Source organism: Alkalinema sp. FACHB-956, from assembly GCF_014697025.1.
GTDB lineage: Bacteria > Cyanobacteriota > Cyanobacteriia > Leptolyngbyales > Leptolyngbyaceae > Alkalinema.
Genome location: NZ_JACJRC010000009.1, coordinates 1 through 115,343, shown reverse-complemented (window position 1 = coordinate 115,343; position 115,343 = coordinate 1). Strand labels below are relative to the sequence as shown.

At 50.9% G+C, this 115,343-nt stretch carries 105 protein-coding genes and 2 pseudogenes (1 of these 107 running past the window's edge); 57 read left to right on the top strand and 50 right to left on the bottom strand.

Going from position 1 to position 115,343, the window contains the following annotated elements; translation table 11 throughout:
• The 3 genes from H6G21_RS12245 to H6G21_RS12235 form a co-directional block, all read right to left on the bottom strand.
• Positions 1 to 21 carry the start of a carbon dioxide-concentrating mechanism protein CcmK gene (locus tag H6G21_RS12245; protein ID WP_190573691.1) on the bottom strand. The gene continues 315 nt to the left of window position 1, outside the view, so only the first 21 of its 336 coding nucleotides appear in the window; the start codon lies at positions 19 to 21; its stop codon lies beyond the left edge, outside the window.
• A 23-nt stretch (positions 22 to 44) separates the two neighbouring features.
• Positions 45 to 401 (bottom strand): carbon dioxide-concentrating mechanism protein CcmK, encoded by a 357-nt coding sequence (locus tag H6G21_RS12240; protein ID WP_190573690.1) that lies wholly within the window; start codon positions 399 to 401, stop codon positions 45 to 47.
• A 69-nt stretch (positions 402 to 470) separates the two neighbouring features.
• A complete protein-coding gene (locus H6G21_RS12235) occupies positions 471 to 782 on the bottom strand; it encodes a carbon dioxide-concentrating mechanism protein CcmK (protein WP_190573770.1) in 312 nt (103 codons plus the stop codon).
• A 236-nt stretch (positions 783 to 1,018) separates the two neighbouring features.
• On the opposite strand from H6G21_RS12235, the gene H6G21_RS12230 reads away from it, so the two are divergent.
• A complete protein-coding gene (locus H6G21_RS12230) occupies positions 1,019 to 1,570 on the top strand; it encodes a hypothetical protein (protein WP_190573689.1) in 552 nt (183 codons plus the stop codon).
• A gap of 72 nt (positions 1,571 to 1,642) precedes the next feature.
• Here H6G21_RS12230 and H6G21_RS12225 read toward each other — a convergent pair whose 3' ends face one another.
• The 3 genes from H6G21_RS12225 to H6G21_RS12215 form a co-directional block, all read right to left on the bottom strand.
• A complete protein-coding gene (locus H6G21_RS12225; protein WP_190573688.1) occupies positions 1,643 to 1,795 on the bottom strand; it encodes a hypothetical protein in 153 nt (50 codons plus the stop codon).
• An 8-nt stretch (positions 1,796 to 1,803) separates the two neighbouring features.
• Positions 1,804 to 2,907, bottom strand: a complete 1,104-nt coding sequence (locus tag H6G21_RS12220) for a glycosyltransferase family 4 protein (RefSeq protein WP_190573687.1) — start codon at positions 2,905 to 2,907, stop codon at positions 1,804 to 1,806.
• 321 nt (positions 2,908 to 3,228) lie between these two features.
• Complete coding sequence (locus H6G21_RS12215) at positions 3,229 to 3,513, bottom strand: DUF2470 domain-containing protein (protein ID WP_190573686.1); 285 nt, start codon at positions 3,511 to 3,513, stop codon at positions 3,229 to 3,231.
• A gap of 267 nt (positions 3,514 to 3,780) precedes the next feature.
• On the opposite strand from H6G21_RS12215, the gene H6G21_RS12210 reads away from it, so the two are divergent.
• Complete coding sequence (locus tag H6G21_RS12210) at positions 3,781 to 4,896, top strand: TPM domain-containing protein (protein WP_190573685.1); 1,116 nt, start codon at positions 3,781 to 3,783, stop codon at positions 4,894 to 4,896.
• Positions 4,897 to 4,957: 61 nt separating this feature from the next.
• The gene (locus tag H6G21_RS12205; RefSeq protein WP_190573684.1) at positions 4,958 to 6,481 is read left to right on the top strand and encodes an FAD-dependent oxidoreductase; all 1,524 of its coding nucleotides are present in this window, start codon (positions 4,958 to 4,960) and stop codon (positions 6,479 to 6,481) included.
• Positions 6,482 to 6,515: 34 nt separating this feature from the next.
• Here the strand turns inward: H6G21_RS12205 and H6G21_RS12200 are convergent, their stop codons facing one another.
• The 4 genes from H6G21_RS12200 to H6G21_RS12185 all read right to left on the bottom strand — a co-directional run bounded on the left by H6G21_RS12200 (position 6,516) and on the right by H6G21_RS12185 (position 12,533).
• Positions 6,516 to 8,582 carry a response regulator gene (locus H6G21_RS12200; RefSeq protein WP_242041791.1) on the bottom strand — a complete coding sequence of 689 codons (2,067 nt, stop codon included), beginning with the start codon at positions 8,580 to 8,582 and terminating at the stop codon, positions 6,516 to 6,518.
• A complete protein-coding gene (locus tag H6G21_RS12195) occupies positions 8,528 to 8,989 on the bottom strand; it encodes a response regulator (protein WP_190573683.1) in 462 nt (153 codons plus the stop codon). Before H6G21_RS12195 ends, H6G21_RS12200 begins: the two co-directional genes overlap by 55 nt.
• Entirely contained in the window at positions 8,949 to 11,267 is a 2,319-nt protein-coding gene (locus H6G21_RS12190; RefSeq protein ID WP_190573682.1) for an ATP-binding protein, read from the bottom strand. The genes H6G21_RS12195 and H6G21_RS12190 overlap by 41 nt, the downstream gene beginning before the upstream one ends.
• Positions 11,268 to 12,092: 825 nt before the next feature.
• Positions 12,093 to 12,533, bottom strand: coding sequence for a response regulator (locus H6G21_RS12185; RefSeq protein ID WP_190573681.1), 441 nt, complete (start codon positions 12,531 to 12,533; stop codon positions 12,093 to 12,095).
• 473 nt (positions 12,534 to 13,006) lie between these two features.
• On the opposite strand from H6G21_RS12185, the gene H6G21_RS12180 reads away from it, so the two are divergent.
• Entirely contained in the window at positions 13,007 to 13,186 is a 180-nt protein-coding gene (locus H6G21_RS12180) for a hypothetical protein (protein ID WP_190573680.1), read from the top strand.
• Positions 13,187 to 13,248: 62 nt separating this feature from the next.
• Positions 13,249 to 13,938 (top strand): class I SAM-dependent methyltransferase, encoded by a 690-nt coding sequence (locus H6G21_RS12175; protein WP_190573679.1) that lies wholly within the window; start codon positions 13,249 to 13,251, stop codon positions 13,936 to 13,938.
• Between the two features lie 5 nt (positions 13,939 to 13,943).
• Here H6G21_RS12175 and H6G21_RS12170 read toward each other — a convergent pair whose 3' ends face one another.
• Positions 13,944 to 14,087, bottom strand: coding sequence for a hypothetical protein (locus H6G21_RS12170; RefSeq protein ID WP_190573774.1), 144 nt, complete (start codon positions 14,085 to 14,087; stop codon positions 13,944 to 13,946).
• A gap of 31 nt (positions 14,088 to 14,118) precedes the next feature.
• Complete coding sequence (locus H6G21_RS12165; protein WP_190573678.1) at positions 14,119 to 14,337, bottom strand: hypothetical protein; 219 nt, start codon at positions 14,335 to 14,337, stop codon at positions 14,119 to 14,121.
• A 57-nt stretch (positions 14,338 to 14,394) separates the two neighbouring features.
• On the opposite strand from H6G21_RS12165, the gene H6G21_RS12160 reads away from it, so the two are divergent.
• A complete protein-coding gene (locus tag H6G21_RS12160) occupies positions 14,395 to 16,026 on the top strand; it encodes a B12-binding domain-containing radical SAM protein (protein ID WP_190573677.1) in 1,632 nt (543 codons plus the stop codon).
• Positions 16,027 to 16,148: 122 nt separating this feature from the next.
• Here H6G21_RS12160 and H6G21_RS12155 read toward each other — a convergent pair whose 3' ends face one another.
• Positions 16,149 to 16,364, bottom strand: coding sequence for a hypothetical protein (locus H6G21_RS12155; protein WP_190573676.1), 216 nt, complete (start codon positions 16,362 to 16,364; stop codon positions 16,149 to 16,151).
• Between the two features lie 217 nt (positions 16,365 to 16,581).
• Here H6G21_RS12155 and H6G21_RS12150 point away from each other — a divergent pair, with 217 nt between their 5' ends.
• From H6G21_RS12150 to lpxB, 10 genes are all read left to right on the top strand, one after another.
• The gene (locus H6G21_RS12150) at positions 16,582 to 19,002 is read left to right on the top strand and encodes an NACHT domain-containing protein (RefSeq protein WP_190573675.1); all 2,421 of its coding nucleotides are present in this window, start codon (positions 16,582 to 16,584) and stop codon (positions 19,000 to 19,002) included.
• 62 nt (positions 19,003 to 19,064) lie between these two features.
• A complete protein-coding gene (locus H6G21_RS12145) occupies positions 19,065 to 20,075 on the top strand; it encodes a glutathione S-transferase family protein (RefSeq protein ID WP_190573674.1) in 1,011 nt (336 codons plus the stop codon).
• A gap of 42 nt (positions 20,076 to 20,117) precedes the next feature.
• Positions 20,118 to 20,603 (top strand): DUF4112 domain-containing protein, encoded by a 486-nt coding sequence (locus tag H6G21_RS12140; RefSeq protein ID WP_190573673.1) that lies wholly within the window; start codon positions 20,118 to 20,120, stop codon positions 20,601 to 20,603.
• 96 nt (positions 20,604 to 20,699) lie between these two features.
• Positions 20,700 to 21,269 carry a J domain-containing protein gene (locus tag H6G21_RS12135; RefSeq protein ID WP_190573672.1) on the top strand — a complete coding sequence of 190 codons (570 nt, stop codon included), beginning with the start codon at positions 20,700 to 20,702 and terminating at the stop codon, positions 21,267 to 21,269.
• 206 nt (positions 21,270 to 21,475) lie between these two features.
• Positions 21,476 to 22,204, top strand: a complete 729-nt coding sequence (gene purC, locus H6G21_RS12130) for a phosphoribosylaminoimidazolesuccinocarboxamide synthase (protein WP_190573768.1) — start codon at positions 21,476 to 21,478, stop codon at positions 22,202 to 22,204.
• A gap of 111 nt (positions 22,205 to 22,315) precedes the next feature.
• Positions 22,316 to 24,715 carry a BamA/TamA family outer membrane protein gene (locus tag H6G21_RS12125; RefSeq protein ID WP_190573767.1) on the top strand — a complete coding sequence of 800 codons (2,400 nt, stop codon included), beginning with the start codon at positions 22,316 to 22,318 and terminating at the stop codon, positions 24,713 to 24,715.
• Positions 24,716 to 24,769: 54 nt separating this feature from the next.
• A complete protein-coding gene (gene lpxC, locus H6G21_RS12120; protein ID WP_190573766.1) occupies positions 24,770 to 25,630 on the top strand; it encodes a UDP-3-O-acyl-N-acetylglucosamine deacetylase in 861 nt (286 codons plus the stop codon).
• Between the two features lie 43 nt (positions 25,631 to 25,673).
• Positions 25,674 to 26,165: a 3-hydroxyacyl-ACP dehydratase FabZ gene (fabZ, locus tag H6G21_RS12115; RefSeq protein WP_190573671.1), complete on the top strand. Its 492-nt coding sequence runs from the start codon at positions 25,674 to 25,676 to the stop codon at positions 26,163 to 26,165.
• Between the two features lie 589 nt (positions 26,166 to 26,754).
• Entirely contained in the window at positions 26,755 to 27,561 is an 807-nt protein-coding gene (lpxA, locus tag H6G21_RS12110; RefSeq protein WP_190573670.1) for an acyl-ACP--UDP-N-acetylglucosamine O-acyltransferase, read from the top strand.
• Positions 27,562 to 27,595: 34 nt separating this feature from the next.
• Positions 27,596 to 28,741, top strand: coding sequence for a lipid-A-disaccharide synthase (gene lpxB, locus H6G21_RS12105; protein WP_190573765.1), 1,146 nt, complete (start codon positions 27,596 to 27,598; stop codon positions 28,739 to 28,741).
• A gap of 91 nt (positions 28,742 to 28,832) precedes the next feature.
• Here lpxB and H6G21_RS12100 read toward each other — a convergent pair whose 3' ends face one another.
• Together H6G21_RS12100 and H6G21_RS12095 are read right to left on the bottom strand one after the other, a co-directional pair.
• Positions 28,833 to 29,126 carry a hypothetical protein gene (locus H6G21_RS12100; RefSeq protein ID WP_190573669.1) on the bottom strand — a complete coding sequence of 98 codons (294 nt, stop codon included), beginning with the start codon at positions 29,124 to 29,126 and terminating at the stop codon, positions 28,833 to 28,835.
• A 316-nt stretch (positions 29,127 to 29,442) separates the two neighbouring features.
• A complete protein-coding gene (locus tag H6G21_RS12095) occupies positions 29,443 to 29,781 on the bottom strand; it encodes an RNA-binding protein (RefSeq protein ID WP_190573668.1) in 339 nt (112 codons plus the stop codon).
• 454 nt (positions 29,782 to 30,235) lie between these two features.
• On the opposite strand from H6G21_RS12095, the gene H6G21_RS12090 reads away from it, so the two are divergent.
• Entirely contained in the window at positions 30,236 to 32,188 is a 1,953-nt protein-coding gene (locus H6G21_RS12090; RefSeq protein WP_190573667.1) for a S9 family peptidase, read from the top strand.
• A gap of 7 nt (positions 32,189 to 32,195) precedes the next feature.
• Here the strand turns inward: H6G21_RS12090 and H6G21_RS12085 are convergent, their stop codons facing one another.
• Positions 32,196 to 32,441 (bottom strand): hypothetical protein, encoded by a 246-nt coding sequence (locus tag H6G21_RS12085; protein WP_190573666.1) that lies wholly within the window; start codon positions 32,439 to 32,441, stop codon positions 32,196 to 32,198.
• A gap of 807 nt (positions 32,442 to 33,248) precedes the next feature.
• Positions 33,249 to 33,713, bottom strand: a complete 465-nt coding sequence (locus H6G21_RS12080; protein WP_190573665.1) for a hypothetical protein — start codon at positions 33,711 to 33,713, stop codon at positions 33,249 to 33,251.
• Between the two features lie 449 nt (positions 33,714 to 34,162).
• On the opposite strand from H6G21_RS12080, the gene H6G21_RS12075 reads away from it, so the two are divergent.
• From H6G21_RS12075 to H6G21_RS12065, 3 genes are all read left to right on the top strand, one after another.
• Positions 34,163 to 37,711, top strand: coding sequence for a PAS domain-containing protein (locus H6G21_RS12075; protein WP_190573664.1), 3,549 nt, complete (start codon positions 34,163 to 34,165; stop codon positions 37,709 to 37,711).
• Between the two features lie 273 nt (positions 37,712 to 37,984).
• Entirely contained in the window at positions 37,985 to 38,485 is a 501-nt protein-coding gene (locus H6G21_RS12070; RefSeq protein ID WP_190573663.1) for a response regulator, read from the top strand.
• A 309-nt stretch (positions 38,486 to 38,794) separates the two neighbouring features.
• Positions 38,795 to 39,367, top strand: a complete 573-nt coding sequence (locus tag H6G21_RS12065) for a retropepsin-like aspartic protease (protein WP_190573662.1) — start codon at positions 38,795 to 38,797, stop codon at positions 39,365 to 39,367.
• Positions 39,368 to 39,570: 203 nt separating this feature from the next.
• Here the strand turns inward: H6G21_RS12065 and H6G21_RS12060 are convergent, their stop codons facing one another.
• The 3 genes from H6G21_RS12060 to H6G21_RS12050 all read right to left on the bottom strand — a co-directional run bounded on the left by H6G21_RS12060 (position 39,571) and on the right by H6G21_RS12050 (position 45,306).
• On the bottom strand, positions 39,571 to 41,403 hold the full coding sequence (locus H6G21_RS12060; RefSeq protein ID WP_190573661.1) for an N-acetylmuramidase domain-containing protein: 1,833 nt from the start codon (positions 41,401 to 41,403) through the stop codon (positions 39,571 to 39,573).
• A 176-nt stretch (positions 41,404 to 41,579) separates the two neighbouring features.
• The gene (locus H6G21_RS12055; RefSeq protein ID WP_190573660.1) at positions 41,580 to 44,108 is read right to left on the bottom strand and encodes a type I secretion system permease/ATPase; all 2,529 of its coding nucleotides are present in this window, start codon (positions 44,106 to 44,108) and stop codon (positions 41,580 to 41,582) included.
• A gap of 433 nt (positions 44,109 to 44,541) precedes the next feature.
• Positions 44,542 to 45,306 (bottom strand): peptidylprolyl isomerase, encoded by a 765-nt coding sequence (locus tag H6G21_RS12050; RefSeq protein WP_190573659.1) that lies wholly within the window; start codon positions 45,304 to 45,306, stop codon positions 44,542 to 44,544.
• Between the two features lie 375 nt (positions 45,307 to 45,681).
• Here H6G21_RS12050 and H6G21_RS12045 point away from each other — a divergent pair, with 375 nt between their 5' ends.
• Positions 45,682 to 46,323: a peroxiredoxin gene (locus H6G21_RS12045; RefSeq protein WP_190573658.1), complete on the top strand. Its 642-nt coding sequence runs from the start codon at positions 45,682 to 45,684 to the stop codon at positions 46,321 to 46,323.
• Between the two features lie 187 nt (positions 46,324 to 46,510).
• The gene (gene ubiE, locus H6G21_RS12040) at positions 46,511 to 47,281 is read left to right on the top strand and encodes a bifunctional demethylmenaquinone methyltransferase/2-methoxy-6-polyprenyl-1,4-benzoquinol methylase UbiE (protein ID WP_190573657.1); all 771 of its coding nucleotides are present in this window, start codon (positions 46,511 to 46,513) and stop codon (positions 47,279 to 47,281) included.
• A 34-nt stretch (positions 47,282 to 47,315) separates the two neighbouring features.
• Here the strand turns inward: ubiE and H6G21_RS12035 are convergent, their stop codons facing one another.
• From H6G21_RS12035 to H6G21_RS12015, 6 genes are all read right to left on the bottom strand, one after another.
• Positions 47,316 to 48,392 (bottom strand): sugar transferase, encoded by a 1,077-nt coding sequence (locus tag H6G21_RS12035; protein WP_190573656.1) that lies wholly within the window; start codon positions 48,390 to 48,392, stop codon positions 47,316 to 47,318.
• 129 nt (positions 48,393 to 48,521) lie between these two features.
• Positions 48,522 to 49,322, bottom strand: coding sequence for a PIG-L family deacetylase (locus H6G21_RS12030; RefSeq protein WP_190573655.1), 801 nt, complete (start codon positions 49,320 to 49,322; stop codon positions 48,522 to 48,524).
• A 190-nt stretch (positions 49,323 to 49,512) separates the two neighbouring features.
• Positions 49,513 to 49,647: a hypothetical protein gene (locus H6G21_RS26025; RefSeq protein ID WP_277875284.1), complete on the bottom strand. Its 135-nt coding sequence runs from the start codon at positions 49,645 to 49,647 to the stop codon at positions 49,513 to 49,515.
• Between the two features lie 58 nt (positions 49,648 to 49,705).
• Positions 49,706 to 50,092 carry a XisI protein gene (locus tag H6G21_RS12025; RefSeq protein WP_190573654.1) on the bottom strand — a complete coding sequence of 129 codons (387 nt, stop codon included), beginning with the start codon at positions 50,090 to 50,092 and terminating at the stop codon, positions 49,706 to 49,708.
• Positions 50,059 to 50,493 carry a XisH family protein gene (locus H6G21_RS12020; protein ID WP_190573653.1) on the bottom strand — a complete coding sequence of 145 codons (435 nt, stop codon included), beginning with the start codon at positions 50,491 to 50,493 and terminating at the stop codon, positions 50,059 to 50,061. Before H6G21_RS12020 ends, H6G21_RS12025 begins: the two co-directional genes overlap by 34 nt.
• 25 nt (positions 50,494 to 50,518) lie before the next feature.
• The gene (locus H6G21_RS12015) at positions 50,519 to 51,388 is read right to left on the bottom strand and encodes a PHP domain-containing protein (protein WP_190573652.1); all 870 of its coding nucleotides are present in this window, start codon (positions 51,386 to 51,388) and stop codon (positions 50,519 to 50,521) included.
• Between the two features lie 108 nt (positions 51,389 to 51,496).
• Here H6G21_RS12015 and H6G21_RS12010 point away from each other — a divergent pair, with 108 nt between their 5' ends.
• Positions 51,497 to 51,745, top strand: a complete 249-nt coding sequence (locus tag H6G21_RS12010) for a hypothetical protein (RefSeq protein WP_199307177.1) — start codon at positions 51,497 to 51,499, stop codon at positions 51,743 to 51,745.
• Positions 51,746 to 52,019: 274 nt separating this feature from the next.
• Here the strand turns inward: H6G21_RS12010 and H6G21_RS12005 are convergent, their stop codons facing one another.
• Entirely contained in the window at positions 52,020 to 52,307 is a 288-nt protein-coding gene (locus H6G21_RS12005) for a DUF6464 family protein (RefSeq protein WP_190573763.1), read from the bottom strand.
• 188 nt (positions 52,308 to 52,495) lie between these two features.
• Positions 52,496 to 53,434 (bottom strand): calcium/sodium antiporter, encoded by a 939-nt coding sequence (locus H6G21_RS12000; protein ID WP_190573651.1) that lies wholly within the window; start codon positions 53,432 to 53,434, stop codon positions 52,496 to 52,498.
• Between the two features lie 29 nt (positions 53,435 to 53,463).
• On the opposite strand from H6G21_RS12000, the gene H6G21_RS11995 reads away from it, so the two are divergent.
• Positions 53,464 to 54,510: a DUF389 domain-containing protein gene (locus tag H6G21_RS11995; RefSeq protein ID WP_190573650.1), complete on the top strand. Its 1,047-nt coding sequence runs from the start codon at positions 53,464 to 53,466 to the stop codon at positions 54,508 to 54,510.
• 161 nt (positions 54,511 to 54,671) lie between these two features.
• On the opposite strand, the gene H6G21_RS11990 is transcribed toward H6G21_RS11995, so the two are convergent.
• The 3 genes from H6G21_RS11990 to H6G21_RS11980 form a co-directional block, all read right to left on the bottom strand.
• Entirely contained in the window at positions 54,672 to 54,971 is a 300-nt protein-coding gene (locus H6G21_RS11990) for a YkvA family protein (protein WP_190573649.1), read from the bottom strand.
• Positions 54,972 to 55,196: 225 nt separating this feature from the next.
• The gene (locus H6G21_RS11985; RefSeq protein WP_190573648.1) at positions 55,197 to 56,663 is read right to left on the bottom strand and encodes a cytochrome P450; all 1,467 of its coding nucleotides are present in this window, start codon (positions 56,661 to 56,663) and stop codon (positions 55,197 to 55,199) included.
• A gap of 171 nt (positions 56,664 to 56,834) precedes the next feature.
• Positions 56,835 to 58,283, bottom strand: coding sequence for a PLP-dependent aminotransferase family protein (locus H6G21_RS11980; RefSeq protein WP_190573647.1), 1,449 nt, complete (start codon positions 58,281 to 58,283; stop codon positions 56,835 to 56,837).
• Between the two features lie 276 nt (positions 58,284 to 58,559).
• On the opposite strand from H6G21_RS11980, the gene H6G21_RS11975 reads away from it, so the two are divergent.
• From H6G21_RS11975 to H6G21_RS11955, 5 genes are all read left to right on the top strand, one after another.
• On the top strand, positions 58,560 to 58,745 hold the full coding sequence (locus H6G21_RS11975; protein ID WP_190573646.1) for a hypothetical protein: 186 nt from the start codon (positions 58,560 to 58,562) through the stop codon (positions 58,743 to 58,745).
• Between the two features lie 63 nt (positions 58,746 to 58,808).
• Positions 58,809 to 59,150 (top strand): nuclear transport factor 2 family protein, encoded by a 342-nt coding sequence (locus H6G21_RS11970; protein ID WP_199307176.1) that lies wholly within the window; start codon positions 58,809 to 58,811, stop codon positions 59,148 to 59,150.
• A 42-nt stretch (positions 59,151 to 59,192) separates the two neighbouring features.
• Entirely contained in the window at positions 59,193 to 59,696 is a 504-nt protein-coding gene (locus H6G21_RS11965) for a DinB family protein (RefSeq protein ID WP_199307175.1), read from the top strand.
• 115 nt (positions 59,697 to 59,811) lie between these two features.
• Positions 59,812 to 60,525, top strand: coding sequence for an HNH endonuclease (locus tag H6G21_RS11960; protein ID WP_190573644.1), 714 nt, complete (start codon positions 59,812 to 59,814; stop codon positions 60,523 to 60,525).
• Positions 60,526 to 60,595: 70 nt separating this feature from the next.
• A complete protein-coding gene (locus H6G21_RS11955; protein WP_190573643.1) occupies positions 60,596 to 61,492 on the top strand; it encodes a 2-hydroxy-3-oxopropionate reductase in 897 nt (298 codons plus the stop codon).
• A 3-nt stretch (positions 61,493 to 61,495) separates the two neighbouring features.
• On the opposite strand, the gene H6G21_RS11950 is transcribed toward H6G21_RS11955, so the two are convergent.
• Together H6G21_RS11950 and H6G21_RS11945 are read right to left on the bottom strand one after the other, a co-directional pair.
• A complete protein-coding gene (locus H6G21_RS11950) occupies positions 61,496 to 62,287 on the bottom strand; it encodes a peroxiredoxin-like family protein (RefSeq protein ID WP_190573642.1) in 792 nt (263 codons plus the stop codon).
• Positions 62,288 to 62,397: 110 nt separating this feature from the next.
• Positions 62,398 to 62,991 (bottom strand): Uma2 family endonuclease, encoded by a 594-nt coding sequence (locus tag H6G21_RS11945; RefSeq protein WP_190573641.1) that lies wholly within the window; start codon positions 62,989 to 62,991, stop codon positions 62,398 to 62,400.
• A gap of 311 nt (positions 62,992 to 63,302) precedes the next feature.
• Between H6G21_RS11945 and H6G21_RS11940 the strand changes: the two genes are divergently transcribed.
• Positions 63,303 to 63,686, top strand: coding sequence for a hypothetical protein (locus H6G21_RS11940; RefSeq protein ID WP_190573640.1), 384 nt, complete (start codon positions 63,303 to 63,305; stop codon positions 63,684 to 63,686).
• A 239-nt stretch (positions 63,687 to 63,925) separates the two neighbouring features.
• Here the strand turns inward: H6G21_RS11940 and H6G21_RS11935 are convergent, their stop codons facing one another.
• Positions 63,926 to 64,999 (bottom strand): Ycf66 family protein, encoded by a 1,074-nt coding sequence (locus H6G21_RS11935; RefSeq protein ID WP_190573639.1) that lies wholly within the window; start codon positions 64,997 to 64,999, stop codon positions 63,926 to 63,928.
• A 215-nt stretch (positions 65,000 to 65,214) separates the two neighbouring features.
• On the opposite strand from H6G21_RS11935, the gene gndA reads away from it, so the two are divergent.
• Positions 65,215 to 66,624: an NADP-dependent phosphogluconate dehydrogenase gene (gene gndA / locus H6G21_RS11930; RefSeq protein WP_190573638.1), complete on the top strand. Its 1,410-nt coding sequence runs from the start codon at positions 65,215 to 65,217 to the stop codon at positions 66,622 to 66,624.
• A gap of 12 nt (positions 66,625 to 66,636) precedes the next feature.
• Here gndA and H6G21_RS11925 read toward each other — a convergent pair whose 3' ends face one another.
• Both H6G21_RS11925 and H6G21_RS11920 read right to left on the bottom strand, forming a co-directional pair.
• Positions 66,637 to 67,605 carry a hypothetical protein gene (locus tag H6G21_RS11925; RefSeq protein WP_190573637.1) on the bottom strand — a complete coding sequence of 323 codons (969 nt, stop codon included), beginning with the start codon at positions 67,603 to 67,605 and terminating at the stop codon, positions 66,637 to 66,639.
• 52 nt (positions 67,606 to 67,657) lie between these two features.
• Positions 67,658 to 68,161, bottom strand: coding sequence for a DUF4330 domain-containing protein (locus tag H6G21_RS11920; RefSeq protein ID WP_190573636.1), 504 nt, complete (start codon positions 68,159 to 68,161; stop codon positions 67,658 to 67,660).
• Between the two features lie 390 nt (positions 68,162 to 68,551).
• Here H6G21_RS11920 and H6G21_RS11915 point away from each other — a divergent pair, with 390 nt between their 5' ends.
• Complete coding sequence (locus H6G21_RS11915; protein ID WP_190573635.1) at positions 68,552 to 69,397, top strand: M48 family metallopeptidase; 846 nt, start codon at positions 68,552 to 68,554, stop codon at positions 69,395 to 69,397.
• A gap of 181 nt (positions 69,398 to 69,578) precedes the next feature.
• Here the strand turns inward: H6G21_RS11915 and H6G21_RS11910 are convergent, their stop codons facing one another.
• Both H6G21_RS11910 and H6G21_RS11905 read right to left on the bottom strand, forming a co-directional pair.
• A complete protein-coding gene (locus H6G21_RS11910) occupies positions 69,579 to 70,334 on the bottom strand; it encodes a metallophosphoesterase family protein (RefSeq protein WP_190573634.1) in 756 nt (251 codons plus the stop codon).
• Positions 70,335 to 70,570: 236 nt separating this feature from the next.
• Positions 70,571 to 71,296, bottom strand: coding sequence for a DUF1995 family protein (locus H6G21_RS11905; protein ID WP_190573633.1), 726 nt, complete (start codon positions 71,294 to 71,296; stop codon positions 70,571 to 70,573).
• Between the two features lie 294 nt (positions 71,297 to 71,590).
• Between H6G21_RS11905 and glyQ the strand changes: the two genes are divergently transcribed.
• From glyQ to H6G21_RS11890, 3 genes are all read left to right on the top strand, one after another.
• A complete protein-coding gene (gene glyQ / locus H6G21_RS11900) occupies positions 71,591 to 72,475 on the top strand; it encodes a glycine--tRNA ligase subunit alpha (protein WP_190573632.1) in 885 nt (294 codons plus the stop codon).
• 59 nt (positions 72,476 to 72,534) lie between these two features.
• The gene (locus tag H6G21_RS11895) at positions 72,535 to 73,476 is read left to right on the top strand and encodes an ADP-ribosylglycohydrolase family protein (protein WP_190573631.1); all 942 of its coding nucleotides are present in this window, start codon (positions 72,535 to 72,537) and stop codon (positions 73,474 to 73,476) included.
• Between the two features lie 387 nt (positions 73,477 to 73,863).
• A complete protein-coding gene (locus H6G21_RS11890; RefSeq protein ID WP_190573630.1) occupies positions 73,864 to 74,904 on the top strand; it encodes an adenosine deaminase in 1,041 nt (346 codons plus the stop codon).
• A gap of 236 nt (positions 74,905 to 75,140) precedes the next feature.
• On the opposite strand, the gene proS is transcribed toward H6G21_RS11890, so the two are convergent.
• Positions 75,141 to 76,949, bottom strand: a complete 1,809-nt coding sequence (gene proS, locus H6G21_RS11885; protein ID WP_190573629.1) for a proline--tRNA ligase — start codon at positions 76,947 to 76,949, stop codon at positions 75,141 to 75,143.
• A gap of 331 nt (positions 76,950 to 77,280) precedes the next feature.
• On the opposite strand from proS, the gene H6G21_RS11880 reads away from it, so the two are divergent.
• From H6G21_RS11880 to H6G21_RS11855, 7 genes and pseudogenes are all read left to right on the top strand, one after another.
• Positions 77,281 to 79,815 (top strand): WD40 repeat domain-containing serine/threonine protein kinase, encoded by a 2,535-nt coding sequence (locus tag H6G21_RS11880; RefSeq protein ID WP_190573628.1) that lies wholly within the window; start codon positions 77,281 to 77,283, stop codon positions 79,813 to 79,815.
• Positions 79,816 to 79,892: 77 nt separating this feature from the next.
• Positions 79,893 to 80,075 (top strand): annotated as a pseudogene (locus tag H6G21_RS26220) (DUF433 domain-containing protein).
• 75 nt (positions 80,076 to 80,150) lie between these two features.
• Positions 80,151 to 80,393: a hypothetical protein gene (locus tag H6G21_RS11870; protein ID WP_190573626.1), complete on the top strand. Its 243-nt coding sequence runs from the start codon at positions 80,151 to 80,153 to the stop codon at positions 80,391 to 80,393.
• Positions 80,394 to 80,452: 59 nt separating this feature from the next.
• On the top strand, positions 80,453 to 80,827 hold the full coding sequence (locus H6G21_RS11865) for a XisI protein (RefSeq protein ID WP_190573625.1): 375 nt from the start codon (positions 80,453 to 80,455) through the stop codon (positions 80,825 to 80,827).
• 60 nt (positions 80,828 to 80,887) lie between these two features.
• Complete coding sequence (locus tag H6G21_RS11860) at positions 80,888 to 81,283, top strand: hypothetical protein (protein ID WP_190573624.1); 396 nt, start codon at positions 80,888 to 80,890, stop codon at positions 81,281 to 81,283.
• A pseudogene (locus H6G21_RS26215) lies at positions 81,280 to 81,709 on the top strand (HNH endonuclease). Before H6G21_RS11860 ends, H6G21_RS26215 begins: the two are co-directional and overlap by 4 nt.
• 405 nt (positions 81,710 to 82,114) lie before the next feature.
• On the top strand, positions 82,115 to 82,342 hold the full coding sequence (locus tag H6G21_RS11855) for a hypothetical protein (RefSeq protein WP_190573623.1): 228 nt from the start codon (positions 82,115 to 82,117) through the stop codon (positions 82,340 to 82,342).
• Between the two features lie 62 nt (positions 82,343 to 82,404).
• On the opposite strand, the gene H6G21_RS11850 is transcribed toward H6G21_RS11855, so the two are convergent.
• A complete protein-coding gene (locus H6G21_RS11850) occupies positions 82,405 to 82,851 on the bottom strand; it encodes a ubiquinol-cytochrome c reductase iron-sulfur subunit (RefSeq protein WP_190573622.1) in 447 nt (148 codons plus the stop codon).
• 446 nt (positions 82,852 to 83,297) lie between these two features.
• Here H6G21_RS11850 and H6G21_RS11845 point away from each other — a divergent pair, with 446 nt between their 5' ends.
• Positions 83,298 to 84,119: a TlyA family RNA methyltransferase gene (locus H6G21_RS11845; protein WP_190573621.1), complete on the top strand. Its 822-nt coding sequence runs from the start codon at positions 83,298 to 83,300 to the stop codon at positions 84,117 to 84,119.
• Between the two features lie 207 nt (positions 84,120 to 84,326).
• On the opposite strand, the gene H6G21_RS11840 is transcribed toward H6G21_RS11845, so the two are convergent.
• Complete coding sequence (locus H6G21_RS11840; protein WP_190573620.1) at positions 84,327 to 86,810, bottom strand: ATP-dependent Clp protease ATP-binding subunit; 2,484 nt, start codon at positions 86,808 to 86,810, stop codon at positions 84,327 to 84,329.
• A gap of 48 nt (positions 86,811 to 86,858) precedes the next feature.
• Here H6G21_RS11840 and H6G21_RS11835 point away from each other — a divergent pair, with 48 nt between their 5' ends.
• On the top strand, positions 86,859 to 87,023 hold the full coding sequence (locus H6G21_RS11835; protein ID WP_190573619.1) for a hypothetical protein: 165 nt from the start codon (positions 86,859 to 86,861) through the stop codon (positions 87,021 to 87,023).
• Between the two features lie 8 nt (positions 87,024 to 87,031).
• Here H6G21_RS11835 and rimI read toward each other — a convergent pair whose 3' ends face one another.
• A complete protein-coding gene (gene rimI / locus H6G21_RS11830; RefSeq protein WP_190573618.1) occupies positions 87,032 to 87,673 on the bottom strand; it encodes a ribosomal protein S18-alanine N-acetyltransferase in 642 nt (213 codons plus the stop codon).
• Positions 87,674 to 87,752: 79 nt separating this feature from the next.
• On the opposite strand from rimI, the gene lysA reads away from it, so the two are divergent.
• From lysA to H6G21_RS11795, 7 genes are all read left to right on the top strand, one after another.
• A complete protein-coding gene (lysA, locus tag H6G21_RS11825; protein ID WP_190573617.1) occupies positions 87,753 to 89,126 on the top strand; it encodes a diaminopimelate decarboxylase in 1,374 nt (457 codons plus the stop codon).
• Between the two features lie 239 nt (positions 89,127 to 89,365).
• Positions 89,366 to 90,325, top strand: coding sequence for a diadenylate cyclase CdaA (gene cdaA / locus H6G21_RS11820; RefSeq protein ID WP_190573616.1), 960 nt, complete (start codon positions 89,366 to 89,368; stop codon positions 90,323 to 90,325).
• Between the two features lie 67 nt (positions 90,326 to 90,392).
• Positions 90,393 to 92,177, top strand: a complete 1,785-nt coding sequence (locus tag H6G21_RS11815; protein WP_190573615.1) for a DUF697 domain-containing protein — start codon at positions 90,393 to 90,395, stop codon at positions 92,175 to 92,177.
• Between the two features lie 56 nt (positions 92,178 to 92,233).
• On the top strand, positions 92,234 to 92,962 hold the full coding sequence (locus H6G21_RS11810) for a site-specific DNA-methyltransferase (protein ID WP_190573761.1): 729 nt from the start codon (positions 92,234 to 92,236) through the stop codon (positions 92,960 to 92,962).
• Between the two features lie 69 nt (positions 92,963 to 93,031).
• Positions 93,032 to 93,550: a PD-(D/E)XK nuclease superfamily protein gene (locus H6G21_RS11805; protein ID WP_190573614.1), complete on the top strand. Its 519-nt coding sequence runs from the start codon at positions 93,032 to 93,034 to the stop codon at positions 93,548 to 93,550.
• A 94-nt stretch (positions 93,551 to 93,644) separates the two neighbouring features.
• Complete coding sequence (locus H6G21_RS11800; protein ID WP_190573613.1) at positions 93,645 to 94,097, top strand: M67 family metallopeptidase; 453 nt, start codon at positions 93,645 to 93,647, stop codon at positions 94,095 to 94,097.
• Between the two features lie 101 nt (positions 94,098 to 94,198).
• Positions 94,199 to 94,471, top strand: coding sequence for a hypothetical protein (locus tag H6G21_RS11795; protein WP_190573612.1), 273 nt, complete (start codon positions 94,199 to 94,201; stop codon positions 94,469 to 94,471).
• Positions 94,472 to 94,565: 94 nt separating this feature from the next.
• Here the strand turns inward: H6G21_RS11795 and H6G21_RS11790 are convergent, their stop codons facing one another.
• Both H6G21_RS11790 and H6G21_RS11785 read right to left on the bottom strand, forming a co-directional pair.
• Positions 94,566 to 100,355, bottom strand: a complete 5,790-nt coding sequence (locus H6G21_RS11790) for an alpha-2-macroglobulin (RefSeq protein ID WP_190573611.1) — start codon at positions 100,353 to 100,355, stop codon at positions 94,566 to 94,568.
• Positions 100,356 to 100,665: 310 nt separating this feature from the next.
• Positions 100,666 to 101,091 (bottom strand): transposase, encoded by a 426-nt coding sequence (locus tag H6G21_RS11785; protein ID WP_347278011.1) that lies wholly within the window; start codon positions 101,089 to 101,091, stop codon positions 100,666 to 100,668.
• Between the two features lie 365 nt (positions 101,092 to 101,456).
• Between H6G21_RS11785 and H6G21_RS11780 the strand changes: the two genes are divergently transcribed.
• From H6G21_RS11780 to H6G21_RS11770, 3 genes are all read left to right on the top strand, one after another.
• Complete coding sequence (locus H6G21_RS11780; RefSeq protein ID WP_190573610.1) at positions 101,457 to 101,750, top strand: hypothetical protein; 294 nt, start codon at positions 101,457 to 101,459, stop codon at positions 101,748 to 101,750.
• Between the two features lie 244 nt (positions 101,751 to 101,994).
• Positions 101,995 to 102,276 carry a hypothetical protein gene (locus H6G21_RS11775; protein WP_190573609.1) on the top strand — a complete coding sequence of 94 codons (282 nt, stop codon included), beginning with the start codon at positions 101,995 to 101,997 and terminating at the stop codon, positions 102,274 to 102,276.
• A gap of 5 nt (positions 102,277 to 102,281) precedes the next feature.
• Positions 102,282 to 102,902 (top strand): lysozyme inhibitor LprI family protein, encoded by a 621-nt coding sequence (locus H6G21_RS11770; protein WP_190573608.1) that lies wholly within the window; start codon positions 102,282 to 102,284, stop codon positions 102,900 to 102,902.
• A gap of 22 nt (positions 102,903 to 102,924) precedes the next feature.
• On the opposite strand, the gene H6G21_RS11765 is transcribed toward H6G21_RS11770, so the two are convergent.
• From H6G21_RS11765 to H6G21_RS11750, 4 genes are all read right to left on the bottom strand, one after another.
• The gene (locus tag H6G21_RS11765; protein WP_190573607.1) at positions 102,925 to 104,670 is read right to left on the bottom strand and encodes an NAD+ synthase; all 1,746 of its coding nucleotides are present in this window, start codon (positions 104,668 to 104,670) and stop codon (positions 102,925 to 102,927) included.
• A 153-nt stretch (positions 104,671 to 104,823) separates the two neighbouring features.
• Entirely contained in the window at positions 104,824 to 105,582 is a 759-nt protein-coding gene (locus H6G21_RS11760) for an NUDIX domain-containing protein (protein ID WP_190573760.1), read from the bottom strand.
• 125 nt (positions 105,583 to 105,707) lie between these two features.
• Positions 105,708 to 106,319, bottom strand: a complete 612-nt coding sequence (locus H6G21_RS11755) for a nicotinate-nucleotide adenylyltransferase (RefSeq protein ID WP_190573606.1) — start codon at positions 106,317 to 106,319, stop codon at positions 105,708 to 105,710.
• A 245-nt stretch (positions 106,320 to 106,564) separates the two neighbouring features.
• Positions 106,565 to 107,932 carry a nicotinate phosphoribosyltransferase gene (locus H6G21_RS11750; RefSeq protein WP_190573605.1) on the bottom strand — a complete coding sequence of 456 codons (1,368 nt, stop codon included), beginning with the start codon at positions 107,930 to 107,932 and terminating at the stop codon, positions 106,565 to 106,567.
• A gap of 764 nt (positions 107,933 to 108,696) precedes the next feature.
• On the opposite strand from H6G21_RS11750, the gene H6G21_RS11745 reads away from it, so the two are divergent.
• A complete protein-coding gene (locus H6G21_RS11745) occupies positions 108,697 to 108,849 on the top strand; it encodes a hypothetical protein (RefSeq protein WP_190573604.1) in 153 nt (50 codons plus the stop codon).
• Between the two features lie 431 nt (positions 108,850 to 109,280).
• On the opposite strand, the gene H6G21_RS11740 is transcribed toward H6G21_RS11745, so the two are convergent.
• Positions 109,281 to 110,654 carry a DNA double-strand break repair nuclease NurA gene (locus H6G21_RS11740; protein WP_190573603.1) on the bottom strand — a complete coding sequence of 458 codons (1,374 nt, stop codon included), beginning with the start codon at positions 110,652 to 110,654 and terminating at the stop codon, positions 109,281 to 109,283.
• A gap of 179 nt (positions 110,655 to 110,833) precedes the next feature.
• A complete protein-coding gene (locus H6G21_RS11735) occupies positions 110,834 to 112,741 on the bottom strand; it encodes a PBP1A family penicillin-binding protein (RefSeq protein WP_190573602.1) in 1,908 nt (635 codons plus the stop codon).
• 434 nt (positions 112,742 to 113,175) lie between these two features.
• On the opposite strand from H6G21_RS11735, the gene H6G21_RS26020 reads away from it, so the two are divergent.
• Together H6G21_RS26020 and tyrS are read left to right on the top strand one after the other, a co-directional pair.
• The gene (locus H6G21_RS26020) at positions 113,176 to 113,301 is read left to right on the top strand and encodes a hypothetical protein (protein ID WP_277875283.1); all 126 of its coding nucleotides are present in this window, start codon (positions 113,176 to 113,178) and stop codon (positions 113,299 to 113,301) included.
• Complete coding sequence (gene tyrS / locus H6G21_RS11730; protein ID WP_190573601.1) at positions 113,298 to 114,500, top strand: tyrosine--tRNA ligase; 1,203 nt, start codon at positions 113,298 to 113,300, stop codon at positions 114,498 to 114,500. Before H6G21_RS26020 ends, tyrS begins: the two co-directional genes overlap by 4 nt.
• Positions 114,501 to 115,343 lie beyond the last annotated feature (843 nt).

Here is a 115,343-nt window from a genome sequence, read left to right as displayed (position 1 = left end):
CCCAACAGCTTTTTGGCTCATGATTGCTTTAACTCCAGCCCAGCTTAGGACGATTGCTGCTGACTCTGCCGAATCAGACTGTAGCCATTCACCGCCTGCCGGAACTCTTCCACCGCCTCGGTGTACTCAATATCCATCACCGCTTCTACGTTTTCGTGGGGCCGGGGAATGATTACCCAGGTTTCCAACACGCCGCCAGGGGTCGTCTCAACCGCAGCAATGCCCGCTTCCATGGCCCGCTTCACTTCCGACACATCCCCGCGAATATTCACCGCAAACCGGGCACTTCCCGCCTTGACATAGCTCACCAACGTCACCCGCCCTGCCTTAATCATCGCATCCGCAGCAGCGAGAATAGCGGGGAACCCCTTCGTCTCCAGTGATCCAACGGCCTGTGGCATAACCAACTCCTAAAAAAATCCTTCCAATTCAGCGTTCCAGTTCAACTCCCGCGTCCAAAATCCGTAGACCTAGATGCGGAAAGGTTCAGCAGCAGCCGTATAGAAAATCGGCAACACCGCTTCAATATTATCCGGGGGATTGGGGATGATTACGTGGGTTACCACTTCCGCATCACCGGGCATCTTCTCCACCGTTTCCAGCCCCGCCTCGATCGCCGATCGCACCTCAGAAATGGGGCCACGAATCGAGACCATATAGCGACCGCTGGCACAGCTTTCGTAGTTGACCAACGCCACTCGACCCGCCTTCAGCATGGCATCCGACGCTGCCAAGACAGCCGGATAGCCCACAGTTTCAATCATTCCAACGGCCATTGCCATGAGACGACGCTCCCGCGCAACGATAGATTGCAAGGTACAGCTTGACCTGCAATAGATCAATATATCGCGAATAGGAACGAATCATAGACAGTCCTTATGTTTTCGTTTCTGAACAATGGCATAAGCAAATATTAAGTCTCTGCTAGGTTCCCAGGGATTCCCCAGGCCACCGCTGTAGATCCAGAAGGGAAGCAATCCTCTGCAAGTCGCCCCTACAAATTTCTTGGAGTCATTCTATGCGTCAGGCTTTCGTGGGAACGATCGTGGGTTTATGTCTCTTACCCGTAGGAATTGCGATCGCTCAGCCCCCTAAACAGTCCCCTAAACTGACCGAAGCCTCGCAAGTGGGCACCAATGGTCTCGGCCCGGTACTGGTCGGCATGACCGTCGCCGAAGCCGAAAAAGCCGCCGGACGGAAATTCAACACCGACAAAGAAGGCCCTGCGGGTATGACCTGCCTCTACAGCCAACCCCAAGGGCTCCCTGGCATTGGGTTCATGGTGGTGGATGGCAGAATTGCCCGCATTGACGTGTGGAGCAACCGCAAAATCACAACCTTTCGCGGCGCAAAAATTGGCGACAGCGAAGCCCGGATCAAACAGCTCTACGGCAAGCAAATCCAGGTACAGCAGCACGAATATGATCCCAAAGGTCATTACCTAGTCTTCGTCCCCAAGGATAAAGCCGATCGCAACTTCCGCGTTGTCTTTGAAACCGACGGCCAAAAAGTCACCCGTTTCCGATCGGGCAAGCTCCCAGAAGTGGAATACGTCGAAGGTTGTGCCTAACCCCACGTAAATTCGATGGGAGTTCGACAACGACAGTGTCTCTCACAAATCCCCTGTACTGGGACAGAAAATTCACTTGGGTGTCGGGGGAGTAGAGTCCCCTGCCATGGCAGGGGGCAAGGTGGTTTCTCTGACGCTCTGCCAGAGTAAACTGCCTTGAGGGGAGAAGTTCCCCGATCTTCGCTGCGCAGCAGCCCCGACGATCGCGCTACACCACGCACTCACGTTAACTCCTATCCTTGCGCCAGTAATTCTGCTAATCGCGCCTGTAATGCCGATCGATCGAACAAATGCAACACCTTCTCCCGCAGCATCGCACCATTACAGCGCGGATCTTGCCCCGCTAACATCTCACAACAGGCGATCGCCACGGCCTCCGGATCGCGATAGGGGACGCGCCAGCCCAAATGCCCATCCTGTAAGGGATCCGCCGATCCGTCCCCATCCCCCGACAGCACCGGAACCCCGCAGGCCATCGCCTCCAAATAGACAATGCCAAACCCTTCCTGGGACGGCATCACGTAGATATCCGCCAAGTTGTAATGCTGGGGTAATTCTGCCGTGGGCACAAACCCCGCAAACACGACCCGATCGGCCACGCCCAATTCCGCTGCCAACTGCGCCAACCTGGGCTGGTCATCCCCCCGCCCAATCACTAAATATTTGACATCGGGATACTGCGCCAAAATCTTCGGCAAGGCTCGAATCGTCACATCGACGCCCTTGTAGGGATCCCCTGACCACAGCCGCGCCACCGTCATCATGACCCGATGGTTTGCTAAACCGTATTGCTCCAGCCACGATCGCTGCGGCTCCATCGGTCGAAATGTCTGCCCATCCACTGCACAGTAGAGAAACTCCACCCGATCGGGCTGCACACCATTGGCCGCACAGAGGCGATCGCGGGAATAGCGGCTAATCGTCCAGACCCGATCGGCGGTTTGCAAAGCCTTTTGTTTTGGGGGGGGTAACGGTTCCCAGACTTCCTTCCCGTAGGTCAAGATCGTCAACGGAATCCCCAACGCTTGGCACAACGGCGAAATTAACGGTGCAAGATGAATGTGACCACAGAACACCCGCTGCGGACGACAACGGATTAAATACGCTAAAAATTGCACCGCCAGCCGCAGCCGTCCCAAACTCGCAGGCTTTGTTTTCAGGTAATGGAAGCGCAGGCGATCGCTGGCAAAGGGATTCTCCACCTCCGGCCCATCCCGCAGCAAAAAGACATCCGCTGGCACCGCCCCAGGATAGGCCCGCAAAATATCGCGCACGTAGGACTGAATGCCGCCTTCACAGCTCAGAATTTCCAAAAAGACAAAGGCATAGCGTTGCATAGGACGACCAGCAAAAAACGTGGGGCAGGATGGAACCCTCTCAGGATACCCACTCCCACCCCAGAACTCGCGTTAATGTGGATTCAACGGCTGCTATTTGTCCCTCACAAATTCCCTGTGCTTGGACGCAGGATTCACTTTCGGGGGGTGTCGGGGGAGTAGAGTCCCCTGCCATGTCAGGGGGCAAGGTGGTTTCTCTGACGCTCTGCCAGAGTAAACTGCCTTGAGGGGAGAAGTTCCCCGATCTTCGCTGCGCAGCAGCCCCGACGATCGCGCAACTCACGAGTTCCTCCAATCGCTATCCCGTTAGACAAATATCTCCTATCCCTTCTGCCGCGCCTGCTTAATCATGGCAATCAACGTTTGGTGCGCATCTTCCGAATCCGCCAAAGTATGGTCAAAGGCCACCCGCACAGCCTGTTCCTGACCATCCACCTCCGCACTGATGTCCATGCCCTCGGGATCGATCGCTAACATTTTGGCAGCGGTGGCCTCGGACGCATTACCAAACACCTTGGCGTAGATCAGTACCGCATCGGCATGATCATCATTCATGTGGGCACAGATTCGATCGCTAATTGCAGGGGTAATCACATCTCCAGCCATCTCATTTCTCCTTATCTCGCTCTTTGTGATGATACCAGAGCCCTCTACTGACTGGCAGCCTATTGAGAAAAACTGTCAAAATTTAGGGCAAATTAGTAGGGATCCTTAATGCTGTGTTTTGCAGAGTACTTACTTTTTTCGCGGAATCTTGGGTAACCCTGCATTAGTTACTCCTAGCCTCGAATTATTTAAAAGCAGCCATATTGTTTAAAAACAACCAGCCTTCTCTGAAACCCAATCCATCTTCTTTCGTGAGCATGGGCCTTTATGCAGAAATCAATCCTTCAATCGTGTCTGGGCTTGATGGTCATCAGCGTACTCTGGCTGGGAATCCTACCGCCTAGCTTCGCTATTCCCATTCACGAAGTTCCCAATCCTCGCAAACTCCATAGCGGCTGGGTGACCGATGCCGCCGATCTGCTTACTCCTGCCACCGAAGCCCAACTCAACCAGGCTGCGACGGCCTTAGAAGCCAAAAACGGGAGCGAAATTGCGATCGTCACTGTTCCCGATACTCAACCGAGTCGATCGCCCAAAGCCTTTGCCACCGAACTGTTCAACACCTGGGGCATCGGCAAAAAACAAGCGAATAATGGAGTACTGTTTTTAATTTCCAATGCCGATCGACGGGTGGAAGTGGAAGTGGGGCGGGGTTTGCAAACGGTACTGCCCGATCGCGCGGTCACGGAGTTATTGGCGCAAACAGTGGCACCTCAGTTCCGTCAGGGGAATTTCAACCAAGGCACGATCGACGGAGTGCAGGCTATTTTGACTCGGTTGGAACAGAGCAATCCCGAATCCGGCAGGGTGATTGCTGATCGATCGGAGCCAGTTACTTCTGACCGATCGGAGATTGTTGGCGGTATGTTTGCATTTTGCATTGTCTCCGGTGGCGCATTGTTATGGGTCTCCCGCAGACGGCAACAGGCCCAGCCGCAACAGGCCGAGCCGCCCAGCATCTCCACTCCAATTGCCACGCCCACTCCAATTGCCACGCCCACTCCAATTGCCACTCCCCCCCTAGCCGTCAGTGCCCCACCCCCTCAAAAAAATAAGGCCCAGAAAACGAAAAAAAGCCGTAAAAAGAAAGCGAAAAAATATCAAGGTAAGAAATCGAATCACAAAAGTTCCCATAGCTCCAGCGATAACAGTAGTTGGGATACTAGCCAACACAATTCCTGGAATGCTAATGGGAATAATTACTCTCGTTCAAATGATTATAGTCCCAACGATTATAGTTACAGTGACTATAGCTCCAGCAGCTCCAACAGCTCCAGCGATTACAGCTCTAGCGACTATAGCTCCAGCAGTTCCAGCGATTACAGCTCCAGTGATTTCGGTGGAGGCAGTAGCGACGGTGGGGGTGGCGGCTGCGATTGGTAGAAACTCCAATCCTCTGCTAGCCTGAAGGGGTTGGCATTCACGGATGGGTTTGGGACGGGGTATGGTTGGAGCAGGGCACACTGGAACGGGCGGACAGGGCAAAGGTGGACAGGGCAAAAAGGTTGTGGTTGTCGGAGCGGGCTGGGCGGGCCTAGGAGCCACCTACCACCTGGCTAAACAGGGCTACGACGTGACCTTACTGGAAGCGGGAGCCTATCCCGGTGGCCTAGTGGCGGGTTGGAAAACGCCGGGGGGCCGATCGGTGGAAGCGGGTATCCATGGCTTTTGGTACCCCTACAACAACATCTTCGCCCTGGTGAAAGAACTGGGCCTCGATCCCTTCACCCCCTGGACCCGATCGCACCAATATTCCCCCGCTGGCTTGGAAGTGACCTCGCCCATTTTCCAGCACATGCCCCGCCTGCCCATGCCCTTGGGAACCTTTGTTTACACGCAATTTGAACGCTTGCCCCTGTGGGATCGGCTGACGGCCTTACCCCTGCTATACGCGATCGTCGATTTTGACAATTCCGACGAAGCTTGGCAACGCTACGACAAAATGACCGCGCGGGAATTGTTCCAACAATATGGCGTCTCGGAACGGCTGTATAAAGATGCCTTTGAAGCGATGCTGCTGGTGGGACTGTTTGCACCGGGGGAGCAATGTTCCGCTGCGGCCACCCTGGGAATGCTCTACTACTTCATCCTGGCCCACCAAGCGGACTTTGATGTAGTGTGGTGTCGAGGCACGGTGGGCGATCGCATCTTTCAACCCTGGGTCGATAAAATCAAAGCCCTCGGCGGCAAAGTTCTGACCCAGAAACGGGTGAGTGATTTAGAGTTAGATCCTCGAACGCAGCAAGTGAAAACCGTAATTTGCGGTGGCGAGCGGTTTGAGGCCGATGCAGTGATTTTTGCAGTTGGCATCTCGGGTATGCAAAAAATCATTGCCAATAGCAAAACCCTAGCGCAGTTTGCAGAGTTTCGCGATGTGATGAACCTAGGGTCGATCGATGTGTTGGCGACGCGCCTGTGGTTCGATCGGAAAATTCCTGTGCCGCTGCCGTCCAATGCCTGTTTCGGCTTCACCCCCACCACCGGCTGGACATTTTTTGATCTCAATGCGCTGCACGATGAATTCCGGGACGAACCCGGTACCGTGATTGAAGCGGACTTTTACCATGCCAATCAGTTTTTGCCCATGGACGATCGGGCCATTGTCGATCGGGTGCATCAGGATTTGATTACCTGTATTCCAGACTTCCAGGCCGCAAAAGTTGTGGACTACAGCGTCGTGCGCCTGCCCAAAGCCGTTACCCATTTCTCCCCCGGCAGTTACCAATACATGTTGCGCGGCACCACCAGCCTACCTAACCTATATATGAGCGGCGATTGGATTATTACTCAACACGGCTCTTGGTCCCAGGAAAAAGCCTACGTCACGGGGTTGGAAGCGGCCAATGCGGTGATTCAGCAATGGGGCGGACAAGCTGCACCGATTATTCCCGTAGAAGCCGATGAACCGCATATTCAGGTTTTACGATCGCTCAATCGCCAAGCCAGAACCTGGTTACCTCGGTTCTGATGGTTCAATCCGAGGTGTGATTCATAACTGACTTTCACACCGTAGCCTGAAGCGATCGCTGTAATGCACTCAATAGCATTTCTGTTGTGAATGGCTTCGGGATAAATTCCTGGAAGCCTGCTGCTTCTGCTTGGGATACGACCTCAGTGGAATGCAAGCCACTCATTAAAATAGCTGGAATGTGGGGGGTTAACTGTCTCAATACATCAAGGGTTGATAAACCGTCCATCCCAGGCATCATCATATCCAGAAAGACACACCGAATGTCCGTCAGATAGGTGTGGAATAACTCGATCGCGATCTTGCTAGAGGTTGCGGTTAAAACTTGGTAGTTATGCACCGTTAAAATATTGCGAATGCTTTCGCAAATCGTTGCTTCATCATCCACCACTAAAATTAATTCTTGCTGCCCCAATCCCGTAAATTCAGGATTTTTGGGCGGAATGGGTTCAGACTCACAGACTGGTAAAAAGACTTGGAACTGGCTGCCCTGACCCACCTCACTCTGCACTACAATAAATCCACCATGGCTTTTGACAATGCCCAGCACCGCTGACAGACCTAAGCCGGTTCCTTGGCCAATGTCCTTCGTGGTAAAAAACGGATCGAAAATACGATGCAAAATCTCCGGAGCCATGCCGGTGCCCGTATCCGCGATCGTCACCACCACGTAATTTCCCACCTCCGCATCCAAATGCAAGCGCGCGATCGCCTCATCGACCTGCTGATTATCCACTGAGATCCTCAACAGGCCACCCTGGGGCATGGCATCCCGCGCATTGACACAGAGATTCATAAATACCTGATGCAACTGGGTACTGTCGGCATAGACAGGCCAGAGATCCGAGTTGATCTGGGCTTGAACCTCGATCGTTTTGGGCAATGTCTGTTGAATAATTTGAATAATCTCCTTGAGCAAATAACTGACCTGGAGAATGCCCCGCTGCCCTTCCATACCACGGGTAAAGGACAGAATTTGTTTCACCAAGTCTGAACCCCGATGGGCACTGTTTTCCAGCAAGGACAGGAGTTGCAAATTCCGCGCATCGAGATTCGGTAACTTGATCGGCAACAGTTGCGCCACTGCCAACACAGGGGTCAAAATATTATTAATGTCATGGGCAATGCCACTGGCTAGCGTTCCTAAACTTTCCAACCGTTGTGCCTTGAGGAACTGGGCTTCCAGTTGCTTCTTTTCCGTAATGTCAATGTGAACGCCAATCATCCGGCAAGGATTCCCCGATCGGGCCGCAAACACCTGGCTTTTAGCGGCAATCCAGCGAATCTCCCCCTGGGGGGTCAAAATTCGAAATTCAATATCTAAGGCTTGTTCCCGTTGTACGGCTTGCCAAAATTCCTGGTGTACCTGGTCTCGATCGTCGGGGTGTAAAGTTTGTAGCCAATCTTCGTAGCAATTACGGAATTGATCCACTGGATAGCCGTACAGCATTTCCAGTTCCGGACTCCAGGTAATCTGATTTGAGGCAATTTGCCATTCAAACGTCCCAATTTTTCCCGCTTTTTGAGCCAGTTCCAAGCGTTCTTGAATATTTTGTCGTTCTGTGATTTCCTGAATTAGGGATGCATTGGCGGTGGCGAGTTCTGCGGTGCGTTCCTGGACTCGCAATTCCAAACTTTCATTGACTTCCCGCAGGGCTTCCTGGGCCTGTTTGCGTTCGATCGCGTAACACAAAGCCCGCACGAGCAAATCCTGATTGACCGTGCGTTTGACTAAGTAATCCTGCGCCCCCCGCCGGACCGCTTCTAGGGCTAACTCATCATCGTTGGTATTCGTGAGGACGACGATCGGCAACTTCGACGCCCGCTGGGTCAACGCATCCAAGGAACTTAACCCCTGACTATCCGGCAGGGTCAAGTCCAGCAAAACAATATCAAACGTGGCCGTTGCCAGTTGTTGGATGCCTTCACTTAAGCGTTGCCTATGGCAGAGGTGAAACCGTTGCACCACGCTACCCTTGAGGAATTCCTGGAGCAGACGGGCCTCCGCCAAATTATCCTCAATCAATAGCACAGTGACATCCATTTTCACGCGGGCTCGATCGCCGTTGGCCTGGATGGAAGCGTTGCCGTCTCTAACCAAAATTCCTCAATCCCCCGCACAATTTTAAAAAGTTGACTGAGGTTACGGGACTTGGAAATATAGCAATTGACGTGGAGATCATAGCTATGGGTAATGTCCTCCTCATTGCGCGAAGTGGTTAAGACCACGACGGGAATATGCATCAGATGGGGATCGGATTTGATTTCCGCCAAAACCTCTCGCCCATCCTTACGGGGCAAATTCAGATCCAACAGAATTAAATCGGGGCAGAGGGCACCCTGGAATGCCCCCGCTTGCCGCAAATAGTCCATCGCCTCCATGCCATCCCGCACTACGAAAATTTCGCAGGGCGTGGTGGTGTTTTTCAGGGCTTCCTGAATCAGACGAATATCCGCTCGATTATCCTCAACCAAAAGGATAATTTTGCTTCCGTTGGGCGTTGGCATGATGGCGATCGCGTCCTCCTACGGGAATCGTGAAATAGAAGGTGGCCCCTTGGCCCAGTTGGGAGTCTACCCAAATGCGGCCCCGGTGGCATTCCACAATCTTTTTGCAGATGGCCAATCCCATGCCCGATCCGGCGTATTCATCCCGCGTATGCAGCCGTTGGAAGATGACGAAAATGCGATCGCTAAATTGGGGATCAATGCCAATGCCATTATCTTGCACGGAGAACAGCCACTCCTCCTCCTGCCGTTCTGCGGTAATGTGAATCCGTGGCGAGACGTGGGGCTTGCGGAATTTGATCGCGTTGCCGATCAGGTTTTGGAACATCTGCATTAGCTGAGTGCCATCGGCGACGATCGTGGGCATGGCATCGTAGGTGATGACGGCATCGGTTTCACTAATGCGGCTGCGCAGGTTGCTCAGGGCTTGGTTCAGCGACGTTTCTACCTGGGTTAACTGCCATTCCACCCCCTTCAAATCCACCTTGGAATAGGCCAAGACATCATCAATCAGCGTTTGCATCAGGCTCACCCCTTCCACCGCGAAATCAATGAATTCCTTGGCATCCTGATCCAGTTGCTGGTCATAACGCATTTCCAGCAGTTGCACATAATTGGCCACCTGGTTCAGCGGTTCCTGCAAGTCATGGGAAGCCACGTAGGCAAACTTTTTCAGTTCTGCGTTCGATCGCTCCAAATCCTGGGCCAACAGCGCTAATTCTTCCGCCTGCCGCAGGACGATATTGACGATCGCCTTTTTCAATTCCAAAACCGCTTTCACTTCGATCGCTTGCCAAGGGAGCGACTTGAGATGCACCGTTTCCTTCCACAGATCAAAGGACTTGCGGGGACAGAGACGGAGATCGCTGCCCGATTGCTGCAATTCATAGGCTTGGTTAGGATTGCCGCCCCAGTTCACGGTTTGCAGCACCTCTGGCCGGAACCACAGCACGTAACTGCGTTTGGAAATCGCGATCGCCAACAGACCGCTGGCCACGTCCTTAAACCGTTCCCCATCGGTGTAGAGCAACGGCAGGGAGTCGGTGTAAAACACGTCTTCTTCAATGTTTTTACCGAGCCATTTGCCCAGGTAGCTCAGTTCTTCCTCGGCGGGAGTTTGGCCGATCGTCGTCCAGCGGCCATTGAAATAGATGGCTGCACCCGTTGCATTCACCAGATCGAGCAGATTGGGTTCCTGCTGTACCAGACCCGCAATGAAGTGCTCGGCTTCAGACATTTGTTCAATCAACGCTGACTGCACCTGTGCCAGTTGGGTGCGGTAGAGGTAGTCCGCTTCTTCTTCCCGCGTCGCAATTTCTGAGAAAATCACCCGACCTAAAAATTCGCAGGCTTTCCGTAGTTCATAGGGCACGGGTTTTGCGGTGCGGTGGTGGCAGGCAATCAGTCCCCAGAGTTTTTGATCCTTCATTAGGGAAATGGTCAAGGATGCGCCCACGCCCATGTTGTGCAGGTATTCGCGGTGGCAACTGTAGGCGCTGCGCAGGATGGATTGGGTGAGGTCGGTGGGTTGATGGGTAACGGGATTTTGGGCGGGATAGAGGTCGATCGGTGCTGCTTGGCTGTCGGGGATCACCCGAATCCAGTTGGAGACGAAGAGTTTGCGGGCGGGTTTGGGGATGTCGGATTCCGGGAAATGCAAGCCCATGTAGGATTCCATTTCAGCTAGCTTAGCTTCCGCGACGACTTCCCCATGGCCATCATCGTCAAATTTGTACAGCATGACCCGATCGAAGTCCGTGACGTTGCGAACCTCCTGGACAATGATTTGATAGAACGCTTTGAGATTCGCGGTGGTTTCCAGTTGGTTAATGGAAGCCCGCGCCAAGTGGTAAAAGCTCAAAAACGGAATGTTATTTTGGGACAGTGCTGGCTCCAGTTCCGCCACTAAAAAGCCATCGGCACTGCGATGGAACACGGCATCGAAGACACTGTACTGATCCCCAGCTAGCCGCACCCAAATTTTGGTGGGATTAATAAAGTCCAGATTTTGATAGGACAGTCCCTGCCGCAGTCGATCGATTTGGAAGGAATCCAGGAGGTCATCCAGCGGTTGACCCAACAGTTGTTCCGGGGTGATCCCCAAGAGTCGGGAGGCATTGCGACTGACTTGCAGCACCGTTAGCTCCGGCTCTTGCAGCACCAGCAGCACACCATGGGGCTGAATTTGCGTCAGGATGTGAATGGAAGGCTGTTTGAGATGGGTGAGATTAATTTCTTCTGTCGCTAAGGAATGAACGTTAAAAGGAAGACTGGTCATGGTTTACACTACCCAACGTAGAGATGTAGACAAGGGAAGGAACCGTCAAGACGGGTAAGCACTACGGTACAAATGATGCGACGATCATGACGGGATAATCACGAGGCGATATATCGGTGGTGCGAGATGCCCCCACTTCAACCCGCTCTAATCTAATCTATTGACTTACTCTAATTGTTCTCTAATCGTTTACTAACTCCAATTCTGGATGAAGTGATTGGCCTCAACGTAATTGGCCTCAACGTAATTGGCCTCAACGTAATTGGCTGAGAAGCCACTAAAAATTCAAACCACTAAAAAATAAGCAAATAAAAAACGAATTCATTCAAGTCAAAGCAACCAAAAATCTCAGCGAACTGATTTAGTTAAAACCGCCAGATTTTGAACGGATACAGTCACAAATGATCCGGAATCTGGACAGTCTCACGAGATGAAAAGTATGGTCGATCGCAGGTGCACTAAACTCCTCATCCCTCCACTGAAGCAAGGGATGGGGAAAAGACCTACATTCCAACTAGACTAATTCCAACCAGATTTATTCCAATTGCATTCATCCCAACTAAATTTTCCAGCTAATTTCAGTCAATCCAGTTAATGAAGTGATATAAAGACAAATCCTGCTTTGAGCATATCCCAGGTTAGCAAGGGCGAGTAGAGCAAAAACATTAAATAAATCAGAAGTTTGTGGTGAAAATCCGGCGACGAGTTGGATGGGGAGGGAATCAGGAGACAACCGGATCATTTTTGGCAAGCCATCTTAAAAAAAACTAAAAAATCCTAGGAAAACTAGTCATCTCTTACGAAAGTTTTTAATTGTCTGAGTTTTCACTCTACTGGTAAAGTTACAATTCCTAGCCAAAATTCATCAATCCGCCGAATCAGTTGAAATAGGCAATCCAATTCGCCAGATTTGACGACGTAACTATTGCCTTGTAGTAAATAACTTTGTAATACCTGTTGGGGCTGATCGATCGCGGTCAGAATAATCACTGGAATGCGTTTAAATTGAGAATTTTGTTTGATTTCCGACAAAATATCCATGCCATTGGACTCCGGAAACTCCAATTCCAACAAAATCAAGTCGGGGCGCGGCGCATTGCTATAGGATCCACGGCGCTCTAGAAAGTCCAATGCCTGTTCTCCCTGGTTCAACGGAACCAAGTGATGGGGAATGGTGCTGGATTGAAAAGCCTGTTCAATCACGGGCAAATGTTCAGCACAAGGTTCGACCACCAGAACCGTCTTCACGATATCCGTTGCATTCATACGCTCCAACTTCGCTGCTCCCACACCACTAAATTTGCAGAATTTGCCGATTCCTGATGCTTTCCCCGATCGCCCCCCTGATCCCGATCGTGGAGTTGTTTATATTTAAGTTTTTATACTGATAGGGTCTGCAATTTGTTCCTGGGTGAAATTTGTTGAAAATTTTGATTTCATGTAGCTTTTCGATGTATTTTGCAAAGAATAGTTATATTTGGGCTGCTCTCTTTGGGTGGTGAGCAATAGATAATCAACGGGTTCCCAAACGGGTTGCCAAATTGGGTGAGCAATGGGTGAGCAACGGGTGAGCAATGGGTGAGCAATGGGTGAGCAACGGGGTGAGCAATGGGCTACCAACCATAGGTAACGGAACCATAGGTAACGGAACCATAGGTAACGGGTCGCTTGCCCTTCCGAAATCAAGCGAGATAAGATAGAGCAAATAAACAATTCATAGAAAATGCTGGAGAAAATCCATGGGAATCTTAGAGCTACTGGTTTTGGGCGTTTATGCGGGAGGGGCTTGGAAGTTTTGGACTGGTTTTCAGCGTACTAACTTCCAGGATAATAAAGTGCCTTTAACGCTACTGTGGCCGTTGTTCTTTGCTGTCAATAAATCCTATCGTCAAAATTTCAATAAAGCGCTGAAAGGCTAGGCTCTCCAGCATTTCATCTACCGAACGGTCAAGATTTACCCATACTCGTTATCCACAACTGAATGAGCATTCCAGTCGATCAATGGCAACCCTCAATCCAAGCGATCGCGCAACGATTCGATCGGGAATTTCGTCGAGAACCCTTTAACCTGCCGCCGGAAGTGGAGTCGATGCCAATTTTCCAGGAGTGGGCTGCTGGGAAGTTGCAACCGAAGCTGACTTCGCCCTTTTGGGACTTGATGAAACCGAAGAAGAACGATCGCATTTTGGATTTGGGTTGTGGCTTGAGTTTTCTGGTCTACCCCTGCTGGCGTGACTGGGATGCTTATTTTTACGGGCAGGAAGTCAGTACCTTTGCCAAGGAATTTCTGGATTCCCGAGGTTCGCAACTCAACTCCAAGCTTTTCAAGGGAGTTGCCTATGCGCCAGCCCATGTGTGTGCTTACAATGAGGTGCAATTCGATAGCGCGATCGCGACGGGGTTCAGTTGTTATTATTCGATCGAATACTGGGAAGCGGTATTGACTGTCGTTAAGAAATCACTGAAACCTGGTGGCAGCTTTGTTTTTGATTTGCTGAATCCTGAAACGGAGTTGGCGGAAAATTGGGCAATTTTGGAAACCTATCTGGGCGCAGAAGTGTTCCTAGAACCATTGAGCAAATGGGAAGCGTTGATTAAATCGATCGGGGCTAAAATTCAAAAACAACAACCCGGCCCCCTATTTAACCTCTACAAAATCACCTTCCCCTAAGCCTCCTACCCTTCCTCCTCCTCCTCTCCCCTCCGTCCTGGCCATTTCGTTCCCATTTCCGTCATCGCTGAGAAGATCAGGTAGAGCAGCAACACCAGTACGCCAATGAGAAAAGCTTGTAAATCCTGATTCATACAATCCTGATTCATACAATTTGAATCCACCTCTTGATGTCTTTATTCAACTACTGTTACGCTGCCGTCGCAAGCGATCGAATGGCACCTGTCCTTCGATCGCACGATTCCGCCATCGGTAGGTGTTAATTTGAGCGATCGGGGGAGTGATCAGGAGCATTACGCCACTGTCCTTAGCCCAAGCGCGATCGCCGCCCTTAATATCGATCGAGCTACTAGGATCATCAGATTTTCTTAATGTTTTCCCAGAACCTCCGTAAAACACCTAAGCTGAGGGTGGTTGCTGACAGATCTTGTCTCCATTGTTTTCCGTGAGGCTCAGATGAACGTTCTCTTGCTCTATCCGCAGTTTCCCAAAAGTTTTTGGTCCTTTGAGAAAACCCTAGCCTTGGTGGGGCGCAAAGCCATGCTGCCGCCACTAGGGTTAGTCACCGTTGCTGCGATTTTGCCCCAAACCTGGGAATACAAGCTGGTCGATCGCAATATTCGCACGGTCACGGAGGCGGAATGGGACTGGGCAGACATGGTTATCTTGTCTGCGATGATTGTTCAGAAAGAAGATTTGCTCAGTCAAATCCGGGAAGCCAAGCGCCGCAATAAATCCGTTGCGGTGGGTGGGCCGTATCCCACTGCTTTGCCGGAAGATGCGGCTGAGGCTGGGGCTGACTTTTTGATCCTAGATGAGGGTGAAATTACGTTGCCGCTGTTTGTTGCAGCGATCGAGCAAGGACAACGCAGGGGAACCTTTCGCGCCAATGGGGAAAAGCCGGATGTGACTGGCACCCCCATTCCTCGGTTTGATCTGTTGGAATTTGATGCGTATGCGGAAATGTCGGTGCAATTTTCGCGCGGGTGTCCGTTTCAATGCGAATTTTGTGACATTATTGTGCTCTATGGTCGCAAACCTCGTACTAAATCCCCTGCACAACTGATTGCCGAACTCGATCGTCTCTATGAGTTAGGCTGGCGACGCAGCATTTTCATGGTGGATGATAATTTCATTGGCAATAAGCGCAATGTCAAACTGTTTCTCAAAGAGTTATTGCCTTGGATGGTGGCCCATGAATATCCGTTCTCCTTTGCCACCGAGGCATCGGTCGATCTGGCGCAAGATCAGGAATTGATGGAGCAAATGGTGGCTTGCAACTTTGGGGCGGTTTTTCTGGGCATTGAAACGCCCGATGAAGCCAGTCTGACCTTGACCCAAAAGCACCAAAATACTCGTGATTCTCTTAGCGATGCGGTGTTGGCGATTACGCGGACAGGATTGCGGGTAATGGCGGGATTTATTATTGGATTTGATGGTGAGGCGAAGGGTGCGGGCGATCGTATTGTTCAGTTTGTTGAGCAGACCTCGATTCCGACGGCATTGTTCAGTATGTTGCAAGCGTTGCCCGATACGGCGTTGTGGCATCGTTTAATTAAGGAAGATCGGTTACGCAGTCGATCGGCGAATATTAATCAAACAACGCTGATGAATTTTGTGCCGACGCGGCCTCTGGAGGATATTGCGGGGGAATATGTTGATGCTTTCTGGCGGCTGTATGAACCATCGGCGTTTCTCGATCGCACCTATCGCCACTACCGTCTGTTGGGTGAGGCGACCTATCCTAAGAAAATTCGGACTCGGGAAATTAGTGGAAATAGCAAGCGTGTGACTTGGGTGGCGATCCGGGCGTTGCTGACGATCGCTTGGCGGCAGGGGGTTGTGCGATCGACGCGGTGGAAATTCTGGTGGAACCTCAGCCAAATGCTTAAATACAATCCCGGTGGGGTGAGTAGTTACCTGTCGGTCTGTGCCCAGATTGAACATTTTCTGGAGTATCGCACGATCGTGAAGGAGCAAATTGAAGCGCAAGTAGCGGCGTTCTTGGCGGAGGAAGCGCGATTGCAGGCTGAGACTCTAGCTGGGGCAAAGATGGAAGCTACGATCGCTGCGACGGCAGAGGTTTAATTCCTGGCTTCTAATACCTTGTTGGAATTGCTTGGTTCAATCATTTAATAACTGCTATGTTTGACTTGCAAGCGATCGAAGGACAGGTGCCCTCCGATCGCTTGATTGCGTTGTGCGCAGTGTTACTTGGGGCGATCGTTTTGTAGGGCTTGTAGAATTTGGAAGCAGAACCGGAGCAGAAAGATCAGTCCGCCTGCGGTGGGATCGCACCAGGTGGCAAATCCAACGACGGCAAATTCGATCACTTTGAGCCACTTTTTCTTGTCGATCGATTTTTCGGGAACTGATTGAGTAGGGCTGGTTTTCTGAGTGCGGGTGATTGCGTTATGCAGTTTCATGATTTAGAACCTCAACTTGCTTGTCTAAATCCATTGAACACAAGCCATTCCAGACCTATTTCCTTGACTTATACTGACTTGAAAACTGACTTAGCCTGACTTAGCCTGATTTGGCTGACTTGACGTGACTTAGCCTGACTTCGTCTGCCAACTAGGGTGATTGCGTCAGAAGAAAAGTCGTTAAACTAGCATTAATGTGACCTGCTATGAACCTACGATGTCTTTCCCCGCAGACTTCCTAGATGCAATTGCCAAGGAAAAGAAGTTAACTGATAAACAAAAAGAAGTTTTCCACTTGCTGTTTGGGCAAGGGAAGACTCGCGTACAGATTGCCATGAGCTTGGGAGTGACTGAAGGTGCTGTCCGTACTCGGCTCACTGGGATTTATGGCAAGTTCAATATTCACGATGTTGGCCCCGTCAAAGAATCTCGATTAAAGGACATTCTGATTGAACGATACAAACGATGGTCACCTGTGGCTGAACCTGCAACGATCGCTCCATCCTCCCCAAAGTTATCAGAACCTATCGATCGCATCAGCCAGCGGATCCAAGAAATTCGAGCACGACAATGCCCGAAATTGATTAACCTATATGGGCAAATTCGCTTACCCCTGACACACCAACAGGTGGACGTGCAGGATCTCTACGTCGATGTCTATGTTCTGACGCGCTTAAGTGCGGATTATCAAGATAACGCCATAAATATATTGCGGACTTACGATCGCAAGAACGATCGCGTGGCTATGGGGCAACGGGAGAGCGATCGGCGGGATGGCGAGGAGACGGTAAAGGAAAATCGCTATCGTCGATCGGTGATTGTGGGTAAGCCGGGTTCCGGGAAGTCTACCTTTATGCAGCGGTTGATGGTCGGTTGCTGTTTAGGGGAGATTTTTGCCGATCGGATCCCGAGTTTGGTTTTGTTGCGGAATATTCAAACAGCGGAATTCAACCTAGAGCAACGCTTGCAACAGGAATGGTGGGTAGATCAGCAAACCTTAGGGGAGATCTTAAATTCAGGGCGAGTGTTGCTGTTGCTGGATGGACTGGATGAGGTGCCAGAGCAATTTCAGAAGTCGGTAAAGCAAGAGATCGAGCAATTTGCGCAAGATTACTACCAAGTCGGCATGATTGTCACCTGTCGAACCCAGACAGTGGAATATAACTTGGGGAATTTTGCATTTTTGGAAGTAGCGGATTTTAATCCAGATCAGGTGGAACCTTCTGCCCGTAATCAGGTGGAAGCTTTTGCCCGCAAGTGGTTTAGGGCAGATAATCCGGCCAGTGCTGAGCAGCAAACTGAGAAATTTCTAACAACGCTGGAGCAGTATCCTCCCATCCGGGAACTAGCGATTACACCGATTCTACTGGGACTAACTTGCCTGGTATTTCGCGATTCTGAAGACCTGCCCGCCCGACGGGGCCAACTCTACCAAAAAGGAATTGAACTTCTCTTGGAAAAGTGGGATCAACAGCGAGATTTGCGACCACGTACTTGGGGAAGCGACTACTATCACAACCTAACCTTAGAGGAAAAACAAGATTTACTGGGAGCTTTAGCGTTATATAAATTTCAGCAAGAAGGAAACTTTGTTCTATTTGAACAATCCGAATTACATGCTTTGATCAGTTCACATTGCGATGTCTCCCAGTTAGACAGTGAATCCATTCTTAAAACGATTGAAGAATGTAATGGACTGCTAATTCGGAGAGCGAATACAGTCTATTCCTTCTCCCACCTAACGTTCCAGGAATACTTTGTGGCTCGGGAATTAACTAAGCTGGATAAACAAGCACTTTTAGGTTCTATCACAGATAAACGTTGGCGAGAGGTGTTTCACCTAGCACTCAGCCGCATGGAACATCCGGATGAACTGCTCTTACGGATAAAACGACAAATTGATGAATTACTTGCTGGAGATCCAAAACTTCAGAAATTTCTGAAATGGGTGGATGGGAAAGCACGATCAGCAAATACTCCCTACAAACCTGCTGCTGTTCGAGCCTTCTACTTTGCCCTTACCCGTGATCTCGACTTTGCCCTCAACCTCGACTTCGACCTTGCCCGTGATTTTGCCTTTACCCTCGACTCTGCTCTTGCCTTTGACTTTAACCTCAACTTTGCCCTTGACCAAAACTTTATCCTTGCTTGCAAGCTTGACTCCGCCCTCAAATCCGACTTTGAGCATGCCCTTAAACACGACCTTGCCTTCAACCACACCCGCAACCTTGCCATTGATCTTGACGATGACTTCGACCTTAACTTTATCCAAGATTTTGCCAGTGCCCTTGATCGCGCCCTTAGCCTCGCCCACGATCGCGATTATGATTTATACATTAAATTAGTAACTCTTAAAGAAAGAATTCCGGAGTATTCTGAGAATAACCAAGAAAATTTTCGAATTTGGTGGAAGTGTTATAGTGATAATTGGGTTCGGGAATATGAAACGATCCTTAAAGAGCATCATAATATTAGTCATAATTGGCGATTTAAAAAATCACAAGAGTATGAGCTAAATCAATACTATGATACAAATAAGTTTCTAGTAGATTGTCTGAATGGTGAATGCAGTGTCAGCCCACAAGTGAGACAGGAGATTGAAGAGACATTACTATTACCATTCTCTCAGTTGGGATAGGAAAGCTATGGTTTAAACTAAGTGGATTAGATTGTATTGCTAGCCCCAACAACTCAGTCCCCATGGCGAAAAAAGCACTTCCCCCCAAACTCATCATCCAAACAGGCCGCTGGGTTTGGACAACCCTCTGGCAAACCATGATGTCCCAAATGGCACCCCGCAGCACCTCCGGAGCCTACCAACGCCCCACCAGCCAATTCCGCGATCGCATCTCCGCCCAACCCGACGCCCGCTTCCCCCCAGCCCCCGATCGCTACAGCCTCATCGTCGGCATGGGTTGCCCCTGGGCGCACCGAACCCTAATCGTGCGCGTCCTCAAAGGATTGCAAGACGCCATCTCGATCGTCATTGTCCAACCCTCCCCAGAAAACGGGGGCTGGATTTTTCTCGAACCTTTTGCTGGATGTCAGAGCTTGGCACAACTCTACCAAATCGCCCAACCCGATTACCCAGGCCGATCGACCGTCCCCGTCCTCTGGGATGGAAAAACCAACACGATCGTCAACAATGAAAGCTCAGAAATCATCGAAATCTTAAACAGTGAATTTAATTCCTTAGCAACCAATCCCGAAATCGATCTCTATCCCGAAGACCAACGATCGGCGATTGACACCTGGAACAATAAAATCTACAACACCGTCAACAACGGCGTCTATCGCTGTGGCTTCGCCCAAACCCAAACCGCCTACCAAGAAGCCGTCACCGAACTCTTCCGCACCTTAGATGAAATCGACGCCAGCCTCGCCACCCAGCCCTATCTCTGCGGCGATCGCCTCACCCTCGCCGACGTGCGCCTCTTCACCACCCTGATCCGCTTTGACATCGCCTACCATGGCCTCTTCAAATGTAGCTACCGTCGCATCCAGGACTATCCCCACCTGCGCGGCTACGTCCAAGACCTCTACCAACTTCCCGGCATCGCCGACACCTGCGACTTCGAAACCATCCGCCGCGACTACTACGGCAACCTCTTTCCCCTCAACCCCGGCGGCCTCATCCCCATCAGCCCCGATCTCCATTGGCTGCATCAACCCTCCCAGCGCAACTTCTCGCCCAATCGCCCCAACCAATAAAATCCGCTATTCTGGAGGGAAGTCATCATCCCCCCTGCCACCATGCATTCCCTCGAAAAAATGGCCTCCCGCGACCAAGCCCTGCAACGAGTCCGCGCTGTGGGACAACTGCTCGATAACGCGATCGCCATTCCCGGCACTAATTATCGAGTTGGCCTGGATCCGTTGCTCGGTCTCCTTCCCGGCGGTGGCGATATGGTTGGCATTGTGGTGTCCGCCTACATTGTTCTGGAAGCCGCCCGCTTCGGAGTGCCCAAATCCACCCTGATCCGCATGGTGCTAAACATTCTGCTCGATTCCAGCGTCGGAGCCATTCCCGTCGTGGGAGATCTGTTCGACTTCGCTTGGAAATCCAACAGCCGCAACGTCGCCCTCCTGGAATCCCACGTCACCAACGGCACCCTGCAACGCAAAGTCGATCGCCGCTTCATCTTCGTCCTTGCGATCGTTCTCCTGCTCATCGTCCTTAGCTTTGCAGCCCTAGCCACCCTTGTGGTTGGCTTAGTGTGGAAATTGATCATGGGTTAGGCGTGAAACGCTCGATCGTGCAAAGTCGCCTACACTTCTGGGAACGCTAGGAATGCGGTGCAATGGAGTTTAGGGGTGAGTGACTAGGGGATTTCTATGAACATTCGACAGTGCTACGAAGTACTAGAACTCAATCCCCCCGTCTCTCCAGACGACCTCAAACAAGCCTACAAAGACCTCGTCCAGGTCTGGCACCCCGATCGCTTCTCCCACAATCCCCGCCTCCGCCAAAAAGCCGAAGAGAAACTCAAACAAATCAACCTCGCCTACGAGTCCCTAGAGCCCCTGCTCACACAGCAAGCCCTTGCCCAACAAGCCTATTCCCAACGCCCCTCCCAACGCCCCACCCCCCCCCAAACTCGATCGACCGGTAGTCCAGGCAGCCAAGCCAACCCAGGAGCCTACTCCCCTCACGCCCACCATACTTACTCAGGGCAAACCTTCACCAACAACGGATCCCCATCCCAACCCAAAACCTTCTGGAGCCACCTCAGCCTCAAAACCCGGATGCAGATTTATGGCGTGCTTCTGACGCTGTTTATCTTTGCGTTGATCTGGGCTTCGATCGGGTTTGCATACCTATTGACCACCTATCCCCTCTTCTTTCTCATTCCGCTTGGGCTAGTCGGCATCTACTTCGGTCTACGCCACCTCTCCAAATATTAGAGCCCCCCCGAACGCTGCCCCCCGAACGACTGCCCCCATAGAATAGCGCCTCAATCTGGGGAAGAAAGGGAAACTCTCCTTGGAATCGGGACTGAGAGCGTTAAAATAATTGACGCTGTATTGACGCTCCAGTTGAAGGTGGCTTTTCTATGTCTAGCCCAGTTGATGCCCCAGTTGATGATAATCGCGACAATGCTCCAGCGGAGATTAAGTTGGGCGAAAAACTCTACGAAGGGAAGGCAAAAATTCTCTACGCAACGGATGTCCCCGATCAATTACTGACCTTCTTTAAAGATGACGCCACCGCCTTCAACGCCCAGAAAAAAGGCAGCATCCGAGGTAAAGGCGAAATCAACAACGCCATCTCTGCCCACTTATTTAAACTGATGGCCTCCAAAGGCGTTCCCACCCACTTCATCAGCCTGCCATCCCCCACCCAAATGCTGGTCAAAGCCGTGACGATTATTCCCCTGGAAGTCGTCGTGCGCAACATTGCCGCCGGTAGCCTCTGCAAGCAAACCGGCTTGGCCCTCGGCACCAACATTCAGCCCCCCCTCGTCGAGTTCTACCTTAAGGATGATGCCTTGGGTGATCCGTTGCTGACGCCCGATCGCCTGCGGCTGCTCAACCTCGCCACCCCGGAAGAAGTCGAAACCTTGACCCGTCTGGCCTTGACCATCAACGACGTGCTGCGGGATTTCTTCAATCAGTGCGAAATTACCCTCGTGGACTTCAAGCTGGAATTTGGTCGCGATCGCACGGGTCAAATCCTGCTGGCCGATGAAATTAGCCCCGATACCTGCCGGTTATGGAAGCAAGGGGAACCCGATCCACAAAAGCGCGTCCTAGACAAGGATCGCTTCCGTCAGGACTTGGGCGATGTCGAAGGCGGCTATCGTCAGGTGTTGGATCGAGTCCTCGGCCAAGCGGTTTAGGTCGGGTGAAGTGGAACAGAATAGCTTTTCTGAGCATTTCCCCTTATCCTTTCTTGGTATTGTGTTGTTTGGATTGGTGTTGGTGTAAGGAGCAACTCGATCGTGCGTTATCTGAGATTCTCTCCCGTTTGGCTAGCGGCGCTTGCAGCCACTGCAAGCTTTGGTTATTCCTCAGCGGCCCAAGCAGCCTCCGCTGAAGATACGGTGAAATTGACCGGGGTACCGACCCAGACCGATCGGGAACCGAGTCAACCGAGTTCTGAAGTGCAGGGGGCTGAATCTAAAGCGATTGCCCCCAAAGCGCTCTCACCGAAGGCAGGACAGCCTAAGACGGCGGTTCCGAAGATTGCCTCCGCCATTCCTGAAGTGATCGTTGACACTGAAGCGATCGAAGCAGCCCCGGTGGACGCTGTTGAACCCCAAGTTAAACCCAAAGTCGCTGCGCTGTTAATCGCCCAGGGGGGCATTCCCGAGCAGGAAACCCCCAATCAGATCAAAATTACACCCGAGGCTCCGGTTCCTACGACTCCCCAGGATCCCACCATTCAAGTTGCGCCTCAAACCACGCCCCAGGTCACGCCAACCCCATCCCAAGCGCCACCCTTACCCACGGGGCAACCGCCTGCGGGTCAGCCCGCTCCCAGCGCAGGCGAACAGCCGGAACCGCGAGTTTTGGTCGCAGAAGTGCAAGTGACCGGAGCCACAGGCAACCTGGAAGATGAGGTCTATCGCGTCATTCGCACCCGGCCCGGTCAGACAACGACCCGATCGCAGTTGCAAGAAGATATCAATGCCATCTTTGCGACGGGCTTTTTTGCCAACGTCCAAGCCAAGCCAGAAGATACGTCCTTGGGCGTTCGTGTGGTCTTTGACGTGCAACCGAACCCGACGTTGAAAGGGGTGCGCATTGAAGGCAGCTCGATCGTCAAACAGGCGGATGTAGACAAAGTTTTCCAAGAACAGTACGGATCCACCCTCAACTACCGCAACCTGCAACGGGGCATCCAGGATCTCACCAAACGCTACCAGGACGAAGGCTATGTCCTAGCGCAGGTGGTTGATCTGCCCAAGGTGGATCCCGATGGCACCGTCACCCTGCAAGTTGCGGAAGGGGATATTGAGTCCGTCCGCGTGCGCTTCTTAAACAAAGAAGGCGAAGAACAGCTCGACAAAAATGGCAAACCCAAGGGCCGTACCCGCGAATTTATTGTCCTGCGGGAAATGGAAACCAAACCGGGACAGGTGTTTAACCGCAAGACCGCTGAACGGGACTTGCAGCGGGTCTTTGGCGTCGGCATTTTTGAAGATGTGAAGCTGTCCCTCGACCCAGGTTCCGATCCCAAAAAAGCGATCGTCAATGTCAACGTGGTTGAGCGTAACACTGGATCGATCGCCGCAGGGGCAGGGATTAGTTCCGCCAGCGGCCTGTTCGGAACCGTCAGCTACCAGCAGCAAAACCTGGGCGGCAACAACCAAAAACTCGGGGCTGAACTGCAAGTGGGGCAACGGGAACTGCTGTTTGATGCCAGCTTCTCCGATCCTTGGATTGCGGGCGATCCCTATCGCACCTCCTACACCATCAATGGCTTCCGTCGTCGCAGCATTTCCCTGATTTTTGACGGGGGCGAAGATGAAGTGCGGATTCTCAACGGCGGCGATCGCGATCGGCCTCGGGTTGTCCGCACCGGGGGCGGCATCAGCTTCTCTCGGCCACTGTCCAAGGATGTCTTCAAGCGCTCTCCCTGGTCGGCGTCCCTGGGCTTGCAATACCAACGGGTGAAAATTCAAAATGCCGATGGTGACAAGGTTGAAGAAAATACACCGTTGGTGAACGAGGCCGGTCAAACCGTCGGCTTTGGGCGAGATCTCAGCTTTAGTGGCGCAGGCACCGATGACCTGCTCACCGTCCAGCTCGGCTTTGTCAAGGACACCCGCAACGATGCCCTGAAACCTACGCGGGGTTCCGTTCTGCGGTTTGGGACTGAACAATCCATCCCGATCGGGCAAGGCAGCATCCTGTTCAACCGCCTGCGGGGAAGCTACAGCTTCTACATCCCCACCCGGTTAACCAAATTCACCAAGGGCTGTCAAACTAAGGATCCAAAACTGGTGGATTGTCCCCAAACCTTTGCCTTTAACATCCAAGGTGGCACCGTTCTCGGCGATTTACCGCCCTACGAAGCCTTCTCCTTGGGCGGCAGTAACTCCGTCCGGGGCTTTGAGGAAGGGGATGTGGGCAGCGGCAAGAGTTTCCTACAAGCCTCTGCGGAATATCGCTTCCCCCTGTTCTCGATCATTTCCGGGGCATTGTTCGTGGATGCAGCCACGGACTTGGGAACCGGAGATAGCGTCAAAGGTAATCCTGCGGGGCTACGGGGCAAGCCAGGAAGCGGGATTGGCTACGGTTTAGGCGTTCGGGTCCAGTCTCCCCTCGGCCCAATTCGTGTAGACTATGGGTTCAATGACCAAGGAGATAGTCGTCTGCACTTTGGCATCGGGGAGCGTTTCTAAATGGAAGAGGCTGGGACCAACCCATCGGCCATGCTGGCTCAGGCTTCAGACGAGATGGGTTCCGAGGACTGCTTCCTGGGCGATCGCCAATGCACGATCGCCCGGGCGATCGCCTGCACAGGGGTGGGTCTGCATTCCGGTGTGACCACGACTGTGCGCCTCGTGCCAGCGCCAGCGGGGACGGGTCGTTGCTTTGTCCGCACCGATTTACCGAACGCACCCACCATTCCAGCCCAGGTGTCCGCTGTGCAGCAAACCGTTCTCTCCACGGAACTGGTTGCGGGAACGGCCCAAGTCCGCACAGTGGAGCATTTACTCGCTGCCCTCTTTGGGTTCGGCATTGATAACGTCCACCTGGAAATTGATGGTGGAGAAGTGCCCCTCCTGGACGGTTCTGCCCAGGATTGGGCCACGGCAATCACCCAAGCGGGTGTGGCGGTTCAATCCGCCCCTCGCCCCCAGTGGGAGCTGACAGAACCGATCTGGGTACGCCAGGGGGATGCTTTCGTCGCAGCCCTACCTGCACCAGAGTTGCGCTTTAGCTATGGCATTGATTTTGACGTTCCAGCGATCGGGAATCAGTGGCATAGTTGGGCTCCCAGTCAATGTTCCTTTCTCCAGGACATTGCCCCAGCCCGTACCTTTGGCCTTGCCCATCAAATTGAGCACCTCCAAGCGGCGGGATTAATCAAAGGGGGCAGTTTGGAAAATGCCTTGGTTTGTAGCCAAACTGGGTGGTTAAATCCGCCATTACGATTTTCAAATGAGCCAGTCCGTCATAAGCTTTTAGACTTAGTAGGGGATTTAAGCTTGGTGGGATATTTGCCCAAGGCTCACTACTTAGCCTACAAAGCGAGTCATCACCTGCATACCCAGCTGGCCCAGCAACTCGCGGCGATCGTGAATCCAGGCTAGCTCGTTAGTTTCGCTTCGTTCTGTGTATCCAAAACCGAATCCAATGACCATCCTGACTGACCTTAAACCGGCTGAGACGACCTCCGAACCTGCGCCCATGAAAACCACTTTTTCTGTGGAAGAGATTCATAAGCTCTTGCCCCATCGCTATCCCTTTGCTTTAGTCGATCGAATCATTGATTTTGTTCCCGGCAAGCTTGCAGTGGGGATTAAGAATATTTCCTTTAACGAGCCGCAGTTCCAAGGCCATTTTCCCGGTCGTCCCATCATGCCGGGCGTTTTGATCGTAGAAGCGATGGCGCAGGTTGGTGGTATTGTCTTGACCCAAATGGCGGATGTCCCCGATGGACTGTTTATGTTTGCGGGAATTGATAAAGTGCGATTCCGTCGCCCGGTTGTGCCAGGCGACCAACTGGTTATGACGGTGGAACTGTTGTCGGTGAAGGGCCGTCGATTTGGGAAGATGCAAGGTCGTGCTGAAGTGGATGGACAACTGGCCTGCGAAGGTGAATTAATGTTTGCATTAGTAGACTAACTTCCGCTAATCTCTTGCCAAACCCTCACACGAATGGTTAAGTCAAGTTCCCATTCTCACGGTTGCCTAATCGTTCCGCCCTGCCGAACGCAATGAATGCCTAACCGCTGGTTTTGCGCCCTGAGCGTGTCTATGTAACGAGTCCACTGAACGAGTTTGGGTTTCCATCCAGGCTGTACGCAGGATTTGTCAATAACCTCCTTCAGGCAGTGTAACCCGGCAGTTTAATCAGGTCGTTTGATCAAGCAGTTCAACCAAGCAGTTTAACCAAGCAGTTCAACCCGGCGTTCAATCAAGCAGTTCAATCCGAATGGGGCCGCAACAGTGGGTTGGCCGATCGCAGATCTCCTGACAGGGAGCACCGCGAATGACGGGTGGTCTTCAGGACTTATCCGTCTAGAATAGGCTCACTGGCTTACCAGTTCTCTTTGCTCCTTACACCTTCCTCCCTTCCAACTGCCGACGCTTGTTAACTTGAGGCAGCACTCCAACCGGTCATGTTTGGCAATCCTGGCTGAGTGGAAGACTGCTGAGGCCGTACCTCAAGCTAGCCTGTTCGTTCCGGCAATATTCACCACGCATAGCTGATATGGCAACCCTAATCCACCCGACTGCTGTTATCCATCCTGGTGCTGAATTACATCCAACTGTGCAAGTAGGGGCATATGCTGTTATTGGAGCCAAAGTTAAGGTCGGAGCAGGCACCGTCATTGGGCCTCATGTGGTCCTAGACGGGGATACGCGGGTGGGGGAACGCAATCAAATCTTTCCAGGGGCGGCGATCGGGCTGGAACCCCAAGACTTGAAGTATGACGGATCCTGTGGTCCTGTGCGGATTGGTGATGGCAATCAAATTCGGGAATACGTGACGATTCACCGCCCAACCCATGACGATGATGTCACCCGTCTTGGGAATAACAATCTACTAATGGCCTATACCCATGTGGGCCACAACAGTGTGATTGAAGATCATGTGATTATTGCCAATTCCGTCGCCCTAGCAGGCCATGTCTATATCGAGTCCCAGGCGCGACTGAGTGGGGTTTTGGGGGTGCACCAGTTTGTGCGGATTGGCCGGTTAGCCATGGTGGGTGGCATGGCGCGTATCGATCGGGATGTGCCGCCATACATGATGATCGAGGGTAATCCTTCCCGCGTGCGATCGCTCAATCTGATTGGACTGCAACGGGCTGGGGTTGCGGATTTGCAAGATGGAGAGGTGTTGAAGTCATTGAAACAAGCGTTTCGTCTCCTGTATCGATCGCAAACCACCTTTGCCCAAGCCGTGGAGCAGTTGGAAACGCTCCCAGATAATGACTACCTGCGGCATCTTCGCCAATTTATCTTGATGTCTCAGTTACCGGGGCGTCGTGGGTTGGTTCCTGGAAGAAGCTAAGTTGGGGCATCCATCTGTGAAACGCAGAATTTTTATGAGCACGGGCGAAGTGTCCGGCGATCTCCAAGGGGCCATGTTGGTGGAAGCACTGTACCGCCAAGCCCAGGCCCAGGGGATTGATCTTGAGATTATCGCCCTCGGCGGCGATCGTATGGCAGCGGCAGGTGCAACGCTGCTGGGTAATACCAGCGCCATCGGTTCGATCGGTGTTTTTGAAGCGCTGCCCTACATCTTGCCCACACTGTTACTACAACGCCAAGCCAAACGGTATTTGCTGGAACATCCACCGGACTTGGTAATTTTGATTGACTATATGGGCGCAAACCTGAGTGTGGGCCATTTTGTCCGTCAGTCGTTTCCCAAGTTGCCGATCGTCTACTACATTGCCCCCCAGGAATGGGTTTGGTCACTCAACGATCGCAACACCCAGCAGATCAGAGCCGTTACCGATCGCTTACTGGCCATCTTTCCAGAGGAAGCACGCTATTACGAAAAGCAGGGGGCAACGGTGGAATGGGTCGGGCATCCCTTAGTCGATCGCTTGCAAATATCCCCGAGTCGAGAAGACGCTCGGAATAAATTGGGTATTGCGGATCAAGACTGGGCCGTGGTGCTGTCCCCGGCCTCGCGCAAGCAGGAATTGAAGTACCTACTTCCCCCGATGTTTACTGCGGCCCAACGGCTACAACAGCAGTTTCCGCAGATCCATTTTTGGGTTCCCTTGGCCCTCGATCGCTATCGACCTGCTCTGGAGAAGGCTATTGCCGCCTATGGGCTACGGGCCACGATCGTCCCCAAGGAGCTCAATCAAGTGGCGATCGCCGCAGCGGATTTAGCTTTAACCAAATCGGGCACGACTAATCTAGAAATGGCATTGTTGAATGTGCCACAGGTGGTGATTTATCGCCTCAGTGCGCTCACGGCGTGGCTGGCTCGTTATGTGATTAAGCTCAAAATTTCCTTTGCATCGCCCGTTAACCTAGTCCCCATGCGAGCCGTGGTCCCGGAATTGTTGCAAGACCAAGTCACCGCCGAAGCCCTTTACCACCACGCAGTTCAGCTTCTACAGGGTGAAGCACGGCAGAAAATGCTACAGGACTACGTTGAGGTGCGTCAGAGCTTAGGGGAACCCGGTGTCTGCGATCGGGCGGCACGATCGATTTTTAGTTTGCTGAAATGAGACCTGAAATGAGACGGCTCCAGGGTCACTAAACACCAGGGTCACTAAACACCAGGGTCACTAAACACCCCCTCACCCATTACTCCACCCACTACTCCCAAGTGGCGATCGATCTCAAAACATCGGGAATGGGAGTGTCCGGAGGAAACTCCAACAGGGTTTCTCGAAAGCCTAAATAACCCGACTCAGCAAAGGAAAGCAGCATACGCGCTAAGGCAAACCAGACTTCGGGTTCAAATTCCCACTCCCGATCGCGCCTTGCCCGTCCCGCGATCGATTTCAACGCCCAGAAGTAGCTATTGCGAACCACAGACCCATCTTTTTTGTAAGTGGGGACATCTTCGTAATGCAGGTATAAAATCTCGTTGTCAATCCGCGATCGCATGCAGCCAGCCTAAGCCCTAGCCTAAAAGTCAAACCCAGTTACACAGTCAAACCCAGTTACACAGTCAAACCCAGTTGCAAGTTTAAATTTGCCTCAACCTTAAATTTGCCTCAACCTTAAATTTGCCTCAACCTTAAATTTGCCTCAACCTTAAATTTGCTTCAAATAAAGAGAGACGCTATTCAGCGCCTCATCACAAATGATCTCGTCCAGCGAGTGATCTCGTCCAGCGAGTCAACCGACTTAGGGATCCAGGTTCGGGATCTAGGTTCGGGATCCAAAATCTTAGGAACCCATGGATTCAATCACGAGGCATTTAGTAACGACGGGAGTAACCGCCACCGCCGGAACCAGCATTGGACCAGCTCCCTCGGTTTCCACCCGCTTGGGGCCGATCGCCTTGAGGACGATCTTCCTTGGGTTTTGCCTTGCTCACCCGCATATCTCGCCCCATCCACTCTGCACCGTCTAGGGCTTCGATCGCGGCAGCTTCTTCTTCCTCGCTCCCCATTTCCACAAAGCCAAACCCACGTGCTCGACCGGTCTCACGATCGATAGGAATTTGTACCCGCTTCACCGTACCGTATTCCGCAAACACCGTGGTCACTTCTTCAGAAGTCACACTATAGGCAAGATTGCCTACATAAATCGACATCGCAAATCTCCACAACTGGAAAGAAAAAAGAGATGGTTAAGCTTCGGGAGAAATGCCTGCTAGAAACTGCTGAACTGACGATCTTGTGAACTGACGATCTTGAACTGGGTGTTAAACCATGCTTGGGGCGCATCGCGACAGCCGACGAAGCACAAGCTGCACTCGATGGCGATTCAGACGATCGAGAACAGCCTTTCCTGAAACAAACGACCCAACCGAATTTAATATCTCTAGCTAATACCGTAACATATCTAATCAATAAGATCCGCAGGGATTCTGCCTTTTCGCCGGAGGAGCGCCATCCGCTGCCTTCCAAGGTAGGGGCTATTCTAACTGGGGATCAGATTGTTTTCGATGGCCTCAACCGCAGATTCAACAGATTGAACCGCCAGATTCAACCGCCAGATTCAACCGTGATCGTAGCCATTGCTCATTGTTTGGAGATGCACTGCCCATGACAGCTCAAAAAATTGTTCCCTTTGGTGAATGGAAATCGCCGATTACCTCAGATTTGATCGTGGCGGGGTCGATCGGTCTTGGCCAATTGTGTCTAGATGGAGCCAACCTGTACTGGAGCGAGTCCCGTCCGACGGAAGGTGGGCGCAATGTCGTCATGATGCAAACGGCCAGCGGAGACCTGGTAGAAATAACGCCAGCGGATTTCAATGTACGAACCCGTGTCCATGAGTACGGCGGTGGAGCCTACCGGGTTGTGGATGGCGTGATGTATTTCACAAACTATCGGGATCAGCAACTCTATTGCCAAACCTATCCAGCCTCGCCTAAGGCCGTTACCACCGAAGAAAACTTGCGCTATGCCGATATGATTGCCGATCGTCCCCGCGATCGCTGGATTGCCATTCGGGAGGATCACCGTCCAATAGGCCAGGAAGCTAGTAATACGCAAGAAGCCAGCAATACGATCGTGGCCATTCAGGCCGATGGTCGTCAAACGATCCTGGTCAGCGGCAATGACTTCTATGCATCTCCCACCCTAAGTCCCGATGGCACAACCCTGGCCTGGATTACTTGGAACCATCCCAATATGCCCTGGGATGGCACGGAACTCTGGATCGGCACCTTTCAAGCTGACGGCACCTTAGCCAATCTGGAATGTTTAGCGGGGAGTGCGGAGGAATCCATCTTTCAGCCGCAGTGGGGGCCGGATGGTCAACTGTATTTTGTCAGCGATCGCCTCGGTTGGTGGAATCTCTATCGCTGGTCGCCTACCACGTCAGAAATCACTGCTCTTTTTCCCAAAGATGCAGAATTTGGCCAGCCTCAATGGGTCTTTGGCATGTCGAACTATGGGTTTACCAGCGATCGGGATCTGATTTGTACCTATAGCGAGCAAGGCATTAGCCATCTGGCGCACCTCAATTTAGATGACCTAGTATTGACCGAAATTCCAACGCCCTACACCAGCATCACCGGAGTGCAAACCAGTCCCAATTGGGTAGCTTTCCTAGGGGGATCGGCCACGGAACCGACTTGCATTGTTCGGGTGGACTTAGTCGCCCAGACGATGCAGGTGGTGAGACGGGCAACAGAACTTAAGGTGGATCCGGGTTATTTATCCATTCCCCGTCCGATCGAATTTCCCACCAGTCACGGTTTAACCGCCCATGCCTTTTTCTACCCACCAAACAATCAAGACTACCAGGCTCCAGCGGGGGAACGTCCACCATTATTAGTCAAGAGTCACGGCGGCCCCACGGCGGCCACCAGCGCTTCCTTTGATTTACGCATTCAGTACTGGACGAGTCGAGGCTTTGCCGTTTTGGATGTGAACTACGGGGGCAGTACGGGCTATGGACGGGCCTATCGGCAACGGTTGAATGGCAACTGGGGCATTGTGGATGTGGATGACTGTGCCAATGGGGCAAAATACTTAGCCGAACAAGGGGAAGTGGATGGCGATCGCTTGGTGATTAATGGCGGTAGCGCGGGGGGCTATACCACCCTCTGTGCCCTCACCTTTCACAAGGTGTTTAAGGCAGGAGCTAGCTACTATGGCGTCAGTGATCTCAAGGTGTTGGCGGAGGACACCCATAAGTTTGAATCTCGCTATTTGGACAGTCTGATTGGCCCCTATCCCCAGGAAGCCCAGTTATATCAGGAGCGATCGCCCATTAATGCTGTCGATCGACTCGCCTGCCCTGTGATTTTCTTCCAGGGGGATGAAGACAAAATTGTTCCGCCTAACCAAGCTGAGCGCATGGTGGAAGCGCTGAAACAGAAGGGCTTACCCGTTGCCTATGTGCTGTTTGAAGGGGAGCAGCACGGATTCCGTAAAGCGGAAAATATTCGTCGGGTACTGGATGGCGAATTTTATTTCTATTCTCGGGTCTTTGGGTTCCAACCGGCGGAGGCGATTGAGCCGATCGAAATTGCGAACTTGGATTAATCGCGATTCAGGGATTGCACAACCCACCTCCAGACAATTCTCCCCCTGGAATTTTGGCAGTGTTGGCAGCGTTGGTAATTTTGGCAGTGTTGGTAACGCTGGCACTGCTGACACTGTTGGTAATTTTGGCAGTGTTGGTAATGCTGGCACTACTGTCGTGGTAATGCTGACACCGTTGAAACCAGGGGGCTGCCAAAATCTTGTCTACATCAAAATACTTTTGCCAGCGATTTTTTTGACAAGGGTAAATCAACGAATTTCTGGAAAAGGTTGATGAAAGATTTGAGCCAATGGCGACTTACTTTACGAAATTCCTACCCCAAGCCCAAAACACTCCTAGAAAATCAGGACTTTAGTCACCTGATTCTTCAAAGGATCCTCATGAATAAGTCCGTTTAACCACGGAAGACTTGTGACCTAAATCACAGGATACTAGTGATAACAAGTCCTAAAGGAAGCAAAAACTGTGATAAGCATCTTTGTTTCTGAGGAGGGTTTTGTCCTTTGATCTTTCTCCATCCTTTGATCTTTCTCCATCCTTTGATCTTTCTCTGTCTTTTTCCTTTGATTTTTCCACCACATCCTTTTTTGATTTGAGTTCTGATTCTCCGTCCAGTTCTTTCCCACGTTTTTGTCGATGGTTGACAGATCCCTTAATGAGTCACTGATCAGCCATCGCACAATCTCTTTAAAGAAAAAAAGTTTTGTATTAAGGCTAGTTCTTTGCCCTCACCGTATCTGGTGGAGGGCTTTTTTCTGGAAGATTGTTCTAAAACAATAACCTACGATCGCAGGCCGATCGTAGGTTAACAAAACATAGGCGTAGGTTAACAAAAACGTGATTGTAACTGTATTAGTTAACTACAGTTGTTAACTAATACAGTTAACCGTTTTAGCTAAAAATTTGGTCAACTAAAACGTAGCTAGGTAACACACAGTTAGCGTGATCGAACAGTTAGGGTGATCAGAACGTTAGTTGTCGAGACATAAAACTTCGATCGACTGCATTGATAAAGCAACACCTACTGTTACGCTAGCCGACCGTTACGCTAGCCGAAACTTAGTTTTTCTTCATAGAGTCCTTTGCCGCGTCCCCTGCACCTTTGGCTGCTTCGCCAGCCTGTTTAGCCGCTTCACCGGCCTTACCCGCAGCTTCGCCAGCTTTGTTCATAGCATCTTTGGCCGCTTCACCGGTCTTGCTCTTAGCGGCTTCACCAGCTTGTTTAGCGGCTTCACCAGCTTGCTTAGCGGCCTCACCAGCCTTACCTGCTGCTTCGCCAGCCTTCTTGCCCGCTTCACCCCCTACCGTTTTAGCCGCTTCACCAGCTTTACCCGCAGCTTCACCAGCCTTACCCGCAGCTTCACCCGCTTTTTTAGCCGCATCACCAGCCTTTTGTTTGATGGCTTCAACCGGCTGGGCAGAGGGCGCAGGCGAAGCTTCTGGAGTTTCGGGCTCAGAGGTGCAAGCCGTCAAAGTCGCCGCCAATGTCAAACCAACTAAGGTTCCTAGAAATGTCTTCTTCATGGTTGTGTCAACCTTTTGTATAGATAGGAAATTGGTAGTGAGGAGCCCTTAAATAAAAGCGTCTGTGTCAGGATACAAGCCAAATTGAATTTTGGGGAAGAAATGAATAAAAATTTTTATTCTTAGCAGTCGGTTCTGCTGTGGACAGGCAAGAATGCACCCTTGTTATTGTTTGCAAAGCTAATCTGAAAAGCTAGTCTGCAAAGACAGTCTGTCAAGCGACCGTATGGTAGCAATGCGATATCATGGTGCCAATACAACATGGTGTCAATAAATACGGTGCCAATACAGCATCCTGGTCATGGTGCTAATACAACATCCTGATGACGATCGCCCCGATCGATACAAGTTGTAATTGCTGGTAACCCTTGAGCCTTGTTGATACCTACAATCTTGATCTATTCCCCCTGCTTCCTGTATCCCCCCTACTTCATGCATCCTACTAATTTATGTTCTCCATCCATACTGAAGGGTTTGATATTAGCCGAGCGATTATTGACAACCCCTTAACGATCGCGCCTACGGCCTCGGTCATCGAGGCGCTTCAGTTGATGAGTGCAGAGAAATTCAGTTGTTCACTACTCTGTTCACTCACCAGCCATGAGTCCCCCTTGAATCCAGCCTCTCTCGCTGCAATGGCGGATGCTAGAGCGAGCTGTGTCCTCGTGATTGCAGAGAATCAATTAGTCGGCATCTTAACAGAACGAGATGTGGTGCGCTTGAGTGGAGAAAACCGGGATTTGGCCACGGTGACGATGGCAGAAGCGATGTCCCATCCTGTGCAAACCCTGCAACGATCGGACTTGAAAGATATTTTCGTTCCCTTAAATCTGTTTAGACAGCATCGGATTCGGCACCTCGGCATTTTGGAAGCAGACGGTTCTGTTGTGGGCATCATCACCCATGAGAGCATTCAGCAGTTATTGCAACCTGTAGATTTACTGCGAATGCGCTGTGTGTCTGAAGTTATGGTAAGCCAAGTGATTTCAGTCTCCGCTGAGGTTTCGATTTTGCAAGTGGCTCAGCTCATGACCCAGCATCGTATTAGCTGTATTGTGGTTGCTGAACCTGCGGCGGAGATTGAGCAGCCTTTTGCCACACCCAGCACAACCCCTCAAGCATCCCCTTGCCTAGAAGCGCCACCACCTGCATTGCGACCGATCGGTATCGTTACCGAAAAAGATATTGTTCACTATCAGACATTGCAACTTCCACTAGAGCGAATTGCTGTCCAAGAGGTTATGAGTCGGCCTGTATTTACGGTGTATCCCGAAGAGTCAATTCTAGTAGCCCATCAAAGACTGCAAACCTATCGCATCAGCCGGATTGTTGTCGTCAATCAGCAGGGCCATTTAACGGGTCTCATCACCCAAACCAGTTTGTTGAATCTTTTGAATCCGAGTCAGCTTTATCAAGTCCTGGAGGTGCTCCACAACAGAGTGACTTACTTAGAACAGGAAAAACAGGCCAAAGTGACCCTAGCTCTCAAAGCAGCGGATGCTGGGATGTGGGAATGGAACTTGACCGATCGCACCATGACTTGGTCGGATGAAAATTTTGCGCTGCTCGGCTATGCGGTCAATGCGTGTTCAGCCTCCTATGAAGCTTGGTTACAGGCTATCCATCCCGACGATCGCGATCGAGTCATTCAACAAGTACAATCTGACATCGCTACCCAATCAGATCTCAACTTGGAATATCGAGTCCTGTGGCCTGATGGAACCTGTCGCTGGCTGACGGATATTGGACAACTGACCTATGACTCGGCTGGCAATCCGATCAACGTATTGGGAATCCGCCTCGACATTACTGAGCGCAAACAAGCAGAATCACTCATTCAGTCCACTAACCTCACCTTAGAACAACAGATCACACAACGTACCCATGCATTGCAACAAAGTGAGGAAAAATTTCGCCAGTTAGCAGAACATATCAATGCTGTTTTTTGGTTAACAGATCTGAATCATCAACTGCTCTATATCAGTCCGGCCTATCAGCGTATCTGGCCCAAAGAGCAGCAACCGCTATTTAAATCGATCGAGCATTGTCTCCAATCGGTTCATATTGCAGATCATCCCAAGCTCCGCCAAGCCTTTGAGCATATGTTGGAAGCACCGCAAGCGTTGGAATATCGATCGTTCAAGCCTGATGGGACGCTTCGTTGGATGTATGCCCGATCGTTCCCCATTCGTGATGCCTCGGGCCAAGTCTATCGCTTGAGTGGACTGTTGGAAGATATCACCCAACGTAAATTGGTGGAGGAAGCCCTCCAAGACAGTGAACAACGCTATGCTTCCTTAGCTGCCGCTGCCCCCGTTGGCATTTTTCGCACGGATGCGGAGGGACATTGTATTTACGTCAATGAACGCTGGTGCGAAATTGCCGGTCTCTCGGCTGAAGCTGCGTTGGGTGAAGGCTGGATTGCATCCCTGTATCTGGAGGATCGAAGCCAGGTATTTGCAGCGTGGCAACAGTTTCTTGATAGTGATCATCCCTTTCAACTGGAGTATCGATTGCAACGGCCTGATCAGCAAATCACCTGGGTCTACGGCCAAGCGGTTGCAGAACGTAACTCCCATGGAGACGTGATTAGTTACGTTGGCACTATTACTGATATTAGCGATCGCAAACGAGCTGAACAAGCATTGCAAAAACAAATTGAATTCAATCGCATCATTACCAATTTTTCCAATTCATTTATCAACACCACATTCGATGAAATTCCTAGCGCCATCCAGTCAGCCTTGCAGGTAATCGGAGAATTAGGGCCGGTTGACTTGATCTATGTAATGAATTTTGCGGATTCTAGTCAACCGGTTACGCTGCTGTATCAACCGGGGCCATCTCCACGGGGGGCCACTGAATTTCCTGCGATCGTTCCAGAATTCCAAAATTTTTCACCCCTTCACCATCCTTTGCACGACTTCCCTTGGACAGAAGCACAAGTACAGGTCAGCGAGTTTGTCTATTTACCTTGTCTCGAGGCTCTGCCCCCGGAAGCAGCGATCGATCGTCACCATTGGCGTAGGCTGGACATCAAATCTTTGCTCGTGTTTCCGCTTTCCTATGCAGGAGACATTACAGGCTGGGTCTGCTTCATCGATCGCAGCCATGAACATCGGTGGTCTACCACAGAAGTAATGGCCTTAGAACAATTTAGTGTTGCAATTAGTCATGCATTGCAACGGCAGCGATCGGAACAGTTATTGCAGGACTATAACTATCGCCTCGAACAACAGGTTGCAGAACGTACCGAAGCGCTCCGTCAAAGCCAAGCGGAACTGCAAACTTTAAATCAAGAACTCTTGCGATCGAACCAGGAATTAGAAAATTTTGCCTACGTGGCATCTCACGATCTACGAGAACCCCTGAGGGCGATCGTTAGCCACACCCAAATCCTCCAAGAAATAGCCCAAGCCCAGTCCTTAGATGAGGGGATGCTGGAATGCTTGCACTACATCCAGGATGGGGGCTTACGGATGCAGCAGTTAATTCAAGATCTCTTAATCTATGCGCGTCTTAGCTATCGCGAATTAGAACGGGGTTCCTTGAATTGTCAAGAAGTCATAGAAGAGGTTTTGAGAAACCTACATGTTGCGATCGTAGATAATCAAGCCACCATCATTGTTGATCCATTGCCAACACTGCAGGCCAATCGCACCCAAATGATCCAGCTTTTACAAAATCTTGTGGATAATGCAATCAAGTTTCGCCAATCTAGCCCACAAGCCAATCCGCCTCGCATTCACATCACAGCCATTCCACTTCCCACCCAAGGCTGGCAGTTTGCCATACAAGATAATGGCATTGGGATGAAGCCACAGTACCTCGATCGTATTTTTGATATTTTTCGTCGATTACATCCCCGAACCAAATTTCCTGGAACAGGGATTGGGTTAGCAATTTGCAAAAAAATTGTTGAATTATATGGTGGTAAAATCTGGGCGGAATCTGAATTGGGTGTAGGCACCACCATTTATTTCACAATTCTGAATTAGGTACTTAGAATTAAACTAAACCTCAAGGAAAAAATAAATAAACTAATTTCTCAGAGTAAATTTTCAGGTGCATTGCTAGGAGAAAATAGGACAACAAGAATCCTATTTCATAGAACACCAATTTTTATAGAACTCACCCTGATAGACGACAATTCCCTCATTCAGGTGAACCCTAGCGCAGGTCACGTATCCAGTCGTTCTTTCTTGTAGTATTTATCTACTATGTAGTATGTGTTTCCCTAATGTGTGACGAAGGATCAAGTTGCAACCGTCATGAATGATCAGCCTGTAGGTTCGTCGATCGAAATTCTCCTTGTTGAAGACTCACCTAGCGATGCCTATCTGTTGACTCGATACTTTAGACAACGGAACAATCCAAACAGTTCAGACAGCACTAATCTTTCAGACAGCACCGATCGTTCTATTACACAGTGTCAGATTCATTGGGTGCAAGATGGAGAATCCGCACTGGATTACTTGCACCAACGGGGAGACTATGCAGCGGTGCAGCTTCCCCGGCTGATTTTGCTCGATTTAAATCTGCCGGGGTTAGATGGGTGTGAAGTGCTTGCCCATATCAAGACAGATCCCATTCTAAAGAAAATTCCAGTCATCATTCTGACCACCTCGTCCAGTGAAGTCGATATTCTACGGGCATACGATTTACACACGAATTGCTACATCACCAAGCCAACTAACTTAGCTGAATTTTCGGAAGTTTACGCTACCATTAACCATTTTTGGCTATCGATGGTTCAGTTACCCAATCTTTGATTCCTAAGATTGCATGTCCTCCCTGCCTTGACAGCCTGTCTGGGCAACGCAGATATCAGCGCTGGAAGAGAATTCGCAGCTCAACCCTTGACTGGTATCGATCACTATCAGACTTGTTAATCAGTCAAAAAAACTACGGGAAGATAATTTTCGACAATCCCCTGAACATTAGGCAAACTGGAGAGAGGCAACTTGTGAAACTCGTCCCTCTGGTCAAATCTGACTGAAGGCTATTTCCGCGATTCTGCCTCCATCTATTCCGCTTCCACCCATACTGTTCCTCGGTACTACTCTCCTGGAAACTGTGTCATGAAACGTCCGTGCTTTCAATTCTTTCCTACGGCTCTCGTCGGTCTTGGCTTAACTACAGGGATCGCAACGGTTATCGGACCCTCCTTCCCCGCGATCGCGCAAAATACTTGTTACATGGTGACATCATCGGGGCAACGGGTGAGTTTGGGCACACTCTGTGGAGAGGAACCCCCGGAAAAAGCCAGCAAAACGCCTAAGGATGGAATTTATCGCGTCAAAATCAAGCGACGGCTAGCTTCGACCCCCGTGATTGATGTGACGTTTAATGGTAAGCCCTTTGAGATGATTCTTGATACAGGGGCCAGCAGCACTTTGATTACGCGCGATATGGCCAATGCTTTGGGGCTAAAACCGATCGGAGTCCGGAAGGTCATCATTGCGGATGGTAGTGTGGTGCAGTTTCCAGTCGGTTCGATCGGCTCCGTGTCTACAGGGGGCTTAACTACCAAGAATTTGAAAGTGACGATCGCGGACAAAGCCGATGTGGGTTTACTCGGTCACGATTTCTTCGGTCGCTACGATGTCAAAATCAAACGCAATTCGATCGAATTTCATCCCCAAAGTAATTAGTAGCAGGCTAGTCATTAGCAGCATGATTCCGCCATACAGCAGCGATCGATCATACAGCGCCCGTCAAATTGCTCATCTGAAGACCACTCGCCCAGAATGTAACCCCTCCAGCCAAGCCAAGCGGCTAAAGGGGTTAGCGTTTTCCAGGCAGGGTATTCAGTTCCCAGACAGGGGATTTAGCAGGTTAACTAGGTACAGATCAACTAGGTAATGGTTGACCAGTATTCATAGGAGTCTGCTAATTTTTCATCGTAGCGGTTGGCACGGTAGCTTTCACCGTTGTACCGCAGTGCAAATCCCGCCCAATCCCGACGAATGAGAAAACGATCGAGGCCATTGGTTCTGATGAAGCTAAACATCGCCATGAGTTGCTTGCCTTCGCTCTGGTGCATGTCCCGCACAAAAGTTTCCACATCGGCATACCCTGCGGCCCGGTGGTTAAAGCCCATAACTTGCCCCAATCCCCAGGAAGCGGATTTGAGTGCCCCCGCCCGATCGAGATTGACCGCCTGATACAAACGATCCCATTCCCCTAGGCCCCCGATGTAAAGGTTCCGGTTCCACACGGGGCTAGAGATATTGGAATTGCTGAAGTCATAGCGGCTATTGGTAAAGTCAGAAAACCAATGGGCTTCAAAAAGAATTTTAGGACGACCATCTCGATGAAATCCCGATCCAGCCGCTTCCACAGAAACAACCGCTCGAACTGCGGCGACTTCACAGCCGATCGTATTGGCCACGGCACGATAGTCATTGAGCGATAAGGCGGGTGGGTTCGCCACAACAGGAATGCCTGGTACTTCCGGTTCCAAGAGTAGCTTAGCCGCACGGGGAGAAACAGTAGCAGGATCCAACCCATAGATTCCACAAAACGCAACATAAGCACGCTGAGTTCGGGGCCCCCATAGGCCATCCGCCGCACCCAGCCCATAGCCCAGTGCATTCAGAGATTCCTGTACCTGAGCCGCGATCGCGCGGTTCGGCTGAATTTCGGTCGTCGGCCAAGCATAGGTGCCCTGAGATAAAGCTCGCAATCCTGCGGGTAAGCGATCGGGCTTTGCCGTAGGAGGGGTAGGAGTGGGTGTTGGGGTAGGAGTAGGTGTCGGAGTAGGAGTGGGTGTCGGAGTAGGAGTGGGTGTTGGTGTTGGAGTGGGTGTCGGAGTAGGAGTGGGTGTTGGTGTTGGAGTGGGTGTTGGTGTTGGAGTGGGTGTTGGTGTTGGAGTGGGTGTTGGTGTTGGAGTGGGTGTCGGAGTGGGTGTTGGGGGAGGTGTCGGAGTAGGAGTGGGTGTCGGGGTAGGAGTGGGTGTCGGGGTTGGGGTCGGGGTGAGAGACGCAGGCGGAGCTTGCAGAAGAAGCTTGGCAGTTTGAGGCGTTAGGGTCTCTGCTCTGAGATTATTGGCTTTCGTAAACGCAACGTAGGCGCTTTGGGTTCTTGCGCCCCAATCTCCATCCACAACACCCGGTTGGTACCTCCATACCGTTAAACGCTGTTGGATTTCGCGGGTAATCGTCGGATCAGCAGTCACGATCGCAAGGATCCAATTGACTGTCCCGTTAGCCACCTGTTGCAGTGTTGGCTTAGTCGGAAACAGTAATTTCTGGGCCGCTAAGGGCGTAAGCCTATCAATTGGGTAGGAATTTGACCGTGCAAAGGATTCATAGGCCGCTTGGGTGCGTTTGCCCCAGTCACCATCGACTGGCCCCGGTTGTAACCCGCGATCGGTCAACCGTTGCTGAATTTCTCGAACAATATTGGGATCATCAACAAGCACCGCTACAGGCCAATTTATGGTTCCATTGCCGACCTGCTGGAGGCTAAGCTTAGGCAATTGCAACAACTTTTGGGCCGCTTGGGGGGAGAACTCATTGGCTTTAAACCCATTGGCATTCGCAAAAGCAGCGTAAGCCGCTTGGGTTCTTTGCCCCCAAAAACCATCCACTAACCCAGGCTGGTAGCCCCAATAGATCAAACGCTGTTGCAAATCGCTGACAAAGACGCGATCGTTTTGCAGGGTGGCCACAGACCAAGTGGTCATGTTTTTGACAAGATCCTGTAAGTTCATAGTTCCAGCCCTTTCTAAAATTGGCGTTGCAATACAGTTGCAATGCAGTTGAGCGTTCCAGTTGAGCGTTGCAACTTGGCCTCTCAAAATTTTAAGCACGATTGCCAGAAGAAAGCGGCGATCGTGCAATTTTTCTATCTAAACAACCCTTAAACGGCTGCTTGTTGACGTTGATACAGTGAGTAATACAGCCCCTTCTTGCGCAAAAGCTCATCATGGGTGCCTTTCTCAGCTACCACGCCCTTCTCCATCACCAGAATCAGATCCGCCCGACGCAATGGCGCAAACCGGTGGGCAATCATAAAGATCGTACGGTTCCCCGACACCTGTTGCAGATTTTGCAAGACCTGTTGCTCCGTTTCACTATCCAAAGCACTAGTCGCCTCATCCAAAATCATCAACGGCGCATCGGAGAGGAACAAGCGCGCTAGGGCAATGCGTTGCCGCTGACCACCGGACAGCGCCGTTCCCCGCTCACCCACATTGGTTTCATAGCCGTGGGGCAGTTCGCTCACAAAGTCATGGGCCGCAGCCAGTCGCGCTGCTTCCACCACCTGCTCGGCAGAAATATCAGGACGACCTAGGCTAATGTTTTCAATGATGTTGCCATTGAAGATAAAGTCTTCCTGCAACACCACCCCCATCTGGGTTCGTAGAGAGTGCAGATCGGCACTCTTGACATCGAAGCCATCCACCAGAATCCGACCGGACTCCGGCAGGTACAACCGTTGCAATAACTTAGACAGGGTACTCTTACCGGATCCGCTTCGACCCACAACACCGACGAGCATTCCCGGCTTCACCTCAAAGGAAATGCCCTTCAGAACGGGCTCTTGGCTCTGGTTATACCGAAAAAAGACCTGCTCAAACTTTACTTCCCCTTGCAGCGTAGGCAGCACCAAGCCCGAACCCGGTTCCGCTTCTGGGGACGCATTGAGGATATCGCCGATCCGATCGACCGAGAGCAAGACCTGTTGTAGGTTCTGCCAGAGTTGCACCAGGCGCAGCAGCGGCCCAGTCACTTGGCCGGACAGCATTTGGAATGCCACCAATTGCCCCACGGTGAGTTCCTGCTTGATCACCAGCGTCGCCCCCACCCACAGGATGAGCAGATAGGAAAACTTGGTGAGAAAGTCCGCAATACTGCCGCTGATATTTTGCGTGGTCGAGGCTTTGAAGCTGGTGCGAATATAGCGGGCGAACAACCCTTCCCAGCGATCGCGGGAGGCTTTCTCTGCCGTATGGGCTTTGACCGAATGGATCCCCGTTACCGTCTCCACCAGGAAGGACTGACTATCGGCATTGCGGTTAAAGGTTTCGTTGAGCCAGTTACGCAGAATCGGGGTCGTGGTCAGGGTCAAAATCGCGAACAGGGGCAACACCGCCAGCGCGACTCCCGTCAGGAAGAGGTTGTAGTAGGCCATCAACCCCAGATAAACCACCGCAAAAATGGAGTCCAAGACCACCGTCAGCGCAGTCCCCGTCAGGAATTGGCGAATATTTTCCAACTCCTGCACCCGCGCCACCGTATCCCCCACCCGGCGGGATTCAAAGTAGGCCAAGGGCAAGCGCATCAGGTGGCGGAACAACTGGGCCGAGAGGGAGAGATCCAACCGCCGTGCAGTGTGGGTAAAGATGAACAACCGCAAGCAACCCAAGGTCGCTTCGAAGACGGCAACCCCCAACATCGCGATCGCCATGACATCCAGGGTGGAGATACTGCCCTGCACCATCACCCGGTCAATGATGACTTGGGTAATCATGGGCGTCGCTAGCCCTAGCAATTGCAGCGTCAGCGAGGCAAACAGCACCTCCCCCAGCAAACCGCGATACTTCCAGACCGCAGGCAGGAACCAGCCCAGGTTGAACCGTTCCTGCTTTTGAATCATCTCAACTTGCCACAGTTGCCGATCCCAAGTCGGTTCAATCTGCGATCGATGGATGGCTTCACAGGTGGCCGCAGGATTCATGGGATCCGCTACGATCATGCGATCGCCCCGAATCCCATAGACCACCAGCCAATAGGGATCTTCATCGCCCTGTTTCAGCATTAACGCTGGAAATTCCAGCAACCGCATCCCTTGCCAGTCGATCGTAATCCGTCGCAAATGCAGACCCAGCTTTTCCGCTGCTTCCACGACACTGCTGGGCTTTTGGCTGCGCACTTGGCGCTGCACCCATTCCAACTGAGCCGGATTTTGCAAATGGTTAGCCACCATGGTGAGGCAGGCGGCGGCGGTGTTGATGCCGGCAACAAAGGGAAAGCCTTGGGTGGGCTGGGGCGATCGATCGGTTTGGGGCTGGTATTGTGTGCGTTGGGTTGCCCAGAAACGGCTCATCTCCTGGGTGTTCACCGTTTCCCACAGGGGCGTCGGCCAGACGATCGCCTCGACCCCATCCGCCGCCGATCGGGCTTTATAGCCTGATAGATCCAGCAAATCTCCAATCCAGTCTCCAGGCTGCAACATCAGGGATTTGCCTTCATCCGTCACCAGGCGCACTTTCCCCGCCAGAATCAGGATGATATCCCCTGGATTATCCGCTGACCAGAGGGGTTCCCCTAGGCGATATCGTCGTAATTCCCCTTGGGTTTTGAAGAGAACCTGCTGTTCGGGCGTGAGATAACACAGCGGCGGCTTATCCCAGGGAAACTTGGTAGAAATATCGTTGGTTATCATAGGGGCAGCAGCGATCGATACAGTGGTTGGAGCAATGGAAGGCAGTCAATGGAAAGCAGTCAAAGGTTAGAAATCAAAGGTTAGAAATCAAAGCTGGCTGGTCAAATCAAAGTTGGCTGGTCAAAATAGTGCACAGGGAATGCAACTATTTTGACATTCAGCACTGGACTCGTTTCTAATTTCTAATAGAGTACTGAAATTACAGCATTCTTACCGTCAAAGTTTTTAACCTAAGGTTTGAGTTGCAAATGTTTAACCAGTGTAAAAGCCCCCAACATGGGGTTTGGGGGCTAATCTGGCGGCAATGGATTCAACCAGTCAGGCCAGCCAGGGAAGGTCGCTCTAGTCCAGTCAGATCGCGACTCGATCGGGGCAACTAGTCCGGTGAGACCGTGATTCCAATGCACAATGCACAGCGACTCCCGTGAGATCCCTATTCTCCAACTTGTAACTTCACCGTCATTTTCTGGATTTTGTCGGCAATCCAGCGTTCAAATAATTCATTGCGTAGGGCTTGCTGAAGCTGCACATCATCTAGGGTTGCGTCCATCTTCTGCTCCACCCGGAAAAGCCCCCAACGGTTTTCCAATTCGATCGGCCCTAGCAGGTCGCCAGGGTTGGCAGCGTCGATTTGGGCACGGATGGCATCGGGCAACGTCCCTCGGCTGACCGGCCCCATCATGCCATTCACCATTTTGTCGTCGGTCAAAGAATATTGTTTAGCTAGAGCCTCAAAGCTTGCGCCTTCTTCTTGGATTTGGGTTTTCAGTTCTTCTGCGAGGTCAGCATTATCCACAATGATGCGGGAGAGAACGACCCGATCGAGGAATACCTTACGCTCGATAAAGTACTCTTGCAGCTTCGGTTCAGTCACCACTGCTTTCAGCTTCTCCACCTTAAAGTTATTACTAATTTGTTTATGGAAGGTGGTGTAGTCTGAGCCATTCCGATTCAGGAACTCTTGGAAGGCTTGGGGCTCAGTTAATTGATTTTGTAAGCGGAAATCAATGATCGCCTGCTCGATAATTCCCTCTCCAATCTCTAGATCTTCGCGGGTATCAACTTCCTGCTGCAAAATATGCTGCCGCAAGATCCCAGCCAGAAAATCCTGTAGCTTACCGGATGCTTGCAGGTAGCGCATACATTCCCGCAGGGACAGATCTTGATCGTCGATCGTGAGAAACGCTTTAGATTCCATGAATAACACTTACAGTTTAGAAGGGGGACAGTTTAGAAGAAGGTATTCACCAATGCTGATGTCTATCTTGCCCAAAAAAACACATGACGAGACAAAACGTCCGGGAAAAATCTTAGAAACTTCGCAGAGTTGACCGATGACGATAGAGGGATTGGGGCCTCTCACCAACTGCTGCCCACAGGATTACTTGGATCCAATAGGCTTTTTGAGTTGAGAGAGACTCTCCTAGATGACCTCACTGACAGACTTCCTAACCAGACTTCCTAACCAGACTTCCTAAAAAGATCTAAACTCCGACCGGAGAACCGGGGTTTTATGGCATGATCTTTTATTAGGCAATTTTGTCAAACGTACAACAAACAGGAAACCTCGGCTATGTCTCTCCGTTTAGGCGATACCGTCCCCAACTTTACCCAAGACTCCTCGGAAGGAACGATCAATTTTCACGATTGGGCCGGTGATAGCTGGGTGGTTCTCTTTTCCCACCCTGCGGACTACACCCCCGTCTGCACCACTGAGCTAGGCATGGTGGCTAAGCTCAAGCCCGAATTTGAAAAGCGCAATGTGAAAGTCATCGCCCTCAGCGTCGATAGCGCAGAATCCCACAAGGGTTGGATTGGTGACATCAACGAGACCCAAAGCTGCTCTGTGAACTATCCCATCCTGGCGGATGAAGATAAAAAAGTGTCGGAACTATACGACATGATTCACCCCAACTCCAGCACGGGTAACACGCTGACAGTTCGATCGGTCTTCATTATCGATAACAACAAAAAGCTGCGCCTCAGCATCACCTATCCCGCCAGCACAGGCCGGAACTTTGATGAGTTGCTGCGGGTGATCGATTCCCTGCAACTGACCGATAACTATAGCGTGGCGACCCCTGCTAACTGGACCGATGGTGGCGACTGCGTAGTGGTGCCTTCGATTCCGACCGATGCAGCCCGCGAGAAATTCCCCAAAGGCGTCACGGAAATCAAGCCCTACCTGCGGATGACCCCCCAGCCTAATAAATAAGCGAATTGAGGTTTGACGCATTCAGCGTTCAATCCTGGCGTTCAATACTTAGAAAAAAGGTGGGGCAATGCTCCGCCTTTTTTAGTCCCGCCTTTTTTGGTACTGTTTTGGGTATTGTTTGGGGATTGCCCGATCGCGAGGATTAGACTTCCCCTTTATCCGTTTAACATTTCATTAGTTTTTATCTATGCATTTTGTCGATCGTTCTTCTGCCAATCCCTCTACCGCTTCAACATCTGGACAGTCAACGTCTGTACAGTCCACAGAAGTGCAGGCACTCTTCGATCGCATTGCGCCGGTCTACGATGAACTAAACCAGTGGCTTAGTCTGGGGCAGCACAAGATTTGGAAGTTAATGACGGTGAAGTGGTGCGAGCCCAAGCCAGGAGATGTGGCACTGGATCTGTGCTGTGGCAGTGGCGATGTGGCGGAAATGCTGGGCGATCGGGTTGGCGCAACGGGTCAGGTCTATGGTGTCGATTTTGCCGCAGCGCAGTTGGAAGTAGCTCGTAAACGCACAGAAGCCAAGGGGCACGGTCGATCGCAGTTCCATTGGGTACAGTCGGACGTGTTGCAGTTGCCCTTTGCGGAGAACACCTTTGACTGCGCCACGATGAGCTACGGCCTCCGGAATGTCGTGGATATTCCCGCTGCCCTGCGCGAGTTGCATCGGGTGCTGAAACCGGGAGCCAAAGCCGCGATTTTGGATATGCATCGCCCGGATAGTGCTTGGGTACGACAGTTCCAGCAATGGTACCTCGATCGGGTGGTCGTGCCTGCGGCCCAGCGCCACGGATTAACCGAAGAATATGCCTACATTGGCCCCAGCCTCGATCGCTTCCCGATCGGCCCGGAACAGGTGCAACTCGCAAAGCAAGCAGGATTTGCCGACGCGAAACATTACCCGATCGCCGGTGGCACGATGGGCGTCCTCGTGATCACGGCTGCGACCCTTTAGTCTTGTGCCTACCTGGTATCTAAAAGATCAGCCTTTACACAGGCCGCCCCTGCCGTAACCGCCGTACCATCACCAGCAACCGTTTGACAAACAAGCGGCCAAAGGCGATTCGGCTAGACCAATCGGGATAGCGCTGCCAGAACGAAAGTAAGGCCCTCGGACTTAGCCACAGTCCTTGGTGCAGTAAGTATTGTGCCAACTCCACACCGGATAAGGGTTGGGCTAAGGCAGTGGGGAGGTTCGTACCGATCGGTAGGCGGTTGGGGCGATAGTCGGGATTGTAGCGAGCGTTGACCCAGGCGGGCTCTTTGCCGCGATAGGTTTTGGCCTCGGGGTGATCAAAGCCAATATTGCGCACCATCGACTGGGTGGTGAGGACGTGGCGCATCCCCCGATCGAGGGCGGCCAAGGTGGTTGTGATTACCCAATCCGTGTGACCGTTCTTCTCTAGCCAAAATTGATTGACGAGAGTCAGCTTGGTTTGCACCGTGGCGGGGATGTTGTGGAACTGGCCAAAGGGGTTAAACGCAGGAGGTCGATCGATGAGCCCGATCGACTGCCAGCGATCGGCCCAGAGTCCCCACCCCAGGGCAAAAAATCGATTGGAGACCATCAAATCTTGCTGAGCCAGAGAGTCCATCCCATCCGGTAAGTTGGCATAGGCACTGACGGAAAAAATATCAGGCTGATTGCGATAGGCCACCAGCAACCGACACATGCGATCGAAAAAGTGAGGAGCTGGAACCGTATCATCTTCGAGATAAATTAAAGACTCCTCCGTCGCCAACACTTCGGTTAAAGCGGAAATAACATTGTGATCGCAGCCTAAATTCTGCGATCGGGCAATCACTTTAACGGGTACGCAGCTAGAAAACGCCTGCAATAACTGCACACATTGATCAATCAACCCCTGATCCGCAGGCTTGCGCGCCCCATCGACAAAGGCAATGATTTGCTGGGGTAAAAGGGATTGTGTTTGAATTCCCTTGAGTACTTCCTGGAGTAATTCCGGTCGTGTAAAGGCAACTAAGACCAAAGGCGGCAGTTTTTGGGGTAAAGCAACTTCATCCAACGTGGTGGGAAGAGTCGTAGAATTCCCTTGAATTTGCATAGTATTTTCCATTGATTGATTTAACCGTTTGTTTTAATTTTTGTTTTAACTTCTGTTTTAACTTTCGCTTGAATTTTCACTTGAACGCTGTTGTTTGAATCGATTGATTAAACGTTGGAGATGAAACCGTTATGGTTTGAAAAAGACCTCATAGGGCAAAAAGAACCGATTGAGAAATCCTGGAGGAAGCAGGGTTCCGCCCCCGTAGATCGATAGGTACTGGGATTTGTAGGTTTCCACCGCTTGGCGTTTTTGCGTCTTGACTGCCGCGATCGGTAAACGATAGGCCCCGGCCAAGTCCTGCCACTGCACCTCGCGAAATAGCCAGGTTTTCCAGAGCAACCAGATATAGTACTGATACAAATCTATGCTTAAGCCCGTGGCAGCGATCGCCTGCTGCGTCACCTGATAGGTCACCTCATGATCGGCGCTGCGATCGTGGCGATGGGTTACGTAAACTTCACCGGGCTGTAAGATTGCAATCAACTCAGTCAGCGCTGTTAAGGCCCCCTGCTGGGTCGTCTCGTCGTATTTCAAGCGACCATCGGGCTGATCTAAAAAATAGATGTGGTCTGGTTCAATGCCTAAAACCCCCAACGCAGCGATCGCCTCTTCCCGGCGGATGGGCGCAATTTCGCCGGATTTGAATTGGGGATGCCAGCTATGGGACGCCGCACCGTCGGTCACAAACACCACCCAGACCGGAATGCCCTGCTTTCGTTTCAGAGCAATCAGCCCACCACACCCAAAGGATTCATCATCCTGATGGGGTGCAATAATCATAGCGGGCTTGTCGCTGAGTGCCATAGGCCGACACAGCAAGTACAGCAGGCCATAGTGCTGCAACCGATTTTGCAGTTCAGGCAACTTGTATTTTTTCAGCCAAACTAGCTTACCGTGAACTTTTCCAACAACGCGAGATATTTGCATACCTGGAACCTTAGGCTGACCGCCCCCTGTGGGCATGTGCTGCTTAGCGATAGCTATAATTTGCCCAAAAAGTGCCTTTTTACCTCAAACCAAAGTTAATATTCCCTGGGAAAGAAAACAGCCGTCAGGGAGGTAATGCACGGGGTTATGGTGTGCCTGTTATGGTGTGCCTGGTTATGGGTGCGCCTGTTTATGGGGTGCCTGCGCCAGTTTCCCGCTTGACCCGATCGGCCTGTTCCTGCAATGGCCCCAACAGATCGATCGCCCCCAGCAAACCCGAGATCGGCCTTCCCTGATTACTTGTAGTGTCAACATCAGTGGACAATGACAGCCCCTCCAGATCACAACTTCCTGCTACAACCAGAAATTACCGCGATCGCACCTTACTCGATCGCATAAATCCCAAATTTTCTTAAAGACGGAGAATGAAACCCAATAACAATTTCCGACGGTTGGATTCCTGCGGTTGCCAGCAACGTATCTAAATCAAGATCAGTAATATTCTCCTGAATCCAAATTTTGTTATCAATAATATCAATATGAAGTACAGGCTTAAAAATACGCTTCCCAGATTCATCCCACCCAATATCTAAAACTTGATAATGGTCACCTTGCCCATCCATCAACGGGATACATTGAACAGCCTCCGTAGATGACCGCGCTGCATAATCCGTCAGTAAAGTTTGAATGACCTGACGATATACCTCAAGTCTAGACTGCTGATTTTCCTCAGACTTTAATGCAGCAACTTTTCGGGATTGGGTGACCATTGGACAATTTCCTCCAATCGCGTATCAACAAGTAAAAAATTGACCTGATTTTCCTCAAGGCTATCACGGAAAAACCGAGACTGGAAAAACCGATCGTAAACCTCGATTGGGAACCCCATGTAAAGAATTCGTTGCGGTTGTAGGCTCCTTAGAACCATTCGATAGTGGATATATTGACCGATTGCCTGATGAAATTCATAAACTAAACTGAGTGTAACAAAACTCTTCACCTCCACAGCAATTTGGATCTGGTCTTTCTGTGCTGCAAAAAACTGTTCTGCTCCTAAGTCAATCTCCAATCTAGTGTCGTCATATTTCAAAGTAATCGGCGCAACGTTTGTCCAGCCGTCTTTAACCAAAGCATTCCGAACCGTCGCATGAAAGATATCTCTACCTGACATTCAGAAGTAAACATCCTTTCCTTCTTCAAAATTTTTCTGTTTCCGCTTCCTGCTTGACCCGATTGGCCAAACCCTTCAACGACCCCAAAAGCTCGATCGGCACCTGCAAACTATTCAACGTCCCATGGGTATTCGACCCCGCGTAGGCAGGCTTTTCCGCCTCCGGTTTGGGGCCGTGGTAATCACTTCCGCCCGTTTTGATCAGCCCAAACGCCTCACAGAGTTGCTCCAGCTTATCCACCTGATAGGGACTGTGGTAGGGATGGTAAACTTCCAGTCCCATTAACCCCGCTGCCACCAAGTCCGGCAACACGGTTTCTACGGTACCCCCTCGGAACAGGTAGGGATGGGCCCAGACCGGCACCGAACCGCACGATCGCAGCAAGCGGATCCCCTCTACCGCCTCAAAGCGCTCATACTCCACATAGGCGGGTTTGCCGTCCCCCAGAAACTTATCAAAGGCCGTCTGGGAATCGGGCACGTACCCCGCCCGCACCATTGCTGCCGCCAGGTGGGGTCTGCCCGGAGCCATCCCTGGCCCCAACTCCGGCAACTCCACCGGATAGCCCAATGCTGCCAACTTATCCCGCATGGCCGCTGCCCGCCGCTTACGTCCTGACAGCCGATCCTGTAAGGGATCCTCTAGCTGTGCCCGATCGGGATAAAACCCCAACACATGCAGCGATTTGCCATTGTGCACCGTGCTCAACTCCAGCCCCGGCACAATTTCCAAATCCTGCCCTGTGGCGGCCTGCCGAGCCTCATCCCAACCGGCCATCGTGTCATGGTCGGTAATGGCCAGCGCCCGAACCCCTGCCGCGATCGCTGCATTAACTAGCTCCGTGGGGGTGAGGGTTCCATCGGAAAACGTCGTATGGCAGTGCAATTCCAGCATAGGTCGCAACTAGGGATCGTGTTTGTTCTAGTCTAACCTGCATAACGCCTACCCCTTGCTCCATATATATCACCAGAGAGATTGAGCAAGTGATGAGGGTTACCCCTAATGTTGCACCATCAAACGCACCATCAAACGCACCAGCAAATCGGCCCCCAATGGTTCCAAACAGTTGCTAAGTTAACGATTAAAACCACATTATTTCTTGCAACGGAATGGCTACTCGGTTCCGTCGGGCTAGATACCCTGGCTGACTACACAGAATTCCTATCCAGCCAAGCCGACCTTATGTTAGTCAGTCAAGCTGATGTCACGATTCTGGATCGTCCGATCGGTCAACTGAACTACGCCGCATAATCAAAAATCAACGATATTCCCGAAATTTAGCTTTCAATCTCTAAATATATTCTTATATCTATCTATTCCTAAGTTCATCTAGTTCTAACGCTATCTAGTTCTAATCTATCTAGTTCTAATAAATTCCAGGTCACTCTGTGGAGCACCCATAGGGAATCCCTCAATGCTATTGAGATCTCAACATAATCAAATAGTGCCCCCCATCTGATGAAGCTTGGAGATCGGCCCCTTTCATCCTGGCTCTCTCTCAGCTCTAGGTGCGATCGCTCAGCCATCATGGTTCGTAATGCAGACAGCCCTCACAGGGGCCGATCGGATTAATTGCGCAGCGTAAATAGGCCGAATGGGCATTATGCCGACAGTTCAAATCCCCGATCGTCAGCCTGGTGCGTGCTGTTTCAGATTGCGGGCCGTTGAGTACATGACGAATTTGACGACGATTGGCTAGCGTGATCGCCCGCTGCAAATCGTCCCTAGCCTGCGCCTCAAATTTCCGCATGAATAGAAGCGACCCAAACCAGGGCAACAAGCCTAAAACCAGAACCAGCACCACTTCGATCATAAGCAACACCACTCCATCGGAATGTCCTTACTGATCATTATGCGTAAACTCTTGAGAAATAGGCTCGTATTCTCCAGGAATTCATCCGGCAATAAATGACTAACTTCGATACCCATCTTAATCGATCACTGCTTTCCCAGACTAGACTGCTGTGTGCGCTGATTGCTCCTTAAATTTGTAAGAATAGATTAATTGATAGGAGTAGAAATCTTTTGTAGAATAGCCACTACATAGACTGCATAGAGTAAGAGTAATAAAACACCCCGTCGCCGTTCAATAAGTCCATTGCTAGAGGGAAAGGTAAACGCGATTGACAGCAAGCCAAATACAAGTGCGATCGCAACTTCCTGCCAATTTACAGTAATGGGAAACAGGATAGCAGCAATACCCACCACCCACAGGCTATTAAAAATATTGCTACCCAAAATAGTTCCCAAACCAATTTCCTCGTGGCCTCGCACCTTAGAAATAATAGCGGTTGCTAATTCTGGAACGGAGGTACCCATGGCGACGAGCGTGGCTCCAATCACAAATTCATCAATGCCAAATGAAAGGGCAATACCCTTAGCCGCAATCACAATCAAATGTCCTGCTGTGATTAGAAAGCACAAGCCGACAACAGAAAATGCAATGGCAAACTTGAACCGAGGTTCTCCTAGCATTTCCTCGGCAGCACTTTGTTGTTTACGCACTTCAACCAGTACGGTAATCATCCAAGTTCCGAACATTCCCAAAAGAATGAATCCATCTAGGCGTGAAAGAATTCCATCCAGAGCCAGTACCCCTATGACGATCGGTGTAATTAGGGCAATGGGAAAATCTCGCCTAACGCTATCTCGAGGACTTTGAATCCCTGAAATGACGAGCGATAGTCCTAGAACCAGTCCAACATTCACGATATTACTGCCTAAAACATCGCCTAGAGAAATCTGGGGTTGCCGTTCTATAGCCGCGTTAATCGCCACAGAGAGTTCTGGACTAGAAGTGGCAAAGGCTGCCACGGTCGCTCCAATAATCCCTGGGGAAACTCGCATCCAGTGAGCCATTCCAATGACGCCACGAACAAATAATTCTCCGCCAATTCCGGCGCTGAGAACGCCTATTATGAGAACAATATAATCACCCATCAATGTCTAAAACTCCGTATCGGCTATCTATGGTTAAGAAACGTGTATTAAGGGGTGCGATCCCATTTCTCCTTAAAGCGCAAAGGCGCTTTCAACTGTTTGCTAGAAGACATGCTAGGTTCAAAAAATCTGATGAACTGCTGGAGGAATTGATAGAAGAATCTGCCCTAAGCTTCAGTTACCTAATTTTAGTGGTAGGTTCCTGCATTATTGCAACGCTGGGGCTGCTGTCTAACAGTGCTGCCGTCATTATTGGAGCCATGATTATTGCACCCCTCATGTTGCCCATTCGCAGTTTAGCCTTTGGTGCCCTAGAAGGGGATATTTTTCTGTTTCGGCGAGGGCTTGTAGCGGTGATGGTGGGCACCCTCTTGGCGGTTGTGTTGACTTGGGGTCTAGGGATCATCGTTGGGATTTCTTCGTTCGGAAGCGAAATTTTAGCCCGATCGAAGCCTACTTTGCTAGATTTGGGCATTGCGATCGCTGCTGGCTGCATTAGTGGTTATGCCAAAACCGAACCCAAAATTTCGGGTACGTTGGCGGGTACCGCGATCGCTGTGGCATTGATGCCACCTATTTGTGTTATCGGATTAGGGTTAGCTTATTCCAACTGGCTTCTCAGTCTAGGTGCATTATTACTTTATTTAACCAACCTCTTAGGAATTACCCTTTCTTGTATGGTTGCGTTTCTCTTGATGGGATACACCCTCTTTACTCAAGCCCGTAAAGCATTGCTATTAGCAGCTATTTTAACGAGTGGTTTAATGATTCCTTTAGGGATTAGTTCTGTAGATCTGGTCAAGCAAAACCGCTTAGAAGCAAGTATCCGGCAAGCATTAGTCAATCGAACGGTCACATTCCAGCGTATGGATTTGATTCAGGCAGAAACCAATTGGCTAGTGCAACCACCGGAAATTCGCTTAACCGTTCGGAGTCAAGAAACGATAACCCCTAGACAAGTCGAGCTACTCGAAGAATTTCTTGAAAAATCTATGGGACAGCCATTTACGTTGGTTTTTGCAATCAGCCAGGTTACAGAAGTCCGGCGGCAACCGGTCATTTCTCCGTCCCCGTAATCCTATATTTATACTTATCTGCAAGCTTCAGCCATTAAAATCCCCCTCATCCTTAGCTGTTCAGAGCCACGAGAACAAGGGGGAGCCCGTTGACTAGCGACCGATCGGCATCACGGAGATCACCCTAGAGGAGGACACCAGTCGAACGATCCATGACCTAATTACTTCACTTCTACAACTTCTGCATCCACTACAGCGTTAGCCGCAGCGGTGGCCTTCTCTGCCTTTTGCTGTTTCACTTTAGCTGCACGATCCTTTAACAATTGTGCCATCTCCGTTGCTAGTAATGTAATCACCACTGCATCATCAATTTGACCAATGAAGGGCAGGAAATCCGGCGCAATATCGATCGGGCTTAGGAGATACAGCATCGTGCCGCCAATCACCCACCAACGATATTTAGGATTTGCGACTAGGTTGCGGTACCAGTTGTAGATCGACTCTAGGGAAAAGCTGGCCATCGATGAAGTCCTTGGGTTGTGTTGTTTGCTTACATCGTCATCTTCGCAAACGGACCCAGGAATTTCGAGAAATTTCCGGACGGTTCTCCGTAGGTATTCCGGTGTAGAAAACCTCACTGGAGAACTGCCTGTCTGATTTCGCCCAGAATCACCGCGATCGGCCAGCCTGAAAAGTTCCCGACGACCTAGTGTCCCGACGACCTAGTTCCCGCCCCCCCTAACGCCCTACTGCACCTGCCCCGAGGCAACGGAAACAGAATTGGGAGCCTTTCGACGACTTGTGACAACCATTCCCACATCCGTCTGTGGCCCAAAGGTAAACCCACGCCGACCAAGTGCTACTGGCCGAGAATCGACCGAGAGCATTTCATAGCGCTGTACCACATGGGCTAATGCCAATTTCATCTCCATTTGCGCGAGGGCAGAACCAATACAACGACGATTCCCGCCCCCAAAGGGGAAATACTCCGATGGGGCATACTGCCGCTCTAAAAAGCGCTCTGGGCGAAACTCATGGGGGTTGGGATACAAGTCTTCGCGGTAATGGACGAGGTAAATACTGGGCACCAGGGGAACATCCTCTGGAAAGGTTTGTCCTGCCAGCGTAATCGGCTCTTTGGGAATGCGGGGAAACAGTAGCGTAGCCACCGGATACATCCGCAAGGTCTCCTGGCAAACGGCATTTAAATAGGGCAACTGTAAAATTGCTAATGGATTGGCATTGTCACCTAGGCTAGCAATCTCTTGGCGCAGACGATCGATAATGGCAGGATTTTGATAAACCTGGTAGAGCATCCAGGAAATGCTGATGGCTGTCGTTTCATGGCCAGCTAGCAATAGCATCAGCAACTCTGACCGCAGTTCCTCATCATGCATCCCCTGGCCGTTTTCATCCCGTGCAGCCATGAGCAAACTCAGAATGTCTGTGCGATCGCTGTCTTCTGAGGCGCGACGCTCATCGATTTCTGCCTGAAGCAACTCATGCAATCTCTGCTGGCGTTTTTGAATGCGGGTCCAAGGATACCACTGTCCAAAATCCCGCTGCAAAAACTTGAGAAAAATAAAGCTGGCTCGAAAGGGAGAATCCAAAACATGGAGCCATGCCCGCATGAGGGGTGTTAACTCGTCGTAGCGCTCCCCTTCCCGTACTCCAAACACCACTTTAATAATGATCTTTAAACCCAGTTGGCGGGCAGCAGTCAGCATCGCGAAGGGCTTTCCGGGCTGCCATTGCTGGGTCGTGCTAGCAATGCTCTCTTCAATTTGCTGGGCATAGGTTTGCAACCGCTCTCCATGGAAGGATGGCATCAACAGTTTCCGTTTATTGCGGTGCGCCTCGCCATCCAGCATTAAGAGGGTTGTCGTGCCTAATAACGGTGAAATGAGGGTATTGCCGCGACCAATATCAAACTTATTCGGATCGCAACTCAGCAGTTCCTGAATCATCTTGGGATCACTGATGACCACCATGGAACCCAACCCACTCAGGTTAGCCGTGAAAACATCTCCGAATTGCTGACGACCTTGAACTTGATAGCGGACTGGATCAACGATCCAATCAATGAGTTGCTGAATGGGCGGTTTGGGAAGGCGATTAGGTAAAGGGTTGCTGTTATCTACGGTTGTATTGCCGGTTGTATTGCCCACAGTAGAACTATCTACAGCAGCGTCATCCACAGTTTTAATTTCCATGCGAGAGTATTCCTGCACCGTGTCATGTGTCATCACTATACCAATGAGTGATAAATTTCTTGTCATACTCCGGTTAGAGCTTAAAAGTTTTAGATCTGAGCTGCGAACAGATGCTTGAAATGATAGACCTGACGCGGGGTTGAGCCGATCGCGCTAGGATCAACCCGTAGGCTAGTGATGGGATTGCTGTTGGATCAAGCGCCCCAAAGTCTGCATAGCTCGATCGATTGTCTCTGACCACGGGGAGGCACAACTGAGCCGGAGACAGTTTTGAAAATGCCCGGTCGGGGAAAATAGATTGCCAGGAGCGACGCTAATGTGATGGCTGAGGGCGTCTTCAAATAATTGCATAGCGTCAAAACTCGGCGGTAATTCTAGCCAGAGAACATAGCCCCCTTTCGGGCGCGAAACCTTAGTCCCTGCTGGGAAATACTCACAAATGGCTTGGGTCATCCGCGCAACTTGTTGCTGGTAGGCTCGTTGCATCTGGCGCAGGTGACGATCGTAGCCACCATTGCCCAAAAAAGCCGCGATCGCCAGTTGTGGAGGAATTCCGGTGGTCCAATTCATGGCCATTTTCAGTTGGGCAATTTGCAGGTGATAGCGTCCCGGTAGAACCCAGCCAATCCGCAGACCAGGGGACATGGTTTTGCTCGCAGAGGCACAGTACAGAACCCGATTTTCTGTATCAAAGGCTTTGATTGCCTTGGGGCGCACGCCATCAAAGGCCAGATCGCCATAGACATCATCTTCAATTAACGGTTTGTCATAGCGATTAAATAAATCCAGCAATTGCTTTTTTTGGTGATCGTCTATACAACTGCCGAGGGGATTGCTGAAGTTGGACACGATCGCGCAGGTGGCTATTTGCTGTTGTTGTAGTGCGGTTTCCAAGTGGGCTAGGGAAATGCCGTCCTTGGGATGGGTGGGAATTTCCAAGGCTCGCAGGTGTAGGGATTCCAGAATTTCCAGTAAGCCGTAGTAGGTGGGGGATTCGATCGCGACGGTATCTCCCGGTTGCGTGACCGCCCGTAGGGACAGATACAGCGCTTCTGCGGTGCCATTGGTGATAATCACATCTTCCGGCGTCAGGGAACAGCCCGCATTAAGCAACCGACGGGCGATCGCTTGGCGCAGTTCGGGCCGTCCCTCCGGCTGACCGTAACCATGGGCGATCGTGGGATTGGCCCGCAGCACCTGTCCCATCAGACGGTTAATCGCCGAAATTGGTAGCAAATCCAAGCAGGGTACGGCAGCTCCCAAGGTCACATTTTGCGGATCGCGTAGGGTGGCACTGATGCGAAAGGCGAGGGAAATTTTGACGGGCGTAATCTGTTTCGGTTGGGCGATCGCGTCGGGTTCTGCGGGAACGGTGAGGGGCGATCGCTTAACGAAGTAGCCGGACTGGGGCCGAGCCATAATCCAACCCTGGTCTTCCAGCACCCGATAGGCTTCCAGCACGGTGGAGATACTGACGGAGAGTTGTCGATGCAATTTGCGCACAGAGGGCAGGCGATCGCCGGGTTGCAGGGTGCCTTCGGTGATTAAGTCCTGGATGCGTTGGGCGACTTGTTCGTACAGCGTTTTGGTTGCAGACGGCTCAATCAGTTGCAGGTTCATGGGGCTCGGCTCCTCACAGTTGGCTGACGAAAATCACAGATGAATTTCACAGACGCGCATTACAGACGCGCATCACAATCACACATCACAATCACGCATCACAGTCATGCATCACAATCACGCATTACAGTTACTAGCATTTTCAACCAGTACAGTTCTATTTTTCTCAACTGTACCCATTACAATTTAGCAAAACTGCATCTGTTTGGACGGAGGAAACTTTGTCATGATGAAACCAGGAAACAACGTTTAGGAAAAACGTTCAGGAGGTGACCGATGAATCTTAAGCAGATTTGGGTAAACCTACGACGATCGATCGAGGGCAATCGCTACCCGCAAGTCGTCACGAAGCATAATTTAACAGGCGATAGTTATTTTGAAGTGTACGATCCTGTCGATAGTAAAGTCAGTTCTTTTAGTTCTTCACGAGAAATTCGAATTTGGCTTGATCAACATCACTGATAGGATTTCAATTCAATTATCTTCCTAATCTCTGTGCAATTGTGAAGCTATATGGATGAAGCAATGGCAAGTCAGTTAGTCCAAGCATGGTTTGCTGCATGGAATAATCATGATTTAGATGCAATTCTGTCCCACTATGCGGAGGATGTGGAATTTCAGTCTCCCTTTATTACTAAGTTATTGGATGAGCCATCGGGTAAGATTACCGGAAAAGTAGCCCTGAGAGACTATTTTGCGAAGGGATTACAAGCTTATCCTGACTTGCATTTTGAGCCGATTCAGACTCTTTTTGGTCTAGATAGTTTGGTGCTGTATTACCGCAGTGTTAATCAATTGCTTGCCGCAGAGTTAATGGTTCTCAATGATCAGGGGTTAGTGATTCAGGTTAAGGCTCATTATCGCTAGTTGTGTGTTCCCTTCTTAAGCATCAATCGCTGAGTAGCAATCATGGATAGAACTTACTACACCACCATGGCGGAGTACAACCAATGGATGAATCAGAAGCTTTATGCCATTGGTGAATTGATTGCTGATGCCGATCGCAAGGTCGATCGGGGCGCGTTTTTCCAATCGATTCATGGAACGCTGGATCATATTCTATGGGCCGATCGAATGTGGCTTTCTCGCTTTATGCAGCAAACGCCTCCAGCAGTCAAGTTAGGAGAATTACTCTATCCAAATTTTGAGGATTTGCAACAGCAACGATTCATCACCGATCGAGCCATTGTGGCCTGGGCGGAAACGCTGACCCCGGAATGGCTGAATCAAGTTTTTACTTGGCGGAGTGGGTTGGATGGTCAGATCCGATCGCATACGGCTTGGATTCTGGTCACCCATTTTTTTAATCATCAAACCCACCATCGTGGCCAAGTCACAACCCTCCTAACGCAATTGGGCCATGACATCGGTTCAACGGATTTGCCCTGGATGCCCAGCTTAATGGAACAATAGCAACTTGATTTGATTCTTCCAAAATCTATCAGTATATGTGTCGATAAATTTTGCAGTGCCATCATACTTCTCAACACAGTTGGGCATTATAAACCTATGTTGTTAACGGGTAATAATGATGTCTTTGGAAACGCAACTGCATGAAGAAATGTTGGCTATGTACTATAATGTGGGGCGTGAGATTGGTTACTGGGCACATCGGTATTTACAACGGGTCAGAAAAGTGGGTGGGTTACAAGCTGCCAAGGATTGGTTAAAGCCAACCAGTAGTCCAACCCGTGGATTGCAACGACTAGCAGCAGTCAATCGCTTAGATTTATCCTTAGAAGTTTTTGTTCTACAGGAACCCTGGTCAAGCCTATTTACGAAGGAAGAATTACAAGTCGCACGGCAACGAATCAATCTCATATCAGGCGGTCAGTTAGCAGAAGAAGTATCGACCGCCTCTGATTCAAATTTATTAGAAGGTGCAGTTCATAAGGTTACTATTAATGCCTATGAACGTAATCCCGAAGCCCGTAGACGCTGTCTTGAAAAACACGGCTACAGTTGTTTTGCTTGTAAATTCAACTTCAAAGATTACTATGGCGAAACGGCTGAAGGCTTTATTCATGTTCACCACATCATACCTTTATCGGAAATCAAGCAAGAATATACAGTTGATCCCATTAACGATCTATGCCCCGTCTGTGCTAATTGCCATGCAGTGATTCATTTAGGTGGTGTCACGCGCACCATTGAGGAAGTAAAAGCAATGATAAAAGCCAATCTTGAAAAACGCCAATCTAAAATTATTAGCGAGGTCAGTCAAGGGTCAGATTCTATTTAGAAGTTGCTTTGTGGATTGATCTATAATTTTTCAGGTGTAACGCAACTGTAAGTCTACAACTGCAAAAGTTATGGAACGGATTGGCTTTATTGGCTTAGGCATTATGGGTAAACCGATGACGCGCAACTTGCTGAAGGCAGGTTACACAGTCACGGTGTACAATCGCAGCCCAGAGCCGATCGCGGAATTGGTCACCGAAGGCGCGATCGCTGCAACATCGCCCCAACACCTAGCAGAACAGGTGGATGTCGTCATTACCTGCGTCCCCGATTCGCCGGATGTGGAAGCGATCGTCCTGGGAGATCGGGGTGTCATTCACGGTGTGCGATCGGGCATGCTCTACATCGACATGTCCACGATCGCGGCAGCCACCTCCCGCAAGCTCTACACGGCCTTACAAGCGAAGGGAGTCAGCGCATTGGATGCACCGGTTTCCGGCGGAGATATTGGCGCACAGCAGGGCACCTTATCGATCATGGTCGGGGGGGAGCAAACTGCCTTCGATCGGGCTTTACCGATTCTGCAAGTTCTGGGTAAAAACATCGTGCGGATTGGCGATGCGGGCGCGGGACAAGTCACCAAGGCTTGTAACCAAATCGTCGTAGCCCTTACCGTTCAGGCTGTGGCCGAAGCATTCACCCTCGCGCAAAAATCCGGCGTTGACCCCGCCAAAGTCCGGGAAGCCCTGCTGGGTGGGTTTGCCCAAAGTCGAGTCCTGGAAGTCCACGGCCAAAAAATGCTCGATCGGAATTTCAACCCTGGCTTTAAGTTAGATTTGTTTCGTAAGGACATGAATTTAGTTCTGCAAACTGCACGGGAAGAACAGCTAGCCCTCTTAGGAAGCGCACAAGTCACAGAATTGATGAACGCATTACAAGCCCAAGGTAAAGGAAACTTGGACTTTCTATCAGTTTTAACGCTCTATGAAATGCTGAGTGGAATGCAAGATCCTGAATCGATCGATTAGACTTCAGGAAAGCTCTAAAGACTCTAAGAACGACAATGGCTGGCTCATATTCTTTGCAAAGCCGAGAATACCCCGATCGCGGTGTTCATAAATCAACGTCCCCTCGCTGTCAAATAAAAAAGTGCCTCCCCGTTGGGTAATCCATTGCACATCGGGCACATAGGTCTGCCAATGACCCAGCACTTCCACCATATTTTTTAGCCGCACCGTCGCCAGTTCAAAGGGCCGCTGAAACCCACTGCCCCCCGCCCTTTGGAAAAAGCGTCCCTGAATTGGCGGCAACGGTTTAGCATGAATCACCTCATCATCCGCAATCAACTGGGGAGCCGATCGATCGCCTAAATACCCACGAAACACCTCCCGCAACGTCCCTGGACTGCCAATGCCTGCACACATGAGTAAGAAATTGACCCAAGCATTCCCCGCCGGAGACACCCCTGGAAGTTTCAATGTTAGCCCCGGATAAAGTCCCAAGTCTTGATGAATGGAGGCGATGGGATCGAGAAACAAATTTTCAGATGGAAAATTGGTGTAATTGCAAAAGCGCTGGCCTCCTTCACGATCGCCAATCGCGATCGCGCGAACGACAATCTTTCGAGCCTCCAAAAGTTCCCGTTCCCGCTTTAGCCAACTGGCATATTCCACACTATCAAAGTCTCCCAATTGCGGCCACACTAGTACCAACACTCGTGAAGGAGTGGATGCTAATGCAGACACATCTAATACAGGTACGATTGCGCCATCACTCACCCGCTGGAGTTGCAACACCTGGAACTGGGAATAGAGATCACTCATGGCTCACACAATGTAAGATCTACAAACATAAAAAATAACATTTTAGAAAGCTGGAAGAAGCATAGTTGAAAACTAAAAAGACTGCCCAACAAATCTATGATGCCTATCTATTAAGACATTGCTTCTCCATGCTGAATATCAAACACAATTTCCTCATAAAATTGCTCGATCGGTAAACTTAAACCAATGCTTTTCAGCTCTACGAGATCACCCGATCGATAGCTTAAAATCAGCCAATCACCTGCCTCATTCTTATGGTAAATATCGATCGCGATTTCTTCGGAACTCACTAAAACATAATCTACTAAATTTGGGTTGCGGCGATACTTCTCAAACTTCTTACCTCGATCGTACGCTTCAGTACTACTCGACAAAACCTCCACAATTAAACAGGGATAAGTAATATAAAAGGCATTCTCCCGATCACGATCGTCACAAGTCACACTGAGATCAGGATAAGTATAGTTAGGCGTATTGAGAATATTAACCTTTAAATCTGAATTAAAAACATTGCACTGACTACCTCGCAAATGGGATTTCACTAAAGTAACGATATTCAACTTAATCGCACTATGATTTTGAGTTCCACCCGCCATCGCATAAACGCGACCATCAATGAGCTCGTGCCGCTCTAACTGCTGCGCTTCCCAGGCGAAATACTCTTCCGGCGTAAAGTACCGATCGTTCTCTCTTGCTGCGACCATGGGATCCCTCCAGTTATACACAGTGTAGAAGGTGACTTTTTGCACAGAGAATCTCGTTTGATCGTACAGACTGCACAAAAGTTGCCTCAGTCATCATTGCCTCAGTCATCATTATCAGTGACCATGATATTGAGTAGCCACAGTTGACAGTTATTGATCGGACAGTTATTCATCACCTCAGCTTTTACGATCGCAACAAAATAAACAGCAGTTCTACGGGTGACGAGCCAATTTACCCTGGCCTATAACCACCTTAGAACCGTAGGGATCATCTTCGCTTAGATCCCTCAAAATGCACTTTAAGGAATTCTATGACGATGCGTGTTTTGCCGAGATTGGTTATCGCTGGGTTGATGGTGGGTTCTCTGCTGGTGCCCTTGGCAAGTCCAGCCAGAGCCGAAAAATTTGCCTGTGATGATCTAGTAGAAATGGCTAATAGTTTAGACGAACTGTCCGATGCCATGGAATCCGGCGTGGAAATCAAACAAGACAGCCCGGAAGATAAAGCCCTGCGATCGGTCGTGGATGCATTGTCTGATGCCGCTAAGATTGAAGGTAACCAGGCGCTCTATGATGCAGTCGAAGAGATGGATCAAGCGTGGCATGCCATGGATCGCTCAGGCTTTGTAGCCGCCGTCGATCGTGTCACCACAATTTTTGATGGACTGCGAGCCAACGAGTGCCCTGCTAATTAGTCCTGGTAGTCAGTCCTGCGTCCTACTAACTGTCCTACTTGTTCTACTGGCTGCACCGCGTCAATCCGGTCGCAAGACGGCAGGAAGGGAGTCAGCTGTGAAATCATAGGCCGTGAAACTAGGAGGGCCGATCGAATCTTGGTTCGATCGGCCCTCCTGTTTGGTCAATGGAATTCGCTAAACCGATTAGCCCTCACAGACAAAGGATCCGTTGTGAGCCTTCACGCTACAGTGGCAGATTACGCTTCATCCTGGGATCGAGGTTTAGGACGTTTCAGGTTAGGTTGTTCTTCCACCACCTCAGCCACGACGTCTTGAGCCGCTTCCGCAACATCCTCCAGTTTGTCCTGTACTTTGTCTTGTACGGCCTCGCTGTCTTGTACGGCCTCGCTCGTTTCTTCCACAACGTCCGCTATCCCCTCAACTGCGGTATCTACTTGCTCCACCACAGTTTCCACGATCGCCTCAACGGTGGTTGCCCCCTGCTCCACTTTTTCCGTCACGACCTCTTGGACGGCTTCGGCAGTGTCGCTGGCTTTTGCTTGCAGGGTTGCCCCAGTGTCTTTGAGGCTGTCCGCGATGGCTTCGCTGACTTCACTCGCTTTCTCCGACACCTCACCAAAATCGAAGTCATCATCCACATCGGTTACTGGAGGCTCCTTCTCCTGGAAATCCTTCCGCACGTAGGTTTCCTTGTTCTTCGGTGTGCTGAGTCCTCCCGCAAAGGATTTTGCCTTGTCCAGCATGGATCCAAATGAACTAGCTTTTCCCTCGCGATTGGACGGCCCATTGGAAGCGTCTTGAACGATCGGCGGCTTAGCAAAATCTTCTCGGGTTAGAGGTTTTTCTACAACCGTAGTAGAAGCCTCAGTAGAAGCCTCGCTGGAGGTATCCGTTTTATCGCTGTCCACCTTGCTGGCAACTTCCTGAACCTTTTCTTGGACTTTACTGAAAGCCCCTTGAGCTTGATCCTTCAGTTTATTTAAGCTCTCAGGATCCACTAAGCCCTGAATACGATCGCGAATTTGTGACACTTTTTCAGCACTAGCCCGTTGATCTTCCGGTACATCCTCCCAGCGAGCCTGCATGGCCTGCCAGCCCAACCAACCGATCAGCGCGACGCTGGCGATTTGGCCCAGCAAGACGCCCCCTGTAATTCGCCCCGCACAGACCCAGAGCACCAGGGCGTAGAACAGCCCTACCCCGCTCCAAATCATGTCATTTTTGCGGGCGATCGCGGGTACAACAAAAGATGCACCGTATAGCCCAAGACTGCTAAGACCCACTGCCAATGCTAAAAGATATGTCAGCATATCGCTGCTCCTAAAACGGTCATTTCTTAAAGGATGTCGAAGGAAAGACTCTGGGGCACAGTAGAGGTTTCCGAAAAATAGGGTTCCCAAACCGCCCGATAGACCTTCTCTCTCGATCAGATTTAATCCTCTCTTCAGCGTTGTCCCATAAAGGGCACGTTACCCTGAAATTAAATTGCGATCGTACCCAACGTTTATAGAGTGAAACAAAACTTATGACTCAGAGCTTTGGAGTAATTGGACTCGCTGTGATGGGCGAAAACTTGGCGCTGAATGTTGAGCGCAACGGATTTCCGATCGCAGTCTACAACCGCAGTCGGGAAAAAACCGACGAATTCATGGCCACAAGGGCCGTGGGCAAGAATGTGAAAGCGGGATACACCCTGGAAGAATTTGTGGGTTTGCTGGAGCGCCCCCGCAAGATCTTGATTATGGTGAAGGCGGGTGCACCCGTGGATGCAGTGATTGAACAACTCAAGCCGCTGCTGGATGAAGGCGATATTTTAATTGACGGAGGAAATTCGCTGTTTACGGACACCGAGCGGCGAGCCAAGGACTTGGAATCGGCCAAGTTCACCTTTATTGGCATGGGCGTCAGCGGCGGCGAAGAAGGGGCACTGAATGGGCCGAGCTTGATGCCGGGGGGAACGAAGAGTGCCTACCAATACCTAGAACCGATTCTGACCAAAATTGCGGCCCAGGTAGACGATGGCCCCTGCGTCACCTACATTGGCCCCGGCGGTGCGGGCCACTACGTCAAGATGGTGCACAACGGCATCGAGTACGGCGATATGCAGTTGATCGCTGAAGCCTACGACCTGCTGAAAAACGTGGCCGGCTTAAACGGGGAGCAGCTACACGAGGTCTTTTCTGCCTGGAATGCCACCGATGAATTAAATTCCTATCTCATCGAGATCACCGCTGATATTTTCCGCAAGTCGGACAACGGATCCGGCAAGCCGCTCGTGGAAGTGATCCTGGATGCCGCAGGGCAAAAGGGCACCGGACGCTGGACGGTGAATAATGCCCTGGAACTAGGGGTGGCGATCCCGACGATTACCGCAGCGGTGAATGCGCGGATCCTCTCTTCCATCAAGCAGGAACGGGTCAGCGCAGCGCAAATTCTCTCGGGCCCGATCGCGAGCTTTACCGGAGATCAAGCGGCCTTTGTGGATAAGGTCCGGGACGCGCTTTACTGCTCCAAGATGTGTTCCTACGCCCAGGGCATGGCGTTGCTCAGCGCGGCGTCCACGGCCTACAACTTCAATTTGAATCTGAGCGAATGTGCACGAATTTGGAAAGGAGGATGCATCATTCGGGCGGGATTCCTAGACAAGATCCGGGCGGCCTTTAGTGAGGATCCCAATCTGGCCAACCTGTTGCTGGCTCCGGAGTTCAAGCAAAGCATCCTCGATCGCCAGTCCGCTTGGCGGGATGTGATTATCGAAGCGGCCAAGTCTGGGATCGCAGTTCCGGCCTTCAGTGCATCGTTGGATTACTTCGACAGCTACCGCCGCGATCGCCTACCGCAAAACCTGACCCAAGCCCAGCGCGATTACTTCGGGGCGCACACCTACGAACGGATCGACAAAGCAGGGGTCTTCCACACGGAATGGCAGTCATAATTCCCTGACAGCCTAACCCTCATCTTCCATTAACACCGCCCGTCTCTGGCGTTTCTTCGGACTCACCGAGATGGGCTGCTCTTCTAAGATTTCCGCTGGAGAGAGTTCTAGTAGCGGTTCTGTATCAGCAGGCTGCTGGATCGGCTGCGCTACAGTCTGTAAGGATTGCAGCGCACTGGGCGATAGTTGTTGCTGATCTATCTGTTGCTGATTTATCTGTTGCTGATTCAGGTGTTGCTGATCCAGTTGCTGCCGATCGGTCAAGGCTTGGCTCTGGCTAATGGCTTGGAGTCCTTGCCAGACCTCTTCTAGAATGATTTCCTCCGATTCTTGATTCAGCATTAACCGGAAATAGTCCGCGACTTGGCGGGTTTGTTCTGGCGTTAAGGTTTGAGCCGCGATCGCCGCTGTTAGCTCCCGTACCGCCATCAGTCGCCGTACTGCATCGGCATCGACCAGCTTGTGGATCCAATCTGAATAATTCAACGCTGGGCGATCGGGCGTCAGCTTCACCCGCTGCCCTAGCCCGAGTCCCAGCAGTCCCAGCGAGGTCATGCCCTGTAACAACAGAGCCGTGGCCACCCAGTGCTGCTCCGTTTCCGCCCAGACTGCAAAGCCCAGGTAAGCCAAAAACGTTGCCCCAACGCCACTAGCCGCTGCTAACAGAAACGTCTTGTTCCAGCCCGCTAACGTGGATTTCCAAGTGGCAAGCTGCTGCTGCCAAGCGGAATTTTGCCAGGAGGTTTGGCCATAGTAGACAGCCATCATGACTGCCGCCCCGATCGTCGTGGCCAGTACCAACCGACCATTCCAAAAGATCAACGCCGTGGTGCCCACCGCCACCAAACTCCATCCCTTGGCTCCAGACAACCACTTACGCTGCAACGTCTGAAGTACCTGAGGCGAAATTTCCAGTTCAGCAATCTCCCTTAGCAAGTGGCGCAGAAACTGCTGGGTATGCGATCGGGAAGCGGGGGCCACGATAGATCTCCTAGAGAGAATAAGTAAAGGGCAAAGCGCTTGTTTAAAGTGCTTATTTGCGAATGGCAATCACAGTGCTGTTGAAGTTGTACTCCGGGCCTTCTAGTTCCAAGGAAGTACCCACTTTGACTTTCTTGTTCCCAAACACCGGCCCATCTTCTGTCATCTTGGCATTTCCAGCCAGCGTTAGGCGCAGATCGTTAGAAAATGCCATCTCTGGCCGGGGATCGGGCAAGGCTTTAACAGATCCATCTGGTTGAGAAACAGCGACTGTTCGGGAGAGAAATTCTACTTTTTTCAAGTCAACCGAACCCGATGGCTCATTCCGAATGATGACGTTAATCCGTTGTCCTTCCTTGAGCAGTTCCTTGGGGGTCGCAGAACTGAGGCCCCGCACCAAAACATCCACTTCGATCGGGGTACCTTGGGCAAAACTACTGGTTTTACCTGGAAGTAGGAAGATGCCGCCAATGACCATCAAAATAATCAGCGCCGCACCCACATCGAGGATGCTGAACTTACCAAATAAGCGCCCTTGGGAATCGAGAATAGCCATACCGGAAATCCTTGAAGAGGAAGGCGGAAACCACGCTGGGCAAGAAATTAAGCCTTTTGTAGCATTCATCGCCGATCGTCATGAGACAGATTACCATGATCGGGGAGCATGAGCGCTGCATGACAAACTTGGGGATTCTTGAACTGGGGATTCTTGAACCGGGGATTCCTGAACTGGTAATTCCTGAAACTTGGTAATTCCTGAAACTAAGTCAGCGTCGATCGCGTCTCACAACATAATTGCCTAAATAATTGCCTAAATTGATAATTGCCTAAATTGCCTCTCAAGGATTCCAAACAATTCAAGCAATGAGTCATAGCCTCTACTGCTTCCAGTCGTAATAATCCCTTCATCTAGCCCTCCCTTACTAGAAATTTGCTCGGGTGACCCATGTTAGGTACTAAGCTCAATCGTCGTTATTATCCCCGTCGTTGGTTCTATCCGGTGCTGGCTCTGCTGTCCGCAGTGACCTTTACTCTGGCAACACCGACCGTATCCCATGCTTTAAACTGGGCTGAACTGATCATTAAAGGGATCCAAGTCGTTCAACTGTCCAGTATGTCCGATAAGCAGGAAGTGGAACTGGGCAAACAAATTAATGACCAAGTGACCCAGGAAGTCCGCATTCTCAGAAATGCTGAAGTGACTAACTACGTGAATCAAATTGGTCAACGGCTCGCCACCAAAAGCGATCGACCGAATCTGCCCTACACCTTCCAAGTTGTGGACGACGATGGGATCAATGCCTTTGCCACCGCAGGGGGCTTTGTCTATGTCAACAAGGGGCTGTTAAAGACAGCCGACAATGAAGCCCAACTAGCCAGTGTGATTGGCCATGAAATTGGCCACATTACCGGGAAGCACGCCCTGAAGCAAATGAGAGAGGCCGCAGTTGCCCAAGGTTTGATTGGGGCGGCAGGACTGAAAAGGAGTGCCGCTGTACAAATTGGTGTAGAGTTGGCGCTCCGCCGTCCCCACAGCCGCCGGGATGAATTTGATGCCGATCGCCGGGGCTTGATTAACCTGAGCAAAGCAGGGTATGCCCAATCGGAAATGGTAGCCTTTATGCAAAAGTTGCTCAGTGGCAAATCCAGCATTCCCACCTTCCTGAGCACCCACCCTAACACCGCCGATCGGGTTGCAGAACTGAAGAAACAAATTGATAAAGCTCCTACCAATGGCAAAGATGGCCTCGATGGAGCGGGCTATAAATCTAAACTGCAAGCTCTGCGATAGCTCTGATCCCGCGATCGTTCTAGCCATTGCAATAGGCAAGCGGCGACATTAGGGGCCTTTCGGTTCATAATGTCGCCGCTTAAAAAAGTCGTCGCTTAAAAATCCAGTTGTCAGATTTAAAATGCCGTTGTCAGAGGTTGGGCACGGTCGTCCAGAACGGCTTGAGTGGTCGGGAAAGCTGCTAAAGAACCAGCACCGATCGTCGCCGACTCATGGACTCTGGCTGAATTTGCACCAGCATTTCCGCGAGGGGTCTCACCCGAACTGCCAGGGTTTGAACGTTGACTTGATAGACCTTTTGGGCAGTCGTATCCAAAGCCGTTAGCCAACCACTTTTGGGATGGTAGGCTCCCGTATCAATATCCAGCCAACCATTACCTCCCACAATCTCCCCCGGAGACACCCCTGAGAAGGTAAAGGTGATGGTGTGCCCAGTGATAATTAATTTGTCAGGGAAGTAAGGACGCAGGATAGTGTGGAATTCCTCACGGATCCAGCAGAATTGATGGGGTGTCTGTTGCTGGAGGGGGATTTCCGGATGAACCCCGGCATGGACGAGCCAGAGATCCCCTAAATCCAAATACGTGGGTAACGTTTGCAACCAACCCAAGTGATCCAAAAGAGTTTCAGCATTTTCATAGCTGGCCATGGTGGCCTTCCCCCCACTCTGGAGCCATGCTTGGAGAGCAGGGGCAAATACCTGGCCCTGGGGAAACGATTCCAGGAGCATTTGCTCATGGTTGCCTAAAACACAGCCATAACCATGATTGCGCACAAATTCCACTACTTGAGCGCTCTTGGGGCCACGATCGATCAGGTCTCCCAAGAAATAAATTTCATCGAGAGTCGTGGGTGCAAGCGTCTCAAACAGCTGCATCAGCCCATCGTAGTGGCCGTGCACATCACCAATCACAATACGTCGAGGAACCTGACTCATTCAATTCTGCACAAACGGGGTGACAACTGGAACACTGAGAAAAGTCGTGCAACCTTAACCGCGATTTCTTGAACGCAATCAGGCAGCTAGCAATTCTACTCTGGCTCATCCATTGTTCCCGGAAGAGTTCAGGGATTTACGTTCAATCTGCCGCGAGCATTTTAATACAAGGATTTGGCAGAAAAAACTCCGTCATTTGGCAGAACTTTGGGTCAGGTTCCGGTTCCATTACGGCATTATCGACCGAGGGCTTTCAAAAATTGCTGTAGTTCTGCGGCCCAACCCAGCTTTTTGCGAGTATTTCCTGTAGCGGAATTTAAAATTGCCTCTAATTGTTCAGAGTCCGGTTTTTCCCGTTCTTCAGCAATGGCTTGCCAGGTGCCTTCCCGTTCTAGCCAGACTTGCCAGGGGGTGGGATAGAACCGAGTCAGGGCCGTTTCGTCATCCAAGGGTCGTAGGTAATAGCAAGGTTCGATCGTGTTTAAAAAGCGCTCCCGCAACATCCGTCCCGCATAGCCAATCCCAACGATGCTGATATCCTCCAGCCGTGGGTTGAGCAAAATAACCGGCACCCCTGGCGCTGCATTGCAAATTTCCTCCAGCGGATTGACTTCCACGGAAGTGGGGGATACCACCAGATAGAGCTTATCTTCACCGTCTACCTGTTCCTGTACCGTTGTGGTTTGCCGGGATCCCGCCACGTCAATGCTGCGGAACTGGTAGGGCACGTCACCCCAATTCCGCTTTGCCCAAGCTGCCGTTCCCGCATCGGTGAAAAAGACCTTAATCCCTGCACCAAACTCGCTAAACGCCTCCACAAAAGTTTGCGCGATCGGCATCACCTTTAGTTCCGGAAAGAGGAACTCAACGGATAGGCGAGTGTATCCCGCAGCAATGGCCGCTTTCGTTGCGTCTTGGGCTTGGACGATCGCGTCTTCGAGGGTGTTAGGCAGTGCGGTCATAGCGATTTGTTGAATTAAGGTTGAATCGTAGGGGATTGAAAAATGGGATGTCGTTTGGGCAAGTGTTTCGGGGTGAAAAACTGCAATCCCGATCGCGGGAATTACCCAATCCGGACTGATCCAAATCTATTGTGTCAGGTTTGTGTCAGGTTCCCGATCTCGATTCCGGGGAAGGGCTGGCCTCTCCCGTGCCTTGGCGGTCACAATTTACGTCACAATTTGCGTCACAATGAATGAACGTCAAAAATTGACGGTTAAACACGAACGGTTAGCGTTGCTTGGAGAGGTTTGGTTGTGAATTTCCAGTCGGTGATTGCGGCATTGCATCAATTTTGGAGCGATCGGGGGTGCTTGATCGTGCAGCCCTACGACACCGAAAAGGGCGCTGGAACCAAGAGTCCCCACACCTTTTTACGCGCGATCGGGCCGGAACCTTGGTCAGTGGCCTACGCAGAACCCTGCCGTCGCCCAGGGGATGGCCGCTATGGTGAAAACCCCAACCGTGTCCAGCACTACTACCAGTACCAAGTACTGATCAAACCCTCTCCAGAAAATATTCAAGAAATCTACCTCGACTCCCTGCGGGTGCTGGGTATTCAGCCGGAGGATCACGACATCCGCTTTGTGGAAGATAACTGGGAAGATGCCGCCGTGGGTGCGTGGGGCGTCGGCTGGGAAGTCTGGCTGGACGGCATGGAAGTCACCCAGTTCACCTACTTCCAACAATGCGGCGGTATCGACTGTAAGCCCGTTTCCGTTGAAATCACCTACGGCTTGGAACGGCTGACCATGTACCTGCAAGGCGTGGACTCGATCTTCGACATCCAGTGGAACGACAAGCTGACCTACGGCGACGTGCACCTGCAAGGGGAAATTGAGGAATCGACCTATAACTTTGAAGCCTCCGATGCTGATTTGCTGTTCAACCTGTTCAAGCTGTACGAGCAAGAAGCCGTGCGCTTGATGGAGCGAGAATTGGTGCTGCCGGCCTTTGGCTATGTGCTGAAGTGCTCCCATACGTTTAACCTGCTGGATGCGCGGGGCGTGATTTCCGTAACGGAGCGGACTCGCTACATTGGTAAGGTGCGCAATCTCTCCCGCCAGGTGGCCACGCTGTATCTCAAGCAGCGGGAAGCTTTGGGATTCCCCTTACTCAAGGGAGAAGTGGCTAAGGTGTAGCTGGCTCATTAGTGTAGCTGGCTCATTCAATTAACGTTGCGCCATGGAGTGAGCGGAAGATGGTCGATCGCGCCGATCGGATTGCCGGAGGTTTATTGGGACTGCTGGTGGGGGACGCCTTGGGGGTGCCCTACGAGTTCCATCCGCCGGAAAATCTGCCCCCGATCGACCAGATTGAGTTCAACCCCCCCCAGGGATTTCACCGCACCTACGCGGGAATTGCGCCCGGTACTTGGTCAGACGATGGAGCGCAGGCTTTGTGTTTGCTAGCGTCGCTGTTGGAGTGCGATCGCTTTGATCCCGATGACTTTGGCCGTCGTTTGCTGGCCTGGTACGACGATGGCTACCTGGCGGTGGACAGCCATGTCTTTGATGTGGGCATTCACACCGGGCGGGTCTTAAGCCAGATTCGCCGAGGGGTCAACCCGTTGCAGGCAGGCATGATGGATCCCAACGCTAAGGGCAATGGGTCGTTGATGCGATCGCTGCCGATCGTGCTCTGGTGCCAGGGGAGCGATCGGGAACTGGTGGAACTGGCCCATGGGCAATCCCAAGTCACCCACGGGGCAATCACCTGTCAGGTCTGTTGTGCGTTGTATTGCCTCTGGGGTCGCGCCATTCTGGAAGCGATCTCCAATCCCTGGCCAGCGGCGGTGGGACAATTACGGCAAATGTACGCAGATAATCCCACGGATTGGGCAGATCATCTAGCAGATTTGGAAACGTCCGTGCAGCCGGAGGCCGCGATCGTGGGTCAGGGCAGTGGCTACGTGGTAGATTGTTTACGATCGGCGCGATTAGCTTTACAAAGAGATCATTTTGAGGAAGTGGTGAAAACCGCGATCGCCTTGGGCAACGACACCGATACGACGGCCTGCGTTGCGGGAGGCTTAGCAGGATTACACCATGGGATTCAGGGCATTCCCGATCGCTGGCAACAACAACTCCGGGGGCAGGAAATTTTGCAACCGTTACTCGACGCGCTAATGCAACGGTGGTAATTAGCGGTTTTTAATTCGCGATCGAGCATTTATTCCAGCAGAATTCATGCAAGCTTAGATAGGTTACGGGATGTTTTAAAAGATTGCTGTCTTCTGGTAGACGGTCAAAATCAAAAATATTGATTATGATCAATTACTAACTAAGAGACTATCCATATTTTTCGTCTACAGAACTGTTTGCGGCAAGGTTTTTGACAGAGGTGCGACGAATGGCCGCTGTCCGTTAGGCCCAAGAAAACCCCTGCATTGCAAATTGAACCTTTGGCAACTCTGATTCACGATGGGCTGGACGATCGCTGAGATTGCGCACCGTCTGCTTCGGCTAACCTATCGGTCTACGGAATTCGCCAATTAAAACCTATATTTTGAATTACCTGAGAGGTCATCGTGGCTCTGTATGCAGAACTCCACCGCCACTTAGGCGGCTCCGTCGTACCTAGAATTCTCTGGCGCTATTTGCAACGCAGCGAATCGCACTTATTGCAACGTTTTTCCGACTATCCCAACTTTGAAGATTACTACACCCGTCCGCGCAACACGCTGGAAGAATACCTAGAACTCCACAGCTTAGTGGAAAGCGTCCAAACAGCGGAAACCTTGCCCTACTTTGTCTATCGCCTGCTGCGCGGGGCCTACGTGTTTGAAAATTTGGCCTATTTGGAACTGCGCTACACACCCTATCTGCGTACCGACGAACATCTCAGCCAATCCGATCGCATTGCGCAAATGGCCGAGATCGTTAACATTGTCGGCAAGGCGAGTAAACAGGTGGAATATCCCATCGTAACCAGCCAAATCGTCTGTATGCACGCGCAGTTGCCCTACGAAGTGAATCGGGCGATCGTCGATTTGGCGATCGAACAGCCCCATTTTATCTGCGGGATTGACCTAGCAGGCAGCGATCGGCTCTATGGGGAACGCATGGAGGAATTCATTAAACTCTATGCCTATGCCCGATCCCATGGCATTAACACGACGGGTCATCTGTATGAGACCCCCAATGGCTGTTACCCCGAATTGCTGCCCTACCTCATGCGCATTGGCCATGGCATTCAAATTCCTTTACGCCATCCGGAGTTACTCAAGGAAGTTGCCGCGAATCGTCAGTGTTTAGAGGTCTGTCCCTCTACCTATCCCAAAACGGGAACCTTACCGGATCTCTCTGAGTTGAAGCAAGTGTTCGATCGTTGCTTTGACGCAGGGGTAGACATTGCCATTTGTACCGATAATGCGGGCTTGCACAATGTACGGCTGACCCAGGAATACGAAAACCTGTTGACGCTGGATATTATCGGCTTTGATGAGCTACAAGCCTGCCAGGAAGCGGCCTTCCGCCATGCCTTTGCCTGGTCCTACGGGGAGCGTCCAGCAACGCTGCTGCATAGCCTCTTGCAGGCAAAATCCCAGCGATCGATGCAGATGGTGTAATGGCCAATCAACCGGCAATTGCGATCGGGTAATTGCGATCTGCCAATGGTAATCAATCAACAATAAAGCGATAAACCCTGTGTCTCGTTTCAGGGTTTATCGCTATTTCAAAGTGCTATTTCAAGTGCTATTTCACATCGATCGAAAAGCACTGAGTAACGTGAACAACATGATCAAGCAAACGCTATCCAGAATCACTATGTGAATGGCTGTGACAGCACTTACTGTGACAGCACTTACTGTGACAGCGCTTCATTGACCCATTGCTTCAAGGTTGCCACCACTTCCGTCACCAGGACTTCCTGGGCTTCCTTGGTGGCACGTTTAACCACTTCCACCTTGCCCTCCTTCAGGGCCTTCCCCGTCACGACTCGGAACGGAATGCCAATCAACTCGGAATCCTTGAACTTGACGCCTGCCCGTTCATCCCGATCGTCCAGAATCGTTTCCACCCCGGCTGCATTGAGTTCCGCGTAGAGCCGTTCCGCTGTTTCCACTTGGGTGGTGTCGTTAATGTTCGGAATCACGACCACGGCATGGTAGGGCGCGATCGCTACGGGCCAGATGATACCGTCTTTGTCGTAGGACTGCTCCACGGCGGACTGGGCTAACCGGGATACGCCAATGCCGTAGCAACCCATGACGAAGGGTTTATCTTCACCCTGTTCGTTGGTGAAGGTTGCGCCCATGGCCTTGGAGTACTTGGTACCCAATTGGAAGATATGGCCTACTTCAATGCCCCGCGCCGTTTGTAGGGTTTGGCTGGCATCATGGCTAGCCCGATCGCCCGCTTGGGCTTTGCGCACATCCACGACTAATTTGGGCTGGGCGAAATCGCTGCCCCAATTGGCTCCAACGACGTGGTAGCCGACTTCATCGGCACCCGTGACGAAGTTTTGCAGATCCGCTGCGGTTTGATCCAGCACTCGGATGAACTGCGGCACAATGCCCTCGGCCTTTTGCAGATAGTCATCGCCGATCGCGGGGGACAGATAGCCCAACGGTAACGGTTGCGCCGTCCATTTCTTCTGGGCTTCGGCTTCCGGGACCGTCAAGCCAATCACCGTCGTGGCTTTGTAAGTTGCAGCTAGCTTGGTCAGTTCATTTTGCAATTTGACTTCGTTCACGTCCTGGTCGGCGCGGATGCTGACGATCGCGGCGGCAATCACACCATTGTCAAACACCACCTGGTAGAGCACGTTTTTGACGATCTGGGTGGCGGAACAATCCAGGAATTTGCAGAGTTTTTCGATCGTGTCTGTGCCCGGTGTTTCCCGTTTTTCAAAGCTTGTAAAGCTAGACGCTACTGCATCGATGGGTAAGGAAATAGCTTTTTCCACGTTGGCGGCGTATTTGCCATCTTCCGTGTACAGCACTTCATCTTCGCCTGCTTCCGCCAGCACCATGAACTCCTGGGAACCGGAACCGCCGATCGCGCCGGAGTCTGCATCGACTGCTCGGAACTTCAGACCACTGCGCCGGAAAATATTGCAGTAGGCATCGTGCATTTTGGCGTAGGTATCTTTGAGGCTGGCTTCATCGACGTGGAAGGAATAGGAGTCCTTCATGATGAATTCCCGACCGCGCATCAGGCCAAAGCGAGGCCGAATTTCATCCCGGAACTTGGTTTGAATCTGGTATAAGTTGACGGGCAACTGGCGGTAGGAGCGCACCATATCCCGCGCGATCGCGGTGATGACTTCTTCGTGGGTGGGGCCGAGGCCGACTTCCCGCTCCTGGCGATCGACCAGGGAAAACATGATGCCTTCTGCTTTGGTGTAGACATCCCAGCGGCCCGATTCTTTCCAGAGTTCCGAGGGCTGCAACTGGGGCATCAGCAATTCCTGGGCACCGGCTGCGTTCATTTCCTCGCGCACGATGGTGGACACCTTTTGCAAGACCCGCCACATCAGCGGTAGGTAGGTGTAGAGGCCGCTACCAATCCGCCGAATAAACCCCGCCCGCACCAGTAACTTGTGGCTGGGAATTTCTGCATCCGCCGGATCCTCGCGCAGGGTGACGAACAGCATTTGAGAAAGTCGCATAGGTGCCCTTTTCTAGAAAGCTCAATAGACCATGGTTCAGTGTAGAGCATTCTGGCAGGGGATGAAGGGGGAACCCCAGAGGAGTCTGGGGGATCTCCATCACGTTCACCCCTTGCCCTACGCGGCACTTAATTAGAGTTAAGGATGGAGTTTCGGGGCGGACGGGAGAAACGGTATATGGATCCAGTAAATCATGAGTGTTAGGGGAAGGAAATGAGGGCAGAAATATTTGGGAAAAGTTGATGGTTTATCCGAAATTCTACGGAATCGCCTTGTATGGTAGTTCTAAGGCTGCTGTTAGGGATTAGCGGTAAGTTTGGGGGATATTCCGATGGTGTGGATGCCAGATCAACAGATTTTTAATGGCCATTACACGATCGTGGATGAGCTAGGTGAAGGGGGATTTGGTAAAACTTACCTAGCGACGAATCTTCAAGGAAAGCAGGAAGTCATTAAAACACTAAATGACAAAATTCTCTACCATCCAAACCGGGATAAATTAACGCAGGCTTTTTATGATGAAGCCAATCATTTATTCAAGTTACATCAGGCCCATCAGAACAATCCTTGGATACGTCATGTGGTGCAAGTGACGCATTTGTTTCGGGAAGGGGATGTACCTTGTTTTGCGATGGAGTATTTGGATGGGGAGTCTTTGGCCGATCGCTTGAGTGCAGGTGTGATCCCAGAGGCGGATGCGGTGCGCTGGATTGAGCAAGTGGGAAGAGCTTTGGAGTTGGTGCATCGGGAGGGGGTTTTGCATCGGGATATTAAGCCGGAGAATATCATGCTGCGATCGGATGGGTCGGCAGTGCTGATTGATTTTGGGATTGCGAGGGAGTTTAGACCGGAATTGACCGCACAAACTCATACGGTGATGGGTTCGGAGGGATATGCACCGCCGGAGCAGCATGATGAGCGGGCGCAGCGGGGGCCGTTTACGGATGTGTATGCGTTGGCGGCAACGTTGTATGAGTTGTTGTCGAGGGTGCATCCGCAGGTATCTTGGGCGCGGTTGCAAAAAGATGAGATGCAGCCGTTACAGTTGATGAATCTGGGAGTGAGCGATCGGGTTTGTGAGGCGGTGATGGAGGGGTTGCGGTTGGATGGGCGGTTGCGGCCTCAGTCGGTGGGGCAGTGGTTAGGGCGGTTGTTGGGGGAGAAGGTGACGCCAAATGAAGAGAGAACTTTAACATTATCAGGTGAGCAGGTAAGCCTACCACCGAATAGTAGCGATAGGCATCATCAAAAATCTATTTTCTTAAATGTACAGCAGAATATCGTTCACAAAGTGCAAGATTTTGGACGCTGTTTAGTAAGACTCATCAACTCTCTTCAGACTATGATAAAAATCATAGTTAGAGTCAAATGGTACTACCCAGTGGGTTTGACAATTATTCTTGTAATTATATTTTTCCAACAGCCCATCACTAAATGGGTTCAATCAGTTCAAGGGAATTTTATAAATCTAAATCTGCCATTAATTCAGGCTTTCAATGGCTTTAGTTTAGAAAGAATGCTAGAGTCAAAATCGAATAATAATCGTGGTCAGATGATTGTTCAAGAGAATGGAAAATTATTGGCAGATTTGAATAAAGATAGTATTAAGATTTGGAATTTTTACACGGGTGAATTATTGACAAATATACTAGTCAAAGAACTTCGACCAATAACTTCTAGCTATGATGAAATTATTGCGATCAGCCCAGACTTTAAATATTTGATTAGTCGTCATGATAGCAAAAACATAATTTGGGAATTGCCAGCTTTAACTGAGAAAACTTTAGAAAAACCAAAGAAACGATTGTTGCCAATTAAGATTTCCGAGAATGATGATATTCAGGTCAGTTCAGATTTCAAGTATTTAATCACTCGTAAAGATCAAGAGGTATCATTGTGGAACTGGAGTAGACCAGATCAATTACTTGGCAATTTAATTCTTGATAAGGGCGATATTGTAAAATACAATGACAAATATTTAATTGCTCATAATTACAAAAATCTAACAGTTAAATTATGGGATTTAGAAAATACAAAAAAAATACTTAGTTCTAGAAAATTATCTTCAGAAGGTAATTTTCTAGAACGTCGAAATTTTTGTAGTAGTGACAACGTAGTTTGTCAAATAAATACTCTTGAGCAAGATATGATATACAATCTTGAAAATCAACTTGGAGAGCCTATTTGCCCTAATAAAAATTGTTACTATGATGAAAGAAGTGGATATATTATTCAACGTAATGATTTCAAAATTTTAAATCTAAGAACTAATGAAGAATATTACTTAAAAAGCTCTCAGAATAACAGTATTATTGGTGATAAGGAATCAAAAACTTTTTACTTTGATAAAGAGCATAAACAGATTCTTGGTATTCAGCCCGGTTCCCAGCCCAGAATTAGAATTTACAGACTTAGAGATGGTGTCTTAACTGCTACTATTCAAGCAGATTCTGTAGATATCCCCAATTACGTTAAGCATGTTCAAACCAGCTTGAATGGACAAAGACTGTTTCTTTTTGCATGTGAGTCTAATGATGCAAGTTTTCACGATGCTGTATACGTCTTGTCCAAAACATGCTATCTAACAGTTCATAATCTCCAAACAGCAGAAAGTCTTGCACTTCTTAAAGTCCAAGGTAATGATTATGGAGATAATGAACTTTATATTAGTCATGATCGGAAAGTCATTGCGATCAATTCTAGTATGGGTAATGGAAGTAGTATTCAACTTTTGGATCTAAATAGTGGAATACTTACTCACCATCTGAAAACGAGGAAGATTAGCTCAATATCTTTCAGCTCAGATAATAAATATCTATTTGCACAAAGTGACAACGGGATTGAAGTCTGGAAACTTCCGAAATAGCAATAGCAGTTTTATTAGTATTTTACTAGATATTCGTTTTAGCCATTTGAATAGCGGAATCAACTCTGAAGATTTATATGAATTACCAAATCTGCATCGCCATCGATTCCAACATCCTTGTCGGCAAACCCATCATCCAAGGCACCCGCCTCGCCGTCGAATTCATCATCGACCTCCTCACCCAAGGCACTTAGCACCGACGAAATCCTCCGTAACTACCCAGGACTCCCCCCGAAGACATCCGAGCCTGCCTCAGCTAACTCTGTCAGCCCAATACCCTAATCCGATCGTGGGTTACGCTAGGATAAGAGTTGTTGGACTTGAGGGAGTTCGCCATGCCAGCGATCGATGAAATTTCTGTCCAGGTGCCCCCAGATATTGCCCAAGCCTATCGCCAATCTTCATTGGAGGAGCGGCAACAATTAGCCATGCGGATTGGTGCAATTTTGCGCCAGAACTTTAGTCAGCCAGTCGAAGCTTATCAGCAACTTCAGCGATCGATGGATAAGCTAGCGGCTGAAGCACAGCAGAATGGATTGACACCGGAAATGTTGGAGTCAATTTTGAATGACGAATAGTTTACGGCGCTTTGTCCTGGATACAAATGTAATCTTTGTCCTGGATACAAATGTAATCAATGGATAAACTAACCGACTACCCACAACTCATCGAACGCATCCTCACCGACTACATCAGCCTCTGCAACCGTAACCCCAACCGCCCCCTCGAAACCTTTCTGATCGCCGATCGCGACCAAGGTCACTACATCTGGATGACCCTCGGCTGGCAAAATGGCAACCGCACCACAGGTATGACCGTCTACGTCCGCCTCCAAAACGGCAAATTTTCGATCGAAGAAGACTGGACAGAAAATGGCATTGCCAACGATCTTCTGGAAGCAGGCGTTCCCAAAGAAGATATTATCCTCGCTTTCCAAGATCCCCAAATGCAACCCTATACAGGCTTTGCCACAGAGTCACCTAAAACACCCACGATCGCTCTCACCTCATAATCCTCTTGTCTGCCATCTTCAATTATCCTAGAAGAAAGTCTTGCGCAGCCGTGAACCACTATGGCCACCCCGATTACCCTTCAACTCTCCGATCGCCTCGTCGAGCAGGCAAAACGAGTGGGAAACATGACCCAGCAGCAGGTTGAATCCGTACTGGGGGACGCCCTAGAAATGGTGAGTTTAACGTGGGATTCCCTATCTGAAGAACATCTACCCCGACCGATCGCCACACTCTCTGATTCTGAAATCATTGCCCTAGCCCTAGCCAAAATGTCTCCCGAGCAGCATGAGCGTCTCGGCGACCTGCAAGCGAAAGGGAAAGAAGCGGGATTAACTGAATCAGAACGTTACGAATTACTGGCCTTGCTGCAAATCTATCAACTAGGGCTGCTACGCAAATCAGAAGCGATCGCAGAAGCCAAGCAACGCCAATTGCCCTTGACTTTAGAAGCATGAGTCGCTTTTCAGATGCCACCAAACGTCGCGTTAGAGCAACCGCAAAAAATCGCTGTGAATATTGCTTAAGCCATCAAGATTATCTAATGGGCTGGCTCCAAGTTGATCATATCTACCCTCTCTCAAAGGGTGGCACTGACTAATGATGAAAACCTATGCTTAGCGTGTGAGCTATGTAATCAGTATAAATGGAATCAAACAACAGCGATCGATCCACAAACGCAAATCACGATCGATTTGTTCAATCCCCGTCAGCAGTTGTGGTCTGACCATTTTACTTGGAGTCAAGATGGCACCGAAATTATCGGATTAACGGCTTGCGGACGAGTCACTGTAGAAGCCTTAAAGCTCAATAATTCCCTAGCAATTAGGGTGCGAAGCAACTGGGTCAAAGCTGGCTGGCATCCTCCCTCAAACACCCAGTAATTCTGTCCCTACCCCAAAACAGCCATAAAGCGTTGGCAAATCGTAGGTTTTGAAGGGTGCCAATTTCCCAAGCTGTTGCCAGATGCCACGTTACCAAACATCACAACCTTGCAAACAATCGCAAAATAGTTGACAGCGCCTTAGTTTACCCCTAGGCTTGTTTTTCATAGCTGAATGAAACCGTGTGCGTTAAGTCCCGATTGAATCAGCTACGACCCCAAAAATTAAGGCGCTACCCAGCGTTGTTTGCACCAACAAAGGGTAGCTAAACCCCGAGCTGATTACGGCAGCTAGGCGGTCTGACACGGATTTTAACATTCGATCGGGCCACCCTACTTGTCCTGCGCAAAAGGGTGGCTTTAATTTTTGGGATTTCCTCCCCCATCTACACCCAGGAGAAATCCCATGTTTACTGGCTTTGGCGGCACCGATCGCCCCGAAACTTCGATCGACGATTCCCGCAGACCCTTCCAAATCTACCTCCTCGGCACCCGCGAAGAGATCCAATCCACCATTAACCAACTGCAAGTGGTGCGATTCTGCGAGCGCATTCGTTGGAGTCCCCCCATCCCCGTCCTCGGTTCCGACTGGAAATACATCAGCATGATGGAGCGCGATCGGGCGACGGAGTAAGTCGATTTAAAAACCGGGATTTTTAAAAAATCCCGGTTTTTGGGCGAGGCGCGATCGATGGATTAGGTTTCGACCAAAACCTTACCCCCTTCCACTTTGACGGCATAGGTAGCAAGGGGTTTACCTGCGGGTTTCGTAGGTTCACTACCATCGGCAGCGTAGGTGGCTCCATGGCAGGGACAGACAAATTTCTGCTGGTCAGCCTTCCAATCAACGACACAGCCCTTATGGGTACAGGTGGGATTGACGGCGATGATTTTATCTTTGACCTTAACAGCCACAACAGGCTTATCACCCGCTTGACCTTTGATAAAACCCGCTTTGTCCAGATCTGCGGCTTCCCCGATCGCGATCGCATTGGTGGTAGCAGGTGGAGGCGGTAACTGGCTGGCCCCCGTGGAAGGCGTAGTGGACGCAGAGGGTTGGGACGAGCAAGCAGCGATCGCAACGGGTAATGAACTAGCAATCCAACCTAGACCCACCCAACTAACAAACTCACGACGATTCATCCAATATCTCCTCCATCTTGGAGCGCGAAGACTGGCTTTACTGTAGCTTGTCTAATTTGGGATAGACAGTTCCTTCACTGACCTTAATCGGCGTTGTTAATTTGTAATCCACCATGGGTTCAAGACCAGGGGGATCACACTGCCTACAGACTAACTGCCTCACCCCTTTGAACCAATCACTCACACAACAAAAAACAGCGATCATCACCTCTTCGAGAGTATACATTTCTCCCTCAGGGAATAGTAAACTTCAGGGAATAGTAAAGTTACATCTCTAGCATTCTCCTAGGGACTTTCTCGGCAAAGTTTTAGTTATATATCGTGTATTCACATTCACTTAGCCATTTGCCCTAACCGATCGTTGCTGCACTCTGAAGTATGTGCTCTGAACGATCCAGTCCCAACTCATGGGATGATGGATTCTCGCGTTTTATCTGTTGCAACCCATGCCCAAACAACGCCTTGATAGTCTTTTGGTCGATCGTGCCCTGTGCGAATCCCGGCAGCAGGCACAGCGCCTCATTCAGGCCGGAGAAGTCATGGTGAATCAGCAGGTTGTGGATAAGGCTGGAACAGAGGTTGATATTAATGCAACGATCGACATTAAGGCCCGCTCCCGTTTCGTCTCAAGGGGCGGTGAAAAGCTCAGCAAGGCCCTGGAACGGTTTGAAATCCCAGTGACCGATCGCGTCTGCTTGGATGGGGGAATTTCCACGGGGGGGTTCACAGACTGTCTACTGCAATTCGGTGCGCAGCAGGTCTATGGCATTGACGTGGGCTATGGACAGGTGGCCTGGAAGCTCCAGCAGGATCCTCGCGTTATTTTGCGAGAACGCACCAATCTCCGTAGCCTGACCCCTGAGGACTTATATGCCGCAGAGGCCCCCCGCCCCAATTTAGGCGTTGTGGATGTGTCTTTTATTTCGTTGGTCAAAGTTCTACCAGCCCTATGGGCCTTGCTCAGTGAGCCCCGTGAAGTGGTGCTACTGGTCAAACCACAATTTGAAGTGGGCCGAGAACGGATTGGTAAAAAAGGCGTGGTGCGCGATCCGAAGGATCAAGCCGATGCGATCGCCCAGGTTTTAGCCGCAGCCCAGGCACTCGGTTGGCAGTACTGTGGGTTGACCTACTCGCCGATTACAGGGCCAGCGGGCAACATTGAATACTTGTTGTGGCTGAGTATGCAGGGCTTGCAAGCTGCACCGGGCCTTGAAGAACTGCGGAAACTGGCCCAAACGGCGCGGGCGACCCTGACAGCGGACACTTGAGACGGGCCATTTTACTGACAACCCACTGACAACCTACCGTTGACACAAAGTTGACACAAAGTTGACACAAACTATTTCTGATAAGAACTATTCCTGACCACTAAAAAGCGGAGCTATTGCTAGCTCCGCTTTTCGTAGGAAGGTACCTAGAAGGTATCTAAATTAAGTCATTAGCAACCAAACTGTTACCCTGGGCAGGAATCTGCACTAGGAGTCCGCTCCCTGCGGTAACAATTCACGGTTGTCCTGACCTTTCAGCACTTTCACCTGACCCGCTTCATCCACATCAACGATGGCGGTATCTCCTTCACGGATCCGCGCAGAAAGAATTTCTTCTGCTAGAGAATCCTCTAAGAGGCGCATAATGGCGCGACGCAGAGGCCGTGCCCCATAGCTGGGGTTGTAACCTTCTTCGATCAGCCGATCCTTGAAGCGATCGGTGACTTCGAGGGTAATTCCCTGATCAATGAGCCGCTTGAAGACTTCCTTGAGGAGAATTTCGGCAATTTCCTTGACTTCGTCCTTCGTCAATTGACGGAAGACAATGATTTCATCCAGACGGTTTAAGAACTCTGGGCGGAAGTATTGCTTCAACTCTTCGTTCACCAGCGATCGCAGACGGTTGTACTGAGATTCGTTGGGATCCTCGGTGGAGAAGTCAAATCCGAGGGTATTGGCCCCTTTCTCAATCACCTTAGACCCGATGTTCGAAGTCATGATGATCAAGGTGTTTTTGAAGTCTACCGTACGGCCCTTGGAATCGGTCAGACGACCATCTTCCAGGATTTGCAACAGTAGGTTAAAGACATCGGGGTGGGCTTTCTCGATTTCGTCGAACAGCACGACAGTGTAAGGACGACGGCGAACCGCTTCGGTTAACTGGCCGCCCTCGTTGTAACCGACATACCCAGGAGGCGAACCCACCAACTTCGAAACCGTATGGCGCTCCATGTATTCCGACATATCCAGTCGGATCATGGCTTCTTCAGACCCGAAGAAGTAGGCTGCTAGCGCTTTAGTCAGCTCGGTTTTACCAACCCCGGTTGGCCCAGAGAAGATAAAGCTGGCGATCGGACGGTTGGGGTTTTTCAAGCCCACCCGTGCCCGACGAATGGCGCGGGAAACGGCCTTCACCGCTTCGTCTTGGCCAATCAAGCGGGTATGCAGCGTTTCTTCCATGTGCAGAAGTTTCTCGGACTCGGTTTCCGTGAGTTTGTTCACGGGAACGCCCGTCCAAGAGGCTACGATTTGGGCGATATCCTCTTCCGTCACCACGGGTGGAGGCGCTGTATCCGTAGCTGATTCGTTCTTGCGGGTTTGGCTGAGCGCTTTCAGTTGTTCGCGCACTTCCATTTCCCGATCGCGCAGTTGTCCTGCTTTGTCGAAGTCTTGGGTACGAACTGCATCGTCCTTTTCCTTCAGGACTTGACGCAGTTCCTCATCCAACTCCTTCTCAGCCGGAGTGCGTTGGTACTTCAGCAAGCGCACCCGAGATCCCGCTTCGTCGATCAAGTCGATCGCCTTATCGGGCAGGAAGCGATCGGAAATATAGCGATCGGCCAGTTTGGCAGCCGCATCCAGCGCTTCGTCGGAAATTTGCAGCTTGTGGTGCTGCTCGTACCGTTCCCGCAATCCGCGCAGAATTTCGATCGTTTCTTCAACGGTCGGCTCACCCACCATGACAGGCTGAAAACGCCGTTCCAGGGCTGCGTCCCGCTCAATGTGCTTGCGGTACTCATCCAAGGTGGTGGCACCAATACATTGCAGCTCACCCCGAGCCAAGGCAGGCTTCAGGATATTGGCGGCATCGATCGCGCCTTCCGCAGCCCCCGCCCCAATGAGGGTGTGGACTTCATCAATCACGAGGATCACATTCCCAGCGGAACGAATCTCATCCATGATTTTTTTCAGGCGCTCTTCAAATTCACCGCGATACTTGGTTCCAGCGACCAGGAGACCCACATCCAAGGTGACAACCCGCTTTTCTTCCAGGATATCGGGGACATCTTGGTTGGCAATGCGTTGGGCCAGACCTTCTGCGATCGCAGTCTTACCGACACCGGGTTCCCCAATGAGAACCGGATTATTTTTCGTTCGGCGACCCAGAATTTGGATCACCCGTTCCACTTCTTTTTGACGACCGACAACGGGATCAAGTTTGCCGTCGGCAGCAAGCTGGGTCAGATTTACCCCAAACTCGTCCAGGGTTGGGGTCTTTGTTCGACCACTTTGACCGCCCCCTGCGCCAACCTCTGCTGTTTCGCCCAGCATCCGAATCACTTGGGTGCGCACCTTGGAGAGATCAACGCCGAGGTTTTCTAAAACTCTGGCGGCGACACCCTCACCCTCCCGGATCAGCCCCAGGAGCAAGTGTTCCGTTCCGATATAGTTATGTCCAAGTTGGCGAGCTTCCTCCAGGGAGAGTTCCAGAACTCGTTTAGCCCGTGGTGTAAATGGAATCTCAACCGCGACGAAGCCGGAGCCCCGTCCGATGATTTTCTCAACTTCGATGCGAGCATCCTTAAGGTTCACACCCATGGACTTGAGAACCTTGGCGGCAACGCCTGTTCCTTCGCCGATCAAACCCAAAAGGATTTGCTCGGTACCCACAAAGTTGTGACCCAAGCGGCGAGCCTCCTCTTGGGCAAGCATGATCACCTTAATGGCTTTTTCTGTGAAGCGTTCAAACATGGCGTTTTTCCATTACCTGCTGCGTGCCGGTATGGAGATTCTAACACAGTGAATTTGGCCAGTTGTGATTTTGTAGCAGCCAAAGCCGGTCGCAATTACCGAACCCAAGGACGTGAGGGGATCAACCCTTGGAATTCTGCGCCCGATCGATTTCGCCACCGAGGGGAAATTGTGCTAGGGAATCCCACCTTTCGTCAAGGGGATTTACCTTAAAAAAATTTCTAGTGAAATGTATTAAAAGTTACATTTACCCATTGCTCACTTTCCGTAGTTGGGGTGGCCCACGATCGCTCAAATGTGGCCAAAATCGCTGAGAATTCTGGATCTTGCAATTTATTTTTCCAAAGAATTAGAGCGTCTTCCTGGTTATCGGAATAGTATTTTTTGCGCAAACCCACTTCCTGGAAGCCAAATTTTTTGTAGAGGCCGATCGCGGCGGTGTTGGAAACTCGCACCTCTAGGGTCGATCGGGTCAGCCCACGGGCCACGGCTGACTTCAGTAACGCCCATAGCAGCCGCTGCCCCAGGCCATGCCCGCGATAGTCGGGATGCACGGCCAGAATCGTGATGTGGGCTTCATCGACGATCGACCAGAGACAGCCGTATCCCACCAAAGGCGTTGCCTCGGTAGTATGAAAATCACCAGTACGGGGATCACCAGTACGGGGATCACCCACGGGGCGCAGAACCCAGAGATCGCTGTTGGGACTGTCCATTTCCCGTTGGTACTGATCGCTCGTCCAAAGTTTGCCGAAGCAGCGGCGATCGAGATCGACGATCGCGGGTAGTAATTCGGGCGTTGCTGCCTGAAGTTCTAGGGTAAGTTCTGGGGAGACATCCCGATCCAACCGTTGCTCGGCCATGGGTTCCAATCTTTTCCTACCAATAGCGTGTGCAAACGACGATACACTAGAATCCTGTGCAAAAAATTCGGACAAAGCGATGGTTGCGACTCCAATCCCTACTCAAAACACGGCACATCGTTATTTGGTGAATGCCACCTCTCCTAATCAGTCTCTCTTACCCATCACCGCGAAGGTAAATAGCAAGGATCACCTTGAGGTGGGCGGTTGTGATGTGGTGGAGTTAGCCCAGCGCTTTGGCACTTCTCTATATATTGTGGATGAGCAGACAATTCGTACCGCTTGTCAACAGTACCGCGAGGGATTTCGGCAGTATTACCCCGGCGAATCGCTCGTTCTGTTTGCATCTAAGGCTTGGAACTGTTTAGCTATCTGCGCGATCGTCGCCAGCGAAGGGTTGGGGATTGATGTGGTTTCCGGTGGTGAACTGGTGACGGCCCTGCAAGCAGGTATGGATCCGACCAAGATCTACATGCATGGCAACAACAAGTCGATCGAAGAGCTGCAACGGGCGATCGCTAGCCAAGTCACCGTCATTGTTGACAACTGGGAAGAACTGCAAACCCTGGCGAAACTATCCGAGGGGCAGTCTGTGCGTATCATGCTGCGCCTGACACCGGGGATTGAATGCCACACCCACGAGTACATCAAAACCGGACACCTAGACAGCAAGTTTGGCTTTGATCCCAACCAAGTGGAGCAGGTCTTTGAATTCGTCAGCCAGCAGCCCGGATTAAACTTTGTCGGCCTCCATGCCCATATTGGATCCCAGATTTTTGAACTGAAGCCCCACGAAGATTTGGGTGCGGTCATGGTGGGTTGGCTGTCCAAGGCCACGAAGTATGGCCTCAGCATTTCTGAACTCAACATCGGCGGTGGACTAGGCATTCGTTATACGGAGCAGGATGATCCCCCCAGCATTGATGCATGGGTGAAGACCGTTTGCGAATCCGTGGTGGCAGCCTGCCAGTCGGCAAAGATTCCCCTGCCCAAACTGTTATCGGAACCCGGTCGATCGCTGGTGGGCACCTCCTGCATCACGGCCTACACCGTTGGCGGCCAGAAGGTGATCCCCGACATTCGCACCTACCTCAGCGTCGATGGCGGTATGTCTGATAACCCCCGGCCCATTACCTACCAATCCCTCTATCGGGCCTTGATTGCGAACCGGATGTCGTCGGACTTGACGGAGACAATGACGATCGCCGGGAAGCACTGCGAATCGGGAGATGTTTTGATTAAGGATGCTCTACTCCCTAAGACAGAACAGGGAGATATCCTGATCATCATGGACACGGGTGCATACAATTACAGCATGTCCTCCAATTACAACCGCATTGCTCGTCCGGCAGCCGTCTTGGTGAACAATGGAGAGGCGAACGTGATCCTGGAGCGGGAAACTCTTGAAGATTTACTGCGTCAGGATCGACTACCGGAACGATTACGAGGCTAGTCAGTAGGCTTTTTCCTGGATGATGTGATTCACGGATGTGGGCAATCTCCCCCTCTTAAAATCATGACTTGATCGGGAAAAGAACGCTTAAGAATGGGGAAGCAGTTTGTCAGTCTACCAAGAGCCTCCAATCGAAACGATTCTGAGGAACTTCTTTCGAGCAACGTTCCTGTTGGCTGAATTGGTGACTGACACCTGTGCTCCCTATTCAAAACTTGTAGTTCGCGACTCCAGAGGCAATGGCAGATACGGTAGAGCAGTGGCTGGCAAACCATGGCTTGATGGGGTCTTTATTGATTTTTCTCTGGCAAAATCTACGGTCGCTGATTGATATTGGGCTGGTTCTCAGCTTAATTTATGTGATGCTTCTGATCATTGGCGAACGCCGTACCCTTTGGATGGTGCGGGGTTTTATCGCCTTGATGCTCGCAGCGGCCTTGAGTCGGCAACTACAACTACGGCTACTCAGTTTCGTACTCGATAACTTGGTGATTGGCTCGGCGGTTGCAATGGCCTTTATTTTGCAAGCCGAGTTTCGCCGTTTTTTGGAACTGCTAGGCCGAGGGGAATTGGCCCAACTCTTCCAGCCAATTCGGCGCACTCCCGTCAGTTCAGACAGCATCATTGACGAAATTGTCGATGCGATTAAAGATCTGTCCCAAAATCGCACCGGCGCGCTGTTAATTTTAGAAACCGATGGCACGATCGATGAACGGGATTTTTCGGTTCCGGGAGTTAAACTAGATGCGGCGGTGTCCCGCGAACTGATTCAAACTATTTTTCAAACTTCGACCTTGCTCCATGATGGTGCAATGTTCATTCGGGAATCTCGCATTATTGCAGCGGGGATTATCTTGCCGTTATCCGAGCGATCGGCCTCGCGCCAGTTAGGGACCCGCCACCGAGCCGCCATGGGCATTACCGAACGGGTGGAGAACTGCCTGTGCATTGTGGTATCGGAGGAAACGGGGTCGATTTCGGTGGCGGAACGGGGGCTCTTGAATCGGCCTTTAACCAGCACCAAACTCCGAGAGATTTTGGAGTCAAAGTTTAGTCACGTCAATGAACGGGAAGTCCCGAGGGATTTGAAGGGGGTGTGGAATCAGATTGTCGGACAGATCAAAACCACCGTTCGCCATCGGCTGAACCCACAGAAACGACTGCCCCCTGTGGAGGGTCGTGGGCGATCGCGAGATTAGTCCTGCATCTGCCCCGGATCGATTGTAAAATGCTCTATCCTGAATGCACAGCTCAGTAGGGTGACCTATGGCATTATCGTTACGCTCGTGGGTGCTAGGCGGGTTGGGTCTAGCGGCTTCCATTTGGATTTTAGATGGCATCACCGATTGGTTGGGGGAATGGGTTCCTGCGATCGTGCTCGGAAGTGGTGCTGCTTGGGCGTATCTGAGTTTTGCCAAACCCCAACGTCAATTGGTCTATCGACGCCCCGTCACAGTAGAGCGGGTCAAAACGGCGTTGGTGGAGGCGGAGGCCGTGGTGAACCAATTGGCCGCCGAGGTGAAAGAGCTGGCGATCGAGGGCAGTGCCCAACAGGTGTCGGAGTTTCGTACGCAGCTCCATGAAATTTTGGCGGAACTGAAACGGGAAGACATTCGCTTGGTGGCCATGGGGGGCAAGCGGGTTGGCAAAACCACGTTGACGCAATTGTTGCAAACCCAATGGGCGACGGACATTTCCCACAAAATTCACCTCCAGGATAGCCCAGAGCTGTTTGCCGCAGCGGAGGCTGGATTGTCCATGGAAGCGGAAGCTTGGCAGTTGGCCAAGGCGGGCGATCTGGTGCTGTTTGTAACGGAGGGTGACCTCACCGAGAGTCAGATCCAAGCGATTAAAAAGCTCACCGAAGCCCATCGCCGCACCGTGGTGGTGTTTAACAAACAAGACCAGTATTTACCCAAGGAGCAGGCGGAAATTCTGAGCAAAATTCGCGATCGGTTGCGGGGGATGGTTGCGCCGGAGGATGTGGTCAGTGTGGCGGGGCAACCTCGACCGATGAAGGTGCGCCAACACCAAGCCGATGGCTCCATTCAAGAATGGCTGGAGGAGCCGGAACCGCAAATTACGGATCTAACAACACGGTTGGAAACGATTTTGGCAACGGAGGGCCAGAAGTTAATCCTGGCCAGTTCCCTGGGCAATGTGGAAGCCCTGAAGGTGGATGCCAAAATTAAGCTCAATCAAGTGCGGCGCGATCGGGCCATGCCGATTATTGAGCGAGCACAGTGGGTGATTGCGGGAACGGCCTTTGCCAATCCCTTTCCGGCTCTGGATCTGCTGGCAACAGCCGCCATTAGCGGCCAAATGGTTGTAGAACTGAGCCATCTCTACCAGAAAAAATTCTCCCTAGAGCAGGGCAAAACGATCGCGAAAACCCTGGCGGAATTGATGGTGAAGCTGGGGATTGTGGAAGTTTCCACCCAGGCGATCGGGGTGGTGCTGAAAACCAATGCGATTACCTATGTGGCGGGGGGGGCGTTACAGGGCGTCAGTGCGGCTTATTTAACGCGCATTGCGGGACTGGCGTTGGTCAATTATTTTGAGGGGGAAGGTGAGACGACGACGATTCGCAAGGATCGCCTGCAAGATATCCTCAAGCAAGTTTTCCAGCAAAATCAACGATCGGCGTTTATCCAAGGCTTTGTCAAACAAGCGATCGATAAACTGATGGCCGACCCGCAATCCGCCAAACAACTGGCGCAACCCCTGCAACCCCTGGCTACCGCAGCTGCTGAGGTCAATCCTGTAGCCAGAATAATAGAGCGTGCAAGCGATGGCACAGTAGATAGCGCAGTGGGCAGTGCAGTAGATAGCGCAGCAGCCCCAGAGGGAACTGAGGGAACGATCGCATTGCCCAGTGCAGAGTTACAACGTGCCGAGTTGCAACCCCTCCAAGTCCGGCACCGTCTCAATCTACCCAACCAGAGTCCAACGCTCAGTCTCGATCGTGCCGATGGTTTACCGGAATCAGAACTCAGGGAAGCCGAACAACTGGCGATCGAAGAAGAAAGTTTAGAAATGATTCCCCGTTAAACAGGCTGTGAAATTCGGCAGGCTGTAAAATACAGGTGTTCTATTCTTCTTCTGCTATGGGCGCTCCGGTCACCTTTACGTTACATCAAGCGGATGCGGTGGCATGGCTGCGATCGTTGCCGGATAGTTCTGTGGATTTGGTCATTACCGATCCGCCCTATGAGTCCTTGGAAAAACATCGCAGTGTAGGGACAACCACACGACTCAAACATAGCAAAGCATCGAGTAATAACTGGTTTCAAATCTTTCCCAACCATCGCTTTACAGAATTGCTCCCAGAAATCTATCGTGTGTTGAAGAACCATCGCCATTTGTATCTATTTTGCGATGCGGAAACGATGTTCGTGATTAAGCCCATGGCAGAGCAGGTGGGATTTAAATTCTGGAAGCCGATCGTCTGGGATAAACAAAAAATTGGCATGGGATATCACTATCGATCGCGCTATGAGTTCATTTTGTTTTTTGAAAAGGGCAAACGCAAACTGAACGACTTGTCGATCGCCGATATTATCGAACACCCCCGAATTTTTCGCGGCTATCCCACGGAAAAACCGATCGAGGTCTCAGAAGTACTGGTGCGCCAAAGTACGGTACCGGGGGAGTTGGTGATTGATCCGTTTATGGGGGCTGGCAGTGTGGGTTTAGCGGCGCTGAGGCAGGCTTGCAATTTCTGGGGCAATGATATTTGTGAGGAAGCAATTCATATCACACAGCAGCGGATCACTGAGTTTTTATATCCCGTGAATTGCAGTGTGGATTTCAGTGCAGATTCAAGTCTAGATTAGCACCTAGTATTCATGCCCAGCGGCCAGGAGACTGCAAGCAGGTATTCAGACAGGAGGCGTTCAGAGATTGTGATTAAGAAACCGATGACTGGCCATGAATATGCCAATTTAATTGCAGATTATGTGTATCGGAATTTTAGCGATCGGGGGATTACGGTTTATCGAGAAGTCAATATTGGTAAATCGATCATTGGGAAGAATCGCCGACTTGATATGTTGCTGATTCGGGAAGCTTCGCAAACGGCCTTTGCGATCGAATGTAAGTTTCAGGACAGTCCCGGTACCGCCGACGAAAAAATTCCCTACGCCTTAGCCAATATGAAAGCATTGCCCATGGGGGGCTGTATTGTCTATGCGGGCAGTGGTTTTTCGGTGGGTGTCTTGCACATGTTGCAGGCGTCGGAAATTGCAGCCTATTGTTTACCAGATGCGCAAAACTTGAGTTCCAGTAAGGATACGCGGGAATTGGATCACTTGTTAGCCATGCATTTCCATTGGTGGGATGTGTTGGTGGCGGGAAAAAAACCTTGGCGATCGCGCCCGATCGAACTGGAATCGATCGAAATTAATCAAACAGAATTACTTTAAACAGAATTACTTTAAACAGAATGCTTCAAACGAACAAGCGAATAGACGATCGTCGGTAATGGCAATCTTGCAGTCTTCAGCACGAGAGAACGCTATGCTACAAATCTCCCAAAACTACATCTATCAACTCACAGATTGGTTAGAACAAGCCTATCCCCAGGAAGGTTGTGGGTTATTGCTAGGAAAAAGACAGCAAGATTGTACGATCGTGGTTGAGCTTTACCCGACGGAAAATGGCTGGAACGCAGCAGTAGCAGAATTAATTGGCGCAGGAACTGGAAAGACCGATCGCTATTGGATCGATTCCGCAGTCATGTTTCAAGCGATGAAGAAAGCCCGATCGCGACAGTTAGAGATTGTTGGTGTTTACCATTCCCATCCTGATCATCCTGCCATTCCATCGGAGTGCGATCGGCGATTAGCTTGGGCAGACTATTCCTACGTGATTGCCTCCGTCAGTCAAGGCAATGTGACCGATCTCCAGTGCTGGAAGCTGAATGGGCAGCACCAGTTTGAACCAGAGGTGATCCAAATCACTCGATCGTGAAGAATCTCCCGCATAGTATCTGAAAGGGACAGATCAAGTCTTGGTCACTTGAATTCAGACTGCATCCGTACCCCAACACAGTACCCTAGAAAATCCTAACCATGGAACTACAACTTACAAAAGAAGAATTGAAAGAAGTCCAAACCATTGCCGCTAGCTGTAATCAATCCGTTGAAAGTCTCTGCGATCGCTTGGAAAAGCTCACTTGGCGCGATGGATTATTGGAATTTAGAATGCTATCTGGATATGAAATGCCGCTTTGGATCAGTCAGCTCCAACACTTGAGCCAGAAGGTCAATACAAGACTTGAACAGGAAGGGATTCCCCTAGGCCCAAGTTTGGCAGCCTATCAGGCCTGGAAGAATCGTGCTTGATAGGCCACCATGGGATGGCGATCGATAAAACTATCCCAATTCAGCTATCCCAATTAAGTTATCCCAATTCAGCTATCCCGATTAAGCGTTCCAATTAAGACCCCTGAATTTGCAAAGTGGCCGTGGCCGATCGTCCGAATTCCTCCGGCGCGTACTGTAGATGCACCTCTGAACCCGGATAGGTAAAGGTTCCCGGTGTGACCGATCGCGCGAGATAATGCAGCGTGTAAACCCCCGCCTCAAAATGACTGCCATAGGCCATGATGCGATCGCGATAAATCGTTTGATAGTTGATCTGCCAACTATCGGACTGAGCCGCAAAGTAGGGCGTAGAAGTGCGGAACTCAGTATCAACCGCTTCAAAGCCTGCGGGTAAGGGATCGGTAATCACAACATGATCGATCGGGTGATCGGTCGTGATTTGCAATTCAATATCAAATACCTGACCCGAGTTGACCACTAGGGGTTGCTCAGTTGCAGCCAGTCCCATTGTACCGATCGTGGTGGATTGGTTGGCGGGATGAATCGATCGTAGGACACTTAAGCCATTGAAGCGACCGGGGGGATTGCCCTGGGGCCGATAGCGATAGGCTGCAAGGTAATGCAAGGTGCCTGTCCCCGATTTTTCCAGTTGCACCGTTTGCCGTCCGCGCGGCAGCTCTGCCATGGGAATGGTGCGATCGACGCTGGGGGTTTCGTAGCCTTGGAACTTGTGCGCCAGGAGCGTTTGGTTATTTAACGCTGCCGTGGCTGTAAAGTTCGGTGGGGTGGGTAACAGTTGGCTATAGTCCACCAAGGCTGTTAACGCTTGGGCATTGTAGTAAGTGCAGCCCCAGGTTCCCTGCCGCCGCAGTGCCAACAGACTCGAAACGAGTTTATTTAACAGTTCCGGCGAAGCCTTACGGGTAATGAATAAGCGGGTGGCCTCCGCCTGAGCCGTTGTGGGTGAACTGAACCACCACCAGCGTCGAGGTAGATTGACCGCCGCCGATCGACCTGTTTCGTAGACGGTTTCCTGGATCTTAGTCGCTAGCGTTTTTGATTCCGTTTGCCAATCGGGGAACTGTGATAAATAGCGGGCTAGTTTGATGCGATCGATTAAGTCAAACTGTTCCCGTCGATCGTACAAATCGCCTAGGAAATCCTTACGTTTCTCCCCCAGTGCCGCCAACCCAATCAAGGCACGTAACCGTACCTGATCCTTACAGCGTTGTCCGGAACAGAATTGATACTGTCCTGGATTAGTTAAGGTCTTTTGTAAATAGCCTTGTAGTCGGCTAATCATCTCAGCATTGACGGGTAATTTTGCCTCGATCGCCTGTCCTAGCGCTTCCGCTACATAGGGCGAGACAAAGGGATCGGACGTGGCATCGCCGGGGAAGGTTGCAAATCCGCCATCGGAGCGCTGAAGTTTAGTCAAGCGTTCCAAAGCTTGGGCCGCATGGTTCGACGGATTAAATCCCTCAAAGCTTTGACCGTAGGTTCGACTGAGCACCTGCAAACTAGCCGCGATCGATAATTGGCTGGCGGCAGGTTCCAACAGGGGGAACTCCCGATCTTCCAAGGCTTGGCGAGCGGGTTCCTTGAGTTCCGGAATCAGCGTACTGGCGAGGGCAATCTCAAGACCGCCCACATTCGGCGCGACATTACCGTCGATTTGTAGGGGAATGGCCGCCCGTTGCTCCGTGGCTCCCGTTTCCACCACCTGTTCCGTCATCTCTAACGGCTTCACCAGCAACGGCAACTCAAAGGCATCGGTCTTACCATTCAGCATGCTTTGGAACTGCATCGTGCCATTGCCGGGACGGGTGGCAACGATCGGGAAGCGATAGGCTTTCGTCGCCGACTCCAAGGTGTCCTGTACCGTGGTGGCTTGATTATTCAGCGGTTGTAGTGCCCCGGCGAAGCTACCCTGACTGCTGAAGCTACCTGGTTTACCCGTGTTATTGGTGACGGCAATTCCCGCTGCGAAGCGATCGCCCACGCGGGCAAATTGCGGCAAGAGCGGATTAGTCACTAAGGGCTGGGTTGCCATTAGCGTTGCATCCTGATTGCCAAAATGCATAGCTCCATCGGTGGCGACGGCTAAAACCCGCCAAGTCGTTAAGTCATCCGGCACCTTAAAGCGAATGCTGGCTTTCCCATTGCTATCAGTGATGAGCGAACCGTTATAGTAAGCGATCGGTTTGAATTCCTTCCGAATGCGCGTATCCCCCGACCCGTTGGACAAGCCACCTCCAAAGCCCCACCCCTTATCGATCGGGGAGGCCAAGGGTTCTAGCACCACATCGGGACGATTATCGGCAAAGCGGGTGGAAATAGCCTGCTCTGCGTAGACAGTTTTGACCAAATCCGGCGGACGGTAGCCTGTCAGTTGCAACACCGCTTCGTTAACAACCATGACCGTCAGTTGTCCCTGGGTGGGTTTGCCCTGGGCGTTTTGCAGGGTGAATTGCACCTTGGCTTCGCCACCGGGGGCGATCGTGGGTTGTTCCGGTTGGATTTGCAGTTTGAGATACTGCTGGTCTAGGCTGGTTTTAAAGGGCGCAAAGCCAATGTGGACGAGGTTGTCCAAACTTCCCGGTTGCAATTTCTCCAGCGGCTCCCCTTGGCGTACCAAAACTGCCTCGATCGCTGCGTTGGGCAGCATCTCCGGTGTGACCTTAAATTGAATTTGAGGGGCACCCCCTTTGACTTTAGTGATGGTTTTGTACAAGGTCTTGTGGCGAATCACTGCAAAATAGAGATTCGCTTCAGGGTAGGGCGACTGAATCACCACATTGGCCGTTTCACCCGGTTGGTAGGTCTTCTTATCCAGCTTCAGTTCCAGTCGATTATTGCGGTAACGACTCCCCCAAAAGACCGATCGTTCTCCGGTAGCCCAAATTTGCAGATCCGTTGCTGCAATTTCGTCTTTTGCATTGGCGAAATTAGCACGAATACGATAGGAGCCCGATTCCGGTGGCGTTAGGGAAACAGTTTGGGCTTGATCGCCCGATCGAACTTCCCTCTGACCAACGGTTTTATACTCCACCTGATTCCGTCCCCGTCGGCTCCCTTCGATCACCTGAGTCACATTACTGTAGATAATTTGTTGTAATTCCAGTTTGACGGCTTGTCCTGCAACCACGCCCCCCTTGGCATCGGTCACGACGACTTGCAGCTCAAAGGGTTTCCCCGCATCGGCTACGAAGGAACCTTTCAAGCCAATTAACCGATCGCTGGGTAAGGCAATCACTGTTTTGGAATTAGCCACCGCCAGGTTGGAGACATCTTTGACTTGCGCATCGAGACGATAGGCCATGGGATAGGGCAGATCCGGAGCGATCGTAAAGCTTTGTTGACCCTGACCTTTGGGATCTAAGGCCGCTTGGGTTTGCAAGACATCGGATTCGACGCTAGGTTCTTCTTCTGGCCAGAACCACTGCCGCCCAAAGTTCCAGTTCTCCCAGCCCTTGGGGATAAAGTCCACTTTCTCACGGGTAGCGTAATAGTCCACCTGCCCCCCTTCGACAGGCGCACCAAAGAGATAGTTGCTTTGGACTTGGGCCTTAATCGTATCTCCCGCCCGAGCCATTTCGTGATCTAATGCGAGATCCACTTTGAAATTCGGTGGTTTAAATTCTGCCACGCGGAACGTTCCTAAAATTTCTACCCCGTTGCGATTTTTAGCTTCGATCGTGTAGATTCCCAAGGGTTGCGTTTTCGCGATCGGCACTTCGATCGAAAATGTGCCAAACTCATTAGTTGTCTGCGTTCCCAGATCCGTTGCCTTATCGTTGGGATCTTTGAGGGTCAAGGTGTAGCGCGTATTTTTATCCTGCTTGAGTTGCCCTGCTTTCAGATAATAGGCCGCTCCAGTGAACCAAGCGGTTTCGCCGGGTTGGTAGAGTTGCCGATCGGAGAAAATCGTACCGCGTGATTCCGGTTGGCTGCCGCTCCATCCGGCGTAGATGCCATAGCCGTAACTGCCGCTCCATTCCTGGCTACGGGAAAAGGCCCAGTCTTTGTCTTCTCGAACGATCGTCAGTAATTCCGGGGCATCGGCGAAAACAGTGGCTCCCGTGGACATACAGGCTTGTAGATCGGCGGCGTTGAATTGCACTAGGCCAGTTTGATCGGTGGTGCCGTTGGCGCAGGGCGTGGGGGCGGGGCGGGATTTGGCAGCGAGGCGCGATCGATACACCGCTACTTTGGCGTTTTTCACCGCTGAACCGTCGGACAAATGATGTACCCGAACCAGGCCAGAATCTGGGAACCACTGGGAAAAGACGCCCAAATTGGTCAATTGCACTAGCCCGGAGTAGGTTGGGTCACGCCATTGCTTGCGCCCGTCTTCCTCATATTGATAGGTGCGCGCTTGGACGCCGTAGGCCAGCATTCCCGTAGAGCCCCCCAACTTGTCCTGGATGGGGATGGGGATGGTTTGGCTGGTGTTGGGTTGGGCAACGGGTAGGGCGATCGGTTGCCAGGTCTTGCTATCGGCGAGTAAACCGGGCTGGTTTTCCTGGGCTTCGGCGGAGTCGTAATAGACTAAATCCGTCGGTTGCACAACGCGGTAGGCCGCTTTATATTCCGGTTTAGGCAGGTTGATGGCTGAGAGATTCAGTTGTAGGTTTTTGCTTGTGGGAAAGATGTTTAATCCCGACGGGGCCCAAAAATCCGCTGCGACTTCTCCGGTTTCGTAGTCCACGGTCACGGGTTTATCCAAGGTTTGCCCAAACTGATCCTTAAGGGTTGCAGCGATCGTAATGCGGTATTTTTTGTGCGGTTCCAAGGCCCAGGGATTGAGGTTAATCACCCGATCGTCGTCATACACCTGGAGCCAGCGGGTGTTGGGTTTGGGGGCGGGGTCGATCGCGATCGCGCTGCGGGCAGACTCGGCCAGCAGGCCATTGTTAAATTTGAGTTGTGCGTTGCCTGTAACGAAGCGACCGTAGGCTCCGCTGGCGTCCGGTAGATTGACGCGGGCGAATCCTTGAAATTGTAGGGGGCTATAGGTCATGAGGCTGCCGATAAAGGCCGTTTCGCTGACGAGGTTGCCTTCCTTGGGACGCATTCCCGGTGCAAATTCCAAACGATAGCGCGTAGCTTTATTCAGTCGGTTCTGGGGCGTGAGGGTGTAAATCCAAGCTTTGGCGGCAGGGTTGAAGTCTTCCTGGGGATCGCTAAAGCGATCGAAGCGATTTCGGGAGGATTGATCGGATTTCAGTGCGATTTTGACCGGGACTATGGAACCGGAGTTCTCAGCAATTAATTTAACGTTGACGGAATTGAGATCTAATTCGACATTGGAGGTGATTTCTAAAGTCGGTTCAAGGCCCAAGGGTTCTATGAATGCATCGGGGTCGGAGGGTAGGGTGGGTAAATCGGTGAGGCGAATGGCTTCGGTGTTGAATGTCCAAGCAATCTCTTGGGTTAGTTGGTGGTTATTTAAATCGGCTAAACCAGCTTTGAGGGTGACTTTAATGCGGGTGGCCTTGGGGAGGGCGCGATCGGCTTGAAATCCGACCATGCGCGGGGTCAGGAAGCGAAATCGTCCGGGGAGGTTGGGGGTGATTTCAAATTTTTTCAGTAATTCCTGCTGGGCTGGACTGCCGAGGGCTTCTAGGGGAATTAAGGGGTTCTTAAATTGAATGCGAATTTGCGCGAGGGGATCAACGGCTCCGGTGGGGCTGATTTGGCTGATCCAATCGGGCAGAGTGGGGTTGGGCAGGGGAGCCACGATCGCCCCTGGCCCTGCGGGTTGGGCTTGGCTGACGAGGGGCTGAAGTCCAGGGTGAGAGGGCCCGACGGCGATGGTTAGGAGCACGACCAATAGTGATAGGACAAAATACTTCCATGCACGAACGTTCCATGCACGAATAATGCGGCGAATTGGCATGGCTAAACTCCCCAAACTCCCTCGGTTCGATCGTGGCTTTCTTTCTTGGTAACTGAGGAGGTTGGGGGACGGTTGTAATTCCCACAATTCTTAATTCTGGGGACTGAAATTCTTAAGGTCTAGTCATATGCTGTTAGAGATCTTCACAGGTAGGTTACAAATTGACCGAATGGGTGCAGAAAGATTATCCGTATCGATGATGTAATGAATAATACATGGGCAGGATGGATAGATCGGTGAATAGGGAGATAGGGAGATGCATCGGGGCTGGGATTTCTGAGCAAATCCCTCAGCAATAGTCCGGACAGATTTATGGAGCCAACACCCCGTACTGGAGAAGGCTAGGGTAGTTGGGGTGGGATTTAATCAAAGTTGGGTCAAGGTCTAACCTTGCAATAAAGCGCTCCAGGCAATGCTGATTGAAGGTCTGACGTTTGTAAGTTGCCATGGAGAAAGAGATCGGTTGAGCATCATAGGTGGACTGTTGCTGAGATTGCATTTGTTCAAGCTTGGCTAAATTGAGTGCGGCCAGGGAGACATTAAAGTGAAAATCTAACGCATCTTGCTGTCGGGATTGACAATCACTCAAACCTGTAAATTGCTTAGCATCACGAAAAATGAACTCAATGTGAAACCGTGCTTTGTAATATTCATACAAGCGTTCTGGGCCTAAGGCAGTATCGGTGGAAAATAGCAAGGCGACCCGAGGTTTGTCAGGGTGGCTGCGGTTGCTCACATCGACGATGCGGATTGGACGTTTGAGGGAACGATGCCAGACGACTTGGGTATAGAGTGGCGGTAGGGTTGTAAATTATCTAGGGTTGTAAATTATCATTGTAGGAATCGCAGTCTCTACCCTCATACTCCATCACTGTAGAGCGGCATCACTGTAGGGTACATCATAATTGGCAAAACAGAATTTCATCTGCCATCCCAACACTGAGTTCATATTAAAAAATTAAAATACGTATGAACACTGAGATTAAAGTTCTAGACAACAGTCTATAAAAACTGCATAGGTTCTACAAGCGAGTGATAGGAATACTACGTATTCAACCTGTGTAGCAAATATCACAGATATCAATCCTCTGGAGTTAGACAATGAAAAAAGCATTGCTAATGATCGCTCTGTCGGCAGTCCCCACGATCGCCCTGGCAGCTCCCTCCCTGGCAGCCGTTTACATTAAGTATTCCAATACAGACTCCCAAAAGCACGTCATGAAAGTGCAAATGGATGGACAGTCGAAGGAAGTCACCTTTGAGGCTCGTACAACAGGTGCAGCAACCATTCAGGGCAGTGGCAAAGTAGCTACGATCGAAACGGCTTGCGGTAGAGTCGAAGTCAAAGATGATACAAAGATTGAAATCAAAAATGGCTGTATCAAGTTTCCGTAATTAATCCACTTGCTTAGACCGCTGGGCTGATGCTTGTGAGCCTGATTCCACAGAGAGATCACACCATGGCATTCATTGTGATTCTGGTCTTGATTACTATCCAATTGACTTGTCTAGGACTCCTGTGGATCAGTTGCTTTCCAGGTCTGTTAGTCGATACGTCATAGATACTCATCATAGTTCCGTACGTCTTCCTGACACAGTATGGGTACATTCCTATGGTCGTCACACTAGTCCTGTTAGGGTGGGAGATCGGGTCGCGCAAGCTGGCGGCAGCGGAATCAATCGTCTCACCCACTGCCCCAACCGACCCGGCGGCGATCGGTGCAAAGTGGAAGACTGCGATCGCGATCCCCGTGGGGGCATTTACTTTCTCACCGGGTGGCATGGCTTTATGGTCACATCAGCCTATGGGTTTGTCTATCAGCCCAATCCTGAGGGAAGTCAACGGTTTGGGCAAGACTCCTATACCTACCAAGTTGTAATCGATCAGTGGTATTGGTTTCGAGCGAGTCAGGATTGGTAAGAACCATGGTGAATGACGATCGTGCCTTTGTCAGGTTTATCTCAGGAATTACCCTCGTTTTGAGTGTGGCGACTTGCGCCCAACCCGCGCACTCGGACGACCATGCAAGCGTTGGTATTCCAGCCCTCAATTGCCCGGATGATGGCCAAATCTCCTTGAATCGCTGTGCTGTCTATTGGTCAAAAACCACGGATTTTCTGAAAACCCAGGTGTATCAGGACGAGATGCCCCTTCTCCCGCAACCGCATCGATCGAAATTTGCACTCGCTGAAAGCCATTGGCGGCAATATCGTCAGATGCATTGTGACGCAGTGATTGAACCCTTTGCGGGGGCTTCCATGGCACCGATGCTCTATCACCGTTGTTTAGCAACCGTGACCAACGATCGCATTGCTGACCTCCAAGGGCTTGCCCCAGCTTCAGAACCCTCGGAAGATACTCCAATGCAGTCCCTCATCGCAGAACTCAAGCAGGATCAGGTGCAGCGCATTTGGAATCGCTATCAAGCGGAATACTGCCAATTTGAAGCCCAGTCTTTCCGCCAATTACCGCGCAGTCAATCCTGCATCCCTCGGTTAAACCAAGCTCGTCTGCGGCATCTCAAGGCCATGATGGAGAGTCGTTAAGTGCTGGCTAGTATCGATAGCGCTATGAAGTCGGGTTCACCACCTGACCAGTAGGGAGCCAGCGTTGGGCGATCGGCATGCGCCAACCGGTACCAAAGGCCCGATCGGTAATCTTGAGTCCCGGTGCGGCCTGTCGGCGTTTGAATTCGGCAATTTTAACCAGGCGGGCAATTTTCTGAACCACTGCGCGATCGAAACCGGTGGCGATAATTTGTTCAGCGGATTCATGGTTTTCCACCAACCTCGCCAGAATGTCATCCAGCACATCGTAGGGCGGTAGCGAATCCTGATCGACCTGTCCTGGCTTCAGTTCTGCACTAGGGGGTTTCGTCAGAATGTGGGTGGGAATAATTTCAGGGCCGATCGTAGCGGGTAAGTTAGCAGGAATTTGGCCTTGTTTTACCTGTTGATTTAACCATTCGCATAGGGAATACACCCGTGTTTTTGGAACATCCGCGATCGCGGCTAAGCCCCCATTCATATCACCGTAGAGCGTACAATACCCCACCGCCATTTCAGACTTGTTCCCGGTTGAAATCAACAGGTAGCCAAACTTATTCGCCACCCCCATCAGCAAAGTGCCACGAATCCGAGATTGAATGTTTTCCTCCGCTACCCCAAACTCTGTTCCGGTAAAGATTTCCGCTAGGGATCGATCGAAGGCTGCCATTGCATCCCCGATTGGAATCGTTTGGGTTTTAATACCCAAGTTATGGGCCAGATCCAATGCATCGGTAATGGAGTGATCGGAACTGTAGGGCGACGGCATCAGAATTCCCAGGACATTATCCGCCCCCAAAGCTGCCGCCGCGATCGCCGCCACTAACGCCGAATCAATCCCCCCGCTCAAGCCTAAAACCGCCTTGCTAAAGCCACATTTCCGGGCATAGTCCCGCACCCCCAGCACCAAAGCTGGCCAGATTTCTGCATCCGCTGAGGTCGGTAATGCCGTTGGACTGGCAGGAATTTGGGAGCTGAGGGTCTGCGTAGCTGCATCGTATTCCAATAGCAATAAATCGGGGGCAAAACATTGGGCACGACTGACCAGACTGCCATCCCGATTGACCGCAAAGCTGCCGCCATCAAAAATCAAGTCATCATTTGCACCCACTTGATTGGCATACACGATCGCCTGATTAAACCGTTGGGCAGTGTGTTGCAGCATCCGTTCCCGAATCCGTTGCTTGCCGATGCTGTAGGGCGAGGCCGACAGGTTCACCGTAAACGCCACTTGCAGGTCCGCTAAATCCGCGATCGGGTTATCCGAGTAATTCCGCTTGCCCCAGAATTCTTCGTCATTCCACAGATCTTCGCAAACCGTTAGACCAATATGGATATCATCTAGATAAAAATGGTTGGGTTGATTGCCCGGTTCAAAATAGCGATCTTCATCAAAAACGTCATAGGTCGGTAACAGCCGCTTATGGAAGACTTGTTTAATCTGAGCGTTATCTAACAAAGCCACGGAATTAAACAACGGTTTACCGCCTTGCTGACTGGCTTGGGGATTGGGTTCTACAGTACCGACTAACGCGGCCAATCCGTTGGGCAGTTGCTGGGCGATCGTGGTCAATGTGTCCGATAACTCCGCGATAAAACTGGGATTGAGTAATAAATCCCGTGGGGGATAGCCACAGAGCGACAATTCCGGCGTCAGCAGTAACCTTGCACCTTGGGTTGCGGCTTGCTGGGCCGCTTGCACGATCGCTTGGGCATTTCCGGCCAGATCTCCGACGGTGGGGTTCAGTTGTGCGATCGCAATTTTCATAATGCTCCGGGAAGTAAGGGGAATTTGAATCTATTTTGTCCAGTTCCCCCTTGATTACGAGGGGGAGGGGAGATCTCCACATGGTGATCTCAACCCACATTGGGATCTACTGATTTTTGTTAAATACTAATTCTTGCTAAATGCTGATTGTTGTTAAATAAAAATCAGGGGTTTATCTTTAAAGGGGGCAAACGCTGCACTATCGAAGCGGTATAAACTGGCGGGACGTCCGGCTCCTCGAGAGGTTTTGATGCCCGTATCCGAGAGGAATCCTAGCTTAAGTAACCGCGATCGGAAATTGGAATAGTCAGAAAAATTTTCACCTAAAATCGTAGTATAGAATTGGTAGAGATCACCTAGCGTAAACAGTTCTGGCAATACGTCAAAGGCCACCGGACTATATTCCAACTTATTCTTCAAGCGACAATGACCATAGTCCACAATGCGATGGTGATCAAACGCTAGGGAAGGCAACTGGTCTACGGGATACCAAGCAATTCCACTAACGCCATCGGCAATCAGTTCCGCTTCGGCATAGCGCACAAGGGCGAAATAGCTCACAGACAAATACCGCACACCATAACTTGCCTCAGCCTCCCTGGGATCTCGGTGGGGGCCTCCAAAGGTATAGAGTTGTTCTAGGTAGAGATTTTGGACGCGAATTTTTTCCGCCAGAATGCGATAGGCTGCTTTTTCTAGCGATTCACCTTCCCGCACCAGCGTTCCCGGCAAGCTCCAATAGCCTGCGAAGGGCTGATCTTGACGCATCACTAACAGCACAAATAATCGATGCAGGTCAGTGTCTACGGAAAAAATCACGTTATCAACCCCAACCCGAAAATCCGCTAAGGGTTCCCCCTTCCGGGAAGTCCAGCGACCCGACGATCGCGCAGCCCGCTGGGTCGATCGCACCGTTGATTTCTCACTAGCTGGCTTGTCGCGGATTAATGGGTCATTCGCGAATTGCTCGCTCGCTAATGGTTCACTCACGAGTGGTTCACTTGCTAATGGCTGCTCACCCGCTAATTGCTCACTCACTAATTTGCCACTGGCTGCTGAAGTGCTAGGGGCTTTTGAGTTTCGTCCGGCCATTCGTACAGTTGCTCCTGTTGGATATAGGATTGGATACTGGGAGGCACGCTATCGGCTTGGGGGTAGGTGCGATAAGCGGTTGATGAGACATCAGGAGTTTCCAGATCTGCAATTTCTACCGTCGTGCCCAGTTGCCTCAGCTGTTCGATCGCTTGGGGTTCCAAGGCATACCCAGACCGAGGAATCACCACGAGATGCACCTGCGAGAGAAGCTGCTGAGCTTGGTACCAGGTCGGGATCTGCGGCACGATATCCGCCCCGATCGTCAGGGTAAATTCACCCTCCGGCCAGTACTCCTTTGCCTTGGCAAGGGTAAACAGGGTTCTCGGATAACTCAGCTCAGGGTAGACCCGCACCTGTGTAGCTGGCAACTGCAATTCCTGAACCAGCAATTGCATCATCCGAGTTCGGTGGTATAGCTCTACCTGCTTTGCTTTAAACGGATTATCCGAAGCCCACACGGCAACATGATCAAACCGTTGCACTAACCAACGCAAAATTGCTAGGTGTCCAAAGGTAGGTGGGTCTGCACTAGTACCAAATAGAGCAATTTTCATGGGAATGCTTCAAGGACAAATAGTAATACAGATGAGAGGGCAGATTAGAAGATGAATTAGAAGATATAGATTGAAAGATCGTTTTGAAAACTATATGGAACAGACGAATGCGAGGCAATCACGATTCATTCCATAGAACTCTAAGAGATCAGTTCAACAATTCCTAGAGAAGCAATTTATCCATCGGGCTTAACATTCTAACCAATCTGATTATTGTATTGCACGAGTGACTGTTAATTTCTGGGTTAAGCGGGACTTGCATGAGTCGCTTGGAGACGATTTTGGGTTTGACTCAGTAAATGCTGCAATGCTTCTGACAGTTGGGGAATGACAGGGCTGGGCTGCTGAATCTGACGAACTTCTGGCGGGAGGCTTGTCATCGATCGAGCGGTTGTTTCTGCAATCTCTGCTAATGACTTGACTGGCTGTAACCGTTCTCCCTGCTTCATAACCGGTTGCAAGAGCGGGACTTCTCCAGACAGTGGTGCTTCCGTGATTAAACCCAGGCGATCGTGGTGGATTAATCCATGTTCGTAGGAACGGAAAATTTGTTTGCGACCTGGATAGGTCATCTTGCCAGCGGATTCTTTCATCACGGGAATGCCGTCGATGTCCACCAGCTTATACACGCCATTCACTGGAGCTCCAGTCACCAATTGCGTGCCAATGCCATAACCGTCAATGCACGCACCTGCGGCTTGCAATTCTGTAATCCGAAATTCATCCAAGTCCCCACTGGCAAAGATATTGACCGTCGGCAGCAGTTCCCGTACCTTTTGGGATAGGGTAACTAAATCACCGGAATCAATCCGCACGCCCGATAGACTTATATCATGGTTAGCAATGCGATCGCGCAAGGCTTCTGCGGCATGAATCACATCGTAGGTGTCAATCAAAAGAGGAGCATTGGGAAAATAACGGTGAAAGGCTGAAAAGGCTTCCTGCTCACTGCCTTCGATCGCCCCCAATGCCATCACTAACGCATGGGCCATGGTTCCCACTGGCTTCTGTCCCATTTTCATGGCCGCTAGCACATTCGAGGTTGCATCAAATCCTGCGGCGATAGCGGCTCGGGCAGCCCACAGAGCCGCCTGGGGACTAAACGCGCGGCGGGTCCCAAACTCCAGTAAATGCGCCTCTGGCCCTGCCGCATCCCGAATTCGGGTCGATCGACTGGCAATTAAGGTTTGATAATTAATCACATTCAGCAAATAGGTTTCCACCAGTTGCGCTTGCCAGAGGGGGGCTTCCACCCGTAATAACGGTTCATTGGCAAAGACTGCTGTTCCTTCTGGCACCGCCCAGATCTCCCCCGTAAATTTGGCACTTTCCAACAGTTGCCAAAACCGATCGGGTGCATGGTCAAAAATCCCCGTTTGCTGAAGCGCTGCAATGTGTTGGGGAGTGAACTGGAGCGATTCCAAATAGGCTAATGCTTCCTCTAAGCCCATGGCAATTAAGTAGCCAAATCCCGCTGGCAACCGCCGCACAAACAGTTCAAAGCTCGCGGTGCGCTGATCAAGCCCCTCCCCCACATAGCAAGCTGCCATCGTCAGTTGATATAAATCAGTTAGGAGACTGGTGTCCTCCGATCGCATTTCTAAAACTGGCATAATATTGCTCTCTTTAGGATCATGATATTCAAGACTGCTTTCAAGGCTGCATGGCAACTGCATTAAACAGAACTGAATTGAACAGAACTGTCTTCAAACGGCATCCCAGCAGTGTGCTAGATGGGTTCAGAGTGGGAGCACCCTCGGGAGCACCCTCCTTACTTTCTATTTATAGTTAATATCACCAAAACTGTCAAGGAGGATTTTTGAGGATCTGGTGAAGTTGCTAGAGAACCCTTGGGAGGAGCATCTTTGCTTATTTAACCTGTCATCCTAGTATTTTCGCCTAGGTCAGCACCCAGATTACTCCAGGGTAGGGACAAGTCGTAGACGCAAAAGCAAGCGGAGTCTAAGGGGGCGATCGCGCCATAATTTTGGTGTGATCTATCAAAACAGACTGAAGACCTCATTGAGCTAGGAGCTTGTAGCCGTGCCTAGGGGATCGGATATCAAGAATCACAACGAATTCCCCAAACCCCAATCGATCGGTTTAAACTATGAGGTAAGTCAACAGACCACAACATGTTGATTGTATCGATCGATTTCATTACAAACAGCAACAATCCACATTGCGAAGTATTTCACTTCACAACGTACTTTGAAAAAGCTTAAAAAATCACGTTCTTCGCGAACGAATCGGGGGAGGTGTCCTGATAATTAGCAGAATCATCTAGCAATCTCGATCGGGTGTTTCAACTCGATGGTTTTGCAATCTTCTAACTGTCATTGTTACTGTTCACTCTTTACTGTCGTTGAGGTTTGCTATGGGCATCTCTAAAATGTTCGCTAACGTGATTAGTTTTATGTCCGATGCGCTCAGTCGTGTGTTTGGCCTGAATGATGATGATTATCCTGCAACGGGGGTACAACCCTATAGTGGAGATAGCAACGACGATTCCCACGCTTCAAATTGGTAGCGTAAATGTTACAAGTTACCGCGACTGACTTCGGTAAAGTAACTACATTGGTAAAGTAACTACATTGGTAAAGCAACTACATTGGTAAAGCAACTACATCGGTAAAGTGATTACAAAAGCCTAGAAACAACTAGGGTAAGCGAGATCGAATGGTTGAGACTGCGATCGCCTTATACCAAATTGATTTATCAATGCTACAGATCCGATCCCCCCCTAGCCCCCCTTAAAAAGGGGGGAATTTAGTCAAATTCTTTCAAAGTCCCCCTTTTTAAGGGGGATTTAGGGGGATCGTCATGGGTTGCAATCACAGGTTGATTTGGTATTACCCTAGCTTTGTTGATCTGCAATTTTATTGATCTGCAATTTCAAGCATTAATGGGACTGCGGTCTTGCTTCAGAATCATACGGTCTTACTTCAGGATCAATGGAGGCTAGGCAATACTGCCCCGTTTGCGGGCTTCCTTATAGGACGTTCCCACGTTACGCAGCCCTGCTTTAATCATTTGCTGCTCTAACAACGCAAAAAAACGCGATCGATCGCCCCCACGCACCACCGCCTGATTGTGGGCTTCGGCCAGCGCCACCGGATAGCCATAGCCCTTTTGTACTTGGGTGAGCACCAAACTCAACGCCGTATTGAGCATTTCAGGCTCGATCGCCACCCATTCCGGCACTTCCACCCGTGCCACCTCACTGCCCACATGCAGGTAACAAAAATAAATGCCTTGGTCTCCATAGAAGTCCTGAATTCGCGCAGAACTACGCCACAGGGGACTGCGCTGCCCCGGTTCCAATAGCTGCGACCACAGGGCGACATCCCGCACCGGATCAAGCACTTGGCAGGGCAATTTATCCGGCAACTGGCTGCAATGGTTTAAACAATCCGGCGTCTGGTAGGGACAGGTTTGTAACCGTAGGAAATTCAGCGCTTCGCCACTGCGGGAGGCACTGACATAACCCACCAGCGGAATCTTCAGCGATCGCAACTGCTGCCATGCCTGCAAAATCGGTTGCAGAATGCGATCGCGTGCTTCCGTGGGTAAGGGTTCCAAAAACCAGTAAATTAACGACCCGTCCACGAGTGCGATCGTCGGCACTTGCAGACTCGATGGGACTTTGGGACTTTGGGACTCGATGGGACTCGATGGCTGGCTTGGCTGAGCTTCCAGCGGTTTTGGGTGAGATAGGGCATCTAAGCTAGCGCCCTCAATGGCATTCAACAGAGAAAGCTGATGGTTGTCTACATCACCCGTCACCCGATCGATCTCGCCCCAATCATCCATCTGCATTGAGGCGGGATGCACGATCGCCTGGGCCAATTCCGCCAATACCTGGGTCTCGGAAACTGTGCGACAATAGCCCATCCACTCCTCTGTGCGAATGCCCCACTGCCGGGAAACGTAGAGATCTTCGGGACGATAAAAGACTTCCGGCAAGCTATCTAGTAAGGGCTGTTTTCCCTGGCCGTAATACAAAATAATTCGGCCAATGTTAATCAGATAGCAATAGGCAATTTCATGGTGGCTGGGGGAAATTTGGGAACCATCCGTGGCAATCACCGTGTGGGCCGACGGGGCGATCGCAATTTCCTGCCGAGTCTCCAAGGGTTCGATCGGCACGGCGGCGGTAAAAACTAAGCGATCGTGCCATTGGGCCTGCCGTTCCACCAATTCCGTTTGGCAGAGTTGCGCTTGCTCCATCAATATCTTGGCATAGTCCAACTTCTGCCGCAGCGCCGTAGACTCCGTGACGAGATGTTGGCTGATGCCCTGCATTTGCCGCGCAAGTTGATTAAAGTCCAGCATGGCTCAACACCCTCCCCACCCAGTAACTTGAGGACAGACTGCCCAAAAGAAGTACATTAGTTTTGCTGGATTAAGCCTAACATTAACCTTCGCTCTCCTTCACCTGCTGGGTCAGGATGTCAGCAAGACGGTTCTCCCCGGCAAAACGGTTCTCCCATGGGAAATGCTGGGTAAAAACGCTAAGGCCGGGGAAAATCCGAAGGCGGTCTAAAGCGTTCCACAGGCAGATCCTTCACCGCTTGGGCCATAAAGTCCCGCCAAATCGGGGCGACAAACGTTCCCCCGGTCGCTCCATACCCCAAGGGTGAATAGTCATCATTCCCAACCCAAACGGCGGTGGAAAGCTGCGGGACATAACCAACAAACCAGATATCCCGTTCCGATGAGGTGGTTCCTGTTTTACCCGCCGCTGGACGGCCAATGTTGGCCGAAGTGGCAGTCCCTCGGGTAATCACCCCTTGCAACACGTCATTTACCGCTGCCGCTGACCAGGAATCCAGCACTAAGCGGGGTTTCGGGCGGTTGTCTAACACGATCGCCCCTCGACTATCCGTCGCCTGCGCAATTAACGTCGGATCAGCATACCAACCGTTGCTAGCAAAGGTCGCGTAGGCATTGGCCATTTCCAGTGGGGTGATATCCACTGAGCCGAGGGGCAGGGAAATCACCGGATCGATCGGACTTTTAATCCCAATGCTGCGGCAGATTTCCACCACCTTATTTAACCCCACCTCTTGGCCAAGGCGCACCGCCGGGATGTTGCGGGACACTTCCAGCGCTCGCCGAATGCTGATCGCCCCGGAGAAGGTGCGATCGTAGTTCTGGGGATAGTACATGTCATAGCCATCGGGATAGCCAACGGGGGTATCCATCACCGTAGAATCTGGTGCATATTTCCCACTGGCGAAGGCCGCGTAGTACACAAAGGGCTTGAACGAAGATCCCGGTTGGCGCAGCGCTTGGGTGGCTCGGTTGTATTGACTCTTCTTGTAGTCCACACCGCCGACCATCGCCTTCACGTAATGAGTCCGGGGATCGACCGAAACCAACGCCATTTGATCGGCATAGACTCCGCTGCCATTCAGGTTTTGAATTCCTCGCCGCACCGTTTCTTCGGCAATCCGTTGCAACTTAGTATCGATCGTTGCTTGGATCCGAAGTCCTCCCTTGAGGATCATATCTCGGCCAAATTTTTTCGTGAGTTCTTGGACGATCGCCTCGGTTACGTAGGGAATTTCGCTGCGTTGGAAGGAGGTAATTTTGCCAAGCTTAATGGAATAATTACGCGCTTCCTTTTCTTCCGCTTCCGTAATCCACTGGAGATCCTTCATCCGTTGCAACACGATGTGTTGTCGCCGCGTCGCCGCCTTCATATCCAGAAAGGGGCTCAGCGCTTCAGGAGCCTGAATCAGTCCCGCCATCATCGCCGATTCTGCCAGATTCAACTCCGAGGCTGATTTCCCAAAGTAACTCCGGGCTGCGGTTTCTGCACCATAGGTGTTATGACCCCAATAGACCTGATTGAGGTACATTTCAAAAATTTGATCTTTAGAGAACACCTGTTCAATCCGCAATGCCAGCACTGCTTCCGCAACTTTCCGACTAAAGGCCCGCTGCGGCGAGAGAAACAGGTTCTTCACCAACTGCATCGTCAGGGTTGATCCCCCTTCCACGGTTTCGCCCTTGGAAAAATTGGCCTTCAGTGCCCGACCCACGGAACTGGGATTAACCCCTTTATGGGTGAAAAAATAGCTATCTTCGATCGCCAGCACGGCCCGCTTCAAGTGAGGCGAAAAATGGTTGAGTGGCATGACCTCTCGGTTAGCTTCTCCGTGCAAGCTGGCCAAGGGTTTGCCTTTGATATCGTAGATGTGGGTGGTTTCGCTGGGGGTATAGTTCCGCAGCACCCGGACATCGGGCAAATTGCGAAAACTGATTGCGAGTCCGACCAGCCCACCCGCAATCACAGAACTGGTTAGCATGGTAATGCCCAACAACGTGGCACCCGTAACCTTGGTGACTGCTCCCAGAAATTGGAAGGGGGAATCACTGTTTTGGGGTTGGCTGGGAAAGGTGTTGGACGACACGATGGTTTCTCTCTTAGCAATGTCGGGTTGAACAAGCGGCTACACGCTGGCTAGATGCGCTGATCGCTAATGATTGCGCCAATAATTGCGCTGGTGGCTAAGTCATCTCGCTGGTGGCTAACTCCGATGGTTAGTGGCATTCAGGCAGGGGAGCTCAGCACAGGGACAGTTTAGGTGGGGTGACAGTAGGATAGACGAAGGTGGAAGGCTCGGCACAGTTTTTTACGGGGAACACAGGGTGGATCGGCCTTTGGGTGAGGGTCGATCGCAGGGCCGTTCACTGTCCCAAATGGTAATCGCCCCCTTCGTCTGCCCCCTCGTCTCATCATGATTGGTTGACCCGTTGTGCGTTTACCAGGTGGGTTGGTTCTCACAGCTTGCACTGACTAGCTTTCACGAAAGCTTGCACTAATTATAGTAGGCTGGCTAAGGGAATGCAGTCAGGCGGTTATTCGCTCGGCAGACACCTGCGAGCCATGGGTCAGCAGTCCGCCTACTACTCCGCCTACTCCATGGGTTTAGAACTATACAGCGTTTACTTTCGATCGGAACGGCTATGACCGACTTTGCTTGGCTTCATCGTGGCACCAGTGAAATTTTTCCTTCGCAACCGGACTCCACAAATCCGGATGAGAATTTAGAACAGCGCCTTTTGCAGAGCGATCGGCCTTTGCGAATCAAGCTAGGCATCGATCCGACGGGATCAGATATTCACCTAGGACATAGCATTCCGGTGCGCAAACTGCGGGCGTTTCAGGACGCGGGCCATACCGCAGTGCTGATTATTGGGGACTTTACGGCGCGCATCGGGGATCCGACGGGCAAATCAGAGGTGCGGAAGCAGTTGACGGAAGCGGATGTCGCGGCCAATGCCAAGACATACCTGGATCAAGTGCGACCAATTCTCGATTTTGATACCCCCGGTCGCTTAGAAATTCGTTACAACTCTGAATGGTTATCAGGGTTGGATCTGAGCAAGATTTTAGAACTGCTGGGCACGATGACCGTCGGTCAAATGTTAGCCAAGGAAGGCTTTTCCGAACGCTACGAAAAGGGGAATCCGATTTTTCTCCATGAATTTCTCTATCCGTTGATGCAGGGGTTTGACTCTGTGGCGGTGCAGGCGGATGTGGAACTGGGCGGGACGGATCAGAAGTTCAATATTGCTGTGGGTCGGGATTTGCAACGGCATTTTGGGCAGCGACCTCAGTTTGGTTTGCTGATGCCAATTTTGTTGGGCACGGATGGCGTCCAGAAGATGTCGAAATCCCTCAACAACTACGTGGCCCTGACGGAAGATGCGTTAACCATGTACTCCAAGCTGGAAAAGACGCCCGATAGTTTGTTGGCAAACTATTTCACGTTGCTGACCAAGCTCGATCGCTCAACCTTGCCGGACAATCCCCGCGAGCAACAGAAATTGCTGGCCTTGGACGTGGTGAGTCAGTACCACGGGGCAGCAGCGGCGGAACAGGCGCAGCGGGATGCGGCCAATTTGGTCGGGGGCAGTACCCAGGCGGAATCGGTGCCGGAATTTTCCTTGGCGGCGATTGAATTTCCGGTGAAGTTGTTTTACTTGACCAGTGCGGCGGGGCTGTGCAAAAGCAGTTCCGATGCCCGTCGGCAAATCCAAGGGGGGGGCGTCAAGCTGAGTGGGGAAAAGGCCAGCGACCCCAACCTGAGCTTCGACAGCGCAGCGGAATTGTATGGCCAGGTATTGCAATTCGGTAAAAACAAATTCGTCCGCTTTGTGCCTTAGCTTTGAGCCTGAAATTGGCCTTTTAAATGGGTCACCCAATAGCGATTGTAAACTTCCTACAGGGAAACTTGTTAGGCAGGGCGCGATCGCTGGGCTAGGCCAAAATCAATCAATGCTTGATTTTGGCCTAGCATGTTTATTTATGCCTCAGTATTCGATCAAAATTAGATCCAAACCATATAGATCCAAAGAGCAAAAATTTGAATTGTGGGCAAAACCACGATAGAACCAACTAAGCCCTACCAGGCTGCTTCTCCAGCATTACACAAAGAGAAGCATGAATTTGGAAGTATAAATTGCAATTGAATTTTGCGCAATGTACGAAATATTGGGTAAGTTATATCCGTGTATCCGTAAAAATAGCTATAAAGAAGGTAATAAAATTACATTCATATCATGTAGATAGCACTCTGAAAAGAATCGTCGATCAATCACTATCACCCGTATAAGGGTGATAGTGAGTACGTGTCCACCTCCACAAAGTAGACATTTCTCTAGAAATCAGATCGATTGAGTGATCGTAGTCACCTGAACACCATAAATTGTCTTATAAAGAATTTTAAGGATCATACAATCGAGATATTTGGTTCAGGGAAAACTAATGAAGGAGACATTCACCCGAAGGGGGACTCGTTGGATCATGAGTTCGGGTCTATTGCTAGCTTTAGCAGGGATCGGTTATTGGAGCTATTTGCAGTTGAGATCCAAGTCTACAGGTAACTACTCAGGCTTAAAAAAATAGAGAGTTTTTACAAGAATCCAGAAAAAGCAGTTAATTTAGCATTCTATTAGGGACTAGAGATTGAATCTGTGAGTAAACCTGCGCTTCAACCCATCCAGCTC

Excerpts from the sequence above, each read along its gene's own strand:
- H6G21_RS12240 (WP_190573690.1), bottom strand. The coding sequence starts at position 401 with ATGCCACAGGCCGTTGGATCACTGGAGACGAAGGGGTTCCCCGCTATT.
- H6G21_RS12235 (WP_190573770.1), bottom strand. The coding sequence starts at position 782 with ATGGCAATGGCCGTTGGAATGATTGAAACTGTGGGCTATCCGGCTGTC.
- H6G21_RS12230 (WP_190573689.1), top strand. The coding sequence starts at position 1,019 with ATGCGTCAGGCTTTCGTGGGAACGATCGTGGGTTTATGTCTCTTACCC.
- H6G21_RS12220 (WP_190573687.1), bottom strand. The coding sequence starts at position 2,907 with ATGCAACGCTATGCCTTTGTCTTTTTGGAAATTCTGAGCTGTGAAGGC.
- H6G21_RS12215 (WP_190573686.1), bottom strand. The coding sequence starts at position 3,513 with ATGGCTGGAGATGTGATTACCCCTGCAATTAGCGATCGAATCTGTGCC.
- H6G21_RS12210 (WP_190573685.1), top strand. The coding sequence starts at position 3,781 with ATGCAGAAATCAATCCTTCAATCGTGTCTGGGCTTGATGGTCATCAGC.
- H6G21_RS12205 (WP_190573684.1), top strand. The coding sequence starts at position 4,958 with ATGGTTGGAGCAGGGCACACTGGAACGGGCGGACAGGGCAAAGGTGGA.
- H6G21_RS12195 (WP_190573683.1), bottom strand. The coding sequence starts at position 8,989 with ATGCCAACGCCCAACGGAAGCAAAATTATCCTTTTGGTTGAGGATAAT.
- H6G21_RS12190 (WP_190573682.1), bottom strand. The coding sequence starts at position 11,267 with ATGACCAGTCTTCCTTTTAACGTTCATTCCTTAGCGACAGAAGAAATT.
- H6G21_RS12185 (WP_190573681.1), bottom strand. The coding sequence starts at position 12,533 with ATGAATGCAACGGATATCGTGAAGACGGTTCTGGTGGTCGAACCTTGT.
- H6G21_RS12180 (WP_190573680.1), top strand. The coding sequence starts at position 13,007 with ATGGGAATCTTAGAGCTACTGGTTTTGGGCGTTTATGCGGGAGGGGCT.
- H6G21_RS12175 (WP_190573679.1), top strand. The coding sequence starts at position 13,249 with ATGAGCATTCCAGTCGATCAATGGCAACCCTCAATCCAAGCGATCGCG.
- H6G21_RS12170 (WP_190573774.1), bottom strand. The coding sequence starts at position 14,087 with ATGAATCAGGATTGTATGAATCAGGATTTACAAGCTTTTCTCATTGGC.
- H6G21_RS12160 (WP_190573677.1), top strand. The coding sequence starts at position 14,395 with ATGAACGTTCTCTTGCTCTATCCGCAGTTTCCCAAAAGTTTTTGGTCC.
- H6G21_RS12155 (WP_190573676.1), bottom strand. The coding sequence starts at position 16,364 with ATGAAACTGCATAACGCAATCACCCGCACTCAGAAAACCAGCCCTACT.
- H6G21_RS12150 (WP_190573675.1), top strand. The coding sequence starts at position 16,582 with ATGTCTTTCCCCGCAGACTTCCTAGATGCAATTGCCAAGGAAAAGAAG.
- H6G21_RS12145 (WP_190573674.1), top strand. The coding sequence starts at position 19,065 with ATGGCGAAAAAAGCACTTCCCCCCAAACTCATCATCCAAACAGGCCGC.
- H6G21_RS12140 (WP_190573673.1), top strand. The coding sequence starts at position 20,118 with ATGCATTCCCTCGAAAAAATGGCCTCCCGCGACCAAGCCCTGCAACGA.
- H6G21_RS12135 (WP_190573672.1), top strand. The coding sequence starts at position 20,700 with ATGAACATTCGACAGTGCTACGAAGTACTAGAACTCAATCCCCCCGTC.
- lpxC (WP_190573766.1), top strand. The coding sequence starts at position 24,770 with ATGGGTTCCGAGGACTGCTTCCTGGGCGATCGCCAATGCACGATCGCC.
- fabZ (WP_190573671.1), top strand. The coding sequence starts at position 25,674 with ATGACCATCCTGACTGACCTTAAACCGGCTGAGACGACCTCCGAACCT.
- lpxA (WP_190573670.1), top strand. The coding sequence starts at position 26,755 with ATGGCAACCCTAATCCACCCGACTGCTGTTATCCATCCTGGTGCTGAA.
- lpxB (WP_190573765.1), top strand. The coding sequence starts at position 27,596 with ATGAGCACGGGCGAAGTGTCCGGCGATCTCCAAGGGGCCATGTTGGTG.
- H6G21_RS12100 (WP_190573669.1), bottom strand. The coding sequence starts at position 29,126 with ATGCGATCGCGGATTGACAACGAGATTTTATACCTGCATTACGAAGAT.
- H6G21_RS12095 (WP_190573668.1), bottom strand. The coding sequence starts at position 29,781 with ATGTCGATTTATGTAGGCAATCTTGCCTATAGTGTGACTTCTGAAGAA.
- H6G21_RS12090 (WP_190573667.1), top strand. The coding sequence starts at position 30,236 with ATGACAGCTCAAAAAATTGTTCCCTTTGGTGAATGGAAATCGCCGATT.
- H6G21_RS12080 (WP_190573665.1), bottom strand. The coding sequence starts at position 33,713 with ATGAAGAAGACATTTCTAGGAACCTTAGTTGGTTTGACATTGGCGGCG.
- H6G21_RS12075 (WP_190573664.1), top strand. The coding sequence starts at position 34,163 with ATGTTCTCCATCCATACTGAAGGGTTTGATATTAGCCGAGCGATTATT.
- H6G21_RS12070 (WP_190573663.1), top strand. The coding sequence starts at position 37,985 with ATGAATGATCAGCCTGTAGGTTCGTCGATCGAAATTCTCCTTGTTGAA.
- H6G21_RS12065 (WP_190573662.1), top strand. The coding sequence starts at position 38,795 with ATGAAACGTCCGTGCTTTCAATTCTTTCCTACGGCTCTCGTCGGTCTT.
- H6G21_RS12060 (WP_190573661.1), bottom strand. The coding sequence starts at position 41,403 with ATGACCACTTGGTCTGTGGCCACCCTGCAAAACGATCGCGTCTTTGTC.
- H6G21_RS12055 (WP_190573660.1), bottom strand. The coding sequence starts at position 44,108 with ATGATAACCAACGATATTTCTACCAAGTTTCCCTGGGATAAGCCGCCG.
- H6G21_RS12050 (WP_190573659.1), bottom strand. The coding sequence starts at position 45,306 with ATGGAATCTAAAGCGTTTCTCACGATCGACGATCAAGATCTGTCCCTG.
- H6G21_RS12045 (WP_190573658.1), top strand. The coding sequence starts at position 45,682 with ATGTCTCTCCGTTTAGGCGATACCGTCCCCAACTTTACCCAAGACTCC.
- ubiE (WP_190573657.1), top strand. The coding sequence starts at position 46,511 with ATGCATTTTGTCGATCGTTCTTCTGCCAATCCCTCTACCGCTTCAACA.
- H6G21_RS12035 (WP_190573656.1), bottom strand. The coding sequence starts at position 48,392 with ATGCAAATTCAAGGGAATTCTACGACTCTTCCCACCACGTTGGATGAA.
- H6G21_RS12030 (WP_190573655.1), bottom strand. The coding sequence starts at position 49,322 with ATGCAAATATCTCGCGTTGTTGGAAAAGTTCACGGTAAGCTAGTTTGG.
- H6G21_RS12025 (WP_190573654.1), bottom strand. The coding sequence starts at position 50,092 with ATGGTCACCCAATCCCGAAAAGTTGCTGCATTAAAGTCTGAGGAAAAT.
- H6G21_RS12020 (WP_190573653.1), bottom strand. The coding sequence starts at position 50,493 with ATGTCAGGTAGAGATATCTTTCATGCGACGGTTCGGAATGCTTTGGTT.
- H6G21_RS12015 (WP_190573652.1), bottom strand. The coding sequence starts at position 51,388 with ATGCTGGAATTGCACTGCCATACGACGTTTTCCGATGGAACCCTCACC.
- H6G21_RS12010 (WP_199307177.1), top strand. The coding sequence starts at position 51,497 with ATGTTGCACCATCAAACGCACCATCAAACGCACCAGCAAATCGGCCCC.
- H6G21_RS12005 (WP_190573763.1), bottom strand. The coding sequence starts at position 52,307 with ATGATCGAAGTGGTGCTGGTTCTGGTTTTAGGCTTGTTGCCCTGGTTT.
- H6G21_RS12000 (WP_190573651.1), bottom strand. The coding sequence starts at position 53,434 with ATGGGTGATTATATTGTTCTCATAATAGGCGTTCTCAGCGCCGGAATT.
- H6G21_RS11995 (WP_190573650.1), top strand. The coding sequence starts at position 53,464 with ATGGTTAAGAAACGTGTATTAAGGGGTGCGATCCCATTTCTCCTTAAA.
- H6G21_RS11990 (WP_190573649.1), bottom strand. The coding sequence starts at position 54,971 with ATGGCCAGCTTTTCCCTAGAGTCGATCTACAACTGGTACCGCAACCTA.
- H6G21_RS11985 (WP_190573648.1), bottom strand. The coding sequence starts at position 56,663 with ATGGAAATTAAAACTGTGGATGACGCTGCTGTAGATAGTTCTACTGTG.
- H6G21_RS11980 (WP_190573647.1), bottom strand. The coding sequence starts at position 58,283 with ATGAACCTGCAACTGATTGAGCCGTCTGCAACCAAAACGCTGTACGAA.
- H6G21_RS11975 (WP_190573646.1), top strand. The coding sequence starts at position 58,560 with ATGAATCTTAAGCAGATTTGGGTAAACCTACGACGATCGATCGAGGGC.
- H6G21_RS11970 (WP_199307176.1), top strand. The coding sequence starts at position 58,809 with ATGGCAAGTCAGTTAGTCCAAGCATGGTTTGCTGCATGGAATAATCAT.
- H6G21_RS11965 (WP_199307175.1), top strand. The coding sequence starts at position 59,193 with ATGGATAGAACTTACTACACCACCATGGCGGAGTACAACCAATGGATG.
- H6G21_RS11960 (WP_190573644.1), top strand. The coding sequence starts at position 59,812 with ATGATGTCTTTGGAAACGCAACTGCATGAAGAAATGTTGGCTATGTAC.
- H6G21_RS11955 (WP_190573643.1), top strand. The coding sequence starts at position 60,596 with ATGGAACGGATTGGCTTTATTGGCTTAGGCATTATGGGTAAACCGATG.
- H6G21_RS11950 (WP_190573642.1), bottom strand. The coding sequence starts at position 62,287 with ATGAGTGATCTCTATTCCCAGTTCCAGGTGTTGCAACTCCAGCGGGTG.
- H6G21_RS11945 (WP_190573641.1), bottom strand. The coding sequence starts at position 62,991 with ATGGTCGCAGCAAGAGAGAACGATCGGTACTTTACGCCGGAAGAGTAT.
- H6G21_RS11940 (WP_190573640.1), top strand. The coding sequence starts at position 63,303 with ATGACGATGCGTGTTTTGCCGAGATTGGTTATCGCTGGGTTGATGGTG.
- H6G21_RS11935 (WP_190573639.1), bottom strand. The coding sequence starts at position 64,999 with ATGCTGACATATCTTTTAGCATTGGCAGTGGGTCTTAGCAGTCTTGGG.
- gndA (WP_190573638.1), top strand. The coding sequence starts at position 65,215 with ATGACTCAGAGCTTTGGAGTAATTGGACTCGCTGTGATGGGCGAAAAC.
- H6G21_RS11920 (WP_190573636.1), bottom strand. The coding sequence starts at position 68,161 with ATGGCTATTCTCGATTCCCAAGGGCGCTTATTTGGTAAGTTCAGCATC.
- H6G21_RS11915 (WP_190573635.1), top strand. The coding sequence starts at position 68,552 with ATGTTAGGTACTAAGCTCAATCGTCGTTATTATCCCCGTCGTTGGTTC.
- H6G21_RS11910 (WP_190573634.1), bottom strand. The coding sequence starts at position 70,334 with ATGAGTCAGGTTCCTCGACGTATTGTGATTGGTGATGTGCACGGCCAC.
- H6G21_RS11905 (WP_190573633.1), bottom strand. The coding sequence starts at position 71,296 with ATGACCGCACTGCCTAACACCCTCGAAGACGCGATCGTCCAAGCCCAA.
- H6G21_RS11895 (WP_190573631.1), top strand. The coding sequence starts at position 72,535 with ATGGTCGATCGCGCCGATCGGATTGCCGGAGGTTTATTGGGACTGCTG.
- proS (WP_190573629.1), bottom strand. The coding sequence starts at position 76,949 with ATGCGACTTTCTCAAATGCTGTTCGTCACCCTGCGCGAGGATCCGGCG.
- H6G21_RS11880 (WP_190573628.1), top strand. The coding sequence starts at position 77,281 with ATGGTGTGGATGCCAGATCAACAGATTTTTAATGGCCATTACACGATC.
- H6G21_RS11870 (WP_190573626.1), top strand. The coding sequence starts at position 80,151 with ATGCCAGCGATCGATGAAATTTCTGTCCAGGTGCCCCCAGATATTGCC.
- H6G21_RS11865 (WP_190573625.1), top strand. The coding sequence starts at position 80,453 with ATGGATAAACTAACCGACTACCCACAACTCATCGAACGCATCCTCACC.
- H6G21_RS11860 (WP_190573624.1), top strand. The coding sequence starts at position 80,888 with ATGGCCACCCCGATTACCCTTCAACTCTCCGATCGCCTCGTCGAGCAG.
- H6G21_RS11855 (WP_190573623.1), top strand. The coding sequence starts at position 82,115 with ATGTTTACTGGCTTTGGCGGCACCGATCGCCCCGAAACTTCGATCGAC.
- H6G21_RS11850 (WP_190573622.1), bottom strand. The coding sequence starts at position 82,851 with ATGAATCGTCGTGAGTTTGTTAGTTGGGTGGGTCTAGGTTGGATTGCT.
- H6G21_RS11845 (WP_190573621.1), top strand. The coding sequence starts at position 83,298 with ATGCCCAAACAACGCCTTGATAGTCTTTTGGTCGATCGTGCCCTGTGC.
- H6G21_RS11840 (WP_190573620.1), bottom strand. The coding sequence starts at position 86,810 with ATGTTTGAACGCTTCACAGAAAAAGCCATTAAGGTGATCATGCTTGCC.
- rimI (WP_190573618.1), bottom strand. The coding sequence starts at position 87,673 with ATGGCCGAGCAACGGTTGGATCGGGATGTCTCCCCAGAACTTACCCTA.
- lysA (WP_190573617.1), top strand. The coding sequence starts at position 87,753 with ATGGTTGCGACTCCAATCCCTACTCAAAACACGGCACATCGTTATTTG.
- cdaA (WP_190573616.1), top strand. The coding sequence starts at position 89,366 with ATGGCAGATACGGTAGAGCAGTGGCTGGCAAACCATGGCTTGATGGGG.
- H6G21_RS11815 (WP_190573615.1), top strand. The coding sequence starts at position 90,393 with ATGGCATTATCGTTACGCTCGTGGGTGCTAGGCGGGTTGGGTCTAGCG.
- H6G21_RS11810 (WP_190573761.1), top strand. The coding sequence starts at position 92,234 with ATGGGCGCTCCGGTCACCTTTACGTTACATCAAGCGGATGCGGTGGCA.
- H6G21_RS11800 (WP_190573613.1), top strand. The coding sequence starts at position 93,645 with ATGCTACAAATCTCCCAAAACTACATCTATCAACTCACAGATTGGTTA.
- H6G21_RS11795 (WP_190573612.1), top strand. The coding sequence starts at position 94,199 with ATGGAACTACAACTTACAAAAGAAGAATTGAAAGAAGTCCAAACCATT.
- H6G21_RS11790 (WP_190573611.1), bottom strand. The coding sequence starts at position 100,355 with ATGCCAATTCGCCGCATTATTCGTGCATGGAACGTTCGTGCATGGAAG.
- H6G21_RS11780 (WP_190573610.1), top strand. The coding sequence starts at position 101,457 with ATGAAAAAAGCATTGCTAATGATCGCTCTGTCGGCAGTCCCCACGATC.
- H6G21_RS11770 (WP_190573608.1), top strand. The coding sequence starts at position 102,282 with ATGGTGAATGACGATCGTGCCTTTGTCAGGTTTATCTCAGGAATTACC.
- H6G21_RS11765 (WP_190573607.1), bottom strand. The coding sequence starts at position 104,670 with ATGAAAATTGCGATCGCACAACTGAACCCCACCGTCGGAGATCTGGCC.
- H6G21_RS11755 (WP_190573606.1), bottom strand. The coding sequence starts at position 106,319 with ATGAAAATTGCTCTATTTGGTACTAGTGCAGACCCACCTACCTTTGGA.
- H6G21_RS11750 (WP_190573605.1), bottom strand. The coding sequence starts at position 107,932 with ATGCCAGTTTTAGAAATGCGATCGGAGGACACCAGTCTCCTAACTGAT.
- H6G21_RS11745 (WP_190573604.1), top strand. The coding sequence starts at position 108,697 with ATGGGCATCTCTAAAATGTTCGCTAACGTGATTAGTTTTATGTCCGAT.
- H6G21_RS11740 (WP_190573603.1), bottom strand. The coding sequence starts at position 110,654 with ATGCTGGACTTTAATCAACTTGCGCGGCAAATGCAGGGCATCAGCCAA.
- H6G21_RS26020 (WP_277875283.1), top strand. The coding sequence starts at position 113,176 with ATGCAGTCAGGCGGTTATTCGCTCGGCAGACACCTGCGAGCCATGGGT.
- tyrS (WP_190573601.1), top strand. The coding sequence starts at position 113,298 with ATGACCGACTTTGCTTGGCTTCATCGTGGCACCAGTGAAATTTTTCCT.